The sequence below is a fragment of the Pseudomonas sp. F220 genome (assembly GCF_057813935.1).
The window spans coordinates 1-82,466 of the sequence record NZ_JBVASJ010000026.1; the positions used below are offsets into that span (position 1 = coordinate 1).

Below are 82,466 nucleotides of genomic sequence, written 5' to 3' on the forward strand. Positions count from 1 at the left end.
AAAGGAGTGCTTTCCCAAGTCGATGGCAGCAATATCTACTTTGTTCATGGCAACGGTCTCCGGTGAGCCCCCTGTGAAAGCTTAGTGGGCGTTCACAGGGGGCGGCGGGGGTAGCCATTTCATTACTAGATCGGCTGCGGACACTTTTTCTGTGTGCGCCATAGATTCAATGTGGGAGCGGGCTTGCTCGCGATGGCATCAGGTCAGGCACCACAGGAAAGGGGCTAACTCAATACAACACCCCTTCCAGAATTTCATAAACGATCCCGGTCCCGACGGCGATCAGCACCACATCGGCGCCCATGCGCCGCCATTCATAGCCCGGGTAATACGGCAGGCGGGACAGCGCCCGATCGTCGAGGCGTTCGCCGTAGTAGCCGTGGGGCAACGGGCGACCTCTTTCGAGGTAGATGCCGGGCGGCCGTGGCGCACCGCGGACGAACCACCCGTGATTATCACGAATGACCTGGCGGACCGGGCCGAAGTCCCGAGGTGGACCGCCTCGATGATCGTCCCGCGGGCCGCGATGGTCGTCTCCGCGATGATCGTCACCTCGGTGGTCGTATTCCGGGCCGCCGTGATCATGATCGTCGCGTTGGTCAGCCATCACATGCACCAGCGGGCTGGCGCTCAGCATCAGCACGCCAAGGCTGGCAATCAGACGTTTCGGCATTTTCATCGGGTCTTCCTCGCAGCACGAACAGCAAAAAGGGGTTCAGAACTCGGTTCTGAACCCCTCGGTCTTGCTATTTAGTCTGTGGCTTTTGGCTTTGATTCCTCTGTATCAGGAACTTTACCTTCAGCTGACGCGGGCGTTACGCACGCCTTCGGATAACGCTGAACAGAGGCTGAGGACACCGTCGACGGCTTGCTCGGAAGTGGTGGCATTGGCGATCTGGTCGATCAGCGCGGAACCCACCACAACACCGTCAGCCAAGCGAGCAATAGCTGCAGCCTGTTCTGGTGTGCGGATACCGAAACCGATGCTGATCGGCAGGTCGGTATGACGGCGCAACCGCGCAACCGCTTCTTCGACGTGCTCCAGAGTCGCGGAACCGGCACCGGTCACACCGGCCACAGAGACGTAGTAAACGAAGCCGGAGCTGCCGTTGAGGACGGTCGGCAGACGTACATCGTCGGTGGTCGGCGTGGTCAGGCGGATGAAGTCCAGGCCCGCGGCTTGGGCCGGGTCGCAGAGTTCGCCGTTATGCTCAGGCGGCAGGTCGACCACGATCAAGCCATCCACGCCCGCCTCTTTCGCCTCGGCGATGAAGCGCGGCACGCCGTAGTGGTGGATCGGGTTGAAGTAGCCCATCAGTACCAGCGGAGTGTCGTTGTTGCCGGCGCGGAACTCGCGAACCATTTGCAGGGTTTTCGCCAGGTTCTGTTTGGCGCCCAGCGCGCGGATGTTCGCCAGTTGAATCGCCGGGCCGTCGGCCATCGGATCGGTGAAGGGCATGCCCAACTCGATCACGTCAGCGCCAGCACCCGGCAAGCCCTTTAGGATCGCCAAGGACGTGTCATAGCTCGGGTCGCCGGCAGTGACGAAGGTCACCAGGGCGGCACGGTTCTGTTCTTTGAGTTTGGCAAAACGCGTTTGCAGGCGGCTCATCAGTGTTTCTCCTGCTGGGACTGTTCCATATGGTGCATCACGGTTTGCATGTCTTTGTCGCCACGGCCGGACAGGTTGACCACCATCAGGTGATCTTTGGGCAGGGTTGGCGCCCGTTTGAACACTTCAGCCAGGGCGTGGGCGCTTTCCAGCGCAGGAATAATCCCTTCCAGGCGGCAGCACTTGTGGAACGCGTCGAGCGCTTCGTGATCGGTGACCGAGGTGTATTCGACGCGGCCGATGTCGTGCAACCAGGCGTGTTCAGGGCCGATGCCGGGGTAGTCGAGACCGGCGGAAATCGAGTGGGCGTCGATGATCTGGCCGTCGTCGTCCTGCAGTAGGAAGGTCCGGTTGCCGTGCAACACGCCCGGCTCGCCGCCATTGAGGCTGGCGGCGTGTTTGCCGGTTTCGATGCCGTGACCGGCCGCTTCAACGCCGATGATCTGCACGCTGGTGTCATCAAGGAACGGGTGGAACAGGCCCATGGCGTTGGAACCGCCGCCGATGCAGGCCACCAGGCTGTCGGGCAGACGGCCTTCTTGTGCCTGAAGCTGATCGCGGGTTTCCTTGCCGATCACGGCCTGGAAGTCGCGAACCATTGCAGGGTAAGGATGCGGACCGGCCACGGTGCCGATCAGGTAGAAAGTACTGTCGACGTTGGTCACCCAGTCACGCAGGGCTTCGTTCATCGCGTCTTTCAGGGTGCCGGTGCCGGCGACTACTGGAATCACTTCGGCGCCCAGCAGCTTCATGCGGAATACGTTGGCTTGCTGGCGTTCGATGTCGGTGGTGCCCATGTAAATCACGCAATCGAGGCCGAAACGCGCGGCCACAGTGGCAGTGGCCACGCCGTGCATGCCAGCACCGGTCTCGGCGATGATGCGTTTTTTGCCCATGCGCCGCGCCAGCAGGATCTGGCCGATGCAGTTGTTGATCTTGTGCGCGCCGGTGTGGTTCAGCTCTTCACGCTTGAGGTAGATCTTGGCGCCGCCGCAGAATTCGGTCAGGCGCTCGGCGTAATACAGTGGGCTTGGGCGGCCGACGTAGTCACGCTGGAAGTAGGCCAATTCCTTGAGAAAGGCCGGATCTTCCTTGGCCGCTTCGTATTCGCGGGCCAGGTCGAGGACCAGCGGCATCAGGGTTTCGGCCACGTAGCGGCCGCCGAACGCGCCAAACAGGCCGTTGGCATCGGGGCCGTTGCGCAGATTGGATGGGGTCGTAGTCTGGGTCATGGGGCGCTCCAGCTGAATTCGTGGAAGGACAATGGCGTTCACTCTACCCCTGACGATCCGGACTGAAAACCGATAAGATCGCCACAACCTGTCAGGAAAACTCACAGATCCCATGAGCCATGACCTTCCCCCGTTGAACGCATTACGTGCCTTCGAAGCCACTGCCCGGCTGAACAGCGTCAGTCAGGCTGCCGAACAGCTGCACGTCACCCACGGTGCGGTGAGTCGGCAGTTGAAGGTGCTCGAAGAGCATCTTGGTGTCAGTCTTTTTATCAAGGACGGGCGCGGCCTGAAACTCACAGATGCAGGCGTTCGGTTGCGTGATGCCAGTGGCGAAGCCTTCGAGCGCTTGCGCACTGTCTGCGCCGAGTTGACGCAAAGCACAGCTGACGCGCCGTTCGTGCTCGGCTGTTCGGGCAGCTTGCTGGCACGCTGGTTTATCCCGCGTCTGGGGCGATTGAATGCTGATTTGCCGGACCTGCGCTTGCACCTGTCGGCTGGCGAAGGCGATCTCGACCCGCGACGGCCGGGGCTGGACGCCTTGCTGGTGTTCGCCGAGCCACCGTGGCCGTCGGACATGCAGGTGTATGAGCTGGCGAGCGAACGCATCGGCCCTGTCATAAGCCCGCGCTTCGCCGGTTATGAACGGTTGCGCGAGGCGCCGGCCGAATCGCTGCTCAATGAACCGCTATTGCACACTACGTCACGACCGCAAGCCTGGCCCAGTTGGGCACAGCAAAGCGGCCTCTCAGCCGGGGCCTTGAAGTACGGTCAGGGTTTCGAACATTTGTATTATTTGCTGGAAGCCGCGGTGGCCGGCCTTGGGGTGGCGATTGCCCCCGAGCCTTTGGTGGCCGAGGACTTGCGAGCCGGTCGCCTGGTTGCGCCGTGGGGCTTTTGTGAAACCCCGGCGCAACTGGCGTTGTGGCTACCCAAGCGCGCCGCGGACGGGCGCGCTCGGCAGTTGGCGCAGTGGCTCAAGAATGAGCTGCACCAAACGACTTAATCTCCGCGTTTGCATAGCAGGTAAGCGGCCAGCAAACCGAGAGCTCCGACCGCGACACCGGCAGTGGTCCATGGGTGATCTTGAGCGTAATCACGCGTGGCAATCCCGGTTTCACGGGTTTTGACTTTGACTTCTTCATAGGCATCGCTGAGCAAATGACGCGAGTGTTTCAGCGCGTTTTCGGCGTTGCTTTTCAGCGCTTTGAGGGTTTTTCGCGACTCGTCCGAGGCGTCGTCCTTAAGGTTTTCCAACGACTTGAGCAGACTCTCGATCTCGGCTTCCATGCTTTGCAATGAGGCTTGACGTAACGAGGTGGTGGCCATGGTGACTCTCCTGCATTGTTGATGAGTGGCGTGTGTTGGTTGGGACTCCAGGGGGTTGGGAAAGTGCAGTAAATCTGAATTTTCCCGAAGCAATAGCCGACAGAAGTAATAAGAAAAATCACTGCTAGGCTGTATTTCACACCCTAAGGAGAACGCCATGACTGACCATCACACGTATAAAAAAGTCGAACTGGTTGGCTCTTCCCCCACCAGCATCGAAGACGCCATCAATAACGCTCTGGCCGAGGCCAGTAAAAGCCTCAAGTTACTGGAATGGTTCGAGGTGACCGAAACCCGCGGGCATATCAAGGACGGCAAGGTGGCACACTTTCAGGTGACCCTTAAAGTCGGGTTCCGGATTGCCACTAGCTGAGATTGAGCTAGGCTTCTGAACTTGAGCGCTGGCCGATTGCCATAGGGAATGGCAAAGCGCCACAGACTGGGGTGCGTCAGCCTAGAGCGTTGACGCCTCTTTTTGATCCGACCGGGGAATGTGATCGATGAAGAAGTTTATATTGGCGGTAGGTTTGTTGAGCATTGCGGGAACAGCCCTTGCTGCCGGCAAACCGTGCGAAGCACTGAAAGGCGAAATTGCAGCGAAACTCGATGCCAAGCACATTTCTGGCTATTCGCTGGAAATCGTCGATAAAGGCGCCGCGGCGGGTGGGAAAGTAGTCGGCAAGTGCGAAAGCGGCAGCAAGGTAATCGTCTACAAGAAGTAGGATTGTTCCCCTTGCAGACAGACATAGAAGCCGACGCGGTTGCGTCGGCTTTTTTATATGGGCTTTTTGAATGTCAGCCCTTCATGACCTGCGCCAGCAACTCGTAGGAGTGCACCCGATCGGCATGTTCATACAGGTCGCAGGTGAAAATCAGCTCATCGGCCTCTGTCTGCTCGATCAGCACTTGCAGTTTGGCGCGGATTTTTTCCGGGCTGCCAACCATCGCCAGACCAAGGAAGCTCGCCACCGCTTCTTTCTCATGGGGCAACCACAGGCCGTCCATGGTTTTCACCGGTGGGCGCTGCACCAGGCTTTGGCCGCGCATCAGGGCCAGAATCCGTTGATAGACCGAGGTCGCCAGGTAATCGGCCTGCTCGTCGGTATCCGCTGCCACCAGCGGCACACCGAGCATCACGTAAGGTTTGTCGAGCACTGCTGAAGGCTTGAAGTGATTGCGATAGACCCGAATCGCTTCGTGCATGTAGCGCGGAGCGAAGTGTGAGGCGAAGGCGTAGGGCAAACCGCGTTCCCCGGCCAGTTGCGCACTGAACAGACTTGAACCCAACAGCCAGACCGGCACATTGGTGCCGGTGCCTGGAACGGCGATCACTTTTTGATCAGGTGTACGTGGGCCGAGGTAGCTCATCAGTTCCGCGACATCTTCGGGGAAATCGTCGGCGCTACCGGAACGTTCACGGCGCAGGGCGCGGGCGGTCATCTGGTCGGAGCCGGGCGCGCGGCCCAAACCGAGGTCGATCCGGCCCGGATACAAGCTTTCCAGGGTACCGAACTGCTCGGCGATCACTAATGGGGCGTGGTTGGGCAGCATCACGCCGCCGGAACCGACACGAATGGTCGAGGTGCCTGCGGCCAGATAGCCGAGCAAAACGGAGGTCGCCGAGCTGGCGATGCCGTCCATATTGTGGTGTTCGGCGACCCAGAAGCGGTTGTAGCCAAATTTCTCGACGTGTTGCGCCAGGTCTAGCGAGTTGCGCAGCGATTGCGCCGGGCTGCCGTTCGCGCGGACCGGGACCAGGTCGAGGGTCGAGAACTTGATATCAGACAGTCGTTTCATAAGCCTGCTTCTCCACTGGGTGCGCAGGCTTTTGTCACGAGCCAAAACCTGCCGATTTCTATAAGCGTGTTCTATGAAATGTGGGCATATACCCGAGATTCAATAGCAGAGGTGATTTTGCCTACCAGATAAGCGGTTTGATCTGACAAGGTGAACTTTGCCAGGCCTTCTATCCTCAGAACCCTAGTGACAGAAAACCATGAAGGCGCGATCCCTCGCGCCGGATCTTGAGGAGACGCAGATGAGTATCAAAAAGAAAGCATCGGCTCATTGGATAGGTGATCTGAAAACCGGTCTTGGTTCCATCTCGACCGAAACCGGGGTCCTGAAAAATGCACCTTATGGCTTCAAGGCGCGCTTCGAAGGCGGCCCGGGCACCAACCCTGAGGAGCTGATCGGCGCAGCTCACGCGGGTTGCTTCTCTATGGCCTTTTCGATGATTCTCGGCGAGGCTAACCTGAAAGCCACCAGCATCGATACCAATGCCGAGGTGACGCTGGACCAGGTGGATGGTGGCTTTGCGATTACCGCCGTGCATCTGACGCTCAAAGCGAAAATCCCTGGCGCCAGCCAACAGCAATTCGACGAGCTGAGCAAAAAAGCCAAAGAAGGCTGCCCGGTGTCGAAGGTGTTGAATGCCAAAATCACGCTTGATGGGACGTTGGTGAGCTGATTCAGAAATCTAGTGCGCCGCAAAAGATCGCAGTCTGCGGCAGCTCCTACAGTTGGCGTACATCCGTGAAATTAAGGGTATACGCGGTCAACGTAGGAGCTGCCGTAGGCTGCGATCTTTTTGGTTGCCCCGGATGTGAGCCAAATCAGGACTCGGTTTGCGAAACTGTGGTCGAATGAGTGACTGCGGCTTCTGCGTATGACAGTGCGCGCCGCATCAAGGGAGTTTTAACCATGAAACGTTTTGCTTTGGCGATTATCTGTTGCGCGCTGACTACCTCGGCCCTGGCGGCAACGAAATCCTGTGAAGAACTCAAGGCCGAGATCGAAGCAAAGATTCAGGCCAACAACGTGGCGTCCTACACCTTGGAGATCGTCAGCAATGACGAGGTGCATGATCAGAATATGGTCGTTGGTACCTGCGACGGGGGCACCAAGAAAATCATCTATCAGAAGAATGACCGCTAAGCCCTGCTACGGCACGCAATAGACCTCCCGATCTTCTGCCACGATCTCGCGTTTGGCGTTGTACAGCCGGGCGCTGGCGTTGAAGGACAGTGAGCGCGCTTCCAGCCGATAACGCTGGCCTGCCTCGAAGTGGTCGTAGCGCACTGTCAGGTAACAGAGGCGCTCCTGCGGGAAGCTCATCATGCCCATCCCACCTGCATTAATTTCGAAATCGAAGCGCACTTGCAGTTCATGGCTGCCGGGTGTGACCTGAAAAAAACGCCCATCGGATAATGGTTGGTTATCCAGCCGTTCGGCCATTATCAGTTTGCCGCCCGGTGTCGGGGTGGCGAGGTCAATCCAGGCCTGCTGCGGGTTGACCGCAGGCAGAGGACTTACACAAGCGCTGAGGAGGCTCAGGGCGAGTAAAAGCAAAGGCTGGCGCATGATGTTGGCCGTTAAATCAAGATACATTCAGCATAGCGCTGATCAGGTTCGTCGGCATCCTGCCGGTTGCCCATGGCCCACCACCTTTCGCTGCTGGTCATAGAGCTTGGCCCACGGCCGGAAGCCAATATTCCCGGCTTGCAGTTGATAGCGCTGACCGGCGTTGAAGTCTTTGAATTTCACACTCAACTGACAGTCGCGCCAAAGCGGTGCGGTGTCCGGGCCTATATTGGTAGGCTCTACCGAGAATTGATAACGCACGGTCAGCTTATGGCTGCCGGGTGGAACTTCGAAATAACGCTTATCGGTCGAAGCTTTTTCGTCGACTTTCAGCGCCTGCAGCGTCGTGTCCTGATGAGTATCCAGATCGATCCACGCTTGCGCCGGATCAGGGGCAGGCAGTCCAGCACAGCCAGCTAACATTAACAGGCCACCAGTCAGCATCAACGCGCGCATAGCGAAGCTCCGGGAAGGCGAGATAGTCTTGTGAGCAGACACTCACAGGACGGTTCGATTTGGATAGGCAGCAGTGTATGAGCCATGGGTTACTCGACCGTCTTTTATGGCTTTTGTTTCCAGGGTTGTTGTTTTTGCTGCTGAACGGTTGTTCCCGCGTCAGCTATTACAGCCAATTGGCCAACGGTCAGTGGCAGTTGCTGCAGGCCCGTGAGCCTGTGGCCGAGGTGATTGCTGACCCTGCTCGCGACCCGAAACTGCGCGAACATTTAGCCCAATCCCAGAAGGCTCGCGAATTCGCTATTGAGCATTTGCACCTGCCGGATAACAAAAGCTATCGCCTGTACGCCGATATCGGGCGACCGTTTGTGGTGTGGAACGTGTTCGCCACGGCCGAGTTTTCCCTGACACCGCAAAATCACTGTTTCCCGATTGCCGGCTGTGTGGCCTATCGCGGCTTTTACAGTCAGGGCGCGGCGCGAGGTGAGGCTGCGCTGCAACGCGAACAAGGCATGGATGTGTCGATTAGTGGCGTCGAGGCCTATTCGACCCTGGGCTGGTTCAACGATCCGATCATCAGTTCGATGATGAGCTGGGGCGATGAGCGACTAGCGACGCTGATCTTCCACGAGTTGGCGCATCAGCGTTTTTATGTGAAGGACGACACCGAGTTCAACGAGTCTTTCGCCACTTTCGTCGAACAGGAAGGTACTCGCCAGTGGCGTGTGGCCCGTGGCTTACCCCCAGCCAGTGTCGTGGATATGCGGCAGCGGGATCAGTTTACCCGGCTGATTCTGGACACCCGCACACGGCTTGAACGGCTGTATGCGTTGCCGCTGTCGACCGAGCAGATGCGCCAGCGCAAAGCTGCGGAGTTCGAGCGGTTGCGCAGCGACTATCGACAATTGCGCGACAGCCAATGGGCCGGCGCGAATCGCTACGACGCCTGGATTAACGCGCCGATGAACAACGCTCGGTTGCTGCCGTTTGGACTCTATGACCAGTGGGTGCCGGCGTTTGCGGTGTTGTTCAAACAGTCGGGCGGGGATTGGGAGGTGTTTTATGGCGAGGTGGAGAAATTGGGCGCTTTGCCGGTTGAGCAGCGTAAGGCGGCGCTGAAAGCGTTGGCAGGTCTTAATGTCTCGGATGGCTGACAGGGCCTCATCGCGAGCAAGCTCGCTCCTACATGAGATTGTGCAAACCGCAGATTCTGAGGAAGACACAAACCTAGTGTAGGAGCGAGCTTGCTCGCGATGGGATTTAACTAGCGCTGCAAAAACGCCTGATGCAACTCAGCCAACGTCTCAAAGTGATACGCCGGCTGCTCAGCGCTTAACTCTTCATGGTTACCAAAACCATAACCCACTGCTGCCGCATCCAGCCCGTTACGTTTGGCGCCGATAAGGTCGTGTTTGCGGTCGCCGATCATCAAGGTATTGGCCGGATCAAGGCCCTCTTCGGCCATCAGATGGGCGATCAATTCGACTTTGTTGGTACGGGTGCCGTCCAGTTCGCTGCCGTAGATCACTTTGAAGTGCTTGGCGAAATCAAAGTGCCGGGCGATTTCCCGCGCAAAAACCCAGGGTTTCGAGGTGGCGATAAACAGCTGCCGCCCTTGTCCGCTCAGGGTTTCCAGGAGAGGTGTGACACCCTCGAACACGCGGTTTTCGTAGAGACCGGTGACCTTGAAGCGCTCACGATAGAAATTCACCGCCTCCCAGGCGCGGGCCTCGTCGAAGTCGTAGAACTGCATGAAGGCTTGCAGCAATGGAGGGCCGATAAAGTGTTCAAGCTTGGTCAGGTCCGGCTCATCAATGCCCAGTTTGCTCAGAGCGAACTGGATTGAACGTGTGATGCCTTCGCGAGGGTCGGTCAGGGTGCCATCGAGGTCGAACAAAACAGTTTGGTAATGCATGGTGATTCCTGAGTAGGGGCACTAGGGTCAAGCGTGGTCGTAGCCTTCGGCCAGATGCAGATCCTTGAGCTTCACGTAGTTCGCCGCGCTGTAGGTGAAAAAGGCGCGCTCTTTGTCAGTCAGTGGCCGCACTTGTTTGACCGGGCTGCCCACATAAAGAAAGCCACTTTCCAGTCGCTTGCCCGGCGGCACCAGGCTGCCGGCACCGATGATTACATCGTCTTCCACCACTGCGCCGTCCATGACAATGCTGCCCATGCCGATGAGGATCCGGCTACCGACGCTGCAGCCGTGGAGCATCACTTTGTGGGCGATGGTTACCTCATCGCCGATCAGCAGGGGGAAGCCGTCCGGGTTGAACGGCCCGGCGTGGGTGATGTGCAGCACACAGCCGTCCTGCACGCTGGTGCGCTCACCGATGCGGATACGGTGCATGTCGCCGCGGATCACCGTCAGCGGCCAGACCGAGCTGTCAGCACCGATTTCAACGTCGCCGATGACCACCGCCGAGCTGTCGACAAACGCCCGCTCGCCCAGTGTCGGTGTGTGGTTCTGGTAGGTGCGAATGGCCAAGTTGCATTCCCTCTGTGACATTTATTAATGGGGCCGATAGCTGCGGTGAGCGTCGATTGTAATTAAGATGGCCCAATGTTTCTTCCAGCCAAGGTGCCAAACCGTGAGCGTGAACAATCCACTTCTGCAGCCCTACGACCTGCCGCCGTTCTCGGCGATCCGTGCCGAGCATGTGCAACCGGCCATTGAACAGATCCTCGCTGACAACCGCGCCGCCATCGCTGGCATCCTCGAAAGTCAGGGCAAACAGCCTACCTGGGCTGGTCTGGTGCTGGCCATGGATGAACTCAACGATCGCCTGGGCGCTGCCTGGAGCCCGGTCAGCCATCTGAACGCTGTGTGCAACAGCGCTGAATTGCGCGAGGCCTATGAGTCCTGCCTGCCAGCGTTGAGCGCCTATTCCACCGAGTTGGGCCAGAACCGCGAGCTGTTCCAGGCGTTCGAAGCTTTGGCCAGCAGCCCGCAATCTGCTGGTTTCGACGTGGGCCAGAAGACCATTCTGGAACACGCCCTGCGCGACTTCCGCCTGTCGGGTATCGATCTGCCTGAGGCACAACAAAAGCGTTACGCCGAAGTGCAGAGCAAGCTGTCCGAACTGGGTAGCCGTTTCTCCAACCAATTGCTCGATGCCACCCAAGCCTGGACTAAACACGTCACCGACGAAGCGGCCCTGGCTGGCCTGACCGACTCGGCCAAGGCGCAAATGGCCGCCGCGGCGAAGGCCAAAGACCTGGATGGTTGGCTGATCAGTCTGGAATTCCCTAGCTATTTCGCAGTGATGACCTACGCCCAGGACCGTGCACTGCGCGAAGAAGTCTACGCTACCTACTGCACCCGTGCGTCGGATCAAGGCCCGAACGCCGGTCAGAACGACAACGGCCCAGTGATGGAAGAGATTCTCGACCTGCGTCAGGAACTGGCTCAACTGCTGGGTTTCGCCAGTTTCTCGGAGCTGAGTCTGGCGACCAAAATGGCCGAGTCCAGCGATCAGGTGCTGAGCTTCCTGCGCGACCTGGCCAAACGCAGCAAGCCGTTCGCCGCGTTAGATCTGGAGCATCTCAAGGCCTACGCCGCTGAACAAGGCTGCGCGGACCTGCAAAGCTGGGACAGCGGTTTCTACGGTGAAAAACTCCGGGAGCAGCGTTACAGCGTGGCTCAGGAAGCACTGCGTGCTTACTTCCCGATCGACAAGGTGCTGGGCGGGCTGTTCGCTATTGTTCAGCGTCTGTACGGCATTGAAATCGCCGAGCAGCAAGGCTTCGACACTTGGCACCCGGATGTCCGCCTGTTTGAAATCAAAGAAAATGGCCAGCACATCGGGCGCTTCTTTTTCGATCTCTATGCTCGTGCCAACAAACGTGGCGGTGCCTGGATGGACGGTGCTCGCGACCGTCGTCGCACCGCTGAAGGCGTACTGCAAAACCCGGTGGCGAATCTGGTGTGCAACTTCACCCCGGCAGTCGGCGGCAAGCCTGCGCTGCTGACCCACGATGAAGTCACCACCCTGTTCCACGAATTCGGCCATGGCCTGCATCACCTGTTGACCCGCATCGAGCACGCCGGCGCCTCCGGGATCAACGGCGTGGCGTGGGATGCGGTGGAGTTGCCGAGCCAGTTCATGGAGAACTGGTGCTGGGAGCCTGAAGGTCTGGCGCTGATTTCCGGTCACTATGAAACGGGTGAGCCACTGCCTCAGGACCTGCTGGAAAAAATGCTCGCGGCAAAGAATTTCCAGTCTGGCTTGATGATGGTTCGTCAGTTGGAGTTCTCGATGTTTGACTTCGAATTGCATGCCACTCACGGCGACGGTCGCAGCGTGCTGCAGGTGCTCGAAGGTGTACGCGACGAGGTCTCGGTCATGCGTCCGCCGGCTTATAACCGCTTCCCTAACAGCTTTGCGCACATCTTCGCTGGCGGTTACGCGGCGGGTTACTACAGCTACAAATGGGCTGAAGTGCTGTCGGCTGACGCATTTTCGAAGTTCGAGGAAGAAGGCGTGTTCAACGCTGACACCGGTCGCGCATTTCGCGAGGCGATTCTGGCTCGCGGTGGTTCTCAGGAGCCGATGGTGCTGTTCGTCGATTTCCGCGGACGTGCGCCGTCGATTGACGCACTCTTGCGCCACAGCGGCCTGAGTGAGGACGCGGCAGCATGAGTGACGGACCTGTGAGCAAAACTAAAAAACGCTTCATCGCCGGGGCAGTCTGCCCGGCGTGCAGCGAGCCGGACAAGTTGATGATGTGGAGCGAAGACGACGTGCCGCACCGCGAATGCGTGGCTTGCGGTTATTGCGACACGCTCAACGAGCAAGGCCTGTCGGTACCCAAGGAGTTGGGTACGCGGGTCAATACGTCAGCGTTGAAAGTGCCGGATGCCAAGGTGCAGACCGTACAGTTCTTCCCCAATCCGAAGTTGAAAAAAGACTGACGATCCCCTCAACCTGCCAACCTCTCACGAGGCTTGGCAGGCTTTCTTACAGAGTGCTTATTGAGTGTCGACCGTTTTGAACCAGCTTTTGACCGAGCAGGTGGCGAACACACTGGTACTGCACGCACCGCTGGCCAGCGCAGCACGCAGTTTTTCGACGTCAGCCTTCATCATGTAGCGAATCCCGTTCTTGAAGTGTGTGCTGTCGCCGAAGCCGCCTTGGGTCATTTCGTTCAAGGCGTCCTCTTTGCTCCAGCCCTGCACCACCACGCGGTACATCGAGGCCATCAGGCCGGTGCGGTCTGAGCCATTCTTGCAGTGAATCAATACCGAGCCTTTGCTTTCTGCTGACTGGATTGCCCGCAAGGCGCTCAGTACATCGGCGTCTTCGACATGGTTGGTTCTATACGACAGGTGCACCTGGGTGATGCCCGGTGCCGACAACCAGCTTGAGTCGGATTCCGGCAAAAAATTGATGATCGTCCCGACCTTGAGTTTTTCCAGCGACGGCACCGCGCCGCGATTGGGCAGTGTGCTGCGATAGAGCGTCGGGGACATCTGGTAGAGGTTGTACTGCGCGTCAACCGGCTGAGCCCATTCGGTGGGCCGGGTCGACGGGGTTTCGTCGGCCTGAACCTGAGCGATCGCAAAGAGCGCCATGAAAGAAAAGCACAGTGCGGGTAAGACGCGGGTTTTCGACATTCGTGAGGGGGCCGTGAATGGGAAATGGGCTAGTGGAATCTAGCGTGGCGCCGAATGGGTCAAAGGCCCGTGAGAAGCGTGTCAAAGAATTGTGAAGCCTGTCGGGAAGTTCGGGATTATCGAACGTTCTACAGGTTTTTTAGCTGAAGCGATTCATCTTGATGCTTAGCCTGCTACCATTTGTAACTAAAGTTTGCTGATGTGTGCTTCTTTTCGGGTCGAGCTCGAGCCACATCGCTGCCAAAAAAACGACAAGCTGCTCTTTGATGCGGCTGATAAATCCGTGAATGCCTGATGAGGTGCACCCATGTCTGATCAAGATCGAGACAATCCGCGGCGTGAGTTTTTACGCAAATCCCTGACCTTGATCCCTGTGGTCACCGTTGCCAGCACTGCACTGGGCAGCTCCGTGTTGCTGGCGGCACCTGAGGCCGCTCCGGCCAGCCCGGGCAAGACGCCTGTCAGCAGCGCTGCCTATGAGCCGGTTTTTTTTACCGCTGAAGAGTGGGTGTTTATTCAGGCGGCCGTCGCGCGTCTGATCCCGGCTGACGAGCAAGGCCTGGGTGCCCTCCAGGCGGGAGTGCCTGAATACATCGACCGGCAAATGAACACGCCTTACGCCGCGGGTGCCTTGTGGTACATGCAAGGGCCGTTCAACGCCGATGCTGCGCCGGAAATGGGCTGGCAGAGCAAGTTGGTGCCTAAAGAGATCTATCGCCTGGGTATTGCCGCGACGGACGCTTGGTCAAAAGCGCTCAACGGTAAAACATTTGCCGCACAAGACAGCGCTACCCGAGACGATTTGCTCAAACAACTTGAGGCCGGACAGGCGCAATTCGACAGTGTGCCGCCAAAGATTTTCTTCAACCTCCTGCTGCAAAACACCAAGGAAGGGTTCTTCTGCGACCCGATCCACGGTGGCAATAAAGGTATGGTCGGCTGGACCATGATCGGCTTTCCCGGCGCCCGCGCCGATTTCATGGATTGGGTGGAACGCAACGAGCAATACCCTTTCCCGGCAGTGTCGATTCGCGGCGAGAGGGCTTGAGCATGGCAACCGTAATGAAGAAGGTTGACGCGGTGATTGTTGGTTTCGGCTGGACCGGCGCGATCATGGCCAAGGAGCTGACAGAAGCGGGCCTCAACGTGCTGGCGCTGGAACGCGGGCCGATGCAGGACACCTACCCCGACGGCAACTATCCGCAGGTCATCGATGAACTCACCTACAGCGTGCGTAAAAAACTCTTTCAGGACATATCGAAAGAGACCGTCACCATTCGCCATAGCGTGAATGACGTCGCCCTGCCGAATCGCCAACTCGGCGCCTTCCTGCCGGGCAATGGTGTCGGTGGCGCTGGTTTGCACTGGTCCGGCGTGCACTTTCGGGTCGATCCGATCGAGTTGCGCATGCGCAGTCACTACGAAGAGCGCTATGGCAAGAGCTTCATCCCCAAGGACATGACCATCCAGGATTTCGGTGTCAGCTATGAAGAGCTGGAGCCTTTTTTCGACTACGCCGAAAAAGTCTTTGGCACCTCGGGCCAGGCCTGGACCGTGAACGGTCAAGTAGTTGGCGAAGGCAAGGGTGGCAATCCTTATGCGCCGGATCGCTCGAATCATTTCCCGCTGGAGTCGCAGAAAAACACCTATTCCGCGCAGTTGTTCCAGCACGCGGCCAGTGCCGTGGGTTACAAACCCTACAACCTGCCATCTGCCAATACTTCGGGGCCATACACCAACCCTTACGGCGCGCAGATGGGGCCGTGCAACTTCTGCGGCTTTTGCAGTGGCTACGTTTGCTACATGTATTCCAAAGCTTCGCCGAACGTGAACATCCTGCCGGCGCTCAAGCAGGTTCCGAATTTCGAATTACGCCCCAATTCCCACGTGTTGCGGGTCAACCTCGACAGCACCAAAAGCAAAGCCACCGGCGTGACCTACATCGACGCCCAAGGCCGGGAGATTGAGCAGCCAGCGGATCTGGTGATCCTCGGCGCGTTCCAGTTCCACAACGTACGGTTGATGCTGCTTTCCGGCATCGGCAAGCCTTATGACCCGATCAGCGGCGAAGGCGTGGTGGGCAAGAATTTCGCGTATCAGAACATGGCGACTATCAAGGCCTACTTCGACAAGGATGTGCATACCAACAACTTCATCGGCGCGGGCGGTAACGGCGTGGCGGTGGACGATTTCAATGCCGACAATTTCGACCACGGCCCTCACGGCTTCGTTGGCGGCTCGCCGATGTGGGTCAACCAATCCGGTAGCCGGCCGATTGCCGGGACCTCCAACCCGCCGGGCACTCCGGCTTGGGGCAGTGCCTGGAAGCGCGCGACAGCCGACTACTACACCCACCAGGTGTCGATGGATGCCCACGGTGCGCATCAGTCCTACCGTGGCAACTACCTCGATCTCGACCCGGTGTATCGCGATGCCTACGGCCTACCGCTGTTGCGGATGACCTTCGACTGGCAAGAAAACGACATCAAGATGAACCGCTTCATGGTCGAGAAAATGAGCAAGATCGCCGAAGCGATGAATCCCAAGGCCATCGCTCTGCTGGGCAAGAAGGTCGGCGAACACTTCAATACCGCCTCCTACCAGACCACTCACCTCAACGGTGGCGCGATCATGGGCATCAATCCGAAAACCAGTGCGCTCAATCGCTACCTGCAGAGCTGGGACGTGCATAACGTCTTTGTCCCCGGCGCATCGGCTTTCCCGCAAGGTTTGGGTTACAACCCTACCGGTCTGGTGGCTGCATTGACTTACTGGTCGGCCCGAGCGATTCGTGAGCAATACCTGAAGAACCCCGGCCCGCTGGTTCAGGCTTAAGGAGCGATGACCATGAAAGCACTCGTTATCGCGACCTTTACACTGTTCAGCAGTCTGTCGGCATTGGTTGCCGAAGCTGATCAGCAAGCGCTGATCAGTCAGGGCGAATACCTGGCTCGCGCCGGAGACTGTGTGGCTTGCCACACTGCCAAGGGCGGCAAACCTTTTGCGGGCGGGCTACCGATGGAAACGCCGATCGGCACTATTTACTCCACCAACATCACACCGGACAAATCCGGCATTGGCCAATACAGCTTCGAAGACTTCGACAAGGCCGTGCGCCATGGCGTCGCGAAAAGCGGTAGCACGCTTTACCCGGCCATGCCATACCCGTCCTATGCGCGTGTCAGCGAAGCGGATATGCAGGCGCTTTACGCCTACTTCATGAAGGGCGTTGCACCGGTGGTTCAGGACAACAAGGACAGCGACATTCCTTGGCCGTTGAGCATGCGTTGGCCATTGGCAATGTGGCGCTGGATGTTCGCGCCGAGCGTCGTGGAGTATCAGGCCGCCGCAGTTGAAGACCCAGTGGTCAGCCGCGGTGCGTACCTGGTGGAAGGTCTCGGCCATTGCGGTGCCTGCCACACGCCGCGAGCCCTGACCATGCAGGAAAAAGCCTTGAGCGCCGATGAAGGCCGTTTGTTTCTCTCGGGCAGCGCACCACTGGAAGGCTGGATTGCGAAGAGCCTGAGGGGCGACCACAAGGACGGTCTCGGCAGTTGGAGCGAAGAGCAACTGGTGCAGTTTCTCAAGACCGGCCGCAGTGATCGCAGCGCAGTGTTCGGCGGCATGAGTGATGTGGTGGTCCACAGCATGCAGTACATGACGAATGACGACCTCACCGCGATCGCTCGTTACCTCAAGTCGCTGCCATCCAGTGACCCCAACGACCAGCCGCTCCCATACGACAAGCAAGTTGCCCAGGCGTTGTGGACAGGTGACGACAGCAAACCCGGGGCGTCGGTCTACATCGATAACTGCGCCGCCTGCCACCGTACTGACGGTCACGGTTACACACGAGTATTCCCGGCGTTGGCGGGCAATCCGGTGTTGCAGTCAGAAGACCCAACCTCGTTGATTCATATCGTTCTGAAGGGCGGCACCTTGCCAGCCACCCACAGCGCACCGTCGACCTTCACCATGCCCGCGTTTGCCTGGCGGTTGTCCGATCAGGAAGTGGCCGATGTGGTCAACTTTATACGCAGTAGTTGGGGCAATAAGGGATCTGAAGTTAAGCCCGGTGAAGTGGCGGCCTTACGTAAGGATGATATGAAAATCACCCCGGGTGACGACGTGGGACAAATAACACAACACAATTAATGTCTGTTTGATGGCTATGACTTAAACCTGTGCGGATACGCACCGCACAGGTTTAATCTGAAACACCCCTGAAGTGCCGAACGGCACTGGCCAGAATCCCGACACCCGGATACTGTATGTGCATACAGCTTTCGAGGTCCGTTCGATGTTCACTCCCTTGCCTCCTCGCGGACGCGGTACCGCGACCAATCCGCACAACCGCTTCGCGCCGAACCGCTCGGTCGCCGAGGACGACGGCTGGTATCAGGAAGCGCCGATGACGCAAGGCACCGAGGTGCGCATCGAGACGGCGAAGACCATCATCACTCGCAACAACTCGCCAGACTTGCCCTTCGATCGCTCAATCAATCCCTATCGTGGCTGTGAGCACGGTTGTATTTACTGCTATGCACGGCCCAGTCATGCCTATTGGGATTTGTCGCCGGGGCTGGATTTCGAGACCAAGCTGATCGCCAAGACTAACGCCGCCGCTGTGCTGGAGCAGCAGCTTTCGAAGCGCGGTTATAAGTGCGCGCCCATCAACCTTGGGTCCAATACTGATCCTTATCAGCCGATCGAGCGCGAACACAAAATCACTCGGCAAACCCTGGAAGTTCTGCTGCGGTACCGCCATCCGGTGACCATCATTACCAAAGGCTCGCTGATTCTGCGTGATCTGGATTTGCTCGCCGAACTGGCGCAACAACGGTTGGTGGCGGTGATGATCAGCCTGACCACGCTCGATGATGAGCTCAAACGCATCCTCGAACCGCGAGCCGCAGCCCCCAAAGCCCGGTTGCGGGCGATCAGGGTCATGCGTGAAGCGGGGATCCCGGTGGGAGTGTTGTGTTCGCCGATGATTCCGATGATCAATGACAGCGAACTGGAAAGCCTGCTCAACGAAGCCCATGCCGCTGGCGCACAAAGCGCGGCCTACATGATGCTGCGCCTGCCGCTGGAGGTCGCGCCGCTGTTCGAGGAGTGGCTGGCCGCCCACTACCCGCAGCGTGCAGCCCATGTGCTGAGCCTGATTCGCCAAAGCCGGAGCGGAGAGCTGTACGACAGTCGCTTTGGAGCACGTATGCGTGGCGAAGGGCCGTTTGCCGATCTTCTGGCGCTACGGTTCGCCAAAGCCATCAAGCGTCTGGGGCTCAATCGACGGGAAGGATTCAACCTGGATTGCGAAGCTTTTTGTCCGCCGGGAGGCCAGATGTCATTGTTATAAGAGGAATTGGCCTATCGTTGAATAGTGCCAATAGAGAGGCCACTGATACTCTGGTCACGTTTTTGCATGACCGAGAACGGCGGACTAGAGCGCTTGATTCAGTTTGAGTTAAGTTTCGACGGCTACCTTGTTCATCGAGTGACTGATGGGTCGCGGTCAGTGGGTTGAGTATTTTTTAGCCAACCACTGGCCTCATACCGGATAAAACTGGAAAATTCCTTTAATCCGTCAAAGAGGATGAATCATGAGTGACAAGGATAAACAGCCGTTGGCTGCGTCGGCTTCAGCCCTCCCGGAGGCCGAAAGCGCCGATGCGGCGCTGCAGCATATCGTTGACGGCTTTCTGCACTTTCATAACGAGATCTTCCCGCAACAGGAAGAACTCTTCAAAAAGCTCGCCACGGCCCAACAGCCAAGAGCGATGTTTATCGCGTGTGCCGATTCGCGCATCGTCCCCGAATTGATTACCCAAAGCGCTCCTGGCGACCTGTTCGTGACCCGCAATGTAGGTAATGTGGTGCCGCCTTACGGGCAAATGAACGGTGGTGTCTCCACCGCCATCGAATACGCGGTATTGGCGCTGGGTGTGCAGCACATCATCATTTGCGGACACTCGGATTGTGGCGCGATGCGTGCGGTGCTCAACCCACAAAGCCTGGAAAAAATGCCCACCGTCAAAGCCTGGCTGCGCCATGCGGAGGTGGCCAAGACAATGGTGCAGGAAAACTGCAATTGCGCTGACGAAAACGAAAGCATGCATGTGCTGACCGAAGAAAACGTCATTGCCCAGTTGCAGCATTTGCGCACTCACCCTTCGGTGGCGTCGCGCATGGCTAACGGTCACTTGTTTATCCACGGTTGGGTTTACAGCATCGAAACCAGTGAAATCAAAGCCTACGACGCGGAGCAGGGCTGTTTCCTGCCTCTTGATGGCAGCCATCCGATTCCCGTTGCGACGCCCAAAGCGCGCTTCTAAATCTTCCTGAATCCCCTGTGTGGTTTAGCCATGACTGCGTATCAAGCGGTCGGGCTTTGCCACGCCTGAAGAAAACGCGGGAGAGTCACCATGCGTGCTGCACAACTAAAAGCTGTTCTGCCACGGGAGCTGCTGGCTTCGGTGGTCGTGTTTCTCGTCGCCCTGCCCTTGTGCATGGGCATCGCCATCGCTTCCGGCATGCCGCCGGCCAAAGGCCTGATCACCGGGATTATTGGCGGTCTGGTGGTCGGTTGGCTGGCAGGTTCGCCGCTACAGGTCAGCGGCCCGGCAGCGGGTCTGGCGGTGTTGGTGTTTGAAGTGGTGCGCCAGCACGGAGTAGCCATGCTCGGGCCGATTCTGTTGCTGGCCGGTTTTCTGCAATTGGTCGCCGGGCGGTTGCGTCTGGGGTGCTGGTTCAGGGTCACGGCACCGGCAGTGGTCTACGGGATGCTCGCCGGGATCGGCGTGTTGATCGTGTTGTCGCAGGTCCATGTGATGCTCGACGGCGCACCCAAGCCGTCCGGGCTGGATAACCTGACAGGCTTCCCCGCCGCTCTGGCTCAGGCGCTGCCGACGCTGGGTGACGGGCTCGGCTGGCAGGCTGGATTGCTCGGGCTGTCGACGATTCTGGTGATGTGGCTGTGGGACAAGTGGCGTCCACAGTCGCTGCGGTTTGTTCCGGGTGCCCTGCTCGGCGTCGGCCTGACGACTGTCGCGAGCCTTGTTCTCGCGCTGCAAGTGAAGCGCGTCGAAGTACCGGCCAATCTGGCAGAGGCGATTGATTGGCTGCGACCGTCCGACTTGCTCAATCTGGCTGATCCCAACCTGCTGATCGCCGCGTTCGCCGTGGCCTTTATCGCCAGTGCCGAGACGCTGTTGTCGGCAGCAGCGGTGGATCGTATGCACAACGGCCAGCGTTCGGATTTCGATCGGGAGCTGTCAGCGCAGGGGGTCGGCAATATGCTCTGTGGCCTGCTCGGTGCGTTGCCGATGACCGGGGTGATCGTCCGCAGCTCGGCGAATGTGCAGGCTGGCACTACGACACGGCTTTCAGCGATTTTCCACGGCGTGTGGTTGCTGGCTTTTGTGTTGCTGTTGTCCAGTGTGCTGCAAAGCATTCCGGTGGCCAGTCTGGCTGGGGTGTTGGTTTACACCGGTATAAAACTGGTCGACCTCAAAGCCTTTCGTGGGCTGGGGCGCTATGGCCGAATGCCGATGTTGACCTACGCGGCGACGGCCTTGGCGATCATTTTCACCGACCTGCTGACTGGCGTCCTGATTGGTTTCGGTCTGACCTTGGCGAAACTGGCCTGGAAAGCGTCGCGGTTGAAAATCAGCCTGATTGATCTGCCCCGTGAAGGCGAAATGGAGTTGCGACTGGTAGGCGCGGCGACCTTCCTCAAGGTGCCCGCATTGACCCAAGTGCTGGCAACCATCCCGGCAGGTGCCACGGTGCATGTGCCGTTGAACAACCTGAGCTACATCGACCATTCCTGCCTTGAGTTGCTGGAAGAATGGGGCCGGGCCAACGCGGCAAAAGGCTCGAGACTGGTGATTGAGGCGCGCGGATTGAAGCGCCGACTGGAAGGACGACTGCGCACGACGGCCCGAATGGGCTCGGCCGGGGTTTGAACCCAAGACCTTTGCCCAGCAGGGCAAGATCGCAGCCGAGGTAACTCACCGACCGCGAGGCGGACACAAAACCCGTAGCAGTTGCCGAAGGCTACGTTCGGCTGCGAAGCAGCCGTAAATCCAGCGCCTTTATTCTTTCTGTATGAAGGCGGTTGCTGTATTGCGACCGCTTCGCGGTCGAACGTAGCCTGACGGCAACTGCTACGAGAGCAAGATGTGCCTGAAATTGCTTATTAATTGACCAGCATCCTGCTCAAATAGCCGGCTTATCGAGCTCCAGCCCTACGCCCAGTTGGCGGGACAGGCACGGCCAGCGTTTCCACGCGGCTCCGGTGTCCGGGCTGTTGAGTTTTTCGCGGTAAGTCTCGACGGACTCCAGTGCAAAGCTCTCTTCATTGAGCATTTCATCTACGGCATGGTGCACAGCTTCATCCAATTGGTTGGCGAATGTTTCGCCGATCAGCTGGTGGGCAATCAGGTTGGCGACAGTCATATCCAGCGGGATCAATGGCTGACCGAAATGCTTGATGTAGAGATCGTTGACCTCTTCGACCAGACGGTGGGCCAGGTAGGCTTCGTCCAGCAGACTATCGAGGCCTTCGTGGCCTGCCATGATCGCCGGTGGCTGGATGAAGAACTGCTCGGCGATTTTCAGAACAGGTTTGATCTGGTCTTCGATGCCCGCTTCACGCGCCACTTCGTTGGCCGCGTCGAGCAGGTCCGGGACTTGTTCTATATAAGCTGTGACAAAACGAGTCAAAACGCCCTTGGCATCGGCATCCGGTAATTGGATGGTCGGGTGAAGGTGCGGCAATTGAGTTTCCAGCTGACGCGTCAAATGGCCGGTTTGGGCCTCATGTTGATGGGCACGTTGGATCTGCTCGCGCAATGCGGCGGTGTTCATGAAAACTCCAGGAAACAAGGCAATGAAATAGGGAAGTCATAAGTTAGCTTGCTTGCAAAAACTGCTAAGACGCATTTGTCATAATTATTTCATGGTTATGCGCTTGCGTTATATCGATTTGCCACCATTCGTCAGGTATCCCTCTCCATCCGTGGCATCGGGCTCAAGGCCAACCTGTCTCATCTGATTTACGCCATCGCGTTGCGAGGTCGCAGTCGCTGTCTATACTCGGGTCTGTATGGAGTTAGCTGATAACGCCCGACTGCATGTGCAGCCAAGGCGTGGCGGTTTAAGTTCGTAGTCTAAGCAGCCGCTCCCTTGGCCGCAGGTGAAAGCCGGCGGGATAACAAGAACGATAAGGGGAACCCGCAATGATGCGACATCCACAAGTCTGGATGGGCCTTGTGTTGTGGTCGATATTCAGCCAGGCGCAAGCCGCCTGGACCATGAATATGGCGCCAGGGGCTACTGAGGTGAGTCACGCGGTATTCGACCTGCACATGACCATTTTCTGGATCTGTGTGGTGATTGGCATCATCGTCTTCGGTGCCATGTTCTGGTCGATGATCGTCCACCGCCGCTCCACCGGCCAGGTGGCTGCCAAATTTCATGAAAGTACGACGGTCGAGATCCTCTGGACTGTGGTTCCGTTCCTGATTCTGGTGGCGATGGCCGTTCCCGCAACCAAGACCCTGATCAAGATGTACGACACCAGTGAGCCGGATATCGACATCCAGATCACCGGATATCAGTGGAAATGGCATTACAAATACTTGGGCCAGGACGTCGAGTTCTTCAGCAACCTGGCCACACCGCAAGAACAGATCCATAACCAGGCCGTGAAAGGCGAAAACTATCTGCTGGAAGTCGATCAGCCGCTGGTGTTGCCAGTTGGCGTCAAGGTGCGCTTTCTGGTGACTGCTGCTGACGTGATCCACTCCTGGTGGGTGCCGGCGTTCGCGGTCAAGCGCGATGCGATTCCGGGATTCATCAACGAAGCCTGGACCCGGGTCGACAAGCCCGGCATCTACCGTGGCCAGTGTTCGGAGTTGTGTGGCAAGGACCACGGCTTCATGCCAGTTGTGGTCGAGGTCAAGAGCAAGGCTGATTACGACACCTGGCTGGCCGACCGAAAAGCTGAGAGCTCCAAGCTTAAAGAGCTGACCAGCAAAGAATGGACGCTCGATGAATTGGTCGCTCGCGGCGACAAGGTCTATCACACCACCTGTGTCGCCTGTCACCAGGCTGAAGGCCAGGGCCTGCCGCCGATGTTCCCGGCGCTCAAAGGCTCGCCAATTGCCACCGGACCCAAAGAAGATCACCTGCATCGCGTCTACTTCGGCAAACCCGGCACCGCCATGGCGGCTTTCGGCAAACAGCTTTCTGAAGTCGATATCGCTGCTGTCGTGACCTATGAGCGCAACGCCTGGGGCAACAAAAAAGGCGACATGGTGACGCCTAAGGATGTCCTGGCTCTGAAACAGGCCGAAAGCAAATGACCCAGTCTATTGCGTGTTCCAGGAACTGCTCGGGGCTTGTTGCCCTGGATCGTCCAGCCCATTCGTTTGCAGGAGACAGGACATGAATGCTGTGAGCGATGACCACGTTCATGCAGGCGCTAACGTCATCCACGGCCCTGCCAAAGGGTTGATGCGCTGGGTGCTGACCACCAACCACAAAGACATCGGAACCCTGTACCTGTGGTTCAGCTTCTGCATGTTCCTGCTTGGCGGCTCGTTCGCCATGGTGATCCGCGCGGAGCTGTTTCAGCCGGGCCTGCAAATCGTCGAGCCGGCGTTCTTCAACCAGATGACCACCATGCACGGTCTGGTCATGGTCTTCGGTGCGGTGATGCCGGCGTTCGTCGGCCTCGCCAACTGGATGATCCCGTTGATGATCGGTGCGCCGGACATGGCCCTGCCACGGATGAACAACTTTAGTTTCTGGCTGTTGCCGGCTGCCTTCCTGTTGTTGGTGTCGACCCTGTTCATGCCCGGCGGCGGGCCGAACTTCGGCTGGACCTTCTACGCACCTTTGTCGACGACCTACGCGCCGGAGAGCGTGACCTTCTTCATCTTCGCCATTCACCTGATGGGCATCAGCTCGATCATGGGTGCGATCAACGTGATCGCGACCATCCTCAACCTGCGCGCTCCCGGCATGACCCTGATGAAAATGCCGCTGTTCGTCTGGACCTGGCTGATCACCGCGTTCCTGTTGATTGCGGTGATGCCGGTGCTGGCCGGTTGCGTGACCATGATGTTGATGGACATCCACTTCGGCACCAGCTTCTTCAGCGCTGCTGGTGGTGGTGATCCGGTGCTGTTCCAGCACGTGTTCTGGTTCTTCGGTCACCCCGAGGTGTACATCATGATCCTGCCGGCGTTCGGCGCTGTCAGCTCGATCATCCCGACTTTCGCCCGCAAACCGCTATTTGGTTACACCTCGATGGTCTACGCCACGGCGAGTATCGCGTTCCTGTCGTTCATCGTCTGGGCGCACCACATGTTCGTGGTGGGCATTCCGTTGGTGGGCGAGCTGTTCTTCATGTACGCCACGCTGCTGATCGCGGTGCCGACCGGGGTCAAGGTGTTCAACTGGGTCAGCACCATGTGGCAGGGCTCGCTGACGTTCGAGACACCGATGCTGTTTGCGGTGGCGTTCGTCATCCTGTTTTCCATCGGTGGCTTCTCCGGGCTGATGCTGGCCATTGCACCTGCGGACTTCCAATACCAGGACACCTACTTCGTGGTCGCGCACTTCCACTATGTATTGGTGCCCGGCGCGATCTTCGGGATCTTCGCTTCCGCGTACTACTGGATGCCGAAATGGACCGGGCACATGTACGACGAGACCCTGGGCAAGCTGCATTTCTGGCTGTCGTTCATCGGCATGAACATGGCTTTCTTCCCAATGCACTTCGTGGGGCTTGCGGGGATGCCGCGGCGAATTCCGGATTACAACCTGCAATTCGCCGATTTCAACATGGTGTCCTCGATCGGAGCTTTTATCTTCGGTGCGACGCAGATCTTCTTCCTGTTCATCGTGATCAAGACCATTCGCGGCGGTCCGCCGGCGCCGGCAAAACCTTGGGAGGGTGCGGAGGGACTGGAGTGGAGCATCCCGTCACCGGCGCCGTATCACACCTTCACCACACCGCCGGAAGTGAAATGAACAGGCGATTTTGGGAGGTCTGCGCTCATGGCTGACTCAATCTCGCTCAAGCGGCTGGTTACTCGACTGCTGATGGTGGTGGTGGCGATGTTTGCGTTTGGATTTGTCTTGGTACCGATCTACGACGTGATGTGTAAGGCGTTTGGTATTAACGGCAAAACCGGGGGGCAATACGAAGGTGAGCAGGTGGTCGACACCTCGCGGCAGATCCGCGTGCAGTTTCTGTCGACCAACGCCGTGGACATGGTCTGGGGCTTCTATCCCAAGGCCGATGAAATGGTGATCAATCCCGGGGCAGTGAACGAGATGCTGTTTGTCGCCTATAACCCGACCGACCACCCGATGAGTGCCCAGGCGATTCCGAGTATTTCTCCAGGCGAGGTGGCGGTTTACTTCCACAAGACCGAATGCTTCTGTTTTACCCAGCAAGTGCTGCAACCCGGTCAACGGATCGAGATGCCGGTACGTTTCATCGTTGACCGTGACATGCCCAAGGATGTGAAGCACCTGACGCTGGCTTACACGCTGTTCGATATCACCGCGCGTCATCCACCGGTGGCTGTCAGTACAAACACCGGCGGTTAGACGTTCAAGCGTGCCCGATAAGGAGAACAATAAATGGCGACTCATGAGCATTACTACGTTCCCGCCCAGAGCAAATGGCCGATCATTGCCACGTTTGGCATGTTGATCACCATGTTTGGTCTTGGCACCTGGTTCAACGACCTGAAGGCTGCCCGACCGGAATCCCATGGTCCGCTGATCTTCTTCGTTGGCAGCTTGCTACTGGCCTACATGCTATTCGGTTGGTTCGGCACGGTGATCAAGGAAAGTCGTGCGGGTTTGTACAGCCCGCAGATGGATCGCACGTTTCGCTGGGGCATGAGCTGGTTCATTTTTTCCGAAGTGATGTTCTTTATCGCCTTCTTCGGCGCCCTTTTTTACGTGCGCAATTTGTCCGGCCCATGGCTGGGCGGTGAGGGCAGCAAAGGTGTGGCGCACATGCTTTGGCCGAGCTTCCAGTTCACCTGGCCATTACTGCATAACCCTGATCCGACACTCTTCCCTCCGCCCAAAGAGACCATCAGTCCGTGGGGCTTGCCACTGCTCAACACCGTCTTGCTGGTCAGCTCCAGCGTCACCGTGACCATCGCCCACCATGCTTTGAAGAAAGGCCATCGAGGCGCCTTGAAAATCTGGCTGGCGCTGACCGTACTGCTGGGTTGTGGCTTCCTCGGTTTTCAAGCCAAGGAGTACATCCACGCCTATCACGAGCTGGGGCTGACCCTGGGATCGGGTGTCTACGGCGCGACCTTCTTCATGCTCACCGGCTTCCACGGCGCCCACGTGACCATCGGCACGATCATCCTGTTTGTGATGCTGATGCGGGTCATGCGTGGGCATTTCAGTGCCGAGCATCAATTCGGCTTTGAAGCGGCCAGTTGGTATTGGCACTTCGTCGACGTGGTGTGGATCGGCTTGTTTGTCTTCGTGTACGTGCTCTGAGGGCTGTTACGCAAACGCTACCAAGGCGCACTGGAGACCAATTGGCCGCTGAAGAAACCCCAGGCAATCAAGCCGACGGTAATGGCGGCCAGGCTGACGCGAACAGTCAGGGCAATGACCAGTCGGTTCGAGCTGCTTTCGTCCTTGACCAGAAAGAACAGGCCGCTAAACAGGCTGATTACCGTGGCTATCAGCATCAGGACGATCGCCGCTTTAAGCATGGTGAGACTCCGGGGGGAACGCGATGCGCATCAGTATAGCTAGTCGAGCTCTTAACTTTGCGGCGATGCCATGAAGCGCTTTCGCCCCGGCATTGCGCCGACGCTGGTGGTGCTCGTGTTGCTGCCGGTGCTGGTCGGTCTCGGCTTCTGGCAACTGGACCGCGGCGAGCAAAAGCGCATGCTGCTTGCCAGCTACGCCGAGCGCCGGGCGGCGGAACCGGTTCCCCTCGAACAACTGCACGGCGCGCAAGACCCTGCGTTCCGGCGAGTGCGCCTGCACGGGCAGTTCGACGCCGAGCACAGTTTTCTGCTGGATAACCGCACCCGCGGCGGCAAGGTCGGTGTCGAGCTGCTGCAACCGTTTCTCGATCAAACCAGCGGCCTCTGGTTGTTGCTCAATCGCGGCTGGCTGCCGTGGCCGGATCGGCGCACACCACCGGTGTTTACTACCCCCGCACAAGCGCTGAATCTCGATGCCTGGGTCTATGTCTCCCCGGGTGCAACCTTCCAGTTGCACGCGGATCCTGTGGGGGCGAACTGGCCACGACTGGTCACCGCAGTCGACCCATCGAAGCTTTGGTCGGAGTTGGGGCGTAGCGGTTTTGCCTACGAATTACGCGAAGAAGCTGGCCCAGCGTCCTATCAGTCCGATTGGCCCGTGGTGGCCATGGGGCCGGAAAAACACCTTGGTTATGCCGTGCAGTGGTTCGCCATGGCGGTAGCACTGTTCGGCCTTTACCTCTATCTCGGATGGCACAACGCAAGGGAGACACACCATGGGAGCGGCCATGAATCCACCCAACATGTCTGAGGCACAGGCGCCAAAGAGTCGCCGGCGCGGACGTTGGCAGCTGGTTCTTATTCTTCTCGGGGTGATCGGTCCGATGATCCTCGCCACGGGGATGTACAAATTGCAGTTCTGGGTTCCGGAGAGTCGCAGTTATCACGGCGAATTGATCGGTAACGGGCAGAGCCGTGCCGATCTCGGTGTCGTCGCGGATGAAAGCCGTTGGCAGATGTTGGTCACCGCACCGCAGGAGTGCTCCGTGGACTGCCAACAGCTTGTGTATTTAGCTCGGCAGATTCAGGTCGGCCTGGGTCGTGATGCTTCTCGCGCCAGTCATGCGCTGGCCGCTACCCAACCGCTGAACGCCGACTATGACGCCAAGCTGCAACGCGAGTATCCGCAGCTGCAGCGCTATCCCCTGGATCTGTCTACATTTAATAAAGGCCCTGGGGGCAAAGCAGCACAAGGCGATGGCGCGGCCCAGCTGTGGATCATCGACCCTCACGGCAATCTGGTGCTGCGCTATGACGCCCGGGTCAACGGAAAAAATCTGCTCAACGACCTGCGCCAACTGCTGAAACTGTCGAACATCGGATAAGGGCATCGTCATGGCCAAACCTGGATTTCGCCTCGCGTTGTTTGCCACATTGCTGGCACTGATTGTGGTGTTGCTCGGCGCCTATACCCGGCTGACCCACGCGGGGCTTGGCTGCCCGGACTGGCCTGGCTGCTATGGCTTTATCAGTGTGCCGAAAAGCGAAGCCCAGTTGGCCCATGCCGAACTGCATTTTCCCGATGCGCCGGTGGTGGCCCATAAGGGCTGGAACGAGATGGTCCATCGGTACTTCGCCGGGACTCTGGGGGTGTTGATTGTGTTGCTGGCCGCCCGTGCCTGGGCCCATCGTCATCATCCCGGGCATCCGCTGAAGTTGCCGTTGTTTTTACTGGCAGTAGTGTTCGCTCAAGCGGCGTTCGGCATGTGGACGGTCACTCTCAAGCTCTGGCCGCAGGTGGTCACGGCGCATTTGCTCGGAGGCTTTGCGACCTTGAGCCTGTTGTTTCTGCTGACACTGCGCTTGTCCGGTGTGTTGCCGGCGCTGACGGTGCCGCGACGTTTGCAGTACTGGGCGACTGCTGGGTTATTGCTGGTGATCGGGCAAATCGCCCTCGGTGGTTGGGTCAGTTCCAACTATGCGGCAGTGGCCTGTATCGACTTTCCCACCTGTCATGGGCAGTGGTTACCGGCCGCCGACTTCGCCAATGGTTTTCACCTGACGCAGCACATCGGTCCGAATTATCTCGGCGGTCAGTTGGACAGTGATGCCCGCACCGCGATTCATCTCACCCATCGCATCGGCGCGCTGCTGGTGATGCTGGTGCTGCTGGGGCTGGCCTGGCAACTGCGAGCGGTGGGTATGACCCGGCTCGCCGGGTTGGTGCTGGTGGCGTTGGCCGCACAGATCAGTCTGGGCGTGAGCAATGTGCTGTTTCATCTGCCGCTGCCGATTGCGGTCGCCCATAACGCTGGCGGCGCGGCGTTGTTGCTGACGATGGTTTTGGTCAATTACCACGCGCGAACCAGCCTGGTTCGGGTCAAGCATCATGTCCCTGTGCGTTGGCGGTTCAGCCCGCGTAAACACGCAGCCGGACCCATAACAATAAAAGGAGAAATGCCATGGCGACTTTGATCGGCGAACGCCACAGTCAGGCGATCTGGCGTGACTATCTGGAGCTGACCAAACCCAAAGTGGTGGTGCTGATGCTCATCACCTCACTGGTCGGGATGTTTCTCGCCACGCGCGCCGGGGTGCCGTGGACGGTACTGGTGTTCGGCAATCTGGGGATTGCGATGTGCGCGGGAGGCGCCGCGGCGGTGAACCATGTGGTGGACCGGCGGATCGATGCGGTCATGGCCCGGACTCATAAAAGACCATTGGCCGAAGGGCGGGTTTCGCCGGCAGCGGCGTTGACCTTCGCACTGGTGCTGGCGCTGGCCGGTCAGGCGTTGCTGTTGGCTTTCACCAATCCGCTGACTGCCTGGCTGACCCTGGCCTCGCTGCTCGGTTACGCGGTGATCTACACCGGTTTTCTCAAGCGCGCGACACCGCAGAATATTGTCATCGGTGGGCTGGCCGGTGCGGCGCCGCCGTTACTCGGTTGGGTTGCCGCCACCGGGCATGTGAGTGCCGAACCGCTGTTGCTGGTGCTGATCATCTTCGCCTGGACGCCGCCGCACTTCTGGGCGCTGGCGATTCACCGCAAAGAGGAATACGCCAAGGCCGATATTCCAATGCTGCCGGTGACCCATGGCGAGCACTACACCAAAATCCACATTGTGCTCTACACCTTCGTCCTGCTTGCGGTCAGTCTGCTGCCGTTTGTGATCCACATGAGCGGCATGCTTTACCTGATTTGCGCCCTGGGCCTTGGCGCGAGGTTTCTGCAATGGGCCTTCGTGCTGTACCGTGGCACTCGGCCGCACGCGGCGATTAACACCTTCAAGTACTCTATTTACTACTTGTTCCTGCTGTTCATCGCGCTGCTCGTAGACCACTACTTATTGTTGAACCTATGACTCGAACTCAGAAAACCGTCTTTATTCTCGTCGCCCTGGTGGCTTTGGTCCTGGGACTTACCGTCAACAAAGTACTGACCAGCAAGGGCCAGGGTGACCCGACTGCGCTGATCGATGCCGGGATCATTCTGTTGCCGCAAAGCCGTAGTCTTCCAGATGTGAAGATGATCGACCAGGATGGCCAGACAGTGACGGTCAACGAGCTGAAAGACAAATGGACACTACTGTTCTTCGGCTACACCTTCTGCCCGGACATCTGCCCGACCACCCTCGCCCAACTGCGGCAGATCAAGAGTGAGCTGCCAGCGGACGCGGTCGGTAAGCTGCAAATCATTCTGGTCAGCGTCGACCCGGCCCGCGATAACCCCAAGCAGCTCAAGCAGTACCTGGGCTACTTCGACCCGGACTTCAAAGGCCTGACCGGCGCGTCAGTAGAAGACGTGCAGAAGCTCGCCAATGCCGTGAGCATTCCGTTTATCCCGGCCGATACCAGCAAACCCAACTACACCGTCGACCACAGCGGCAACCTGGCCGTGATCGGACCGGACGGCACGCAGCGGGGGTTCATTCGCGCACCGCTGAACAACCAGAAACTGGTGGCCCAGTTGCCGGTGATGCTCAAGCGTCAATAACACTGCAAATCCTAATGTGGGAGCGAGCCTGCTCGCGATAGCGGGCTGACATTCAAGATCGATGTTGGCAGTGATGGCCCCATCGCGAGCAAGCTCGCTCCTACATGGGCAGTGTTCCAGGCATAAAAAATGGGGCGCAATCAATGCGCCCCATTTTGTTTTGCCTCAGGAAATCAGAACGCCGGCAGTACCGCGCCTTTGTATTTTTCCAGAATGAACTGCTTCACTTCCGGGCTGTGCAAGGCGGCAACCAGTTTCTTCATGGCGTCGGAGTCTTTGTCGTCCGGACGGGCAACCAGGATGTTCACGTAAGGCGAGTCTTTGCCTTCGATGACCAGCGCGTCCTTTGAAGGATCGAGCTTGGCTTCCAGCGCGTAGTTGGTGTTGATCAGCGCCAGGTCGACCTGGGTCAGCACGCGCGGGATGGTGGCGGCTTCCAGTTCACGGAACTTCAGGTCTTTGGAGTTCTCGGTGATGTCTTTGACTGTCGAGAGGATGTTGTTCGAATCCTTCAACTTGATCAGCCCGGCCTTTGCCAGCAGCAGCAAGGCGCGGCCGCCGTTGGTGGCGTCGTTCGGGATCACCACGTTGGCACCGCCTGGCAGGTCTGCCAGCGCTTTGTACTTGCTGGAATAAGCACCCAGCGGCTCCAGGTGCACGCCGGCAACGCTGACCAGGTTAGTGCCCTTGGCTTTGTTGAACTCATCCAGGTACGGCTGGTGCTGGAAGAAGTTGGCGTCCAGACGCTTCTCGGCAACCTGTACGTTCGGCTGGATATAGTCGGTGAAGACTTTGACCTTGAGGTCGACGCCCTCTTTGGCCAGCGCCGGTTTAACGAATTCGAGAATTTCCGCGTGTGGAACCGGGGTAGCGGCCACGGTCAGGGTTTCTGCTGCCTGAGCGGAAAACGCTGCAACGGCAGCGAAAGCGACGAGTAGTTTTTTCATTCAGCAAACTCCGTGTTAGGCGCCTGTTTCAGGCGCCTGCCAGCCGTGGCCGGCAGTTGCATTTATTTTCGGGAAAAGTGCACCACCAGCTTGTCGCCGACGGTCTGCAGAACTTGTACCAGCACCAGCAGCAAAATCACCGTGACCACCATGACGTCGGTCTGGAAACGCTGATAGCCGAAACGGATCGCCAAATCACCCAGACCGCCTGCGCCGACCACACCGGCCATTGCGGTATAGGACACCAACGTGATCGCCGTCACCGTGATCGCAGCGTAAATACCCGGCCGCGCTTCTGGCAGCAAGGCATTGATGATGATCTGCCGTGTGGTCGCGCCCATGGCTTGGGTCGCTTCGATGATGCCGCGATCCACTTCACGCAGCGCGGTTTCCACCAGTCGCGCGAAGAATGGCGTCGCACCCACTACCAGCGGCGGAATAGCACCGGCCACACCCAGCGAGGTGCCGGTGATCAGTACGGTAAACGGGATCATCACGATCAACAGGATGATGAACGGCAACGACCGCAGGATGTTCACCACCAGCGACAGCAGCGCGTAGAGGCTTCTCTGCTCAAGCAACTGGCGCGGGCTGCACAGGAACAGCAGCACACCCAGTGGCAGGCCGAGCAGCACGGTGAACAGCAGCGAACCGCCGAGCATCATCAGGGTATCGCCGGTGGCCAACCAGATTTCGAACCAGTCGATATTGGCGAAGAAACTCAACAAGGACTCCATTAGCGCAACACCTCCATATGGACGTCCGCCGCGGTGAAGCGGGCGAATGCTGCTTCCATGTCACCACCGGTGACGGCGAGGGTCAGTTGCCCATAAGGCGTGTTTTTGATGCGGTCGATACGACCGGCGAGGATGCTGTAGTCCACACCCGTTTCGCGAGCGACGGTACCCAGTAGCGGCGCGTAGGTCGCTTCACCCTGGAAGGTCAGACGCACGATGCGGCCAGGCACGTGGGCGAAGTCATCGCGTTGTTCGCTTTCGTCGATCTGCTCGTCTTCTTGCACGAAACGTTTGGTGGTCGGGTGTTTGGGGTGCAGGAACACCTCGGCCACCGAGCCTTGCTCGACGATCACGCCAGCGTCCATCACCGCCACTTGATCGCAAACCCGACGGATCACGTCCATCTCATGGGTGATCAACACAATGGTCAGGTTCAGTTCGCGGTTGATCTCAGCCAGTAATTGCAGAACTGACGCCGTGGTTTGCGGGTCAAGGGCGCTGGTGGCTTCGTCGCAGAGCAGAATTTTTGGCTTGGTTGCCAGGGCGCGGGCGATGCCGACACGCTGTTTCTGGCCACCGGACAGCTGCGCCGGGTACTTCTTGGCGTGGTCGGCCAGGCCAACCCGTGCCAGCAGTTCCGCCACACGCAGGTCGATCTCGTTGCGGGACAATTCGCCGGCGAGAGTCAGTGGCAGCGCAACATTGTCGGCGACGGTTTTGGACGCCAGCAAATTGAAGTGCTGGAAGATCATCCCGACCTGCTGACGAAAACGCCGCAGACCATTGGCATCGAGCGCGGTGACTTCTTCGTCATCGACAATGATCTTGCCACCGCTTGGGGCTTCCAGGCGGTTGATCAGACGCAGCAGAGTACTTTTTCCCGCGCCGGAATGGCCGATCAGGCCGAATACCTGACCATTCTCGACACGCAGACTGGTCGGATGCAGGGCGGGAATATCCTTACCGGCGACCCGGTAAGTTTTATGGACGTTTTGAAACTCGATCACGTAGCGAACCTTGTGGGGCGCGTTAGAAAAGGGTCAGCGGTTAGCCGGGGCGCGCATTTTAGCCTGTCCGTATAGAGGTTCTTAGCATTTATTTCGCATTCAACCAGTCATTTGGCAATAACCGGCTTAGTGGGCAAGCCCCAATGCCGGTGTAGGAGCGAGCTTGCTCGCGATGGACTCCAGGACGGCGCGTTTATTCAGAAAACACGCGTTATCGTTAACGTCCATCGCGAGCAAGCTCGCTCCTACAGAGGCTTACGCGGGCTCAATACCATCTGTGCGGGGATGTTGCGAAGGATCTGCCGTTCCAGCTTGAGATCGAATGCTGAATCAAGCTTCTTCACTCGATTGGTCAGCAGCGTGGCCAGCCATGGATAGTCTTCGGTGCGCGGCGCCTGAATGCTCACGTCGCACTGATAATTCACCACGTCGGTGGCAATCGCATCCAGTTGCTTGCGCAGCTTTGTGATGTCGGTAAGGTTCAAGGCAACGGTGGTGCTTTCGGCGGTAGGATCGATCACCTTGGCAACGGGTTTGGCTTCGGCGGCTTTCAAGGCTGCTTCGGCTTTATCCAGCTCGGCTTTGCGGGCGTGGGTGATGGCGCTGTTGACGCCACCGGTCAACGCCGGGGCTTTAGGCATCAGCGCGCGAGCCCGGCTCAGGGCTGTTGCTGCGGCGTTGACATCACCTTTCTGCAGAACGATCTGGCTGCGTTGCAAATAAGCTTCGGCCAGTTGACGTTGATACTGTTCCAGCGATGGGTCGTTGGGCGACTCGGCCTGCAAGGCGCTCAATTGGTCTTCAGCAGTAGCCAACTCGCTGCTGGCGAGGTTTTGTTCCAGCTGCGCGATAGCAGTGGCCCGGGGATCCGGGACCTCTGTGGCCGCAGGCGGCGTGCTTTGGCAGGCGCCCAGCAGCAGGGAAAATGCGACAAGGAGCAGATAACGGGAGGCGAACGGCTTCATTCCTGCGACTCTCTATTTGCGCAAAAAACGAGCAAGTCTACACCCCTCTTCGGGGCAGGACAAAACTCAGCAGAAACAGCGCGGCAGCGGCGACCACAATCGAGGGGCCGGCCGGGGTGTCCTTGAACCAGGACAACGCCAGACCACCACACACCGCGAGCATTCCCAGCAGACTCGCGCCAAGGGCCATTTGCTCTGGCGATCGAGCGTGTCGCTGTGCGGCAGCAGCGGGAATGATCAATAACGAAGTAATCAGCAACACGCCGACGATCTTCATGGCGACCGCAATCACTACCGCAATCAACAACATCAAGGTCAGCCGCAGCGCCGCAACCGGCAGGCCTTCGACGGTGGCCAGCTCCTCGTGCACGGTGATCGCCAGCAAAGGGCGCCAAAGGGTGACCAGCAACGTCAACACCGCCGCACTACCGCCGAGGATCCAGGCCAGGTCAGTCGGGCTGATCGCCAGCAGGTCGCCGAACAGATAGGCCATCAGGTCGATCCGCACTTCATGCATGAAGCTTAGTACCACCAGACCCAGAGACAGGGTGCTCGGTGCGAGAATCCCCAATAACGTGTCGGAAGCCAGCGGCTGGCGCTGCTGCAAGGTCACCAGTAAAACCGCCAGCAACAGGCAGCCCACGGTGACTGCGACCGTCGGGCTGACATCTAGCAGAAACCCGAGAGCAACGCCGAGCAAGGCTGCGTGGGAAAGGGTGTCGCCGAAATAGGCCATGCGCCGCCAGACCACGAACGAGCCCAACGGGCCCGCGACCAGTGCCAGGGCCAAGCCTGCCAGCAAAGCGTAAAACAGAAAATCAGCCATGCTTGCAGCTATCTCCGTGAACATGGGCGTGGGCCGCCGGGGCCTCGCTGACTACGGCGCCATGCAGGTCATGGGCGTGATCGTGATGGTGGTGATAGATCGCCAGGCTTTGCGCGTTCTTGCCGAACAGCTCGACGAATGCCGGATCGCCGCTGACCTGCTCGGGATGCCCGGAGCAACAGACATGGCGATTGAGGCAGACCACCTGATCGGTGGTGCTCATGACCAAATGCAAATCGTGGGAAACCATCAGCACCCCGCAACCATGGCGGTCGCGAAGGCGAGTGATCAGGCTGTAGAGCTCGGCCTGGCCGGCGACGTCGACGCCTTGCACAGGTTCATCGAGTACCAGCAGTTCCGGTTCGCGCAACAAGGCCCGTGCCAGCAACACGCGCTGCATTTCGCCGCCGGAGACGCTCTGTACCGGGCTATCGATTACCTGTTCGGCACCGACCTCTTTGAGCGCGGCCAAAGCCCGGGGACGATCCACACCCGGCACCAGCCGCAAAAAACGCAGCACAGACAGCGGTAAGGTCGGGTCGACGTGCAGCTTCTGCGGCATGTAGCCGACCCGCAGTTTTGGCTTGCGCCAGACGCTGCCGCTGTCCGGTTTTAGCAAACCCAGCACAGCACGCACCAGAGTGGTCTTGCCGGCGCCGTTGGGGCCGATCAGGGTGACGATCTGCCCCGGCTCGACGCTGAGCTGAATGTTGTCCAGCACGTTTTGCCCGGCAAAGGTCACCACAACTTGATCGAGGCGGATCAACGCAGTGCTCATCAAGCCCCCTGGCAACCCGAGCAGAGACCGACCACTTCAACGGTCTGGCCTTCGACCATAAAACCGACATCGCGAGCGCTGGTGATGATGGCCTCACTGATGGATTTTTGCTCGAGCTCGATCGCGGCGTGGCATTCACGGCAGATCAGAAACTGGCCCTGGTGGGCGTGTTCCGGGTGATTGCAGCCGACAAATGCGTTGAGGGACGAGATGCGATGTACCAGTCCGTTTTCCAACAGGAAATCCAGCGCGCGGTACACGGTCGGCGGCGCGGCGCGACGGCCATCCTGTTCGCTGAGTACTGCGAGGATGTCGTAGGCCCCAAGGGGTTTGTGGCTTTGCCAGACCAGTTCGAGCACGCGCCGACGCAGTGCTGTCAGGCGCAAACCTTGACGGGCACACAGGGCATCCGCTTCCGACAGCGCGCTGTGCACGCAGTGAGAGTGATCGTGGGGGCGACTGGCTAGCGGTGTTTTGGGCATGAGCGGCGACGATATTTGAGAGAGACGTTATTATGTTACCCGTTCTCGCCTCTTCGAGTGGTCATCGTGTCCCGACTTTTTGCCATTTATGTCGCTTTTGCTGCCAGTTTGTTCGTGATCAGCCCTGTTCACGCCGAAGTGAAAGTACTGACCAGCATCAAACCCTTGCAGCTGATCGCCGCCGCGGTGCAGGACGGCGTCGGCGTTCCCGAGGTACTGCTGCCGCCGGGTGCGTCCCCGCATAACTACGCCTTGCGCCCTTCCGACGTACGGCGGGTGCAGTCGGTGGACTTGCTCTACTGGATCGGTCCGGACATGGAAGGCTTTTTGCCTCGCGTGCTCAAGGGTCGCAGCCTGCCGTCTATCGCCGTTCAAAACCTGCCGGGCCTGAAGTTGCGGCGTTTTGCTGAAGATAGCCACTCCCATGCTGAAGAGGCCGACGAGCATGATCACGATCATCGGCCCGGCAGCCTGGATGCACACCTCTGGCTGTCACCGGTCAATGCTCGAGTGATTGCGGCGAAGATGGCTGCGGATCTGAGTGCTGCCGACCCGACTAATACGGCTCGCTATCAGAGCAACCTCAAGGCGTTCGATGAGCGCCTCGATGCCTTGGACACACGTCTGAAAGCCCGATTGGCCGGCATTGAAGGCAAGCCTTATTTTGTCTTCCACGAAGCGTTCGATTACTTCGAGGACGCCTACGGTCTCAAGCATGCAGGGGTGTTCAGCGTTGCTGCCGAAGTGCAACCAGGCGCTCAGCATGTGGCAGCGATGCGCAAGCGTTTGCAGGAAGTTGGCAAGACCTGCGTATTCAGCGAGCCGCCGCTACGTCCACGGCTGGCGGAAACCCTGGTAGCCGGGTTGCCGGTGAAACTGGCGGAACTGGATGCGTTAGGCGGTTATACACCGGCCACTGCTCAGGGTTATGAGCAGGTGCTGGAAAAGCTGGGGAATGACTTGGCAGGGTGTCTGGAGTCGTTGTAAGCACGAAAATGTATGCTGAGCCTATCGCGGCATAAGTATCTACACAACGTTGAAATACGGTGAAGGACTACCCCCCGTAGCAGCTGCCGAGCCTGCGAGGCTGCGTTCGGCCGCGAAGCGGTCGTAAAATCAGGCAATACGTTCTTTCGGGTAAACCGCGTGCATCGGATTTGCGAGGACTGCGGTCGAGCAAGACCCCGGCTCGAACGCAGCCTCGCAGGCTCGGCAGCTGCTACAGGAGTTAGAACAGAAAGATGTGTAGATACTTATGCCTATCGCGGGCAAGCCCTGCTCCTACAGATGGGTCCAAAAAAACTGGACCACAATAGGCTTGCCCGCGATGCTTTTAAAGCGCAAATGGCAGCGGCGTACTGACGTGCTGCCGTTGCACCAAGCGTTGCTGAAACTCCATCGGATCGTGAATCAGCACGTCCTGTCCGGCAAACGACTCCGCGGCGATCAGTCGTGACAGCCAGAACCGTACACAGGCCACTCGCAGCATCGTCGGCCAGAGTTCAGCTTCGGCCGCGGTGAACGGACGCAACGTCGCATACGCTCCCAGCAGGGCCCGCGCACGTGGCCCGTCGATCAGCCCGTCCTCATCCGAGCACCAGTCATTCAAGGCGATTGCTACGTCGTAGAGCATCGGCCCTGAACAGGCGTTGTAGAAGTCGATCAACCCGGTCAGGTGTGTGCCTTCAAACATCGCGTTATCGCGGAACAGATCGGCGTGGATGTTGGCCCGTGGCAGCGCCAGAATCTTCGTCTTTTGTTGAGTGATCTCGTCCAGCGCGTCTTGCAGCAGGCTGCTTTGTTCCGGGTTCAGGTTGGGCATCAACTGCGCGCCTTCGGCGAGCATCCAGTCCAGACCGCGATCGGTTTTGCGCTCAAGCACGTTATCTTTAGTTGCCAGATGCAAATGACCGAGCAGTTCGCCGACCTGCACGCAGTGCTGCGCATTGGCTTCTTTGATGTGCTTGCCGGCCAGGCGCGGTTGCAGCAGGGCGGGTTTGCCGGCAAGTTCGCGCAAGGCGATACCGTCGGTAGTGCGCAGGGCGTAAGGCACCGGCAGATCGGCGTCATGCAGCACGTCGAGCAATTCGATGAAGAACGGCATTTCCTGTACCGGCCCGCGCTCCACCAGGGTCAGAACAAACTCACCCTGCTCCAGACTGATAAAGAAATTAGTGTTTTCGCTACCAGCGGCAATCCCCTGGAAGTCAAGCAGGCGGCCTAGCCCGTAAGGGGCGAGAAAGGTTTCCAGCTCGGGCCGAGCCAGGGGGGTGAACACAGACATGGTTAAAAACTGCTCAGTTCGGGCGCCGCGGTTGAGCCAGCGCCGATTAAAGTTAAGAAACTACTTCCACGTAAAAATTTCCCACGACGGAATCAGCATATCCGGCTGATCCGATCGGATGAAGTTTGCTTCCGTTCCGTCCGCGCGCACCAGAAAGTACGGTTTGCCGCCCTTCGGTGTGACTTTGATCGCATACAGGAAGCCGTTCTGACGGTATTCCTGAATGGTTTTGTCACCTTCGGTGTGGATGGTGACTTGCGGTTCTGGAGTCGGTGCATCATCAGCTGCCATGACGGCCAGGGGAGTCATGGCAAAGAAGCCAGCCAGCAACAAGCGATTTAGTGTGCGCATGATAACCTTGTCCCTTTGTCGTCAACGGTCCCGCTATTCTAGCGCCAGACCCGCCGAAAAGGTTGATCCTGCTCATGAACCAAGCCCCCCTCGTCCTGGTGGACGGTTCTTCTTACCTGTACCGCGCCTTTCATGCGCTGCCACCGCTGACTACGTCCAAAGGCCTGCCGACCGGTGCGGTCAAGGGTGTACTGAACATGCTCAAGAGTCTGCGCAAGCAGTACCCTGAGAGCCCGTTCGCGGTGGTTTTCGACGCCAAAGGTGGGACATTTCGCGATGACATGTACGCCGAATACAAGGCCAACCGTCCGAGCATGCCCGACGATATGCGGGTACAGATCGAGCCGTTGCACGCGAGCGTGATTGCTCTGGGCTTCCCGTTACTGTGCGTCGAAGGCGTAGAGGCCGACGATGTGATCGGCACGTTGGCCCGCAGCAGCGCGGCAGCCGACCGCCCGGTGGTGATCTCCACGGGCGACAAGGACATGGCACAACTGGTCGACGGGCACATTACCTTGGTCAATACCATGACCGGTAGCGCGATGGATGTGGCTGGCGTGAAAGAGAAGTTTGGCGTCGCTCCCGAACAGATCATCGATTATCTGGCGCTGATGGGCGATTCGTCCGACAACATTCCTGGCGTACCGGGCATCGGCCCGAAGACCGCTTCTGGCTTGTTGGTGGGCGTCAACGGCGGCCTGGTCGAGTTGTATGCGCAGCTCGATATCGTGCCGACCCTGCCGATTCGCGGTGCCAAGACCCTGCCGGCCAAGCTCGAAGAGCACAAGGAGATGGCGTTCCTCTCCTATAAGCTGGCGACCATCAAGATCGACGTGCCGCTGGATATCGGGCTCGACGACCTGCATCTCGGTGAGCCTGATCGCGAAAAGCTCGCCGAGCTCTACACCTTGCTCGAATTCAAAAGCTGGTTTGAAGATTTGCAGCGCGAGGCCAAGCGCACGGGTCAGGAAATCGTCGAAGCGGTGGAAGAGGTCGCCGTCGACGCTGGGGCGAAGTACGAAACCATCCTCGACCAGACGCGATTCGACGTCTGGCTGGAGAAGTTGAAAAAAGCCAAGTTGATTGCCTTCGACACCGAAACGACCGGAGTCGACGCGCAGCAGGCGCAACTGGTGGGTCTGTCGTTCGCCGTGCAAGCGAACGAAGCGGCCTACATCCCGCTCACCCACTCTTATATGGGCGTGCCTGAGCAACTGGATCGCGACACCGTTCTGCGAGCCTTGAAACCTTTGCTGGAAGACCCGAACACGCTCAAGGTCGGCCAGCACGCCAAGTTCGACATGAACATCCTGGCCAACTGCGCCATTGGTGGTGATCAAAGCTGTGGCATTTCGGTACAGGGCATCGCCTTCGACACCATGCTTGAATCCTACGTACTGGATTCGACGGCGACCCGCCACGACATGGACAGCCTGGCGCTCAAGTACCTGGGCTACACCACCACCAGCTTCCAGGACATCGCCGGCAAAGGTGCCAAGCAACTGACCTTCGACCAGATTTCGCTGGAGCAGGCTGGGCCATATGCGGCCGAAGACGCGGACGTGACGTTGCGTTTGCATCAGGCTCTGCAGGAAAAGCTCACGGCCATCCCAAGCCTTTGCAAAGTGCTGAGCGAAATCGAGATGCCGCTGGTACCGGTACTGGCGCGGATCGAGCGTCAGGGCGCGTTGGTCGATGCCAATCTGCTGGGTATTCAGAGCGTTGAACTGGGCGAAAAACTGGTCGCCCTCGAGCGCGAAGCCTTTGCCATTGCCGGCGAAGAGTTCAACCTCGGTTCGCCGAAGCAATTGGGCGTGATTCTGTACGAGAAACTCGGCTTGCCAATTCTCAGCAAAACCGCCAAAGGTCAGGCCTCGACGGCCGAAGCGGTGCTGGCGGAGCTGGCCGAACAGGACTTCCCGCTGCCCAAGGTGCTGATGCAGTACCGTTCCATGAGCAAGTTGAAAAGCACTTACACCGACCGCTTGCCAGAGCAGATCAACCCGCGCACGGGGCGGATCCACACCTCCTACCATCAAGCGGTGGCGGCGACCGGTCGCTTGTCTTCCAGCGATCCGAACCTGCAGAACATTCCGATCCGTACCGCCGAAGGTCGGCGGATACGCCAGGCGTTTGTCGCGCCTAAAGGCTACAAACTGCTGGCGGCCGACTATTCTCAGATCGAACTGCGGATCATGGCGCACCTGGCCAAGGACGAAGGCTTGTTGCACGCTTTCCGCCACAATCTGGACGTGCACAAAGCGACCGCTGCCGAGGTGTTTGGTGTTGAGCTTGCAGAGGTCACCACCGATCAGCGTCGCAGTGCCAAAGCCATCAACTTCGGCCTGATTTACGGCATGAGCGCATTCGGCCTGGCCAAGCAGATTGGCGTCGACCGCAAGCAATCACAAGCCTATATCGACCGCTATTTTGCTCGTTACCCAGGCGTGCTTGAGTACATGGAGCGCACCCGCGCCCAAGCAGCGGAGCAAGGCTTCGTCGAAACCATCTTCGGTCGTCGGCTGTACTTGCCGGAAATCAACGCGAAAAACCCTGCTCTGCGCAAAGGCGCCGAACGCACGGCAATCAACGCACCAATGCAGGGCACGGCAGCTGACATCATCAAAAAAGCCATGATCGCGGTGGATAACTGGCTGACGTCCTCAGGCCTGGACGCCAAGGTTATCCTGCAGGTGCACGACGAATTGGTGCTCGAGGTTCGCGAGGACTTGGTGGATCTGGTGCGCGATGAAATTCGCGTCCATATGAGTGGTGCGGCGACACTCGATGTGCCGCTTTTGGTCGAAGTAGGCGTCGGAAATAACTGGGACGAGGCTCATTAAGCCGTCTTGAAGGTGCATTTTGCTGCGGCATAGCGCCGCAGCAAAAAGCTATCAAAGGGCTATTAGTTCAGAAAATTTCTGGGGTTATTACCAATAGTTTTTGAACGTCTGCGGAACTAAATCCGTGAACCGCCACTCAGATTTACTGAATGGCAGGTGAAGCCCTTCGATACTCCTATGTTGTGTTAAGTGTTGGCAGATATCTGGACCCCGCCCTAGCGGTCCGGAATTTGAACCCCGAACTTCCCCTCCCCATGCGAAGTCCGGGGTTTTTTTTGCCTGGAATTCCTTATTCCGCGACCTCCGCGCCTTTATCAGACAGTTCCATCCAGCCCGCCAGTACAGTGTAGGCGTCTTCCAGGCCTAGGCGTTTCGGTGCCGAGAACAGCTGGATGGTGATGGTGTCGCCCCAGCCTTTGCGGATGTCCGCCTGCACTTTGAGCAGGGTGTTTTTCGCTGCGCCATAGGTCAGTTTGTCGGCCTTGGTCAGCAGAATGTGCATCGGCATGCCGCTGGCAACGGCCCAATCGAGCATCAGCAGGTCGAAGTCAGTCATTGGATGACGGATGTCCATCATCAAAATCAAACCTTTCAAACTCTCGCGACCGCCCAGATAGGCTTCCAGGTGGCGTTGCCAGTGCAGTTTCAGCGGGATTGGCACCTTGGCATAGCCGTAACCTGGCAGGTCGACCAAACGGCGATCATCGTCTAGCTTGAAGAAGTTAAGCAGCTGCGTGCGACCCGGAGTCTTCGAGGTTCGGGCCAGGCTGGCGTGAGTCAGGGTGTTCAGGGCGCTGGATTTGCCGGCGTTGGAACGCCCGGCAAAGGCCACTTCAAAGCCTTCGTCGTCGGGACATTGGTCGACTTTGGCCGCGCTGAGCATGAAGGTGGACTGTTGGCACAGGCCGAGAATGGGGTTCTTGAGTTGCATGGGATTTCCGATGTGGGCGGTGCCGAGAATGGACGCGGCGAGCAGTGTCGTTTCCGTTTCAGTAACGCCAGTATATAATGCCGCAGATTTTGTGTGCGCTTTGTCCCAGCGTAGGATGAAGTTCACGGGAGCGATTGACCGACATTGCGCACTAGAACGCAGCTCGCTCTCAACCCTGAAAAGGTCGTTTTATGACGAAATGGCTGCTAGCTGCCGGTGTCTTGATGCCGCTTTACAGCGCTCAGGCTACACAGGATCCGGAAGCTGTGTACAACCGTGTTTGTGGAGCCTGTCATTCAGGACAGCTGCCAACGGCACCTGAAAAGGGTGACCAGCAAGCCTGGAAGCCAAGATTGGCACAAGGTATGGAGACGCTGGTGCAACACGTGACCCAGGGTTTCAAGGCGATGCCGCCGCGTGGTTTGTGCATGGACTGCAGTGCCGAGGATTACCAGGCAATCATCCACTGGATGAGCGAGTGATCCCGGTCCATAACTCTTTAACCCTTAGCCGTAGTTGGATTAGCTGATGAACAAATTGATCGTGAGTCTGCTGTTGACCCTGGGGATCTCCGGTATTGCCCATGCTGCAGGCGATGCTACTGCTGGTCAGGCGAAAGCCGCAGTATGTGGCGCTTGTCATGGCCCGGATGGCAACAGCATGGCGCCAAACTTTCCAAAACTGGCGGGTCAGGGTGAGCGCTACCTGAACAAGCAGTTGCACGACATCAAGTCCGGCAAGCGCACTGTCCTGGAAATGACCGGCCTGCTGACCAACCTGAGCGATCAGGACCTGGCCGACCTCGCCGCCTACTTCTCCAGCCAGAAGGGCAGCGTCGGCGCAGCCGATCCCAAGCTCGTGGCTCGCGGTGAAGAGTTGTTCCGTGGCGGTAATCTGGAAAAAGGCATGCCTTCGTGCACTGGCTGCCACTCGCCGAACGGCGTAGGCAACGCTGCAGCAGGCTTCCCGCACTTGGGCGGCCAGCACGCTCAGTATGCCGCCAAGCAGTTGACGGACTTCCGTGAAGGCAACCGCACCAACGACGGTGACACGAAAATCATGCAAACCATCGCGTCCAAATTGAGCAACAAGGACATCGAAGCGGTGTCCAGCTACATTCAAGGCCTGCACTAAGTGGATCAATTGACGTTGTGCATGACTTACATCTTTTGCAACGTTAACGCTCGATTAATCCAGTGATGCAAGCATAAAAAGGGTGGCCTTGGCCGCCCTTTTTTGTGGCCGCTGCCGTTACACTAGCGAACTCAAGCCCGACTGGACCTGTCTGAGTGCAGGTCGTACGAGGCGACCTAATTGTCCAGGAGTAAAGCATGCGTAATCTGATTCTCAGCGCCGCGCTCGTCACTGCCAGTCTTTTCGGTATGACCGCCCAAGCTGCCAACGAGCCGCTTGAAGCCGGTAAACAATATGTCGAATTGAGCAGCGCCGTTCCGGTTGCTGTGCCTGGCAAGATCGAAGTGGTGGAGCTGTTCTGGTATGGCTGCCCACATTGCTACGCATTCGAGCCGACCATCAATCCTTGGGTTGAAAAGCTTCCTGCCGATGTGAACTTCGTTCGTATCCCGGCCATGTTCGGCGGTATCTGGAACGTTCACGGCCAGTTGTTTATCACCCTGGAAGCTATGGGTGTGGAGAACAAGGTTCACAAAGCCGTGTTCGAAGCTATCCACGGTGGCAAGAAACTCGCTACTCCAGAAGAAATGGCCGAGTTCCTGGCGACCGAAGGCGTCGACAAGGATAAGTTCCTGAGCACCTACAACTCCTTCGCCGTTAAAGGCAAGGTTGAAGATGCCAAGAAAAAGGCTCTGGCCTATCAGATCTCCGGCGTACCGACCATGGTCGTCAACGGTAAGTACCGCTTTGATCTCGGCACTGCCGGCGGCCCTGAAGGCGCTTTGAGCGTGGCCGACCAGTTGATCGCCAAGGAGCGCGCCGCTAAGTAAGCGGCGCCTGCCATGCGCCGCTGGGGTACTGAGCGCGTCGTTGGCCTGCATGACCCGCAGGTCAACGCGCATCATCTGGAATCGACGGGCTTGCCCGCAGACAGTCGTCTGCGTCTGCTCAGTTTCAATATTCAGGTTGGCATCAGTACCGAGCGCTATCGGCATTACCTGACCCGTGGCTGGCAGCATCTGTTGCCGCACACCGGGCGTGCCGAAAATCTACAAAAAATCGGCAATCTGCTGGGCGACTTCGATCTGGTCGCCTTGCAGGAAGCCGATGGCGGTAGCCTGCGGTCGGGCTACGTCAATCAAGTCGAACACCTGGCCCAACTCGGCGCCTTCCCCTACTGGTATCAACAACTCAATCGCAATCTCGGTCGCCTGGGGCAGCACAGCAATGGCGTACTCAGCCGTTTGCGTCCGTGGGCTATCGAGGATCATCCATTGCCGGGCCCAAAGGGCCGTGGAGCGATTCTGGTGCGCTTCGGTGAGGGGCCGGAGGCATTGGTGGTGGTGATGATGCATCTGGCGCTGGGCGCACGTACTCGAACCCGTCAACTGGCCTATATTCGCGAGTTGATTGGTGGGTACAAACACCAGGTGCTGATGGGCGACATGAACACCCATGCCAGCGACTTGCTGCAAAACTCTCCATTGCGCGACCTCGGTTTGCTGGCGCCGCAACTGGAAGCGACGTTTCCCAGTTGGCGACCACAACGTTGCCTGGACCACATTCTGCTCAGCTCCAGCCTGACCCTGGAGCGGGTTCAAGTCCTGGCCCAGCCCATTTCCGATCACCTGCCAGTCGCGGTAGAGATTCGTTTGCCGGGTTCGCTCATGGCTGATGCATTGCCCGCGTTGAGTCCTGCCCCTCGCGGATCCCATGAATGAGCGACGAAGCGCTGCGCTGGAAAGAAAAGTACCTCAAGAGCATTGAGCAGCAGGAGACACTCGAGCGTCGTTGGGATGCCCGTTTCGATTTGCTTCGCCGAGGGTTGGTCCGCAGCACGCTGGCGGCGGAGGGTACTGACCGGGCCGTTGACCAGTGCATGAAGGAAATGCGTGAGGTCGTTCGCACGGACGATATGGATGCGGGCCTGGCGGCGTTGTTGCCGCGTCTGGAAAAAGCTGTGCTCGACTCTGAGCAGCGCCGGGAAACTCGTGTTGATCAAATCGGTTCTGCGCTGACTGCTCTGGTCACTCAGTTGCAGGCCTTGCCGCTGCCTCGAGAAGTGAGTCGGCCGCTCAAGCGTTTTGCCAAACAACTGGATAGTCGTGTCGGCCAGGCCCGTGAAATCCCCTTGCTGCTCGGTGAATTGAGTGGGTTACAAGGTCAGGCATTGAGCCTGCTGGAGAACCCGGCAGAGCCAAATCGTCCAGGTTTGCTGCAGCGGTTGTTCGGTGGGCGGGATGTTGCCGAAGAAATACCCGAGACCGGTGCATTCTTGATAGCGCCGCCTGACCAAAGGTCTGATGAACAGATTCGGACACCCGTTGCCCAGACGCTAATCGAACCTGACCGCGAGTCTCCTCCGCCGGTCTCTGTTGCACCAACAGTGGCGGCCAAACTGAAGGAGGCGCCGTTACCGGCCGTGGTTTCAGTGGTCGAGCCAGTTTCGAATCCAGAGCTGACTGATAAAAAACCACAGACCGAGGTGCAAGCCTTTGTGCCGCCAGTGCTGGAGCCAGAATCGTATCGGGACAGTGCACCGGTGCCGATTCAGGAATTGCCAGAGGTTGAGGAGCTCGTAGACTCCGTAGCTACTGTGGCCCTGACGGCCAGCCCTGAAATATTTCCGGCTCAGGTTGATATCAATCCTGACGAGCTGACACCCCCTGTGCCCTCTGAAACCGGGCACGAAACACCTTCCCTCCTCGACAGCCTGCCTTTGCCGCTGGCTATGGCGCAGGCGTTGGCGGCTTTTGATCCAGAGCACCCTGAGCAGGATGTCCTTTACGCCCTGCCAGATTCACCGGAGCCGTCTTACAGCTCGGTGGCCAAGCATATTGAAGGTACGCTGCTTGGTCTGCTCGACGACTTGTCCCTGCCCGAGCGCCACCGACCACAAGCCGAGGCTATGCGTGATCGACTGCAACACGGTCTGAACTGGTACGAACTGCTACCGATCCTCGACGACCTGGCCGTTTTGATGCTGGCGATCACCGACAGTGGGCAACATGAGTTTGAGGTTTACCTCAAGCAGCTCAACGAGCGGCTCGAGTCATTTCAAAGCAATCTGCAAGCGGCCAGCGACGGTCATGCGGACAGCCGTTCAGCTGCGCGTGAAATGGATACGCAGATCCGTGAGCAGGTCGACGGCTTGCAGAACAGCGTTCAGGATGCGGCGGACCTGGACAGCCTCAAGCATGTGCTGGAGAACCATCTTGAAGGTTTGCTCGGCACGATGGATCAGCACCAGAAGCAACGCGATCAGCGTGAGCAAGAAGTTGCCGGGCGTCTGCAAGGACTGGCCGAGCGCGTGGCGAGTATGGAGCAGGAGGCTCAGGGCTATCGCGAACATCTTGAGGAGCATCGACAGAAGGCATTGATTGATCCGCTGACCGGTCTGCCGAATCGGGCTGCTTGGGGGGAACGACTGGATCACGAGGTCGCTCAATGGCAGCAGAATGGCAACCCACTTCTGTTGGCAATGCTCGATCTAGACCACTTCAAGCGTATCAACGATAACTACGGTCATCTGGCCGGTGACAAAGTTCTGAAAATCATTGCCGGCGTCTTGCGTAAACGTCTGCGCGGCTCTGATTTCATCGCCCGATTTGGCGGCGAAGAATTTGTCCTGTTGGTTCCCAATACCTCACTGTTGCTGGGTGCAAAACTTGCCGAAACGCTTCGGTCGGCCATTGAAGCTTGTCCATTCCACTTCAAAGGCGAGCGAGTAACGATAACCGTCTCCATGGGCATGACGGCATTCAAACCCGGTGAGCGTAGCGAACTGGTGCTCAAAAGAGCCGATCAGGCGCTTTACCGTGCCAAAGATGCCGGGCGCAACAGGGTGGAATTGGGCTGATCCCAATTGTTCCATTTTGTTTAATGTCGGGCTTTTGCCGATCATCTGGAAGGCAGTACGTTACACTGTTGCATTACAGTCCTCAGTGTAACGCTCTGCCATGAAATTTCTATCCCTCGTCCTGTCGCTTCTTGTGTTGGCTGGCTGCGCCAGCGGACCTCGAATCGACACCAGTCATCCTTCGGTCAATTACGATAACCGTGTTCAATTCGTGGTGATCCATTACACCAACGCTTCGATGGAGCGCTCGCTGGCCTTGTTGACCCATGGCGAAGTCAGCAGCCATTACCTGATTGGCGATAATAATCCGCCGACTACCTATAAGTTAGTCGATGAAAACCTGCGGGCCTGGCATGCCGGAGAAAGTGAATGGCAAGGCCGGACCTGGTTGAACTCCAGCTCCATTGGCATCGAAATCGTCAACCCGGGCTACCTCGATACGCCGACCGGTCGCCTGTGGTATCCGTACACAGAGGGTCAGATTGAGGCGTTGATCGTTCTGCTCAAAGACATCAGCAAGCGTAACAACATCAATCCGCGCAATATTATTGGGCATAGCGACATCGCGCCGTTGCGTAAACTCGATCCGGGCCCACTGCTCCCCTGGAAGCGCCTGGCCGATGAAGGGTTGGTGATTTGGCCGGATGCTCAAGCCGTGGCGCGCCAGCAAGCGTTGTTTGCGGTTCAGCTACCGAGCATCACCTGGTTTCAGGTAGAGCTGGCTCGTCTGGGCTACGCCACACCGCAAACCGGTGTGCTGGATGTCTCGACCCGTCATGTACTGGCGGCGTTCCAGATGCACTACCGACCGTCACGCTTCGACGGTACGCCGGACGCGGAAAGTGCAGCCATTCTGCAGGTCTTGAATCAGACAAAATAATGACGCCGCCCGACGGTCCGGGTTATTTCTCAATCAGTTGCTATAACTCATTGGTAATCCTTTGGATATTCAATGATGCCGGCCGCTGGCGAGACGCTTCATAGTTGGTTCCATCGCCCTTGGTTTTTGGCGATGATAGCGGCTGTGCTCAGCGCTGCGCTGTTACTGCTGGGCAGTCTGGGGGTGGCGCTGCATCAGGTGCAACAACGCGAAAGCGAGCAGATGAATGCTCAGGGTGAGCGCTTTCTCGAGCGTCTCGAACAACTCTTCGGCCAATTGCGCGAAGGCCTCGATGAGCTGGAAGCCCAGCCAGTGCGTGGCTGTAATGTCGAGATGGTCGCGACCTTGCAGCAGGTCAGCTTCAGTTACCGCTTCGTTTATGAAGCAGCTTATATCGACGCCCTTCAGGCCTGCTCAAACCGGCCACACCATGACACCCTTTCTTCCGTAGGGCCTCCAGACATCAAGGGGCCGACCTACAGTTACTGGTTGAATACCTCGACAGAACCTAATGAAAACCGAGCGGCATTGATGCTCGGACGGGGCAACTTTCGTGTCGCGACCTCTCGTGGCCATTTGACCGATATGGTTGACCTGCTGCCGGGTAGCAGCTTACTGGTGGTGCTCGACCATGGCACGAGGGCGATCCCGGTACTGGGCGCGGCTCAACCCTGGCCACCGATCGAGCCTTGGCCTCCAATGAGCCGTGATGCCCTTCAGGTGACGCAAGATCAGCTGATTTACCGAATGCCAACCAACAATCCGGAGTACCAGCTTGTACTCATAACCCCGCGCACAAGTTTGCAGGTGGAAATGACGACGGCCTGGCGCTGGTTGTTACCGATAAGTCTTCTATTGGCGATTTTTATCGGCTGGCTGGTCTTGCAGTTGGCTCGCCAGCGTCAGTCGTTGGGTGGCGAGTTGCAGGGCGCTTTGCGTCGTAACGAGTTACAGGTTTTGTACCAACCGATTTTCGATCTCAACAATCGTCAATGTGTCGGCGCCGAAGCACTGCTGCGTTGGCGTCGGCCAGACGGGACGTTGACCAGCCCGGATCTGTTTATTCCCATGGCGGAAAATACCGGGCAAATCCGTCAAATCACCGATTTCGTGCTGCAGCGTTTGCTTGAGCAGTTAGGCCAGCTATTACGCGCCAATCCGCAGCTCTATATCTCGGTCAACCTGGCGGCCTGCGATGTGATGGTGCCGCGTATCGGACGGGTTATGGCACGGTTGTTGGCGTTGCATCGGGTCTCAGCGCGGCAGATTGCCTTTGAGGTTACCGAGCGAGGTCTGATCGACGTGGTCGTCGCCCGGGACAATCTGCAGGCTTTGCGCGACGCCGGGCATCAAGTGCTGATCGATGATTTCGGCACCGGTTATTGCAGCCTTGCCTATCTGCAAACCCTGCCCGTGGACTGCTTGAAAATCGATAAAGCCTTTATCGATGCCTTGGGGCACGATGCCGCCAGCAGTGGAGTGGCGCCACATATCATTCGTATGGCGCACGCCTTGCAACTCAAGGTGATTGCCGAAGGGATCGAATATGAAGCCCAGGTCTCGCTGCTGAGTAGTGAGGGTGTGAATTACGGGCAGGGTTGGTTGTTTGCTCATGCCCTGAGTGCTGTGCAGTTCATTGAGTTGATCACCCGTGGTCGCCGGTTGGCTGCGCGGCGCCTGGATGATGAAGCTTGATTGCGCGCCGCGAGCCTACAACGGAAGCGCCATGTAGAACTGCGTGCCCTGCCCTGGGCGTGAGTAGACGCCCATCCGCCCGCCATGCAATTGCACGATTTCCTTGCACAATGCCAGGCCAAGGCCAGCGCCGCCCTTCTTGCGACCGACCTGAACGAAGGGCTCGAAAATCCGCCCCTGCTGGCCGTAAGCGATGCCTTCGCCACTGTCCTCGACGCTGATAATCACTCGCTCACCATGTCGACGTGCGTGTAAACGGATCTGGCCGTCCCGCGCGGTATGGCGTAGCGCATTGCCAATCAGGTTATCCAGCACCCGTTCCAGTTGCGCCTGGTCGGCTTGTAGCCTGGGCAGCGGCGATTGAGCCTCCACCAGCAACTCGATGCCCTGCTCGTGGGCTTGTTCGGCAAAGCGAGCTTGAGCGTGTTCAAGCAGTTCATCGATGGTGCAGGGCGCAAGGGTGAGTTTTTGCAATCCGTTCTGATAGCGCGAGAAGTTCAGCAGGTCGTTGATCAGCTGCATCAAACGCTGCATTTCTTCGTTGACGGTGTTTAGCAGGTCGGCTTCGCGAGAGTCGTCAGCAAAGTGCACGCGTTCCTGAAGCAAACCAAAGGCCATTTGAATACCGGTGACCGGTGTACGCAGCTCATGAGAGGCACGTAACACGAACTCACTGCGGACCCGCTCGAAGGCCCGCTGTTCGGTGACATCGTGCAACACCATGACCGCGCCGAGTATGTGCCCCTGAGTATGACTGACGGGTGTCAGGCTGTAGGTCAGCAGCCGCGATTCGCCATCAACCTCGATACTCAGATCCTCCGGCGCCCGTTCCAGACTGCCACCACGCAGGACCAGTTGCAGATCCTCATCGAGTTCCGCGCGTTCAAGGGCGGTGCCCAGTCCTTGTCCCAGACGTTCCTCGTCCCAGCCCAATTGGCGTTGTGCCACTGGGTTTAGATGCTCCAGGCGGCCTTGGCGGTCGATCATCAGCAAGCCGTCATCGATGCTGTCGAGCACTGCTTGCAAGCGTTGCTGGCCGGCGAGTAACTCATCGACGTTGGTGGCCTGATGCTGGCGCAGGGCTTCGGCCATGATCCCGAAACGGCGGGTCAGCAGGTTCATTTCCGCCGCCGACGAGAGGGGCAGCGTCACCTCGAAATTCCCCTGACCTATATTGTCCGCAGCCTTGGCCAAAGCCTCAATGGGGGCGCCGAAGCGACGGGCAATGCCATGGGCGGTAATGAAGCCGATGATCAATACCGCCAACCCCACCAGCCCGAGCAGCCCGGAGATCAACAGTGCGCGCTCGCGAGCCTGGTACTGGGTTTCATTGATGCTATCCAGTGTCAGCTTGTGTTCGGTGATCAGGCCGTTGCGCAGCACATTGAATTTTTCGGTCAGGTCCTGGTTTCCGGTCAGGCTGCCCGAGTGATCCCGAGAGTGGCCGAATGCTTCGAGAAAATTCAGGTAGTCAGCTCGGGCCTGGCTGAAGCCGGTGTGCTGGTCATCGGTGCTTTGCTCGTGCTGGATGCCTTGATCGAGCAGCTCGAAGTAATGTTGCCTGGATGCCTCCAACGCCGCCAGGTCAGGTTTTTCGTTGAGCATGATGATCAACTGGTTGTCCAGGGTCTGTCGCAGTTTGAGTCCCAGATCGAGGGTGATGAAGTCGTTGCGGATCAGCGACTCCTGGGTACTGGCCATCTGCATGATGCCCATGAGCCCGAGCAAAAGCCCGAGCAAGGCAACGGTGATCAGCGCCGAGATACTCAGAAACAGTCGAGTACGCAGTTTCATCGCGAGCTTCATTGGGCGCCGCTCATAAGTTGTACTGTTTGCGTTTTCGGTAAAGCGTCGAGGCATCAATGCCGAGAGTTTTGGCGGCTTGATCAAGGGTGTCGCTAGTGGCCAGCACTGCGCCGATATGGGCCCTTTCCAACTCATCCAGGCTCAACGCTGCACCGATCCGCGGAGCGTTGTTGGTCGGTTGATCGGCCATGCCTAGATGGCTGATTTCTACCCTTTCCTGAGGGCAAATGATGCTCGCGCGTTCGACCACGTTGCGCAGTTCGCGGATGTTGCCTGGCCAGCGGTAGTTGAGCAGCGCCTCGCGCGCTTCATCGCTGAAGCCGCGAGCTGGTCGTGCGTACTCCTTGACGAAGCGCGCCAGGAAGCGATCAGCCAGGGTCAAAATGTCTTCACTGCGCTCACGCAGCGGTGGCAGGTGCAAGGTGATGACATTCAGCCGGTACAGCAAGTCCTCACGAAAACGTCCGTCGCGGACCATGTCTTCGAGGTTGAGGTTGGTAGCGGCGAGGATGCGGACGTCAGCGCGACGGGTCACCGGGTCGCCGACGCGTTCGTATTCCTTGTCCTGAATGAAGCGCAACAATTTGGGTTGCAGGGTCAGCGGGAAGTCGCCAATTTCATCGAGGAACAGGGTCCCGCCATCGGCCTGGTTGACCCGTCCGAGGGTGCTTTCGCTGGCACCGGTAAAGGCCCCACGGCTGTGGCCGAACATCTCGCTTTCTATCAGTTCGGCGCTCAACGACGGGCAGTTGATGGTGACGCAGGACTTTTTCGCGCGTTTGCTCCAGCCGTGAATAGCTTGGGACAGTTCGCCTTTACCGGTGCCGGATTCCCCGAGAATCAGAATATTGGCATCGGTACCGGCAACCTGGCGCGCAGTTTCCAGCACCACTTTCATCGCCGGGCTGTGAGAGTCCAGCCCGTCCTTGGGTTTGCGCATCTCCCCTTCGAGCGCTTCCAGGCGTGCCGAGAGTTGGCACACTTCCAGTTGCTTGGCGGTAGCGAGGCGCAGTTGGTCCGGGCTGCAAGGCTTGACCAGATAATCCGCAGCACCGGCCTGGATCGCATCGACCGCGGTATCCACGGCCGAGTGAGCGGTGACAATCACCACACGCATCCAGGGAGCCTGGATACGCATTTGTGCCAGTACGTCGAGGCCGTTGTCTTCGCCCAACCGAAGGTCGAGGAAACACAAGTCAAACACCTGACGCTGTAATAAGGCATCGGCTTGGGCCGCGCTGTTGGCGGTGGCTACGGTATAGCCTTCGTCTTCCAGACAGTAACGGAAGGTGCGGAGGATGGCGGACTCATCATCCACCAGAAGAATACGGCCTTGATGTTCCGTGGCTGATTCCATTTCCCACGCTCCTTTAGTGAGTGATCTTATTTAGTCCCGGAAAAATCGGGCAAGTTGCATGGTCGATTCTGATTGATTCCACCGAATGCAGGTTAGCTATCTATTGAGAATGTTGCTAAATAGCTGATTAATAATGATTTTTTATAAAAAACTGATTGCTTCGCGCTCCTTGCCCCCCTTCTTTCTGACATCTACTGATCTGCGCTGACTCCTGGAACTTTCAATTTCCGGCCTATTGATCGTGCATAACGCACGATGCCTAAAGTGCAATCGTGCAAGTTGCGTTCGGCGGCGTTCCCTTAAAAGTAATAACTACATGATTTAATTGTATTTTTTATAAGATAAAAGCTGGCATGCAGGCTGCAATAGTCTGAATAGCCAAAGGCGCAATAACAGAAGCGCCTTCTTCCGAATGACCACCCGTGTGGGAGGAGCTTCAGGATGAATCGCCAACGTTTCGCCCAGTTGCACATTTCGCCTCTGCATCTGCAGCAAGGGTTGGTTGCGAGTCTGGCGCTGCTTGTCACGCTCATTGGTGGTCAGCAGTTCCAGCGTTGGGATCAGAGCCAGCAGGAAGTGGCGCTGCGTTTGCCGAGTCATCACACAACCCAAACCCATTTCAGTGCGGTCAGCAGTCAGTTTGCTGACTCCGTCCCGGTGTACCTGATGGATGTTGACCAGGCACAGCCTGTGGCTGAGTCCGCTCCTCAGGAACGCTGGGTGTTTTAGGCATGAGACTTGGCGTGGGGTAGCTGCGCCGGGAATCGCAATACACGCGACACCTCCACAGACACGTAAGGAGAATCACCATGTTGAGCTGGGCAATCACATTCTTGATCATTGCCATTGTGGCTGCAGTGTTGGGCTTCGGTGGTATTGCGGGCACCGCCACGGGTATCGCCAAGATTCTCTTTATCGTGTTCCTGGTGATGTTTATTGCTTCCTTCTTCTTTGGCCGCCGCGGCCGAGGCTGAACATGAGTGTTTCGTGAAAGACAAAGACACTGAGTTCTACTCTAGAAAGAAGTCCGAACAATTTGCTTCTTTCTTTTTGCGCCACCCGATGACGGCAGGCGCATGACCAAGGGGTCGGGACGTTCTGATTGATGTGAGATCGGAGTGACCTAGGGGTACAAGGGGTACCTCCGTAAGGGCCGGGTCAGGAAAAAGTTGCGACGCAAGCTCGCAGTCGTTGAGGACTTGGCGTGCTTGCGGCGTGCTCGAACACGCAAAGGCTTGTCCTAGAGCGATCCGCTGGATCCTCACGCTCTTCTCCTGTGAAAAATCCTCTCGCTGTTCTTCTCAACCGTTTCGCGGTGCTGCATCACGACCGTATATCGAGAAACCTGGCTCTGATTCAGGTTCTGTTTTCACTCCCCGCTGTAGGTTATTCCCCTCATTTTCGTCGTTATTCATGCCGCCGATATGTCCCGAATTTCGCCTGTGATGGCCGGTTCACGGCACTTATGCCTGCCGATATGTCGTATTCGAACCGGCTGGGACAATGGATTTGTTTAATTAATCTCATGCCGATTCGGCATAGGGTAGGCGTTTACGGCATTAGACGCGCCCCTCTTGCATCGGAATAGTTGCGCCTTTTTTCGCCTGTAGAGAGCCGTAAATGCTCGCTCGCGGTGACCTTATACGGGGGCAGGTGCACAGACTTTTTCGCTCTTGAGTGTTCCAGTTTGCGCATCTTCCCGAGTCCACTTATAAGAAAGGGTAATGATATGAAGAAGGCAAAGCTTAGCCTCGCCTGGCAGATCCTCATCGGTCTGGTACTGGGGATTGCAATTGGGGCACTGCTCAACCATTTCAGTGCCGAAAAAGCCTGGTGGATCAGCAACATCCTGCAACCGGCAGGCGATATCTTTATCCGCCTGATCAAAATGATCGTGATCCCGATCGTGATCTCGTCGCTGATTGTGGGTATCGCCGGCGTTGGTGATGCCAAGAAGCTCGGGCGCATTGGTCTCAAGACCATCCTTTACTTCGAAGTCGTCACCACCATCGCCATCGTGGTCGGCTTGTTGTTGGCCAACCTGTTCCACCCAGGCACTGGCATCGACATGAGCACCCTGGGCACTGTGGATATTTCCAAGTACCAGGCGACGGCTGCCGAGGTTCAGCATGAACATGCGTTCATCGAAACCATCCTCAACCTGATTCCGTCGAACATCTTTGCTGCCATGGCGCGTGGCGAGATGCTGCCGATCATTTTCTTCTCGGTGTTGTTCGGCCTTGGCTTGTCGAGCCTGCAGTCCGATCTGCGCGAGCCGCTGGTGAAGATGTTCCAGGGCGTGTCGGAAAGCATGTTCAAAGTCACTCACATGATCATGAATTACGCCCCGATCGGCGTATTCGCACTGATCGCGGTGACGGTTGCCAACTTCGGCTTCGCTTCCTTGGTGCCGCTGGCCAAACTGGTGATCCTGGTTTACGTGGCGATAGCGTTCTTCGCCTTCGTGGTGCTGGGCCTGATTGCTCGCCTGTTTGGTTTCTCGGTGATCAAGCTGATGCGCATCTTCAAGGATGAGCTAGTACTCGCCTACTCCACCGCCAGCTCGGAAACCGTGTTGCCGCGAGTGATCGAGAAGATGGAAGCCTACGGCGCGCCAAAAGCCATTTGCAGCTTCGTAGTGCCGACCGGTTATTCCTTCAATCTTGACGGCTCGACCCTGTATCAAAGTATCGCGGCGATCTTCATCGCGCAGCTGTATGGCATCGATCTGTCCATCGGCCAGCAATTGCTGCTGGTGCTGACTCTGATGGTTACCTCCAAAGGTATCGCCGGTGTGCCGGGCGTTTCCTTCGTGGTGCTGCTGGCGACGCTGGGCAGTGTGGGTATTCCGTTGGAAGGCCTGGCGTTCATCGCCGGTGTCGACCGCATCATGGACATGGCCCGTACCGCGCTGAACGTGATTGGCAACGCCCTCGCCGTGTTGGTCATCTCCCGCTGGGAAGGCATGTACGACGACGCCAAGGGCGAGCGCTACTGGAACTCCCTCCCGCACTGGCGCAGCAAAGAGCCGCTGCCAGCCGGCGAGACGTCTAACAACTAAGGTCCTTCAGACCGCCTACAACAAACCCCGGGAAACCGGGGTTTGTTGTTTCTGGCAACTGACCGCTATCATTCATCGCATCTTCTGGGGGATTTAACTGATGCTCAATGGCCTATGGCTTGGCTTCTTCATCGTGGCTGCCGTTTCGGCACTGGCGCAGTGGCTGATTGGCGGCAATGCCGGGATCTTCGCGGCGATGGTGGAAAGTATCTTTGCCATGGCCAAGTTGTCGGTGGACGTGATGGTCCTGCTGTTCGGCACCCTGACCCTCTGGCTGGGCTTTCTGCGGATCGCTGAAAAGGCCGGGATCGTCGACTGGCTGGCCAAGGCGCTAGGGCCACTGTTTCTGCGCCTGATGCCGGAAGTCCCCGCCGGTCACCCGGCCATTGGTTTGATCACCCTGAACTTGGCCGCCAATGGCCTGGGCCTGGACAACGCGGCCACGCCGATCGGCTTGAAGGCCATGCGCGCGTTGCAGGAGCTCAACCCCAGCACGACCACGGCGAGCAACGCACAGATTCTGTTTCTGGTGCTCAACGCTTCATCGCTGACCTTGCTGCCAGTCACGATCTTCATGTATCGCGCGCAGCAGGGTGCTCCCGACCCGACGATGGTGTTCCTGCCGATCTTGCTGGCCACCAGCGCCTCGACTCTGACGGGTCTGCTGTCGGTGGCAGTCATGCAGCGTCTGCGGCTGTGGGATCCGGTGGTGCTGGCTTATCTGATTCCGGGCGCGTTGGCGTTGGGCGGCTTCATCGCGTTGCTGGCGACACTTTCCGCCACAGCGCTGGCCAGCCTCTCGTCGATTCTCGGTAACCTGACGCTGTTCGGACTGATCATGCTGTTTCTGGTGATTGGCGCCTTACGCAAAGTCAAGGTGTACGAAGCGTTCGTCGAAGGCGCCAAAGAAGGTTTCGATGTCGCCAAGAACCTGTTGCCGTATCTGGTGGCGATGCTCTGTGCGGTAGGCGTATTGCGGGCGTCCGGGGCGCTGGATTTTGGTCTGGACGGGATTCGTCATCTGGTGGCATGGGCCGGATGGGACACCCGTTTCGTCGACGCCTTGCCGACGGCGATGGTCAAACCCTTCTCCGGCAGCGCCGCGCGGGCAATGCTGATCGAAACCATGAAGACTCAGGGCGTGGACAGCTTCCCGGCACTGGCGGCGGCAGTCATTCAGGGCAGTACCGAAACCACCTTCTATGTGCTGGCGGTGTACTTCGGCGCCGTCAGCATTCAACGCGCTCGCCATGCGGTGGGTTGCGCGCTGCTGGCCGAGTTTGCCGGCGTGGTAGCGGCGATTGGGGTTTGTTATTGGTTCTTTGGTTGAGCCGGAAAGCGAAAACGCGCCGGTCCTGTAGCAACTGCCGAAGGCTGCGTTCGGCTGCGAAGCGGTCGTAATCCGATCTGTCATATTTGCCTGACGGATCGCGGTGAATGATTTTACGACTGCTCCGCAGCCGGACGCAGGCTTCGCCAGCTGCTACAAGGGGCTTGCGTCGATCTTGATAACCGGGGCATGTCTCTGCCCCTGCTCTACCGCCCAACCAATCACCTGCCCCGTCAGCGTGTCGCTGGCCTGACCGAAACCTGCGACTACCGCCGGGACTTTCGGATCGCTCAGCGGTTGACGCACTTCAAAGCGGCGGCTGGCGATGATCCGTTGATCATTGCCACGCACCAGACGTGCATCCAGGCGAATCACCGCTTCCGCGGTGCTGCCCTGATACTCAGTCTGGAACGCCTGCAACTCCCCTCCTAACTCGAAATCAGCCTGCAGATTACTGTCGTCGGTACTGAGCAGTTGCACCCGACCGTCACGCAGGAAGGCGTCGAGCAGACGATTGCGAATCAGGACTGGCGCGGGGTCGCTCCAGCGCGAAGCCTTGTAGCTGCTGATCAGATCGCCTTGCGGTATGACGGCGATTTTCGGGCTGTTCAAGGCTTCGCTGGCTTGTGGCTTGGCCAGGCGCAATGACCATGGCAGCGCAGTGCCGCGAGGCGCCGGCGCGCTGCTCTGCGCTGTGGGTAGCCGATAGACATCGGCCGGTTCCGACTTGGGCAGGATCGAGCAGGCACTGGTCAGCGCGACGCTGCTGATCAGTGCGAGGTGGCCGACGACACGGTAGGCAAGCTTCATGGCGTGAACTCCTTGTTCTTGTCGCTGCCCAGCAGGTAACCGCTCGGGTTGGCTTCCAGACGGTTAGAGATGGCTCGTAGCGAATTCAGGGTCTCGCGCAGTTCACGCACGGCCGGGGCCAGCCCGTTCAATCCCTGCATACCGTTGTTGAGCGAGTCCTGATTGTCCGTCAGCAGTTTGTTGAGGGTCGCGCTGCTTTGCTCCAGAGACTGCATGGCCTGCTGGGCACTGCCGAACATCTGCTTGCCCTGATCGTTGAGCAAACCGTTGGCATTGCGCATCAGCGCGGTGGTTTGCTCCAGGGTGGCACTGGCCTGTTTTCCTACAGTAACCAGCTGCTGCATGGTCTGGCGGATGTCGCCACGCTGATCGGCGATGGCTCCGGTGGTTTGCTCCAGATGCTCGAGCGTGTTGCTGATGCGCGCAACGTTATCCGGCGACAACATTTGGTTGGCGTTGTTAAGTAGCAGGTTGACGCTGCTCATCAGGTCATCGCTATTGGTCAACAGCCGGGCGATTGGCGATGGCGAGGCGATGATCTCCGGCAGATTGCCGTCGTGCCCTTTGAGCTCCGGGCTTTGCGGCGTACCACCGCTGAGCTGGATGATCGAGGTGCCGGTGATCCCGGTCAGGGCCAGTTTGGCCTGGGTGTCTTCCTTGATCGGGGTTTCGCCGCTCAGACGGATTCGCGCCAGCACCCGGCGCGGGTCTTTCGGGTCCAGGCGTAGCGTGACCACGTCACCGACCTTGATTCCGCTGTACTGCACCGGGCTGCCCTTGGACAAGCCGCTGACCGCCTCATTGAAGACGATCTCGTAATCCTTGAACTCGGTCTCGACACTGGACTTGGCCAGCCACAGACCGAACAGCAAGGCGCCGACCACCACAATCACGGTGAACAGGCCGATCAATACATGATGGGCTCGGGTTTCCATGTCATACCTCGTTGAGCTGTGTAGCGGCTTGGAACGCCGCGCGGCCACGAGGGCCATGGAAGTATTCGTGAATCCAGGCGTCGTCGGTCTCGGCGACCTTGTCGATGGCGTCCGCCACCAGCACTTTTTTTTGCGCCAGTACCGCGACCCGGTCGGTGATGGTGTACAGCGTGTCGAGGTCATGGGTGACCAGAAACACGCTCAGGCCCAACGCATCGCGCAGGGTCAGGATCAACTGATCGAACGCGGCGGCGCCAATCGGGTCGAGGCCGGCGGTCGGTTCATCGAGAAACAGGATGTCCGGGTCCAGCGCCAACGCCCGGGCCAGTGCCGCGCGCTTGATCATGCCACCGGACAGCGAGGACGGGTACTTGTCCGCGGCCGACAGTGGCAGCCCGGCCAGCGCGAGCTTCACCGCAGCCAGGTGTTCGGCGTCGGGACGGCTCAAACCCGCGTGTTCGATCAGCGGCAGCGCAACGTTCTCGGTCACCGTCAGCGAGGAAAATAACGCGCCCTTCTGGAACAGCACACCGAAGCGCCGCTCCACCATTGATCGATTGTGTGCCGAGAGGTTCGGTAAATCCTGACCAAATACCCGTACTGAGCCTTCGCTGGGCCGACGTAGGCCAATGATGCTGCGCAACAGCACTGACTTGCCGCTACCGGAGCCGCCGACCACGGCGAGAATCTCGCCTTTGTACAAATCCAGGTCGAGATTTTCATGCACGCTCTGGCTGCCGAAGCGATTGCACAGCCCACGGACTTCGATCACCGCCTCGGCGGGCGCACGGGGTAAACGACTCACCAGCCCATCTCCATAAAGAACAACGCGGCCACGGCGTCGAGAACGATCACCACAAAGATCGACTGCACCACGCTGGAGGTGGTGTGAGCACCTACTGATTCGGCACTGCCGCTGACCTTGAAACCTTCCAGGCAGCCGATCGCCGCGATCAGGAAAGCGAAGATCGGTGCTTTCACCATCCCCACCAGGAAGTGCTGAACCCCGATATCCGATTGCAGCAGCGAGAGAAACATCGCCGGCGAAATACCCAGCGACAGCGCACAGACCACCCCGCCGCCGACAATGCCCGAGAGCATCGCCAGAAAAGTTAGCATCGGCAGCGCTACCAGCAGCGCTAGAACCCGCGGCAGTACCAGCAGCTCGACCGGATCGAGGCCGAGTGTACGAATCGCGTCGATTTCTTCGTTGGCCTTCATCGAGCCGATTTGCGCGGTGAACGCACTGGCGGTTCGCCCGGCCATCAGGATTGCGGTGAGCAATACGCCGAACTCCCGCAGGAAGGAAAACGCGACCAGGTCCACGGTAAAGACGCTCGCACCAAAACTGGCCAGCACAGTGGCGCCGAGAAAGGCCACCACCGCGCCCACCAGAAAGGTCAGCAAGGCAACGATGGGCGCCGCATCCAGGCCTGTCTGTTCGATGTGCGCAACCATTGGTGTGACACGCCAGCGCGAAGGCCGAAACAGCCCGCGCGCCAGGGTTTCGAGGATCAGACCGATAAAACCCAGCAGTTGCAGGGTGTCCTGCCAGACCGCGTCGACGGCGCGGCCGATTCGGGTCAGCAGTTGAATGCCGACGCTCACCTCAGGTTCTTTGACCGGCACACAGAAGTCAGTTAGCGAGCAGTAGACGGTTTGCAGCAGTGCGCGGTCGGCGGTGGACAGGCTGCAATCGGGATGTTCGGTGGACTTGCCGAGCCGCTCGGCCCCCAGCAGTTCTACCAGCAGAGACGCCCCGGCGGTGTCGAGCGCGCCGAGGCTATTGAGGTCGATGTGGGTAGTGTCGTCGTATTGGCCGTGAAGTTTTTCGGTCAGTCGCTTGAGATCGGCGTAGTGGACAAGCGTCCAGTCACCCGTGACCCGCAGCCGCGCAGGGGTGTCGGACGTATCCAGTTGGGCGCTGCCGGCCATCGTGCTGCTAGTCATAAACTCCGTGCTTGTTCGGCAATTACACAGTGCTACGTAATAGCACGATCACGGCTACTTTGCCTCGCTCGGCGTCTTGATGTCTCAACCTTTGTCTGTCACTTCAAAGCGCAATACGCCGATCAACTGGCCGTCTTCGGTCAGCACGCGAACCTGCCAGTGGCCGACCGGATTGTCCGGAAAGTTTTGTTTGTGGGTCCAGGCCCGGTAGCCTTCCTTGCGCCCGCCGTGGATATCCAGGGCGATGCGGTCGACCTCTTTACCCTCAAACTGCCAGACGTGGTAAATCCGCTCGTCCAGCCCCCGTGGCGCGTTGATCGCGGTGTAGGCGTACAGACCGCTGCTGCGCACTTGGCTGGCGCTGACTTCGTCCAGGGCGTCACCAGGGGTTCTGTCCTGGAGTTCAGTGCTGATCGCCACCTCGGTCATCCACAGGGTCGCTGGTGGTACCCAGGAGCGCAGTAGCCAACCAGCGCCGCCGATAGCCAATGTGATCCCCAGTAACATCAGCCCGCCGCGCCAGTTGCGGATTGGAAAACTCGACGCCAGGCTCGGGAAAGACAACAGCATGGCGATGCCCAGCGCCAGCTTGAAGCTTTGCGCGGTGGTCAGGTGCAGGATGATCGGCAGCGCCGTCAGCAGCGCGGCAAACAACGTCAGGGTGTGCAGTGCCAGAAACAGCCAGCGTCGTGGCGCCAGCCATTTGTAGTACAGCGGATCGATAATCGAAATCAGTGCCGCAGCGCCGAGCAGGCCGGTGAAAACCAGTTGTCCGCTGTTCCAGGTGGTGGTGATAAAGAAGAATGGCAGGACGAAGAACAGACTTTCCTGATGGATCATCTGCGTCGCATAACGCAGCAAGGGCTGCGGAATCTCGCGTTTGAAGACCTTGGTGAACAGTTGGGTGAGGCTGTTTTCCAGCATCAGCCAGACCCAACTCACCAGCATGATGGTCGCGATCCAGGTCGCCAGACTTTGCTGGCGGTCCACCAGAATGAAACTGCCGACCCCGGAGATAAAACCGCCGAGCGCAATCACCCCTGGATAGCGCTTCATCAGTTCCAGGATGCGCTGTAGGTAAAGAGTCCAGTTAGGCATTCGACGGTTCGCAGTCTCAAGGGAAAAATCCCCGACAGAATAACGTCTTAGCTCCGTCAAATGCGCGTTACGAGCGGATCTGTTTTCGATAAAGCCGCCAGCCGAGCAGCGAAATCATGATCAGACCGAATACACCTGCAACCAGCCAGCTCAACACGTCATAACTGAGCAAGGGCTTCTCGATGCGCAGATAGCCGGGCTGGTTGAGCAACTGGCGCATGGCCTGGTTGGCTTGCTCCAGACTCACTGCTTGAAGGCGTTTGGCCGGGTCGGCAAAACGTCCATTCTCGTAATCGCCGAGGGCGTTCCAGTAGTAGTCGGCCAGGGCGCTATTACCTTGTACGGCCCAGGCCTGACGGGCGACGGCGACCTGCTGCAGGCGGGCGAAGGTGGCAGGATCGAGTCCGTCCTTGAGCAGTCGGGCCTTCATGTCATTGAGTACTTGCTCGGCCTGCGGCAGGTCATCGCGCTCCAGGTCGGCGCTCAGGCTGAGAAAACCGACGCCACCGAATACTTCCCGTTCGCTCCAGGGACCGTAGGACAGTCCATGGTCCAGCCGCAGTTGGCAATACAGCGCCCAGTCCAGGTAGTCCTTGAGCAAGTCGAAGGTTTCATCGTTTTGGTTGTCCAGTACTGGCTCGGGAAACAGCCAGTGCAGCTTCGCGCCACCCCCGACCCAGCCCTGGATCAGATTGCGCACGGGAGCGGCTTTGGCCTGGATTTCAGGCAGTGGCAAATGCTCGCTGGGGTCGGCCACCGGGTCGAGCTGACCATAAGTGCGCTCCAGATACGCCGGCAACAGACGGTCAAGCTCGCCGACGACAATCAGCGTCATATTGTTCGGCGCGTACCAGGTTTTGCGCACCTTCTCCAGTTGTTCGCGGGTCAGGTGGTCGACCTCGGCCCGCTCTGGGCATTTGAGACCAAGTTCCACCGCCAACTGATTGCTGGCCTTATGACCCAGGTCTTGACGGTCCATCCAGCGCTGCAGGTGTGAATAATGACCGCCGTCTTCACGCTCGACGACTTGTTTGGCAGCAGCGATGGCTGTGTCGTCAATCTTGGTGCGGGTCAGCAGCGCCAGTAACAGATCGAGGACTTTGCGTTGGTTCTTCGCTGGGGCTTCGATGACGAAAGTGGTATCGGCGTTACTGGTGTAGGCATTCCACTCGCCGCCCAGCGCCTGCATGCGTTCCTCCAGCCCTCCTTCACCGCTGGCGTCGATACCGCTGAACAGCAAGTGTTCGAGCAGGTGCGGCAGCTCCTTGTCGGCGCAGCTGAAATCATCCAGGCCAACGCCGACTACCAGACGAATCGCCACATAATCGCGCTCGCTGCCGGGTTTGAGCAGCAATTGCAGACCGTTGGGCAGCCTATAGCCCTCGACCTGGAAGCGATCCAGGGCAAAGGAATGGGCTGAACCGAACAATAGAAAAGCGAACAACAGGTTACGCATAACGAGCTTCCAGGCGGGTAGGAGCTGCCGAAGGCTACGAACGATCCGCGAAGCGGTCACGCGTTCAGTCGCCTTCGTCAGTTTTAACTGACTCCTACCAAAACCAGACGTTCAAGGCGAATGCGTGATGTCAGCGGTATCGTCCACCACAAGCGCTTCAGTGTCGGCGGTTTCCAGTACCGCATAGGCGCTGCTGCAGAATAACGAATTGAGGCGCTTCATATCGGCGATCAACTCCAGATGCAGCGAACTGGTCTCGATACTTTGCACTATCTTGCGTTGCAGGCGGCTGACGTGAGCATGGGCCAGGCGCCGTTCCTGAGCGCGAAAGCGACGTTTCTCACGCAGCAATTGTCGAGCGCTTTCCGGGTCCGCGCTGAGAAACACCGACAGGCCCAGGCGCAAGTTGGCGATCAGTTGGCTGTGCAAGTCCGCCAGCTCTTCCAGACCCACGTCGGAAAAGGAGCGGCGTTGTGAGGTCTTCTGCTGCTGAACCTTGCGCAGCATGCGCTCGATCAAATCCCCGGCGAGCTTCAGGTTGATCGCCAACTCGATGATCTCGGCCCAGCGGCGGCTGTCCTGCTCGCTGAGGTCTTCGCGGGGCATCTGCGCCAGATACAGCTTGATCGCGCTGTAAAGCACCTCAACGTCGTCACTCAAACGGCGCATCTCCAGGGTGACGGCGGTTTGTTTGCCGCGCAGCACATCGAGCATCGCTTCAAGCATGTTGTCGATCAGGTCACCAATACGCAGGGTTTCCCGCGCCGCATTGGCCAACGCCAGGCTTGGTGTGACCAAGGCGGTCGTGTCCAGGTGGCGGGGACGAGCCAGCCCGCTGGTTTCCGGGCGCTCGGGTAGCAACCAGGCACAGATCCGTGCCATCGGCCCGACGCTGGGCAACAGCAGGAGGCAACGAACGGTGTTGTAGACCAGATGAAAGCCGATCACCAGCCCTTGCGGGCTGTAATCGAGTCTGTCCATCCAGCGCACCAGCGGATGGAGCACCGGGATGATCAGCAACAGGCCGATCAGTTTGTACAGCAGGCTGCCCAGAGCCACTTGGCGGCCGGCGGCGTTTTGCATGCTGGTACTGAGGAACGCCAGCACACCACTGCCGATGTTGGCGCCAATCACCAGGCCGATGGCCACCGGCAGGCTGATCACGCCGGCACCGGTGAGGGTTGCGGTCAGCAGGACCGCAGCGAGGCTCGAGTAGGAAGTCATTGCGAACAGCGCACCGACCAAGGCGTCGAGCAGGATATCGCCGGTCAGCGAGGCGAAAATGACTTTCACGCCGTGGGCGTGAGTAATCGGCGCGGCGGCTTCGACAATCAGTTGCAGGGCTAGAATGATCAGCCCCAGACCGATGCCGACACGACCCAGTTGGCCAGCGCGGGTCTGTTTGCGTGACAGGAAGAAAATCACCCCAAGAAAGATCAACAGCGGCGAGAGCCAGGACAGGTCGAGGGTCAGTACCCGTGCCATCAACGCGGTACCGACGTCGGCGCCCAGCATGGTCGCCAGCGCAGGCGTCAGCGCCATCAAGCCCTGACCAACGAAGGAGGTGACCAGCATGGCCGTGGCGTTACTGCTCTGGACCATGGCGGTTACCAGAATCCCGGCGACAAAGGCCAGCGGGCGCCTGGACATGTTCTGGCCAATCACGTGGCGCAAGTTCGAGCCGTAGACCCGCAGGATGCCGGTTCGGACGATGTGCGTGCCCCAAATCAGTAAGGTCACGGCGGATAGCAAATTGAGCAGGGTCAGCATGCTGGGTCCCCTGTGGTGAATAGCGCCCAAAAGGGGCAAGTTGACGGTGCCGCGCGACGCTCTACGTTCTGTACTTAAGCTGTAGTTGGCTAACGGGCTGGGCGCCAGCATCGCATAGCTAAAGAGTCGATTGAAACAAAACCGTCATGAAATCAGCTTCTTTCTGACAATGTGCAGACGTGAAAAAGGGGCTCGAAAGCCCCTTCCCTAAACACACGCTCTCAGGTCATTGACCCGGAATGTCCTTGCGCAGTTTCACTGGGTCTTGTTGTTTGCGTTTTTTCGCGATGGCAGTGCGCATCTTGATGTTGATCGCTTCCACGGCCAGTGAGAACGCCATGGCGAAGTAGACGTAGCCTTTTGGTACGTGCACACCGAAGGCTTCGGCGATCAAAACGGTACCGACCACCAACAGGAACGACAGTGCGAGCATTTTCAGCGACGGGTGTTTGTCGATGAACTCGCTGATGGTGCCCGAAGCCAGCATCATCACCAGCACGGCAACAATGATCGCCGCGACCATGACCGGTACATGGGACACCATGCCGACCGCAGTGATCACCGAATCCAGGGAGAACACGATGTCGATGATCGCGATCTGGATGATGGTGTAGAAAAAATTGCCGCCCTTGCCGTTTATTTCGTCGCTGGTTTCGTCGTCACCTTCCAGCGCGTGATACATCTCCTGGGAGCTTTTCCAGAGCAGAAACAGACCGCCGAAGAACAGAATCAGGTCGCGACCGGAAATACCCTGGCCGAAGGCCACGAACAGATCAGCCGTCAGGCGCATGACCCAAGTGATCGACAGTAACAACAGGATCCGCGTGACCATCGCCAACGCCAGGCCGAAGATCCGCGTACGTGATTGCATATGCTTGGGCATACGGCTGACCAGGATCGAGATCATGATGATGTTGTCGATGCCCAGGACGATCTCCAGGGCAGTCAGCGTAAAGAAGGCAACCCAGATTTCCGGGTTGGTCAGCCATTCCATGTGTATTCCTTTGAGCGAGTGTTAAACCGCGCCGGGCCATACTTTGAAAATCGAAGTCTAGACTCGGCGTGGTGAATCTTGGGCTTATAGAGTGCTGAACAGCGGGAAAATCCCCATCAGCAAAGCGGCGAACATTATGCACAGGCACACCAGCACTGCCCACTTGAGGGTAAAGCGCTGGTGATCACCGAACTCGATCCCGGCCAGCGCCACCAGCAGATAGGTCGACGGCACCAGCGGGCTCAGCAAGTGGACGGGCTGACCGACAATCGAGGCACGTGCCATTTCCACGGCGGTGATGCCGTAGTGGCTGGCGGCTTCGGCGAGAACCGGTAATACGCCGTAATAAAAGGCATCGTTGGACATGAAGAAGGTGAACGGCATGCTCACCAGGGCCGTGATCACGGCGAGGTACGGGCCAAGTGCGTCCGGGATCACCGACAGCAGGCTTTTCGACATCGCATCGACCATGCCGGTGCCGGACAGGATACCCGTGAAGATACCTGCGGCAAAAATCAGCCCGACCACCGCCAGTACGCTACCGGCGTGGGCCGCGACGCGGTCCTTCTGCTGCTGCAGGCACGGGTAGTTGACGATCATGGCGATACTGAAGGCGACCATGAACAGCACAGGCAGTGGCAGCAGACCTGCAATCAGTGTGCACATCAGTGCCAGGGTCAGCCCGCCGTTGAACCAGATCAGTTTTGGACGACGGGCATCCGGGAACTGCGAAACGCTGATTTCGCTGTGGTCGATCTCGTCGCCCTGCAGATGCAGTTCGCCTAGACGTGCACGTTCGCGTTTGCCGTACATATAGGCAATCGCCAGGATTGCTACGACACCGGCGAGCATGGCCGGGATCATCGGAACAAAGATGTCCGACGGGTCGACATGCAGTGCGCTGGCTGCGCGAGCGGTCGGGCCGCCCCACGGGGTCATGTTCATCACGCCACCGGCGAGGATGATCAAACCGGCCATGATCCGCGGGTTCATGCCGATGCGGCTATAGAGCGGCAGCATGGCGGCCACGCAGATCATGTAGGTGGTGGCGCCGTCACCGTCCATGGATACGATCAGCGCCAGTACCGCGGTACCGACCGAGACCTTCAGCGGGTCGCCCTTGACCAGTTTGAGGATCTTGCGCACCGCCGGGTCGAACAGGCCGGAGTCGATCATCAAGGCGAAATAGAGAATAGCGAACATCAGCATCACCCCGGTCGGGGCGAGCTTGGTGATGCCTTCGAGCATCATCGGGCCGATTTTCGGCGCAAAACCACCGAACAATGCGAACAGGATCGGGACGATGATCAACGCGATCAGCGCGGACAAGCGCTTGGTCATGATCAGGAACATGAACGTGATGACCATGGCAAAGCCAAGGAAAGTCAGCATAGAAAAACTCCAGGCGTAGCGCGGCTAGGGAATGGCGAACCGATGAGGTCAGCGCAGAACGGGAAGCACGAGGCGTACGGGGGGAGTCGGGGCAAACAGGCGGGTAGGAGCAAACATCAGAATCACCATTGTTGTTGTTAATTGGGCCTGGAGACGCCGAAACGCTCGCTTTGGCCAACCGGTCTATTGCCGGTAGTGGGGGGCGATCCTAATCGCGAAAGCTTTCAGCCAGCTTTCGCTGATGAAACGACTGACGAGTTGTATGTCGAATGTTTGTAGGACTTGTAGCAGCTGCCGCCAGGCTGCGTTCGGCCGCGCAGCGGTCGTAAAATCAGACACCACGGTTTTTCAGGTTAATCGTGGAGGCAGGATTTACGACCGCTGCGCGGCCGAACGCAGGCTTCGCCAGCTGCTACAGGGATTGTGCTGGACCTGAAATCCCTTAACTGACTGGTATTAGGGCAGCTCTAGCCCACCAGCAGCCTTATGCAGTGCTCGAAGATGCTCGCCCACCTGCTTCAGGTTGGCCTCATTCGCCGCCATTTCCGCTGCGCGACTTGGCTCGAGCAAGGCCCGGACTTCTTTGTCCAGATCCCCGGTCAAGCTTTGCAACTGCTTCTGACGCAGGCTGCTTTCCGATTCCAGCCGCTGCCATTCACTGGGCTGAGGCAAGCCGTAACCACTACTGCCCAGCAGTTCGGCCGGGCGGCTGAGGAAGCCGCTGTTGACCAGGATCTGCTGCAAGGTGCGGTTGGCTGTGTCCATGCCACCATTTTTCAGCTCGCGGGCGCCGAGGTAACGATGTTTGACTTCATCCTGAGCCAACAGCATTTGCCGACGGAAACTCGCCTGCTCCAGCAACAGCAAGGCAGCGCTGGTACGCAAGTCGGCCTGCTCGAACCATTGACGACGTTCTGTTGCGCTTAGCGATAGCCAGTCTTCTACGCTGTTCTGCTTGATCGGCAGATGCTTCTTCAATACTTCGAACATCGCCTGATAACGATCACGGAACGAATCGAAGCGATACCCCAGACGCAAGGCCTCGCGCGGGTCATCCAGCACGCTGGTGTCCGCCAGCCCACGAGCCTTCAGCACTTCCAGCAAGCCGTTGGGGACGATGCTGTCCAGCCCGGTCAGCTGTGGATTGTTACTGCCACTGCGTAACAACTTGAGGCTTTCGACGGCGCAGTTGTTGGACATGAAAAAATAGTTGCCGTCGTAGCTCCAGTGCATTTCGGCAGCGTGCTCGACCACGTCTTCGATCTCGCTACGCGACAGGTTGAGCGGCACCGAGGCCAGGCTACGCAGTTCAGTCTTGGTGTATTCATCGATGACTTGTGCCAGCGGCAGCACGAATAGTCGAGACGGATACTTCCCGACCAGGCCATCCCAGCTCGACAGCTGCACGTCACCGACAAAGGCGCGATAGGACAACACCAGATGTTGGTCCAGATCCAGACGGCAATCCGGTCCACGAGGACGGCCAGGCGCGCAGATCACCAGCCGCAACATGCTATGGCCCCAGCGACTGACCCAGTTCTGGTTGGCTTCAGCCAGCAGGTAGTCGACGGCATACACCCGCTCTGGATCGACCTGCCCTAACGGCTGTTTGGCAAAATCATTGCCGGCGTTGAGGAATGCGAAGGACTTGGCACAGGTGTCCTTGGCGGCAGGCGCCCAGCCGAAATGCTCTTTGTAGTAGCGATACAGCGCGGGGCGGCGGCAGGCGTAGCTAGGGTCAAGGAGGAAGTACTCCATGTTGACCGCGACGAACTCTTTTGGACTGGTTGTTTCGTAGATGTCCGGACTGCGGGCGATCTGCCGGTTGTGTTGCTCGCGTTCGCCGCGGCGCCCGACGTACTGCGGCCAGCCGGCCAGATCCAGCAGGCGCGGGTCATCACTGAGGGTAAAGCGCCGCGCCGTCTGGCCGCGACATTGGTCCGGGATACCGATTAGCCCTGAGCTGTTGTTCTGCCGAGTACAGCGCTGGATCAGTGTGCGCTCGGGGTCTGACCATAAGCGCGAACGATCATAGAGGTGGGTCAGTTCATGCAACACCGTGGCGAGCAATTCCTGGCGCACGGTGCCGTGGGGGCGATTGGTTTTTTTCGTCGCAGCGGATCCGTCGGTGAGACTGGCCAGCAGGTTGCGATTGAGGTCGAGTTCGGACACCAGCGACGCTTGGCCGTAGGCATTGCTCGGCATGTCGCTGGTCCAGATGACGTCGATGCGGCGATCCAGTTGCTCGACGAAACGCGGTGGCAGCGCCTGCATCGCTTCATCGAGCAGCGTCTGACTGGCGTGTTGCTCAGCAGGGCTCAGACCTTCGGTCTTGAGCTGTAATTGCAGACCGGCCTGAGCCGTGCTGCCAAGCAGCAATACAACTCCGGCCAGCAGCCAGGCAGCGAGCGACCTCACAGCGCGAGGATGGCTTCAGCGAGAACCTGATCACTGGCATCGCGGGCTTCTGGTACGCGGGTGCGCAAAGTGTTGAAGGCGGCTTCCAGGTGCGCACCGCGGATATCACCATTGCTGGCGACAAAACTGGCCGCATCGTCGTGGGCTTCACGCACGATTTTTGAGTCACGGATGGAGGTGGTGGTATCGGAAGTGAAATCAATCGTGCGCCTGGAGGCACGAATAACGATATCACTGGTGGCTACCAGAGTTTGCGCCTGGGTCACATCGGCCAACAGCAGCAGGCCAAGGGTGACAGCGATCAGCGGGTTACGCATGGAACTACTCCGAAGAACATAGATAACTATTGGACGAGAATTGCCTGTGCCAGTTCAAGGTCATTGGCACGAAGTTTTGGTTGGGTCTGGCGCAGATAAACCAGGGCGGACTCAAGTTGCGCGCCTCGCAGTTGACCATCGCTGGCAATGAACGCGGCAGCGTCATCCCGGGCGGCGAGTATCAGTTTATTGTCGAAGGGGGCGGACATCACTTTGCTTGTGGCGTAGCCGCTGGCCACAAGGCCTTGGGTGCTGAGGTCGAAGGCATGGGCCGAACCTGTCCAGCAGAGGGCGATAAATACGGGGGCGATGAGCAGATCTGAGAGAAAACGCATGAGACTCGATAGCTGAAAGCGAGCGCCAAGGCTAGCGCAATGCCCGGGCCAGAGCCAGCGTCGAAAGAGCGGGGCACGGCATGCGTGCCCCGCTTGCGATTTGCAATCAGATTGCCAGGATAGCTTGGGCCAGCTGTGCGTCGGTCGCATTCAACTGCGGCGCTTGATGACGAATGTGGTCAAAAGCGCTTTCCAGTTTCACACCGCGAATGGCGCCTTCGCTGGCGACGAAACTGGCCGCATCGTCACGGGCTGCGAGGACGATCTTGTTGTCACGGAGTGAGGAAGTCGCATCGGATGAGGCGTCGGAGGTGGCCTTGAGCGCACCGACGACGGCATCAGTGGTCACGATAAAACTGGTGGCATGCGCATTGGCGGCCACGGCCAGCAGGGCTGCAACGCTGAGCAGACGAAGACGGGACATGGGGTAACTCCTGTGGATTAACAGATAAAAGTGGAGCCGAGCAAAACACCAGCAGCCAGGTGAGTTGCGCAGTGCCTTGAGCATCAGACGACGCTCGCTCTGCAGAGTTCGCCACGTTCTTGTTGAATATTAGGCCGCACTGTATCTATTCGAATAGCCCTGTCTGTCTTCTGTGTACGACTAACGCCAGAATGGCTTGTCCAGTTCAGCTATGCGGTCAGAGTGACTGATCCCCAAGTCGGACAGTTGCTGATCATTAAGCTGGGCCAGCAAGCGCCGGGTGCGGGCTCTTTCCATGCCCCGAACCAGTGCTGCAAACAGCTGGCCCAGAGCGCTGGCGAGCGAGCGCTGTTGAGCTTTGGTGGCTGATACATCCAGTAAGCGATTCATGGTGCAGTCCTTGCGAACAGGCCGAGGTACCGGCCTTGGAGCACCATATTGATCTCTGCGAGTGGGTGGATACAGATACACCAGCGCTTAATTGTACTGGTTCAATTTGTGCTAATTGCATACTGTACCTGTCTGGCGATAGGCCTTCTGTACGGTCTCCATTTCAGACCCTGAAACGACAAAACCCGTCGCAGTTACCTGCGACGGGTTTTGTTTGTGCAATTCGGGTTGCTGGCGGTGGACCCGGTGGGTCAGAGCCAGCGACGCTAACTTAGCGCCAGAACGGCTTGCTCAGCTCTTCGTAGCGTTGTGCTTCGCTAATCCCTGCGTCAGCCAGCAGACGCGAATCCAGGCGAGCCAGTTGATGGCGGCTGGAGATGCGGCGCTGCCACAGCATCAGGTTGGCGATAACACGAAGAGGCATGGAAGCCTGGGTTTTTGCAGCGTTGTCTTCGAAGAACAGGTCGGAACTGAGTGTACGTTCCATGGTTGACATCCTTCCGCTTATGGCGGGATTAGGTAGTGGTTTAACTGATGCCAATGATCCTCCTCTTGCGCAAGTCTCTCTAGATACAGTTCACCTGTATTGTGAGGGACCAGTTAACTGTTTATAGGTGCTGTACTGCTCATAAATGAGGCAACTGTACCTGTCTGCACTTTTACGGTGCATTTTTGGGTGTGTGACTCAAAAAGGTAGGGGGTTTCGGTAGGAAAAGACCGGTACAGCAGTACAGTTTTTGGCGGATGCTGCCGTGATTGTGGGCAGCTAACGAAATTGCGTTTGCGTCAGCTGCCAACTGTATCAATTACACCGCGAGCATTTTCCCGGTTTCTTCCAGGTTGATGTGCCAGCTCAGTGCATCACGCAGGATGTGTGGCGTATGTCCGCCCGCGGCGCAGGCGGCTTTAAAGTAGTCATTCAAAGCTTCGCGATAAGCCGGGTGCACGCAGTTGTCGATGATCACGCGCGCCCTCTCCCGTGGCGCCAGGCCACGCAGGTCAGCAAGGCCTATCTCAGTGACAAGGATGTCGACATCATGCTCGGTATGGTCCACGTGGCTAACCATTGGCACCACGCTGGAAATTGCGCCGCCTTTGGCAATCGACTTGGTGACGAAGATCGCCAGATGCGCATTGCGGGCAAAGTCGCCCGAGCCGCCGATGCCATTCATCATCCGGGTGCCGCAGACGTGGGTGGAGTTGACGTTGCCGTATAGGTCGAACTCCAGCGCGGTGTTGATGCCGATGATGCCCAGCCGACGAACCACTTCCGGATGGTTGGAGATTTCCTGGGGACGCAACACCAGTTTGTCCTTGTAATGTTCCAGGTTGCCGAATACGTCGGCATTGCGTCGGGCCGACAAAGTGATCGAACTGCCCGAGGCAAAGCTCAACTTGCCGGCGTCGATCAGGTCAAAGGTCGAATCCTGCAACACTTCGGAGTACATGGTCAGGTCTTCGAACGGCGAGTCGATCAGGCCGCACATCACTGAGTTGGCGATGGTGCCGATCCCGGCTTGTAGCGGGCCGAGCTTGTTGGTCATGCGCCCTGCCGCCACTTCCTGCTTGAAGAAGTCGATCAGGTGATCGGCGATAGCCTGCGTGTCTGTGTCCGGCGGCAGCACAGTGGATGGCGAGTCGGATTGATTGGTGATCACGATCGCAACAATTTTTTCCGGCGGTATCGCAATGGCGGTGCTGCCGATGCGGTCGTCGACCTTGACCAGCGGAATCGGTGTGCGGGTCGGGCGATAGGTAGGGATATAGATGTCGTGCAAACCCTCGAGATTCGGGTTGTGCGCCAGGTTGATCTCAACGATGACGTGTTTGGCAAAAATCGCGAAACTGGCCGAGTTGCCCACGGAAGTCGTCGGAACGATATGGCCTTGTTCGGTGATTGCTACCGCCTCGATCACCGCAATGTCCGGTAACTTGAGCTGTTGGTTACGTAGCAGCTCCACGGTTTCTGACAGATGCTGGTCGATGAACATGACTTCGCCGGCATTGATCGCCTTGCGCAAAGTGCTGTCGACCTGGAATGGCATGCGTCGCGACAGTACGCCGGCTTCGGTCAGCTGTTTGTCGAGGTCGTTGCCCAGGCTGGCGCCGGTCATCAGACTGATTTTCAGCGGTGTTACCTTGGCACGTTCGGCCAGTGCGTGGGGCACGGCTTTGGCTTCGCCGGCGCGGGTAAAACCGCTCATGCCGACGGTCATGCCGTCCTGGATCAAAGCAGCGGCCTCTGCCGCGCTCATGACCTTACTTAACAACGAAGGCAAGCGGATGCGATCACGGTACATGGATTGTTATCTCGGGCAACGAAAGCAAGAAACGCAGTTTAATGATTTCAAAAAAAATCGTCCCGCTACCATGGTCGAATGCCGGGTCGCGATTTAGAGCCTTTGGTCGGTTTTAGCGGGCAATAAAAAACCCCAGCCTACTAAAGGCCAGGGTTTTCGGTATTGCGCTGAAGCAGGTCTTAGTCGACTGCTTTGACCATGTCCTCGATAACTTTCTTGGCGTCGCCAAAAACCATCATGGTCTTGTCCAGATAGAACAGTTCGTTGTCCAGACCGGCATAGCCGCTGGCCATCGAGCGCTTATTGACGATGATGGTCTTGGCCTTGAACGCTTCGAGAATAGGCATGCCGGCAATCGGCGATTTCGGATCGTTCTTCGCCGCCGGGTTGACCACATCGTTGGCGCCGAGCACCAGCACCACATCGGCCTGGCCGAACTCAGAGTTGATATCTTCCATCTCGAACACCTGGTCGTAAGGCACTTCGGCCTCAGCCAGCAGGACGTTCATGTGGCCTGGCATACGACCGGCTACGGGGTGGATCGCATACTTCACGGTTACACCGCGATGGGTCAGCTTCTCGGTCAGCTCTTTGAGTGCGTGCTGCGCACGGGCTACCGCCAGACCGTAACCCGGCACGATGATCACGGTGTCGGCGTTGGTCAGCAGGAAGGTCGCATCGTCAGCCGAGCCGGACTTCACCGGACGGGCCTCTTTCGAGCCGGCGGGGCCAGCCGCGTCCGCTGTATTGCCGAAACCGCCGAGTAATACGTTGAAGAACGAACGGTTCATCGCCTTGCACATAATGTACGAGAGGATGGCACCGGACGAGCCCACCAAGGAACCTGCGATGATCAGCATCGAGTTGTTCAGCGAGAAGCCGATACCCGCCGCAGCCCAGCCGGAGTAGCTATTAAGCATCGACACCACGACTGGCATGTCGGCACCGCCGATAGGGATGATGATCAGCACGCCGAGGACGAAGGCCAGTGCCAGCATCAGCGCGAAGGCATTCAGGTTGCCGCTCTGCATGAAGGTGACGCCCAGGCCCAGAGTCGCCAGGCCTAACACCAGGTTCAATTTGTGCTGGCCGCCGAACTGTACCGGTGCGCCTTGGAACAGGCGGAACTTGTACTTGCCCGACAGTTTGCCGAAGGCGATCACCGAACCCGAGAAGGTAATGGCACCAATGGCCGCACCCAGGAACAGCTCCAGGCGGTTACCGGCAGGAATCGAATCACCCAGGTGCTTGACGATACCCAGTGATTGCGGCTCGACGACAGCAGCGATGGCGATGAATACGGCGGCCATACCGATCATGCTGTGCATGAAGGCGACCAGTTCCGGCATCTTGGTCATCTCAACGCGCTTGGCCATGATCGAACCGGCCGTGCCGCCGACCAGCAAGCCGACAATGACGTAGCCAATGCCCGCTGTAGCGAGCTCTGCGCCGAGTTTGTAGACCAGGCCGACAGTCGTGATGATTGCCAGCGCCATACCCAACATGCCGTACACATTGCCGCGTCGGGAGGTGGTCGGGTGAGACAAGCCTTTAAGTGCCTGGATGAAGCAGATCGACGCGATCAGGTACAGGGTTGTTACCAGATTCATACTCATTACTTCTGCACCCCTTGTTCTACCGGCAGTTCTTTAGCCTTGGGGGCTTTCTTCTTGAACATTTCCAGCATGCGTCGAGTCACCAGGAAGCCACCGAACACGTTTACCGCCGCCAGAGCCACGGCCAGCGTGCCCATGGTTTTACCCAGCGGGGTGACGGTCAAAGCAGCGGCCAGCATGGCGCCGACGATGACAATCGCCGAAATGGCGTTGGTCACCGCCATCAATGGCGTGTGCAGTGCAGGTGTAACGTTCCAGACCACGTGATAACCGACATAAATCGCCAGCACGAAGATGATCAGGTTGTAGATACCGGGGGAGATAAGCTCTTCCATCGTCTGAATCCCTGCTTAGGCGTTTTTGCGGATGACTTGGCCGTCGCGGCACATCAGGCACGCGGCGACGATGTCGTCTTCGAGGTTGATCTGGAATTGGCCTTCTGGCGTGAAGACCAGCTTCAGGAAGTCCAACAGGTTGCGGGCATACAGCGCCGAGGCGTCTGCAGCGACCTGTGCCGCCAGGTTGGTATGGCCGACGATGGTCACGCCGTGAGCGACGATCACCTGATCGGCTACCGTCAGCGGGCAGTTGCCGCCTTGGGCCGCTGCAAGGTCGATGACCACCGAGCCGGGTTTCATTTGCGCGACGGTTTCAGCACTCAGCAATACCGGAGCCTTGCGCCCAGGAATCAGCGCGGTAGTAATGACAATGTCCGCCTGCTTAGCGCGTTCGTGTACCGCCAGTGCCTGACGCTGCATCCAGCTGGCAGGCATTGGCCGCGCATAACCGCCGACACCCACGGCGCATTCGCGCTCCTCATCAGTCTCGTAAGGCACGTCGACGAACTTGGCGCCCAAGGATTCGATCTGTTCTTTCACGGCCGGACGCACGTCGGACGCTTCAATCACTGCGCCCAGACGTTTGGCGGTAGCGATCGCCTGCAAACCGGCAACGCCTGCGCCGAGAATCAGTACCCGTGCTGCCTTCACGGTGCCCGCAGCCGTCATCAACATCGGCATGAAGCGTGGATAGTGATAGGCGGCCACCAGCACGGCTTTATAGCCGGCAATGTTGGCCTGGGAGGACAGCACATCAAGGCTTTGAGCGCGGGAGGTGCGCGGAGCGGCTTCCAGCGCGAAGGCCGTAATGCCGCACTCGGCCAGTTTGGCAATGGTTTCATTGCTGAACGGGTTGAGCATGCCGACCAGCACGGTGCCGCTTTTGATCAGGGTCAGCTCGGTGTCGCTGGGAGCGACAACTTTAAGAATCAGCTCTGCACCGAACGCATCGTTGGCGCTGCCAATGGTCGCACCTACTGCTTCATAGGCACTGTCGACAACACTGGCGTTAACGCCGGCGCCGCTTTGCACAGTGACTTTATGACCCTGGCCGATCAGCTTCTTGATGGTTTCAGGGGTTGCAGCAACCCGCGTTTCACCCGTCTGGGTTTCGAGAGGAACACCAATGTGCACGTCAAATCTCCTGCATGATCTTATTGCTTTGATCTTTATAAGAAGGCCAGCGCACTCCGGATGGTGCTACTGGGGCGGCCGATCAGCACGACCCCGCCGTAATCAGGGCGAGGCGCGGCATTTTGCAGGCGAACTTTGTGCCCTTCAAGGGATTATGATGGGTGACGGAAAATTAACTACAAGTCACCCTGTGACCGAATGTCGCAACAGTATGGCTTGATCCCTTGTAACCCGTGCCTTGTATGGATTCTGGCTAGAATTCGAGAATTTACACATTGGCGCTGTGAATGAGGTGGCATTGCTTCGAAATAGACGCTGGAAGCCACGTCTTTAGGTGCGTATGGGACGATTGTGCCTCTTGTCAGTACAGTTTTCTTAAAAGCGACATATAGTTATATCCGTAGTGATTTTAATTTGCTGACTACGAGGTCAGCTAATTATTGATAGTCCCTATTCTTCTAGGCTGTAGCTCTGTGCCTGGTTCACTAGCCAATCCCGGAATGCCCGTAAAGAGGCCGATTCGACCTTTCGGTCAGGAATCATCAGGTAATACGCCTTGATGCTGGACAGTGCCTGGGGGTTGGCGACTACTAATCGCTTCTCCGCTAACTCCCGCTGAATCAGGAACGGTGGAATCAATGCGATGCCCATGTCGTGCATGGCGGCTTGGGCAAGCATGGAGAATAGCTCGTAGCGCGGCCCTGTCATGTCGCGCGGAACATTTAGGCTCTGTGAGTTGAACCATTGGCGCCAGGCATAAGGCCGGGTGGTCTGTTGCAGTAGTGGCAGTTCGGCGATCTCTTCGGCGCTAAATTGGCTTCGAAGGCCCAGAAGTCGTGGGCTGCAAACCGGCATAGGGCTCTCACCCATCAGCCGATGAGACTCAGTGCCTGACCAATCAGCATCGCCAAAGTAAATCGCCGCATCGAAGTCAGTGTCGGCGAACAGAAAGGGTCGAGTGCGGTTGGTCAGGTTGACTGTGACTTCTGGATGGCACTGCTGGAAATCCTTGAGCCGCGGTAGCAGCCATTGAGTGCCAAAGGTGGGGACCACAGCCAGCTCGATGACGTTGGCGCCCTGCTGCCCCATCACCGATAGCGTGTCGCGCTCTACTGCGTCCAGTTGGGTCGCGACCCGGCGACTATAAGACAGCCCTGCTTCGGTCAGCTTCACTCCTCGTCGTGAGCGTCGGAACAGTTCGACACTCAAGAACTCCTCCAGACCGGCTATCTGCCGACAAATGGCTCCCTGCGTCAGAGACAGCTCTTGGGCGGCCTTGGTAAAGCTCTCGTGCCGGGCTGCCGCTTCAAAGCTGATCAGCGCAGCTGTGCTCGGGATCTTCCTGCGCATGTACGGCAACCTCACTAATAAAGCGTCAATAAGCGGTTTCACGCTATTACGGAGTGAGAAATTAGCACAACAGCATGCAAAATCCTCGTTTGCTGTATCTGCTGGCCCGGCCTAGGATCAGTCCACGATATTTGACCTGATTCGCGAGGACTCACTCATGGGCGGTAAAGCTAGCTTCAACTGGATCGATCCCCTGCTGCTGGATCAACAGCTCACTGAAGAAGAGCGCATGGTGCGCAACAGCGCCGAGCAATTTGCTCGCGACAAACTGGCACCGCGCGTTCTCGAAGCTTTCCGCCATGAAAAGACCGACCCGGCGATCTTCCGCGAGATGGGTGAGATTGGCCTGCTGGGCGCCACCATCCCAGAGCAATACGGTGGCAGCGGCTTGAACTATGTCAGCTACGGGCTCATTGCCCGTGAAGTCGAGCGTGTCGACTCTGGCTATCGCTCGATGATGAGTGTGCAATCTTCTTTGGTAATGGTGCCAATCAATGAGTTCGGTACTGAAGCGCAGAAACAGAAATACCTGCCCAAGCTTGCCTCTGGTGAGTGGATCGGCTGCTTTGGTCTGACCGAGCCGGATCATGGTTCCGATCCAGGCGCGATGATCACGCGTGCACGCAAAGTGGCAGGCGGCTACAGCCTGACTGGCAGCAAAATGTGGATCACCAACAGCCCGATCGCCGATGTGTTCGTGGTCTGGGGTAAGGACGATGCCGGCGACATCCGCGGCTTCGTACTTGAGAAAGGCTGGAAAGGTCTGAGCGCTCCGGCGATTCACGGTAAGGTAGGTCTGCGCGCCTCCATCACCGGCGAAATAGTCATGGATAACGTGTTTGTGCCAGAAGAGAACATTTTCCCGGACGTCCGTGGTTTGAAAGGCCCTTTTACCTGCCTTAACTCGGCCCGTTATGGCATCTCCTGGGGTGCGCTGGGCGCTGCTGAGTTCTGCTGGCACACCGCTCGCCAATACACGCTGGATCGTCAGCAGTTTGGCCGGCCATTGGCAGCCACTCAGTTGATCCAGAAAAAACTGGCCGACATGCAGACTGAGATCACCCTCGCCCTGCAAGGTTGCTTGCGTCTCGGCCGTATGAAGGACGAAGGTACCGCAGCCGTCGAGATCACCTCGATGATGAAGCGCAACTCGTGCGGCAAGTCCCTGGACATCGCTCGTATGGCCCGTGACATGTTGGGTGGCAACGGTATCTCCGACGAGTTCGGAGTCGCCCGTCACCTGGTCAACCTGGAAGTGGTGAATACCTATGAAGGTACTCATGACGTGCACGCGCTGATTCTTGGTCGTGCGCAAACCGGCATCCAGGCGTTCTATTAATAGGAGAACGTCCATGGGCGCGCTTTCGCATCTACGGGTATTGGACTTGTCACGTGTGCTGGCCGGTCCTTGGGCCGGACAGATCCTTGCGGATCTCGGGGCCGAGGTGATCAAAGTCGAGCGTCCGGGTAATGGCGACGACACGCGCGCCTGGGGGCCACCCTTCCTAAAAGATGCCTATGGCGAGAACACCAGCGAGGCTGCCTATTACTTGTCGGCCAATCGCAACAAGCAATCGGTCACCATCGACTTCACGCGCCCGGAAGGTCAGCACCTGGTGCGTGAGTTGGCGGCCAAGTCCGACATCTTGATCGAGAACTTCAAGGTTGGTGGTCTGGCGGCTTATGGTCTGGACTATGAGTCGCTCAAGGCGCTTAACCCTGAGCTGATCTATTGCTCGATCACAGGCTTTGGTCAGACGGGACCTTATGCCAAACGTGCCGGTTATGACTTCATGATTCAGGGCTTGGGCGGCTTGATGAGTCTGACTGGTCGGCCTGAAGGTAGCGAAGGTGCCGGGCCGGTGAAGGTCGGAGTGGCACTGACGGATATTCTGACCGGGCTCTACTCGACAGTCGCGATTCTGGCTGCGCTGGCTCATCGGAATCATGACGGCGGCGGTCAGCATATCGACATGGCGCTGTTGGACGTTCAAGTGGCCTGTCTGGCCAACCAGGCAATGAACTACCTGACCACTGGAGTTGCGCCCAAGCGGTTAGGGAATGCTCATCCGAACATCGTGCCATACCAGGACTTCCCGACCGCAGATGGTGACTTCATTCTTACCGTTGGGAACGACGGACAGTTTCGCAAGTTTGCTGAAGTGGCCGGGCAGCCACAATGGGCGGACGATCCTCGGTTTGCCACGAACAAGCTGCGGGTAGCCAATCGGGCGGTATTGATCCCGCTGATCCGTCAGGCAACGGTATTCAAGACAACTACTGAGTGGGTAGCGCAGCTGGAGCAGGCCGGCGTGCCTTGTGGGCCGATCAATGATCTGGCTCAGGTGTTTGCCGATCCGCAGGTTCAGGCGCGTGGGCTGGCAATTGAGCTACCTCATGCTTTGGCTGGGCTGGTTCCACAGGTGGCTAGCCCGATCCGTCTTTCTGAGACGCCGGTTGAATACCGCAATGCGCCTCCTCTATTAGGCGAGCACACGCTGGAGGTTCTGCAGCGGGTGTTGGGCCTTGAGGCATCTGTGGTCGCGGCTTTTAAAGAGGCTGGGGTGCTCTGAGGGTTCCCTCTACATAGACGCGGCTGTTCTGCTCTCTATATAGAGGGAAAACAGCCAGATTTTCGGCTTTCTGCAAGTTATTGATAGGAAGGCGTAATTAACCCTTGACGGCAGATTCTGTAAGTCTATAATTCGCCCCACTTCCGGCGCAGTCGAAACGGAAAACTCCTTGGTAAACAAAGAGTTACGCAGTTTTCGACAGCGGTTACGCTTCAGTT

Annotated in this window: 82 protein-coding genes; 38 read left to right on the forward strand and 44 right to left on the reverse strand. The window is 58.2% G+C overall.

Annotated elements, in window-relative coordinates; all coding sequences use genetic code 11:
• Positions 1-229: 229 nt before the first annotated feature.
• The 3 genes from ACZYSM_RS20025 to trpB all read right to left on the reverse strand — a co-directional run bounded on the left by ACZYSM_RS20025 (position 230) and on the right by trpB (position 2,844).
• Positions 230-679 carry an anti-virulence regulator CigR family protein gene (locus ACZYSM_RS20025; protein ID WP_489073791.1) on the reverse strand — a complete coding sequence of 150 codons (450 nt, stop codon included), beginning with the start codon at positions 677-679 and terminating at the stop codon, positions 230-232.
• A gap of 120 nt (positions 680-799) precedes the next feature.
• Positions 800-1,612 (reverse strand): tryptophan synthase subunit alpha, encoded by an 813-nt coding sequence (gene trpA / locus ACZYSM_RS20030; protein ID WP_489073793.1) that lies wholly within the window; start codon positions 1,610-1,612, stop codon positions 800-802.
• Positions 1,612-2,844, reverse strand: a complete 1,233-nt coding sequence (trpB, locus tag ACZYSM_RS20035; protein ID WP_489073795.1) for a tryptophan synthase subunit beta — start codon at positions 2,842-2,844, stop codon at positions 1,612-1,614. Before trpB ends, trpA begins: the two co-directional genes overlap by 1 nt.
• A 112-nt stretch (positions 2,845-2,956) precedes the next feature.
• On the opposite strand from trpB, the gene ACZYSM_RS20040 reads away from it, so the two are divergent.
• A complete protein-coding gene (locus tag ACZYSM_RS20040) occupies positions 2,957-3,850 on the forward strand; it encodes a LysR family transcriptional regulator (RefSeq protein ID WP_489073797.1) in 894 nt (297 codons plus the stop codon).
• On the opposite strand, the gene ACZYSM_RS20045 is transcribed toward ACZYSM_RS20040, so the two are convergent.
• Positions 3,847-4,173 (reverse strand): ElaB/YgaM/YqjD family protein, encoded by a 327-nt coding sequence (locus tag ACZYSM_RS20045; protein WP_489073799.1) that lies wholly within the window; start codon positions 4,171-4,173, stop codon positions 3,847-3,849. The two genes, ACZYSM_RS20040 and ACZYSM_RS20045, sit on opposite strands and share 4 nt — an antisense overlap.
• Positions 4,174-4,330: 157 nt before the next feature.
• Between ACZYSM_RS20045 and ACZYSM_RS20050 the strand changes: the two genes are divergently transcribed.
• On the forward strand, positions 4,331-4,546 hold the full coding sequence (locus ACZYSM_RS20050; protein WP_489073801.1) for a dodecin: 216 nt from the start codon (positions 4,331-4,333) through the stop codon (positions 4,544-4,546).
• Positions 4,547-4,673: 127 nt separating this feature from the next.
• On the forward strand, positions 4,674-4,895 hold the full coding sequence (locus ACZYSM_RS20055; protein ID WP_489073803.1) for a DUF1161 domain-containing protein: 222 nt from the start codon (positions 4,674-4,676) through the stop codon (positions 4,893-4,895).
• A 73-nt stretch (positions 4,896-4,968) separates the two neighbouring features.
• Here ACZYSM_RS20055 and ACZYSM_RS20060 read toward each other — a convergent pair whose 3' ends face one another.
• Positions 4,969-5,970 carry an LLM class flavin-dependent oxidoreductase gene (locus ACZYSM_RS20060; protein WP_489073805.1) on the reverse strand — a complete coding sequence of 334 codons (1,002 nt, stop codon included), beginning with the start codon at positions 5,968-5,970 and terminating at the stop codon, positions 4,969-4,971.
• A gap of 241 nt (positions 5,971-6,211) precedes the next feature.
• Between ACZYSM_RS20060 and ACZYSM_RS20065 the strand changes: the two genes are divergently transcribed.
• Together ACZYSM_RS20065 and ACZYSM_RS20070 are read left to right on the forward strand one after the other, a co-directional pair.
• Complete coding sequence (locus ACZYSM_RS20065; protein ID WP_489073807.1) at positions 6,212-6,643, forward strand: OsmC family protein; 432 nt, start codon at positions 6,212-6,214, stop codon at positions 6,641-6,643.
• Positions 6,644-6,876: 233 nt separating this feature from the next.
• The gene (locus ACZYSM_RS20070; RefSeq protein ID WP_489073809.1) at positions 6,877-7,110 is read left to right on the forward strand and encodes a DUF1161 domain-containing protein; all 234 of its coding nucleotides are present in this window, start codon (positions 6,877-6,879) and stop codon (positions 7,108-7,110) included.
• Positions 7,111-7,116: 6 nt separating this feature from the next.
• Here ACZYSM_RS20070 and ACZYSM_RS20075 read toward each other — a convergent pair whose 3' ends face one another.
• Both ACZYSM_RS20075 and ACZYSM_RS20080 read right to left on the reverse strand, forming a co-directional pair.
• Entirely contained in the window at positions 7,117-7,536 is a 420-nt protein-coding gene (locus ACZYSM_RS20075) for a PA0061/PA0062 family lipoprotein (protein WP_489073811.1), read from the reverse strand.
• A 42-nt stretch (positions 7,537-7,578) separates the two neighbouring features.
• A complete protein-coding gene (locus tag ACZYSM_RS20080; protein ID WP_489073813.1) occupies positions 7,579-7,992 on the reverse strand; it encodes a PA0061/PA0062 family lipoprotein in 414 nt (137 codons plus the stop codon).
• Between the two features lie 77 nt (positions 7,993-8,069).
• Here ACZYSM_RS20080 and ACZYSM_RS20085 point away from each other — a divergent pair, with 77 nt between their 5' ends.
• On the forward strand, positions 8,070-9,146 hold the full coding sequence (locus tag ACZYSM_RS20085; protein WP_489073814.1) for an aminopeptidase: 1,077 nt from the start codon (positions 8,070-8,072) through the stop codon (positions 9,144-9,146).
• A gap of 110 nt (positions 9,147-9,256) precedes the next feature.
• Here ACZYSM_RS20085 and ACZYSM_RS20090 read toward each other — a convergent pair whose 3' ends face one another.
• Together ACZYSM_RS20090 and ACZYSM_RS20095 are read right to left on the reverse strand one after the other, a co-directional pair.
• Complete coding sequence (locus ACZYSM_RS20090) at positions 9,257-9,907, reverse strand: HAD family hydrolase (RefSeq protein WP_489073816.1); 651 nt, start codon at positions 9,905-9,907, stop codon at positions 9,257-9,259.
• A 27-nt stretch (positions 9,908-9,934) separates the two neighbouring features.
• Positions 9,935-10,480, reverse strand: coding sequence for a gamma carbonic anhydrase family protein (locus tag ACZYSM_RS20095; protein ID WP_489073818.1), 546 nt, complete (start codon positions 10,478-10,480; stop codon positions 9,935-9,937).
• A 67-nt stretch (positions 10,481-10,547) separates the two neighbouring features.
• Here ACZYSM_RS20095 and prlC point away from each other — a divergent pair, with 67 nt between their 5' ends.
• Both prlC and ACZYSM_RS20105 read left to right on the forward strand, forming a co-directional pair.
• Positions 10,548-12,635: an oligopeptidase A gene (gene prlC, locus ACZYSM_RS20100; protein ID WP_489073820.1), complete on the forward strand. Its 2,088-nt coding sequence runs from the start codon at positions 10,548-10,550 to the stop codon at positions 12,633-12,635.
• Positions 12,632-12,907 carry a YheV family putative zinc ribbon protein gene (locus tag ACZYSM_RS20105; RefSeq protein WP_489073821.1) on the forward strand — a complete coding sequence of 92 codons (276 nt, stop codon included), beginning with the start codon at positions 12,632-12,634 and terminating at the stop codon, positions 12,905-12,907. The genes prlC and ACZYSM_RS20105 overlap by 4 nt, the downstream gene beginning before the upstream one ends.
• A 57-nt stretch (positions 12,908-12,964) precedes the next feature.
• On the opposite strand, the gene ACZYSM_RS20110 is transcribed toward ACZYSM_RS20105, so the two are convergent.
• Positions 12,965-13,609, reverse strand: a complete 645-nt coding sequence (locus tag ACZYSM_RS20110) for a phosphatase domain-containing protein (protein ID WP_489073823.1) — start codon at positions 13,607-13,609, stop codon at positions 12,965-12,967.
• A 307-nt stretch (positions 13,610-13,916) separates the two neighbouring features.
• Here ACZYSM_RS20110 and ACZYSM_RS20115 point away from each other — a divergent pair, with 307 nt between their 5' ends.
• The 6 genes from ACZYSM_RS20115 to ACZYSM_RS20140 all read left to right on the forward strand — a co-directional run bounded on the left by ACZYSM_RS20115 (position 13,917) and on the right by ACZYSM_RS20140 (position 21,576).
• Positions 13,917-14,657, forward strand: coding sequence for a gluconate 2-dehydrogenase subunit 3 family protein (locus ACZYSM_RS20115; protein ID WP_489073825.1), 741 nt, complete (start codon positions 13,917-13,919; stop codon positions 14,655-14,657).
• 2 nt (positions 14,658-14,659) lie between these two features.
• Positions 14,660-16,444: a GMC family oxidoreductase gene (locus ACZYSM_RS20120; protein ID WP_489073827.1), complete on the forward strand. Its 1,785-nt coding sequence runs from the start codon at positions 14,660-14,662 to the stop codon at positions 16,442-16,444.
• A gap of 12 nt (positions 16,445-16,456) precedes the next feature.
• Entirely contained in the window at positions 16,457-17,764 is a 1,308-nt protein-coding gene (locus ACZYSM_RS20125) for a c-type cytochrome (protein ID WP_489073829.1), read from the forward strand.
• Positions 17,765-17,909: 145 nt separating this feature from the next.
• Positions 17,910-18,968 (forward strand): PA0069 family radical SAM protein, encoded by a 1,059-nt coding sequence (locus tag ACZYSM_RS20130; protein WP_489073831.1) that lies wholly within the window; start codon positions 17,910-17,912, stop codon positions 18,966-18,968.
• Between the two features lie 244 nt (positions 18,969-19,212).
• A complete protein-coding gene (locus tag ACZYSM_RS20135) occupies positions 19,213-19,944 on the forward strand; it encodes a carbonic anhydrase (RefSeq protein WP_489073833.1) in 732 nt (243 codons plus the stop codon).
• 90 nt (positions 19,945-20,034) lie between these two features.
• Positions 20,035-21,576, forward strand: a complete 1,542-nt coding sequence (locus ACZYSM_RS20140) for a SulP family inorganic anion transporter (protein WP_489073835.1) — start codon at positions 20,035-20,037, stop codon at positions 21,574-21,576.
• A gap of 253 nt (positions 21,577-21,829) precedes the next feature.
• Here the strand turns inward: ACZYSM_RS20140 and ACZYSM_RS20145 are convergent, their stop codons facing one another.
• A complete protein-coding gene (locus ACZYSM_RS20145; protein WP_489073837.1) occupies positions 21,830-22,480 on the reverse strand; it encodes a hypothetical protein in 651 nt (216 codons plus the stop codon).
• Positions 22,481-22,851: 371 nt separating this feature from the next.
• Between ACZYSM_RS20145 and coxB the strand changes: the two genes are divergently transcribed.
• The 4 genes from coxB to ACZYSM_RS20165 all read left to right on the forward strand — a co-directional run bounded on the left by coxB (position 22,852) and on the right by ACZYSM_RS20165 (position 27,160).
• Complete coding sequence (coxB, locus tag ACZYSM_RS20150) at positions 22,852-23,979, forward strand: cytochrome c oxidase subunit II (RefSeq protein ID WP_489073839.1); 1,128 nt, start codon at positions 22,852-22,854, stop codon at positions 23,977-23,979.
• Positions 23,980-24,061: 82 nt separating this feature from the next.
• Complete coding sequence (gene ctaD, locus ACZYSM_RS20155; RefSeq protein ID WP_489073841.1) at positions 24,062-25,654, forward strand: cytochrome c oxidase subunit I; 1,593 nt, start codon at positions 24,062-24,064, stop codon at positions 25,652-25,654.
• A 27-nt stretch (positions 25,655-25,681) separates the two neighbouring features.
• Entirely contained in the window at positions 25,682-26,239 is a 558-nt protein-coding gene (locus ACZYSM_RS20160; protein ID WP_489073843.1) for a cytochrome c oxidase assembly protein, read from the forward strand.
• 33 nt (positions 26,240-26,272) lie between these two features.
• On the forward strand, positions 26,273-27,160 hold the full coding sequence (locus ACZYSM_RS20165; RefSeq protein WP_489073845.1) for a cytochrome c oxidase subunit 3: 888 nt from the start codon (positions 26,273-26,275) through the stop codon (positions 27,158-27,160).
• A gap of 17 nt (positions 27,161-27,177) precedes the next feature.
• Here the strand turns inward: ACZYSM_RS20165 and ACZYSM_RS20170 are convergent, their stop codons facing one another.
• Positions 27,178-27,381 carry a twin transmembrane helix small protein gene (locus ACZYSM_RS20170; RefSeq protein ID WP_419114160.1) on the reverse strand — a complete coding sequence of 68 codons (204 nt, stop codon included), beginning with the start codon at positions 27,379-27,381 and terminating at the stop codon, positions 27,178-27,180.
• A gap of 70 nt (positions 27,382-27,451) precedes the next feature.
• Between ACZYSM_RS20170 and ACZYSM_RS20175 the strand changes: the two genes are divergently transcribed.
• Genes ACZYSM_RS20175 through ACZYSM_RS20195 form a run of 5 tightly spaced genes read left to right on the forward strand, consistent with a single transcriptional unit; the run spans position 27,452 to position 31,375 of the window.
• Complete coding sequence (locus ACZYSM_RS20175) at positions 27,452-28,192, forward strand: SURF1 family protein (protein ID WP_489073847.1); 741 nt, start codon at positions 27,452-27,454, stop codon at positions 28,190-28,192.
• The gene (locus ACZYSM_RS20180) at positions 28,158-28,766 is read left to right on the forward strand and encodes a hypothetical protein (protein WP_489073849.1); all 609 of its coding nucleotides are present in this window, start codon (positions 28,158-28,160) and stop codon (positions 28,764-28,766) included. Before ACZYSM_RS20175 ends, ACZYSM_RS20180 begins: the two co-directional genes overlap by 35 nt.
• Before the next feature lie 10 nt (positions 28,767-28,776).
• Positions 28,777-29,856, forward strand: coding sequence for a COX15/CtaA family protein (locus ACZYSM_RS20185; RefSeq protein ID WP_489073851.1), 1,080 nt, complete (start codon positions 28,777-28,779; stop codon positions 29,854-29,856).
• Positions 29,844-30,743 carry a heme o synthase gene (gene cyoE / locus ACZYSM_RS20190; RefSeq protein ID WP_489073853.1) on the forward strand — a complete coding sequence of 300 codons (900 nt, stop codon included), beginning with the start codon at positions 29,844-29,846 and terminating at the stop codon, positions 30,741-30,743. The genes ACZYSM_RS20185 and cyoE overlap by 13 nt, the downstream gene beginning before the upstream one ends.
• Positions 30,740-31,375 carry an SCO family protein gene (locus tag ACZYSM_RS20195; RefSeq protein ID WP_489073855.1) on the forward strand — a complete coding sequence of 212 codons (636 nt, stop codon included), beginning with the start codon at positions 30,740-30,742 and terminating at the stop codon, positions 31,373-31,375. Before cyoE ends, ACZYSM_RS20195 begins: the two co-directional genes overlap by 4 nt.
• Before the next feature lie 173 nt (positions 31,376-31,548).
• Here the strand turns inward: ACZYSM_RS20195 and ACZYSM_RS20200 are convergent, their stop codons facing one another.
• From ACZYSM_RS20200 to zur, 7 genes are all read right to left on the reverse strand, one after another.
• Positions 31,549-32,322 (reverse strand): MetQ/NlpA family ABC transporter substrate-binding protein, encoded by a 774-nt coding sequence (locus ACZYSM_RS20200; protein WP_489073857.1) that lies wholly within the window; start codon positions 32,320-32,322, stop codon positions 31,549-31,551.
• A 62-nt stretch (positions 32,323-32,384) separates the two neighbouring features.
• Positions 32,385-33,059, reverse strand: a complete 675-nt coding sequence (locus tag ACZYSM_RS20205) for a methionine ABC transporter permease (protein WP_489073859.1) — start codon at positions 33,057-33,059, stop codon at positions 32,385-32,387.
• Entirely contained in the window at positions 33,059-34,066 is a 1,008-nt protein-coding gene (locus tag ACZYSM_RS20210) for a methionine ABC transporter ATP-binding protein (protein ID WP_489073861.1), read from the reverse strand. The genes ACZYSM_RS20205 and ACZYSM_RS20210 overlap by 1 nt, the downstream gene beginning before the upstream one ends.
• Before the next feature lie 245 nt (positions 34,067-34,311).
• Positions 34,312-35,031 (reverse strand): PA5502 family lipoprotein, encoded by a 720-nt coding sequence (locus ACZYSM_RS20215; protein WP_489073863.1) that lies wholly within the window; start codon positions 35,029-35,031, stop codon positions 34,312-34,314.
• A gap of 37 nt (positions 35,032-35,068) precedes the next feature.
• Positions 35,069-35,857 (reverse strand): zinc ABC transporter permease subunit ZnuB, encoded by a 789-nt coding sequence (gene znuB / locus ACZYSM_RS20220; RefSeq protein ID WP_489073865.1) that lies wholly within the window; start codon positions 35,855-35,857, stop codon positions 35,069-35,071.
• Positions 35,850-36,635: a zinc ABC transporter ATP-binding protein ZnuC gene (znuC, locus tag ACZYSM_RS20225; RefSeq protein WP_489073867.1), complete on the reverse strand. Its 786-nt coding sequence runs from the start codon at positions 36,633-36,635 to the stop codon at positions 35,850-35,852. The genes znuB and znuC overlap by 8 nt, the downstream gene beginning before the upstream one ends.
• Positions 36,635-37,117: a zinc uptake transcriptional repressor Zur gene (zur, locus tag ACZYSM_RS20230; RefSeq protein ID WP_489073869.1), complete on the reverse strand. Its 483-nt coding sequence runs from the start codon at positions 37,115-37,117 to the stop codon at positions 36,635-36,637. The genes znuC and zur overlap by 1 nt, the downstream gene beginning before the upstream one ends.
• A gap of 57 nt (positions 37,118-37,174) precedes the next feature.
• Between zur and ACZYSM_RS20235 the strand changes: the two genes are divergently transcribed.
• A complete protein-coding gene (locus tag ACZYSM_RS20235; protein ID WP_489073871.1) occupies positions 37,175-38,104 on the forward strand; it encodes a zinc ABC transporter substrate-binding protein in 930 nt (309 codons plus the stop codon).
• Between the two features lie 346 nt (positions 38,105-38,450).
• Here the strand turns inward: ACZYSM_RS20235 and ACZYSM_RS20240 are convergent, their stop codons facing one another.
• Both ACZYSM_RS20240 and ACZYSM_RS20245 read right to left on the reverse strand, forming a co-directional pair.
• On the reverse strand, positions 38,451-39,401 hold the full coding sequence (locus tag ACZYSM_RS20240) for a homoserine kinase (protein ID WP_489073873.1): 951 nt from the start codon (positions 39,399-39,401) through the stop codon (positions 38,451-38,453).
• A 60-nt stretch (positions 39,402-39,461) separates the two neighbouring features.
• Positions 39,462-39,752, reverse strand: a complete 291-nt coding sequence (locus ACZYSM_RS20245; protein ID WP_489073875.1) for a DUF2782 domain-containing protein — start codon at positions 39,750-39,752, stop codon at positions 39,462-39,464.
• A gap of 74 nt (positions 39,753-39,826) precedes the next feature.
• Between ACZYSM_RS20245 and polA the strand changes: the two genes are divergently transcribed.
• Positions 39,827-42,595, forward strand: coding sequence for a DNA polymerase I (polA, locus tag ACZYSM_RS20250; RefSeq protein WP_489073877.1), 2,769 nt, complete (start codon positions 39,827-39,829; stop codon positions 42,593-42,595).
• Between the two features lie 289 nt (positions 42,596-42,884).
• Here the strand turns inward: polA and yihA are convergent, their stop codons facing one another.
• A complete protein-coding gene (gene yihA, locus ACZYSM_RS20255; protein WP_489073879.1) occupies positions 42,885-43,526 on the reverse strand; it encodes a ribosome biogenesis GTP-binding protein YihA/YsxC in 642 nt (213 codons plus the stop codon).
• A 191-nt stretch (positions 43,527-43,717) separates the two neighbouring features.
• Here yihA and ACZYSM_RS20260 point away from each other — a divergent pair, with 191 nt between their 5' ends.
• From ACZYSM_RS20260 to ACZYSM_RS20290, 7 genes are all read left to right on the forward strand, one after another.
• Positions 43,718-44,008 carry a c-type cytochrome gene (locus ACZYSM_RS20260; protein ID WP_489073881.1) on the forward strand — a complete coding sequence of 97 codons (291 nt, stop codon included), beginning with the start codon at positions 43,718-43,720 and terminating at the stop codon, positions 44,006-44,008.
• Positions 44,009-44,054: 46 nt separating this feature from the next.
• A complete protein-coding gene (locus ACZYSM_RS20265) occupies positions 44,055-44,660 on the forward strand; it encodes a c-type cytochrome (protein ID WP_489073883.1) in 606 nt (201 codons plus the stop codon).
• A gap of 197 nt (positions 44,661-44,857) precedes the next feature.
• Positions 44,858-45,490: a thiol:disulfide interchange protein DsbA/DsbL gene (locus ACZYSM_RS20270; protein WP_489073885.1), complete on the forward strand. Its 633-nt coding sequence runs from the start codon at positions 44,858-44,860 to the stop codon at positions 45,488-45,490.
• Positions 45,491-45,502: 12 nt separating this feature from the next.
• On the forward strand, positions 45,503-46,381 hold the full coding sequence (locus tag ACZYSM_RS20275) for an endonuclease/exonuclease/phosphatase family protein (RefSeq protein WP_489073887.1): 879 nt from the start codon (positions 45,503-45,505) through the stop codon (positions 46,379-46,381).
• Positions 46,378-48,519, forward strand: a complete 2,142-nt coding sequence (locus tag ACZYSM_RS20280; protein ID WP_489073889.1) for a GGDEF domain-containing protein — start codon at positions 46,378-46,380, stop codon at positions 48,517-48,519. Before ACZYSM_RS20275 ends, ACZYSM_RS20280 begins: the two co-directional genes overlap by 4 nt.
• Before the next feature lie 100 nt (positions 48,520-48,619).
• Positions 48,620-49,399, forward strand: a complete 780-nt coding sequence (locus tag ACZYSM_RS20285) for an N-acetylmuramoyl-L-alanine amidase (RefSeq protein WP_489073891.1) — start codon at positions 48,620-48,622, stop codon at positions 49,397-49,399.
• Between the two features lie 72 nt (positions 49,400-49,471).
• Positions 49,472-51,094 carry an EAL domain-containing protein gene (locus ACZYSM_RS20290; RefSeq protein ID WP_489073893.1) on the forward strand — a complete coding sequence of 541 codons (1,623 nt, stop codon included), beginning with the start codon at positions 49,472-49,474 and terminating at the stop codon, positions 51,092-51,094.
• Between the two features lie 15 nt (positions 51,095-51,109).
• Here ACZYSM_RS20290 and ACZYSM_RS20295 read toward each other — a convergent pair whose 3' ends face one another.
• Both ACZYSM_RS20295 and algB read right to left on the reverse strand, forming a co-directional pair.
• On the reverse strand, positions 51,110-52,900 hold the full coding sequence (locus ACZYSM_RS20295; protein WP_489073895.1) for an ATP-binding protein: 1,791 nt from the start codon (positions 52,898-52,900) through the stop codon (positions 51,110-51,112).
• A gap of 10 nt (positions 52,901-52,910) precedes the next feature.
• Positions 52,911-54,257 carry a sigma-54-dependent response regulator transcription factor AlgB gene (gene algB, locus ACZYSM_RS20300; RefSeq protein WP_489073897.1) on the reverse strand — a complete coding sequence of 449 codons (1,347 nt, stop codon included), beginning with the start codon at positions 54,255-54,257 and terminating at the stop codon, positions 52,911-52,913.
• A gap of 441 nt (positions 54,258-54,698) precedes the next feature.
• On the opposite strand from algB, the gene ACZYSM_RS20305 reads away from it, so the two are divergent.
• The 4 genes from ACZYSM_RS20305 (at position 54,699) to ACZYSM_RS20320 (ending at position 58,648) form a co-directional block, all read left to right on the forward strand.
• Positions 54,699-54,986, forward strand: a complete 288-nt coding sequence (locus ACZYSM_RS20305) for a hypothetical protein (protein WP_489073899.1) — start codon at positions 54,699-54,701, stop codon at positions 54,984-54,986.
• A gap of 80 nt (positions 54,987-55,066) precedes the next feature.
• Positions 55,067-55,231 (forward strand): DUF1328 domain-containing protein, encoded by a 165-nt coding sequence (locus ACZYSM_RS20310; protein WP_414909778.1) that lies wholly within the window; start codon positions 55,067-55,069, stop codon positions 55,229-55,231.
• A gap of 755 nt (positions 55,232-55,986) precedes the next feature.
• Positions 55,987-57,318: a glutamate/aspartate:proton symporter GltP gene (gltP, locus tag ACZYSM_RS20315; protein WP_489073901.1), complete on the forward strand. Its 1,332-nt coding sequence runs from the start codon at positions 55,987-55,989 to the stop codon at positions 57,316-57,318.
• A gap of 100 nt (positions 57,319-57,418) precedes the next feature.
• The gene (locus ACZYSM_RS20320) at positions 57,419-58,648 is read left to right on the forward strand and encodes a nucleoside recognition domain-containing protein (RefSeq protein WP_489073903.1); all 1,230 of its coding nucleotides are present in this window, start codon (positions 57,419-57,421) and stop codon (positions 58,646-58,648) included.
• Positions 58,649-58,801: 153 nt separating this feature from the next.
• Here ACZYSM_RS20320 and ACZYSM_RS20325 read toward each other — a convergent pair whose 3' ends face one another.
• The 20 genes from ACZYSM_RS20325 to ACZYSM_RS20420 all read right to left on the reverse strand — a co-directional run bounded on the left by ACZYSM_RS20325 (position 58,802) and on the right by ACZYSM_RS20420 (position 79,675).
• Positions 58,802-59,458, reverse strand: a complete 657-nt coding sequence (locus ACZYSM_RS20325; RefSeq protein WP_489073905.1) for an ABC-type transport auxiliary lipoprotein family protein — start codon at positions 59,456-59,458, stop codon at positions 58,802-58,804.
• Entirely contained in the window at positions 59,455-60,393 is a 939-nt protein-coding gene (locus ACZYSM_RS20330; RefSeq protein ID WP_489073907.1) for an MlaD family protein, read from the reverse strand. Before ACZYSM_RS20330 ends, ACZYSM_RS20325 begins: the two co-directional genes overlap by 4 nt.
• Position 60,394: 1 nt before the next feature.
• Positions 60,395-61,198: an ABC transporter ATP-binding protein gene (locus ACZYSM_RS20335; protein WP_489073909.1), complete on the reverse strand. Its 804-nt coding sequence runs from the start codon at positions 61,196-61,198 to the stop codon at positions 60,395-60,397.
• Positions 61,195-62,343 carry an ABC transporter permease gene (locus tag ACZYSM_RS20340; RefSeq protein ID WP_489073911.1) on the reverse strand — a complete coding sequence of 383 codons (1,149 nt, stop codon included), beginning with the start codon at positions 62,341-62,343 and terminating at the stop codon, positions 61,195-61,197. Before ACZYSM_RS20340 ends, ACZYSM_RS20335 begins: the two co-directional genes overlap by 4 nt.
• An 84-nt stretch (positions 62,344-62,427) precedes the next feature.
• A complete protein-coding gene (locus ACZYSM_RS20345) occupies positions 62,428-63,441 on the reverse strand; it encodes a DUF5924 family protein (protein WP_489073913.1) in 1,014 nt (337 codons plus the stop codon).
• 67 nt (positions 63,442-63,508) lie between these two features.
• Positions 63,509-64,897 carry a M16 family metallopeptidase gene (locus ACZYSM_RS20350; protein WP_489073915.1) on the reverse strand — a complete coding sequence of 463 codons (1,389 nt, stop codon included), beginning with the start codon at positions 64,895-64,897 and terminating at the stop codon, positions 63,509-63,511.
• Positions 64,898-65,008: 111 nt separating this feature from the next.
• Positions 65,009-66,667: a Na/Pi cotransporter family protein gene (locus ACZYSM_RS20355; protein ID WP_489073917.1), complete on the reverse strand. Its 1,659-nt coding sequence runs from the start codon at positions 66,665-66,667 to the stop codon at positions 65,009-65,011.
• Positions 66,668-66,893: 226 nt separating this feature from the next.
• Positions 66,894-67,661 (reverse strand): TerC family protein, encoded by a 768-nt coding sequence (locus ACZYSM_RS20360; RefSeq protein ID WP_489073919.1) that lies wholly within the window; start codon positions 67,659-67,661, stop codon positions 66,894-66,896.
• Positions 67,662-67,745: 84 nt separating this feature from the next.
• Positions 67,746-69,053 carry a CitMHS family transporter gene (locus ACZYSM_RS20365; protein ID WP_489073921.1) on the reverse strand — a complete coding sequence of 436 codons (1,308 nt, stop codon included), beginning with the start codon at positions 69,051-69,053 and terminating at the stop codon, positions 67,746-67,748.
• Between the two features lie 456 nt (positions 69,054-69,509).
• Positions 69,510-71,471, reverse strand: a complete 1,962-nt coding sequence (locus ACZYSM_RS20370; protein WP_489073923.1) for a DUF7844 domain-containing protein — start codon at positions 71,469-71,471, stop codon at positions 69,510-69,512.
• Positions 71,468-71,788: a DUF2388 domain-containing protein gene (locus ACZYSM_RS20375; protein ID WP_489073925.1), complete on the reverse strand. Its 321-nt coding sequence runs from the start codon at positions 71,786-71,788 to the stop codon at positions 71,468-71,470. The genes ACZYSM_RS20370 and ACZYSM_RS20375 overlap by 4 nt, the downstream gene beginning before the upstream one ends.
• Positions 71,789-71,814: 26 nt before the next feature.
• Positions 71,815-72,123, reverse strand: a complete 309-nt coding sequence (locus ACZYSM_RS20380) for a DUF2388 domain-containing protein (RefSeq protein ID WP_489073927.1) — start codon at positions 72,121-72,123, stop codon at positions 71,815-71,817.
• Positions 72,124-72,229: 106 nt separating this feature from the next.
• Positions 72,230-72,547, reverse strand: coding sequence for a DUF2388 domain-containing protein (locus ACZYSM_RS20385; RefSeq protein ID WP_489073929.1), 318 nt, complete (start codon positions 72,545-72,547; stop codon positions 72,230-72,232).
• 180 nt (positions 72,548-72,727) lie between these two features.
• A complete protein-coding gene (locus ACZYSM_RS20390; RefSeq protein ID WP_489073931.1) occupies positions 72,728-72,937 on the reverse strand; it encodes a DUF1127 domain-containing protein in 210 nt (69 codons plus the stop codon).
• Between the two features lie 271 nt (positions 72,938-73,208).
• Entirely contained in the window at positions 73,209-73,424 is a 216-nt protein-coding gene (locus ACZYSM_RS20395) for a DUF1127 domain-containing protein (RefSeq protein ID WP_489073933.1), read from the reverse strand.
• Positions 73,425-73,743: 319 nt separating this feature from the next.
• Positions 73,744-75,237, reverse strand: a complete 1,494-nt coding sequence (scpC, locus tag ACZYSM_RS20400; RefSeq protein WP_489073935.1) for a succinyl-CoA:acetate CoA-transferase ScpC — start codon at positions 75,235-75,237, stop codon at positions 73,744-73,746.
• A 179-nt stretch (positions 75,238-75,416) separates the two neighbouring features.
• On the reverse strand, positions 75,417-76,853 hold the full coding sequence (locus tag ACZYSM_RS20405) for an NAD(P)(+) transhydrogenase (Re/Si-specific) subunit beta (RefSeq protein WP_489073937.1): 1,437 nt from the start codon (positions 76,851-76,853) through the stop codon (positions 75,417-75,419).
• On the reverse strand, positions 76,853-77,188 hold the full coding sequence (locus ACZYSM_RS20410; protein WP_489073939.1) for an NAD(P) transhydrogenase subunit alpha part 2: 336 nt from the start codon (positions 77,186-77,188) through the stop codon (positions 76,853-76,855). Before ACZYSM_RS20410 ends, ACZYSM_RS20405 begins: the two co-directional genes overlap by 1 nt.
• A 15-nt stretch (positions 77,189-77,203) precedes the next feature.
• Positions 77,204-78,325 carry a Re/Si-specific NAD(P)(+) transhydrogenase subunit alpha gene (locus ACZYSM_RS20415; RefSeq protein ID WP_489073941.1) on the reverse strand — a complete coding sequence of 374 codons (1,122 nt, stop codon included), beginning with the start codon at positions 78,323-78,325 and terminating at the stop codon, positions 77,204-77,206.
• Positions 78,326-78,775: 450 nt separating this feature from the next.
• Positions 78,776-79,675: a LysR family transcriptional regulator gene (locus ACZYSM_RS20420; RefSeq protein WP_489073943.1), complete on the reverse strand. Its 900-nt coding sequence runs from the start codon at positions 79,673-79,675 to the stop codon at positions 78,776-78,778.
• A 157-nt stretch (positions 79,676-79,832) separates the two neighbouring features.
• Between ACZYSM_RS20420 and ACZYSM_RS20425 the strand changes: the two genes are divergently transcribed.
• Both ACZYSM_RS20425 and ACZYSM_RS20430 read left to right on the forward strand, forming a co-directional pair.
• Positions 79,833-81,014: an acyl-CoA dehydrogenase gene (locus ACZYSM_RS20425; RefSeq protein ID WP_489073945.1), complete on the forward strand. Its 1,182-nt coding sequence runs from the start codon at positions 79,833-79,835 to the stop codon at positions 81,012-81,014.
• 13 nt (positions 81,015-81,027) lie between these two features.
• Positions 81,028-82,248, forward strand: coding sequence for a CaiB/BaiF CoA transferase family protein (locus ACZYSM_RS20430; RefSeq protein WP_489073947.1), 1,221 nt, complete (start codon positions 81,028-81,030; stop codon positions 82,246-82,248).
• Positions 82,249-82,466: the final 218 nt, after the last annotated feature.

What these genes read in the sequence shown, in the direction of transcription:
- ACZYSM_RS20025 (WP_489073791.1), bottom strand. Translation starts at nt 679, where the DNA reads ATGAAAATGCCGAAACGTCTGATTGCCAGCCTTGGCGTGCTGATGCTG.
- trpA (WP_489073793.1), bottom strand. Translation starts at nt 1,612, where the DNA reads ATGAGCCGCCTGCAAACGCGTTTTGCCAAACTCAAAGAACAGAACCGT.
- trpB (WP_489073795.1), bottom strand. Translation starts at nt 2,844, where the DNA reads ATGACCCAGACTACGACCCCATCCAATCTGCGCAACGGCCCCGATGCC.
- ACZYSM_RS20040 (WP_489073797.1), top strand. Translation starts at nt 2,957, where the DNA reads ATGAGCCATGACCTTCCCCCGTTGAACGCATTACGTGCCTTCGAAGCC.
- ACZYSM_RS20045 (WP_489073799.1), bottom strand. Translation starts at nt 4,173, where the DNA reads ATGGCCACCACCTCGTTACGTCAAGCCTCATTGCAAAGCATGGAAGCC.
- ACZYSM_RS20050 (WP_489073801.1), top strand. Translation starts at nt 4,331, where the DNA reads ATGACTGACCATCACACGTATAAAAAAGTCGAACTGGTTGGCTCTTCC.
- ACZYSM_RS20055 (WP_489073803.1), top strand. Translation starts at nt 4,674, where the DNA reads ATGAAGAAGTTTATATTGGCGGTAGGTTTGTTGAGCATTGCGGGAACA.
- ACZYSM_RS20060 (WP_489073805.1), bottom strand. Translation starts at nt 5,970, where the DNA reads ATGAAACGACTGTCTGATATCAAGTTCTCGACCCTCGACCTGGTCCCG.
- ACZYSM_RS20065 (WP_489073807.1), top strand. Translation starts at nt 6,212, where the DNA reads ATGAGTATCAAAAAGAAAGCATCGGCTCATTGGATAGGTGATCTGAAA.
- ACZYSM_RS20070 (WP_489073809.1), top strand. Translation starts at nt 6,877, where the DNA reads ATGAAACGTTTTGCTTTGGCGATTATCTGTTGCGCGCTGACTACCTCG.
- ACZYSM_RS20075 (WP_489073811.1), bottom strand. Translation starts at nt 7,536, where the DNA reads ATGCGCCAGCCTTTGCTTTTACTCGCCCTGAGCCTCCTCAGCGCTTGT.
- ACZYSM_RS20080 (WP_489073813.1), bottom strand. Translation starts at nt 7,992, where the DNA reads ATGCGCGCGTTGATGCTGACTGGTGGCCTGTTAATGTTAGCTGGCTGT.
- ACZYSM_RS20085 (WP_489073814.1), top strand. Translation starts at nt 8,070, where the DNA reads ATGAGCCATGGGTTACTCGACCGTCTTTTATGGCTTTTGTTTCCAGGG.
- ACZYSM_RS20090 (WP_489073816.1), bottom strand. Translation starts at nt 9,907, where the DNA reads ATGCATTACCAAACTGTTTTGTTCGACCTCGATGGCACCCTGACCGAC.
- prlC (WP_489073820.1), top strand. Translation starts at nt 10,548, where the DNA reads ATGGCCCAATGTTTCTTCCAGCCAAGGTGCCAAACCGTGAGCGTGAAC.
- ACZYSM_RS20105 (WP_489073821.1), top strand. Translation starts at nt 12,632, where the DNA reads ATGAGTGACGGACCTGTGAGCAAAACTAAAAAACGCTTCATCGCCGGG.
- ACZYSM_RS20110 (WP_489073823.1), bottom strand. Translation starts at nt 13,609, where the DNA reads ATGTCGAAAACCCGCGTCTTACCCGCACTGTGCTTTTCTTTCATGGCG.
- ACZYSM_RS20115 (WP_489073825.1), top strand. Translation starts at nt 13,917, where the DNA reads ATGTCTGATCAAGATCGAGACAATCCGCGGCGTGAGTTTTTACGCAAA.
- ACZYSM_RS20120 (WP_489073827.1), top strand. Translation starts at nt 14,660, where the DNA reads ATGGCAACCGTAATGAAGAAGGTTGACGCGGTGATTGTTGGTTTCGGC.
- ACZYSM_RS20125 (WP_489073829.1), top strand. Translation starts at nt 16,457, where the DNA reads ATGAAAGCACTCGTTATCGCGACCTTTACACTGTTCAGCAGTCTGTCG.
- ACZYSM_RS20130 (WP_489073831.1), top strand. Translation starts at nt 17,910, where the DNA reads ATGTTCACTCCCTTGCCTCCTCGCGGACGCGGTACCGCGACCAATCCG.
- ACZYSM_RS20135 (WP_489073833.1), top strand. Translation starts at nt 19,213, where the DNA reads ATGAGTGACAAGGATAAACAGCCGTTGGCTGCGTCGGCTTCAGCCCTC.
- ACZYSM_RS20140 (WP_489073835.1), top strand. Translation starts at nt 20,035, where the DNA reads ATGCGTGCTGCACAACTAAAAGCTGTTCTGCCACGGGAGCTGCTGGCT.
- ACZYSM_RS20145 (WP_489073837.1), bottom strand. Translation starts at nt 22,480, where the DNA reads ATGAACACCGCCGCATTGCGCGAGCAGATCCAACGTGCCCATCAACAT.
- coxB (WP_489073839.1), top strand. Translation starts at nt 22,852, where the DNA reads ATGATGCGACATCCACAAGTCTGGATGGGCCTTGTGTTGTGGTCGATA.
- ctaD (WP_489073841.1), top strand. Translation starts at nt 24,062, where the DNA reads ATGAATGCTGTGAGCGATGACCACGTTCATGCAGGCGCTAACGTCATC.
- ACZYSM_RS20160 (WP_489073843.1), top strand. Translation starts at nt 25,682, where the DNA reads ATGGCTGACTCAATCTCGCTCAAGCGGCTGGTTACTCGACTGCTGATG.
- ACZYSM_RS20165 (WP_489073845.1), top strand. Translation starts at nt 26,273, where the DNA reads ATGGCGACTCATGAGCATTACTACGTTCCCGCCCAGAGCAAATGGCCG.
- ACZYSM_RS20170 (WP_419114160.1), bottom strand. Translation starts at nt 27,381, where the DNA reads ATGCTTAAAGCGGCGATCGTCCTGATGCTGATAGCCACGGTAATCAGC.
- ACZYSM_RS20175 (WP_489073847.1), top strand. Translation starts at nt 27,452, where the DNA reads ATGAAGCGCTTTCGCCCCGGCATTGCGCCGACGCTGGTGGTGCTCGTG.
- ACZYSM_RS20180 (WP_489073849.1), top strand. Translation starts at nt 28,158, where the DNA reads ATGGGAGCGGCCATGAATCCACCCAACATGTCTGAGGCACAGGCGCCA.
- ACZYSM_RS20185 (WP_489073851.1), top strand. Translation starts at nt 28,777, where the DNA reads ATGGCCAAACCTGGATTTCGCCTCGCGTTGTTTGCCACATTGCTGGCA.
- cyoE (WP_489073853.1), top strand. Translation starts at nt 29,844, where the DNA reads ATGGCGACTTTGATCGGCGAACGCCACAGTCAGGCGATCTGGCGTGAC.
- ACZYSM_RS20195 (WP_489073855.1), top strand. Translation starts at nt 30,740, where the DNA reads ATGACTCGAACTCAGAAAACCGTCTTTATTCTCGTCGCCCTGGTGGCT.
- ACZYSM_RS20200 (WP_489073857.1), bottom strand. Translation starts at nt 32,322, where the DNA reads ATGAAAAAACTACTCGTCGCTTTCGCTGCCGTTGCAGCGTTTTCCGCT.
- ACZYSM_RS20205 (WP_489073859.1), bottom strand. Translation starts at nt 33,059, where the DNA reads ATGGAGTCCTTGTTGAGTTTCTTCGCCAATATCGACTGGTTCGAAATC.
- ACZYSM_RS20215 (WP_489073863.1), bottom strand. Translation starts at nt 35,031, where the DNA reads ATGAAGCCGTTCGCCTCCCGTTATCTGCTCCTTGTCGCATTTTCCCTG.
- znuB (WP_489073865.1), bottom strand. Translation starts at nt 35,857, where the DNA reads ATGGCTGATTTTCTGTTTTACGCTTTGCTGGCAGGCTTGGCCCTGGCA.
- znuC (WP_489073867.1), bottom strand. Translation starts at nt 36,635, where the DNA reads ATGAGCACTGCGTTGATCCGCCTCGATCAAGTTGTGGTGACCTTTGCC.
- zur (WP_489073869.1), bottom strand. Translation starts at nt 37,117, where the DNA reads ATGCCCAAAACACCGCTAGCCAGTCGCCCCCACGATCACTCTCACTGC.
- ACZYSM_RS20240 (WP_489073873.1), bottom strand. Translation starts at nt 39,401, where the DNA reads ATGTCTGTGTTCACCCCCCTGGCTCGGCCCGAGCTGGAAACCTTTCTC.
- ACZYSM_RS20245 (WP_489073875.1), bottom strand. Translation starts at nt 39,752, where the DNA reads ATGCGCACACTAAATCGCTTGTTGCTGGCTGGCTTCTTTGCCATGACT.
- polA (WP_489073877.1), top strand. Translation starts at nt 39,827, where the DNA reads ATGAACCAAGCCCCCCTCGTCCTGGTGGACGGTTCTTCTTACCTGTAC.
- yihA (WP_489073879.1), bottom strand. Translation starts at nt 43,526, where the DNA reads ATGCAACTCAAGAACCCCATTCTCGGCCTGTGCCAACAGTCCACCTTC.
- ACZYSM_RS20260 (WP_489073881.1), top strand. Translation starts at nt 43,718, where the DNA reads ATGACGAAATGGCTGCTAGCTGCCGGTGTCTTGATGCCGCTTTACAGC.
- ACZYSM_RS20265 (WP_489073883.1), top strand. Translation starts at nt 44,055, where the DNA reads ATGAACAAATTGATCGTGAGTCTGCTGTTGACCCTGGGGATCTCCGGT.
- ACZYSM_RS20270 (WP_489073885.1), top strand. Translation starts at nt 44,858, where the DNA reads ATGCGTAATCTGATTCTCAGCGCCGCGCTCGTCACTGCCAGTCTTTTC.
- ACZYSM_RS20275 (WP_489073887.1), top strand. Translation starts at nt 45,503, where the DNA reads ATGCGCCGCTGGGGTACTGAGCGCGTCGTTGGCCTGCATGACCCGCAG.
- ACZYSM_RS20280 (WP_489073889.1), top strand. Translation starts at nt 46,378, where the DNA reads ATGAGCGACGAAGCGCTGCGCTGGAAAGAAAAGTACCTCAAGAGCATT.
- ACZYSM_RS20285 (WP_489073891.1), top strand. Translation starts at nt 48,620, where the DNA reads ATGAAATTTCTATCCCTCGTCCTGTCGCTTCTTGTGTTGGCTGGCTGC.
- ACZYSM_RS20290 (WP_489073893.1), top strand. Translation starts at nt 49,472, where the DNA reads ATGATGCCGGCCGCTGGCGAGACGCTTCATAGTTGGTTCCATCGCCCT.
- ACZYSM_RS20295 (WP_489073895.1), bottom strand. Translation starts at nt 52,900, where the DNA reads ATGAAGCTCGCGATGAAACTGCGTACTCGACTGTTTCTGAGTATCTCG.
- algB (WP_489073897.1), bottom strand. Translation starts at nt 54,257, where the DNA reads ATGGAATCAGCCACGGAACATCAAGGCCGTATTCTTCTGGTGGATGAT.
- ACZYSM_RS20305 (WP_489073899.1), top strand. Translation starts at nt 54,699, where the DNA reads ATGAATCGCCAACGTTTCGCCCAGTTGCACATTTCGCCTCTGCATCTG.
- ACZYSM_RS20310 (WP_414909778.1), top strand. Translation starts at nt 55,067, where the DNA reads ATGTTGAGCTGGGCAATCACATTCTTGATCATTGCCATTGTGGCTGCA.
- gltP (WP_489073901.1), top strand. Translation starts at nt 55,987, where the DNA reads ATGAAGAAGGCAAAGCTTAGCCTCGCCTGGCAGATCCTCATCGGTCTG.
- ACZYSM_RS20320 (WP_489073903.1), top strand. Translation starts at nt 57,419, where the DNA reads ATGCTCAATGGCCTATGGCTTGGCTTCTTCATCGTGGCTGCCGTTTCG.
- ACZYSM_RS20325 (WP_489073905.1), bottom strand. Translation starts at nt 59,458, where the DNA reads ATGAAGCTTGCCTACCGTGTCGTCGGCCACCTCGCACTGATCAGCAGC.
- ACZYSM_RS20330 (WP_489073907.1), bottom strand. Translation starts at nt 60,393, where the DNA reads ATGGAAACCCGAGCCCATCATGTATTGATCGGCCTGTTCACCGTGATT.
- ACZYSM_RS20340 (WP_489073911.1), bottom strand. Translation starts at nt 62,343, where the DNA reads ATGACTAGCAGCACGATGGCCGGCAGCGCCCAACTGGATACGTCCGAC.
- ACZYSM_RS20345 (WP_489073913.1), bottom strand. Translation starts at nt 63,441, where the DNA reads ATGCCTAACTGGACTCTTTACCTACAGCGCATCCTGGAACTGATGAAG.
- ACZYSM_RS20350 (WP_489073915.1), bottom strand. Translation starts at nt 64,897, where the DNA reads ATGCGTAACCTGTTGTTCGCTTTTCTATTGTTCGGTTCAGCCCATTCC.
- ACZYSM_RS20355 (WP_489073917.1), bottom strand. Translation starts at nt 66,667, where the DNA reads ATGCTGACCCTGCTCAATTTGCTATCCGCCGTGACCTTACTGATTTGG.
- ACZYSM_RS20360 (WP_489073919.1), bottom strand. Translation starts at nt 67,661, where the DNA reads ATGGAATGGCTGACCAACCCGGAAATCTGGGTTGCCTTCTTTACGCTG.
- ACZYSM_RS20365 (WP_489073921.1), bottom strand. Translation starts at nt 69,053, where the DNA reads ATGCTGACTTTCCTTGGCTTTGCCATGGTCATCACGTTCATGTTCCTG.
- ACZYSM_RS20375 (WP_489073925.1), bottom strand. Translation starts at nt 71,788, where the DNA reads ATGCGTAACCCGCTGATCGCTGTCACCCTTGGCCTGCTGCTGTTGGCC.
- ACZYSM_RS20380 (WP_489073927.1), bottom strand. Translation starts at nt 72,123, where the DNA reads ATGCGTTTTCTCTCAGATCTGCTCATCGCCCCCGTATTTATCGCCCTC.
- ACZYSM_RS20385 (WP_489073929.1), bottom strand. Translation starts at nt 72,547, where the DNA reads ATGTCCCGTCTTCGTCTGCTCAGCGTTGCAGCCCTGCTGGCCGTGGCC.
- ACZYSM_RS20390 (WP_489073931.1), bottom strand. Translation starts at nt 72,937, where the DNA reads ATGAATCGCTTACTGGATGTATCAGCCACCAAAGCTCAACAGCGCTCG.
- ACZYSM_RS20395 (WP_489073933.1), bottom strand. Translation starts at nt 73,424, where the DNA reads ATGGAACGTACACTCAGTTCCGACCTGTTCTTCGAAGACAACGCTGCA.
- scpC (WP_489073935.1), bottom strand. Translation starts at nt 75,237, where the DNA reads ATGTACCGTGATCGCATCCGCTTGCCTTCGTTGTTAAGTAAGGTCATG.
- ACZYSM_RS20405 (WP_489073937.1), bottom strand. Translation starts at nt 76,853, where the DNA reads ATGAGTATGAATCTGGTAACAACCCTGTACCTGATCGCGTCGATCTGC.
- ACZYSM_RS20410 (WP_489073939.1), bottom strand. Translation starts at nt 77,188, where the DNA reads ATGGAAGAGCTTATCTCCCCCGGTATCTACAACCTGATCATCTTCGTG.
- ACZYSM_RS20420 (WP_489073943.1), bottom strand. Translation starts at nt 79,675, where the DNA reads ATGCGCAGGAAGATCCCGAGCACAGCTGCGCTGATCAGCTTTGAAGCG.
- ACZYSM_RS20425 (WP_489073945.1), top strand. Translation starts at nt 79,833, where the DNA reads ATGGGCGGTAAAGCTAGCTTCAACTGGATCGATCCCCTGCTGCTGGAT.
- ACZYSM_RS20430 (WP_489073947.1), top strand. Translation starts at nt 81,028, where the DNA reads ATGGGCGCGCTTTCGCATCTACGGGTATTGGACTTGTCACGTGTGCTG.